68 protein-coding genes and 1 tRNA gene (1 of these 69 running past the window's edge) are annotated in these 86,578 nt (G+C 63.9%); 28 read left to right on the top strand and 41 right to left on the bottom strand.

What is annotated here, in order from left to right; genetic code table 11:
- Positions 1-119: 119 nt before the first annotated feature.
- Positions 120-1,304 carry an MFS transporter gene (locus tag Q4E25_RS04775; protein ID WP_303154625.1) on the top strand — a complete coding sequence of 395 codons (1,185 nt, stop codon included), beginning with the start codon at positions 120-122 and terminating at the stop codon, positions 1,302-1,304.
- A gap of 124 nt (positions 1,305-1,428) precedes the next feature.
- Here Q4E25_RS04775 and Q4E25_RS04770 read toward each other — a convergent pair whose 3' ends face one another.
- On the bottom strand, positions 1,429-2,391 hold the full coding sequence (locus Q4E25_RS04770; protein WP_303154622.1) for a hypothetical protein: 963 nt from the start codon (positions 2,389-2,391) through the stop codon (positions 1,429-1,431).
- 9 nt (positions 2,392-2,400) lie between these two features.
- Entirely contained in the window at positions 2,401-3,330 is a 930-nt protein-coding gene (locus Q4E25_RS04765) for a Ppx/GppA phosphatase family protein (RefSeq protein ID WP_303154619.1), read from the bottom strand.
- Between the two features lie 33 nt (positions 3,331-3,363).
- On the opposite strand from Q4E25_RS04765, the gene Q4E25_RS04760 reads away from it, so the two are divergent.
- Entirely contained in the window at positions 3,364-4,251 is an 888-nt protein-coding gene (locus Q4E25_RS04760) for a hypothetical protein (RefSeq protein WP_303154616.1), read from the top strand.
- A 20-nt stretch (positions 4,252-4,271) separates the two neighbouring features.
- Here the strand turns inward: Q4E25_RS04760 and Q4E25_RS04755 are convergent, their stop codons facing one another.
- The 4 genes from Q4E25_RS04755 to mshA all read right to left on the bottom strand — a co-directional run bounded on the left by Q4E25_RS04755 (position 4,272) and on the right by mshA (position 8,364).
- A complete protein-coding gene (locus tag Q4E25_RS04755; protein ID WP_303154613.1) occupies positions 4,272-4,970 on the bottom strand; it encodes a response regulator transcription factor in 699 nt (232 codons plus the stop codon).
- Complete coding sequence (locus Q4E25_RS04750) at positions 4,967-6,223, bottom strand: cell wall metabolism sensor histidine kinase WalK (protein WP_303154611.1); 1,257 nt, start codon at positions 6,221-6,223, stop codon at positions 4,967-4,969. Before Q4E25_RS04750 ends, Q4E25_RS04755 begins: the two co-directional genes overlap by 4 nt.
- Before the next feature lie 55 nt (positions 6,224-6,278).
- Positions 6,279-7,025 carry a phosphoglyceromutase gene (locus Q4E25_RS04745; protein WP_303154609.1) on the bottom strand — a complete coding sequence of 249 codons (747 nt, stop codon included), beginning with the start codon at positions 7,023-7,025 and terminating at the stop codon, positions 6,279-6,281.
- Positions 7,026-7,098: 73 nt separating this feature from the next.
- Positions 7,099-8,364, bottom strand: coding sequence for a D-inositol-3-phosphate glycosyltransferase (gene mshA, locus Q4E25_RS04740; protein WP_303154607.1), 1,266 nt, complete (start codon positions 8,362-8,364; stop codon positions 7,099-7,101).
- Between the two features lie 36 nt (positions 8,365-8,400).
- Between mshA and Q4E25_RS04735 the strand changes: the two genes are divergently transcribed.
- From Q4E25_RS04735 to Q4E25_RS04725, 3 genes are all read left to right on the top strand, one after another.
- The gene (locus tag Q4E25_RS04735; RefSeq protein ID WP_303154635.1) at positions 8,401-10,146 is read left to right on the top strand and encodes a long-chain-fatty-acid--CoA ligase; all 1,746 of its coding nucleotides are present in this window, start codon (positions 8,401-8,403) and stop codon (positions 10,144-10,146) included.
- Between the two features lie 132 nt (positions 10,147-10,278).
- Entirely contained in the window at positions 10,279-12,018 is a 1,740-nt protein-coding gene (locus Q4E25_RS04730; protein ID WP_303154605.1) for a long-chain-fatty-acid--CoA ligase, read from the top strand.
- Positions 12,019-12,065: 47 nt separating this feature from the next.
- Positions 12,066-12,464 (top strand): hypothetical protein, encoded by a 399-nt coding sequence (locus Q4E25_RS04725; RefSeq protein ID WP_303154602.1) that lies wholly within the window; start codon positions 12,066-12,068, stop codon positions 12,462-12,464.
- A gap of 563 nt (positions 12,465-13,027) precedes the next feature.
- On the opposite strand, the gene Q4E25_RS04720 is transcribed toward Q4E25_RS04725, so the two are convergent.
- Both Q4E25_RS04720 and Q4E25_RS04715 read right to left on the bottom strand, forming a co-directional pair.
- A complete protein-coding gene (locus Q4E25_RS04720) occupies positions 13,028-14,056 on the bottom strand; it encodes a hypothetical protein (protein ID WP_303154599.1) in 1,029 nt (342 codons plus the stop codon).
- A gap of 398 nt (positions 14,057-14,454) precedes the next feature.
- The gene (locus Q4E25_RS04715; RefSeq protein ID WP_303154597.1) at positions 14,455-15,693 is read right to left on the bottom strand and encodes an alpha/beta hydrolase family protein; all 1,239 of its coding nucleotides are present in this window, start codon (positions 15,691-15,693) and stop codon (positions 14,455-14,457) included.
- A gap of 227 nt (positions 15,694-15,920) precedes the next feature.
- Between Q4E25_RS04715 and Q4E25_RS04710 the strand changes: the two genes are divergently transcribed.
- A complete protein-coding gene (locus tag Q4E25_RS04710; RefSeq protein WP_303154594.1) occupies positions 15,921-25,091 on the top strand; it encodes a type I polyketide synthase in 9,171 nt (3,056 codons plus the stop codon).
- Between the two features lie 266 nt (positions 25,092-25,357).
- Here Q4E25_RS04710 and Q4E25_RS04705 read toward each other — a convergent pair whose 3' ends face one another.
- The 4 genes from Q4E25_RS04705 to Q4E25_RS04690 form a co-directional block, all read right to left on the bottom strand.
- Positions 25,358-26,368: an ImmA/IrrE family metallo-endopeptidase gene (locus Q4E25_RS04705; RefSeq protein WP_303154592.1), complete on the bottom strand. Its 1,011-nt coding sequence runs from the start codon at positions 26,366-26,368 to the stop codon at positions 25,358-25,360.
- On the bottom strand, positions 26,368-27,039 hold the full coding sequence (locus Q4E25_RS04700) for a hypothetical protein (protein WP_303154590.1): 672 nt from the start codon (positions 27,037-27,039) through the stop codon (positions 26,368-26,370). The genes Q4E25_RS04705 and Q4E25_RS04700 overlap by 1 nt, the downstream gene beginning before the upstream one ends.
- A gap of 298 nt (positions 27,040-27,337) precedes the next feature.
- The gene (locus Q4E25_RS04695; protein WP_303154587.1) at positions 27,338-28,291 is read right to left on the bottom strand and encodes a BsuBI/PstI family type II restriction endonuclease; all 954 of its coding nucleotides are present in this window, start codon (positions 28,289-28,291) and stop codon (positions 27,338-27,340) included.
- Between the two features lie 9 nt (positions 28,292-28,300).
- Complete coding sequence (locus tag Q4E25_RS04690; RefSeq protein ID WP_303154585.1) at positions 28,301-29,770, bottom strand: Eco57I restriction-modification methylase domain-containing protein; 1,470 nt, start codon at positions 29,768-29,770, stop codon at positions 28,301-28,303.
- A gap of 310 nt (positions 29,771-30,080) precedes the next feature.
- Here Q4E25_RS04690 and Q4E25_RS04685 point away from each other — a divergent pair, with 310 nt between their 5' ends.
- Positions 30,081-30,707 carry a DUF4230 domain-containing protein gene (locus tag Q4E25_RS04685; RefSeq protein WP_303154583.1) on the top strand — a complete coding sequence of 209 codons (627 nt, stop codon included), beginning with the start codon at positions 30,081-30,083 and terminating at the stop codon, positions 30,705-30,707.
- 78 nt (positions 30,708-30,785) lie between these two features.
- On the opposite strand, the gene Q4E25_RS04680 is transcribed toward Q4E25_RS04685, so the two are convergent.
- Entirely contained in the window at positions 30,786-31,373 is a 588-nt protein-coding gene (locus tag Q4E25_RS04680) for a GNAT family N-acetyltransferase (protein ID WP_303154581.1), read from the bottom strand.
- A gap of 246 nt (positions 31,374-31,619) precedes the next feature.
- Between Q4E25_RS04680 and Q4E25_RS04675 the strand changes: the two genes are divergently transcribed.
- Complete coding sequence (locus Q4E25_RS04675; RefSeq protein ID WP_303154580.1) at positions 31,620-32,378, top strand: hypothetical protein; 759 nt, start codon at positions 31,620-31,622, stop codon at positions 32,376-32,378.
- 118 nt (positions 32,379-32,496) lie between these two features.
- Here Q4E25_RS04675 and Q4E25_RS04670 read toward each other — a convergent pair whose 3' ends face one another.
- A complete protein-coding gene (locus Q4E25_RS04670) occupies positions 32,497-33,714 on the bottom strand; it encodes a YihY/virulence factor BrkB family protein (protein ID WP_303154578.1) in 1,218 nt (405 codons plus the stop codon).
- 93 nt (positions 33,715-33,807) lie between these two features.
- Between Q4E25_RS04670 and Q4E25_RS04665 the strand changes: the two genes are divergently transcribed.
- Complete coding sequence (locus Q4E25_RS04665; protein ID WP_303154574.1) at positions 33,808-34,281, top strand: S-ribosylhomocysteine lyase; 474 nt, start codon at positions 33,808-33,810, stop codon at positions 34,279-34,281.
- A gap of 42 nt (positions 34,282-34,323) precedes the next feature.
- Positions 34,324-35,157 carry a hypothetical protein gene (locus Q4E25_RS04660; RefSeq protein ID WP_303154572.1) on the top strand — a complete coding sequence of 278 codons (834 nt, stop codon included), beginning with the start codon at positions 34,324-34,326 and terminating at the stop codon, positions 35,155-35,157.
- A 24-nt stretch (positions 35,158-35,181) separates the two neighbouring features.
- Here Q4E25_RS04660 and Q4E25_RS04655 read toward each other — a convergent pair whose 3' ends face one another.
- Together Q4E25_RS04655 and Q4E25_RS04650 are read right to left on the bottom strand one after the other, a co-directional pair.
- Positions 35,182-36,033 carry an endonuclease domain-containing protein gene (locus tag Q4E25_RS04655; RefSeq protein ID WP_303154569.1) on the bottom strand — a complete coding sequence of 284 codons (852 nt, stop codon included), beginning with the start codon at positions 36,031-36,033 and terminating at the stop codon, positions 35,182-35,184.
- A 298-nt stretch (positions 36,034-36,331) separates the two neighbouring features.
- Positions 36,332-37,462, bottom strand: a complete 1,131-nt coding sequence (locus Q4E25_RS04650; RefSeq protein ID WP_303154632.1) for a UDP-N-acetylmuramate dehydrogenase — start codon at positions 37,460-37,462, stop codon at positions 36,332-36,334.
- A gap of 39 nt (positions 37,463-37,501) precedes the next feature.
- Between Q4E25_RS04650 and Q4E25_RS04645 the strand changes: the two genes are divergently transcribed.
- From Q4E25_RS04645 to Q4E25_RS04635, 3 genes are read left to right on the top strand one after another with little or no spacing between them, the layout of a single operon-like run.
- Positions 37,502-37,993 (top strand): DUF2505 domain-containing protein, encoded by a 492-nt coding sequence (locus tag Q4E25_RS04645; protein WP_303154566.1) that lies wholly within the window; start codon positions 37,502-37,504, stop codon positions 37,991-37,993.
- Between the two features lie 26 nt (positions 37,994-38,019).
- Positions 38,020-38,820, top strand: coding sequence for a class I SAM-dependent methyltransferase (locus Q4E25_RS04640; protein ID WP_303154563.1), 801 nt, complete (start codon positions 38,020-38,022; stop codon positions 38,818-38,820).
- Between the two features lie 10 nt (positions 38,821-38,830).
- The gene (locus Q4E25_RS04635) at positions 38,831-39,607 is read left to right on the top strand and encodes a DUF2993 domain-containing protein (protein WP_303154561.1); all 777 of its coding nucleotides are present in this window, start codon (positions 38,831-38,833) and stop codon (positions 39,605-39,607) included.
- Here Q4E25_RS04635 and Q4E25_RS04630 read toward each other — a convergent pair.
- The 7 genes from Q4E25_RS04630 to Q4E25_RS04600 form a co-directional block, all read right to left on the bottom strand.
- Positions 39,579-40,064, bottom strand: coding sequence for a deoxyribose-phosphate aldolase (locus tag Q4E25_RS04630; RefSeq protein ID WP_303154560.1), 486 nt, complete (start codon positions 40,062-40,064; stop codon positions 39,579-39,581). The two genes, Q4E25_RS04635 and Q4E25_RS04630, sit on opposite strands and share 29 nt — an antisense overlap.
- Positions 40,065-40,076: 12 nt before the next feature.
- Positions 40,077-40,367 carry a DUF2516 family protein gene (locus Q4E25_RS04625; RefSeq protein WP_303154558.1) on the bottom strand — a complete coding sequence of 97 codons (291 nt, stop codon included), beginning with the start codon at positions 40,365-40,367 and terminating at the stop codon, positions 40,077-40,079.
- 8 nt (positions 40,368-40,375) lie between these two features.
- Positions 40,376-40,915 carry a CGLAU_01105 family protein gene (locus Q4E25_RS04620; protein ID WP_303154557.1) on the bottom strand — a complete coding sequence of 180 codons (540 nt, stop codon included), beginning with the start codon at positions 40,913-40,915 and terminating at the stop codon, positions 40,376-40,378.
- 48 nt (positions 40,916-40,963) lie between these two features.
- Positions 40,964-42,283 (bottom strand): DUF445 domain-containing protein, encoded by a 1,320-nt coding sequence (locus Q4E25_RS04615; RefSeq protein WP_303154555.1) that lies wholly within the window; start codon positions 42,281-42,283, stop codon positions 40,964-40,966.
- A 136-nt stretch (positions 42,284-42,419) separates the two neighbouring features.
- Positions 42,420-42,644 (bottom strand): hypothetical protein, encoded by a 225-nt coding sequence (locus Q4E25_RS04610; RefSeq protein WP_303154553.1) that lies wholly within the window; start codon positions 42,642-42,644, stop codon positions 42,420-42,422.
- Between the two features lie 98 nt (positions 42,645-42,742).
- A complete protein-coding gene (locus tag Q4E25_RS04605) occupies positions 42,743-43,342 on the bottom strand; it encodes a hypothetical protein (RefSeq protein WP_303154551.1) in 600 nt (199 codons plus the stop codon).
- A gap of 708 nt (positions 43,343-44,050) precedes the next feature.
- Positions 44,051-44,488, bottom strand: a complete 438-nt coding sequence (locus tag Q4E25_RS04600; RefSeq protein ID WP_303154549.1) for a DoxX family protein — start codon at positions 44,486-44,488, stop codon at positions 44,051-44,053.
- Positions 44,489-44,685: 197 nt separating this feature from the next.
- Between Q4E25_RS04600 and Q4E25_RS04595 the strand changes: the two genes are divergently transcribed.
- Positions 44,686-45,639, top strand: a complete 954-nt coding sequence (locus Q4E25_RS04595) for an NAD(P)-dependent oxidoreductase (protein ID WP_303154547.1) — start codon at positions 44,686-44,688, stop codon at positions 45,637-45,639.
- A 69-nt stretch (positions 45,640-45,708) separates the two neighbouring features.
- Here the strand turns inward: Q4E25_RS04595 and Q4E25_RS04590 are convergent, their stop codons facing one another.
- The 5 genes from Q4E25_RS04590 to Q4E25_RS04570 all read right to left on the bottom strand — a co-directional run bounded on the left by Q4E25_RS04590 (position 45,709) and on the right by Q4E25_RS04570 (position 51,059).
- Positions 45,709-46,947, bottom strand: coding sequence for an MFS transporter (locus Q4E25_RS04590; protein ID WP_303154545.1), 1,239 nt, complete (start codon positions 46,945-46,947; stop codon positions 45,709-45,711).
- A gap of 161 nt (positions 46,948-47,108) precedes the next feature.
- Entirely contained in the window at positions 47,109-47,477 is a 369-nt protein-coding gene (locus Q4E25_RS04585) for a hypothetical protein (protein ID WP_303154542.1), read from the bottom strand.
- A gap of 47 nt (positions 47,478-47,524) precedes the next feature.
- Positions 47,525-48,274, bottom strand: coding sequence for a succinate dehydrogenase/fumarate reductase iron-sulfur subunit (locus Q4E25_RS04580; RefSeq protein ID WP_303154539.1), 750 nt, complete (start codon positions 48,272-48,274; stop codon positions 47,525-47,527).
- Positions 48,274-50,289 carry a fumarate reductase/succinate dehydrogenase flavoprotein subunit gene (locus Q4E25_RS04575; protein WP_303154538.1) on the bottom strand — a complete coding sequence of 672 codons (2,016 nt, stop codon included), beginning with the start codon at positions 50,287-50,289 and terminating at the stop codon, positions 48,274-48,276. Before Q4E25_RS04575 ends, Q4E25_RS04580 begins: the two co-directional genes overlap by 1 nt.
- A gap of 14 nt (positions 50,290-50,303) precedes the next feature.
- Complete coding sequence (locus Q4E25_RS04570; RefSeq protein WP_303154536.1) at positions 50,304-51,059, bottom strand: succinate dehydrogenase cytochrome b subunit; 756 nt, start codon at positions 51,057-51,059, stop codon at positions 50,304-50,306.
- 403 nt (positions 51,060-51,462) lie between these two features.
- On the opposite strand from Q4E25_RS04570, the gene ramB reads away from it, so the two are divergent.
- Positions 51,463-52,869, top strand: coding sequence for an acetate metabolism transcriptional regulator RamB (gene ramB, locus Q4E25_RS04565; protein ID WP_303154533.1), 1,407 nt, complete (start codon positions 51,463-51,465; stop codon positions 52,867-52,869).
- Positions 52,870-53,656: 787 nt separating this feature from the next.
- Here ramB and lpdA read toward each other — a convergent pair.
- Entirely contained in the window at positions 53,657-55,069 is a 1,413-nt protein-coding gene (gene lpdA, locus Q4E25_RS04560) for a dihydrolipoyl dehydrogenase (RefSeq protein WP_303154531.1), read from the bottom strand.
- Between the two features lie 641 nt (positions 55,070-55,710).
- Here lpdA and Q4E25_RS04555 point away from each other — a divergent pair.
- From Q4E25_RS04555 to Q4E25_RS04520, 8 genes are all read left to right on the top strand, one after another.
- Positions 55,711-57,261 carry an alpha/beta hydrolase family protein gene (locus tag Q4E25_RS04555; RefSeq protein WP_303154529.1) on the top strand — a complete coding sequence of 517 codons (1,551 nt, stop codon included), beginning with the start codon at positions 55,711-55,713 and terminating at the stop codon, positions 57,259-57,261.
- 36 nt (positions 57,262-57,297) lie between these two features.
- Positions 57,298-58,377: an alpha/beta hydrolase family protein gene (locus tag Q4E25_RS04550; protein ID WP_303154527.1), complete on the top strand. Its 1,080-nt coding sequence runs from the start codon at positions 57,298-57,300 to the stop codon at positions 58,375-58,377.
- 61 nt (positions 58,378-58,438) lie between these two features.
- Positions 58,439-59,797 carry a M1 family metallopeptidase gene (locus Q4E25_RS04545; RefSeq protein ID WP_303154525.1) on the top strand — a complete coding sequence of 453 codons (1,359 nt, stop codon included), beginning with the start codon at positions 58,439-58,441 and terminating at the stop codon, positions 59,795-59,797.
- Between the two features lie 95 nt (positions 59,798-59,892).
- Positions 59,893-60,888: a dTDP-glucose 4,6-dehydratase gene (gene rfbB, locus Q4E25_RS04540; protein WP_303154630.1), complete on the top strand. Its 996-nt coding sequence runs from the start codon at positions 59,893-59,895 to the stop codon at positions 60,886-60,888.
- A gap of 58 nt (positions 60,889-60,946) precedes the next feature.
- Positions 60,947-62,314, top strand: a complete 1,368-nt coding sequence (locus Q4E25_RS04535; RefSeq protein WP_303154523.1) for a bifunctional dTDP-4-dehydrorhamnose 3,5-epimerase family protein/NAD(P)-dependent oxidoreductase — start codon at positions 60,947-60,949, stop codon at positions 62,312-62,314.
- Positions 62,315-62,454: 140 nt separating this feature from the next.
- Positions 62,455-63,336 carry a glucose-1-phosphate thymidylyltransferase RfbA gene (gene rfbA, locus Q4E25_RS04530; RefSeq protein WP_303154520.1) on the top strand — a complete coding sequence of 294 codons (882 nt, stop codon included), beginning with the start codon at positions 62,455-62,457 and terminating at the stop codon, positions 63,334-63,336.
- A 62-nt stretch (positions 63,337-63,398) separates the two neighbouring features.
- Positions 63,399-64,307, top strand: coding sequence for a thioredoxin domain-containing protein (locus Q4E25_RS04525; protein ID WP_303154518.1), 909 nt, complete (start codon positions 63,399-63,401; stop codon positions 64,305-64,307).
- A gap of 81 nt (positions 64,308-64,388) precedes the next feature.
- Entirely contained in the window at positions 64,389-65,186 is a 798-nt protein-coding gene (locus tag Q4E25_RS04520) for a cytochrome c biogenesis CcdA family protein (RefSeq protein WP_303154516.1), read from the top strand.
- Here the strand turns inward: Q4E25_RS04520 and Q4E25_RS04515 are convergent.
- The 3 genes from Q4E25_RS04515 to Q4E25_RS04505 are packed head-to-tail and all read right to left on the bottom strand — an operon-like array spanning position 65,183 to position 67,821.
- Positions 65,183-65,818 (bottom strand): MBL fold metallo-hydrolase, encoded by a 636-nt coding sequence (locus tag Q4E25_RS04515; RefSeq protein ID WP_303154515.1) that lies wholly within the window; start codon positions 65,816-65,818, stop codon positions 65,183-65,185. The genes Q4E25_RS04520 and Q4E25_RS04515 overlap by 4 nt on opposite strands.
- Positions 65,819-66,955, bottom strand: a complete 1,137-nt coding sequence (locus Q4E25_RS04510; protein WP_303154514.1) for an S-(hydroxymethyl)mycothiol dehydrogenase — start codon at positions 66,953-66,955, stop codon at positions 65,819-65,821.
- A gap of 56 nt (positions 66,956-67,011) precedes the next feature.
- The gene (locus tag Q4E25_RS04505; protein ID WP_303154512.1) at positions 67,012-67,821 is read right to left on the bottom strand and encodes a GDSL-type esterase/lipase family protein; all 810 of its coding nucleotides are present in this window, start codon (positions 67,819-67,821) and stop codon (positions 67,012-67,014) included.
- Between the two features lie 291 nt (positions 67,822-68,112).
- On the opposite strand from Q4E25_RS04505, the gene Q4E25_RS04500 reads away from it, so the two are divergent.
- Positions 68,113-69,780, top strand: coding sequence for an AMP-binding protein (locus tag Q4E25_RS04500; protein WP_303154510.1), 1,668 nt, complete (start codon positions 68,113-68,115; stop codon positions 69,778-69,780).
- Here Q4E25_RS04500 and nagE read toward each other — a convergent pair.
- From nagE to Q4E25_RS04475, 5 genes are all read right to left on the bottom strand, one after another.
- On the bottom strand, positions 69,777-71,951 hold the full coding sequence (gene nagE, locus Q4E25_RS04495) for an N-acetylglucosamine-specific PTS transporter subunit IIBC (RefSeq protein ID WP_303154509.1): 2,175 nt from the start codon (positions 71,949-71,951) through the stop codon (positions 69,777-69,779). The two genes, Q4E25_RS04500 and nagE, sit on opposite strands and share 4 nt — an antisense overlap.
- A 50-nt stretch (positions 71,952-72,001) precedes the next feature.
- Positions 72,002-72,781 (bottom strand): glucosamine-6-phosphate deaminase, encoded by a 780-nt coding sequence (nagB, locus tag Q4E25_RS04490; RefSeq protein ID WP_303154508.1) that lies wholly within the window; start codon positions 72,779-72,781, stop codon positions 72,002-72,004.
- A 46-nt stretch (positions 72,782-72,827) separates the two neighbouring features.
- Positions 72,828-73,979, bottom strand: coding sequence for an N-acetylglucosamine-6-phosphate deacetylase (locus Q4E25_RS04485; RefSeq protein WP_303154505.1), 1,152 nt, complete (start codon positions 73,977-73,979; stop codon positions 72,828-72,830).
- 777 nt (positions 73,980-74,756) lie between these two features.
- A tRNA-Thr gene (locus tag Q4E25_RS04480) sits at positions 74,757-74,829 on the bottom strand.
- 95 nt (positions 74,830-74,924) lie between these two features.
- Complete coding sequence (locus Q4E25_RS04475) at positions 74,925-76,172, bottom strand: DNA polymerase III subunit delta' (protein WP_303154503.1); 1,248 nt, start codon at positions 76,170-76,172, stop codon at positions 74,925-74,927.
- Here Q4E25_RS04475 and Q4E25_RS04470 point away from each other — a divergent pair.
- Both Q4E25_RS04470 and Q4E25_RS04465 read left to right on the top strand, forming a co-directional pair.
- Entirely contained in the window at positions 76,171-77,703 is a 1,533-nt protein-coding gene (locus Q4E25_RS04470) for an adenylate/guanylate cyclase domain-containing protein (protein ID WP_303154501.1), read from the top strand. The genes Q4E25_RS04475 and Q4E25_RS04470 overlap by 2 nt on opposite strands.
- 13 nt (positions 77,704-77,716) lie before the next feature.
- Positions 77,717-78,925 (top strand): DUF418 domain-containing protein, encoded by a 1,209-nt coding sequence (locus tag Q4E25_RS04465; RefSeq protein WP_303154499.1) that lies wholly within the window; start codon positions 77,717-77,719, stop codon positions 78,923-78,925.
- Here Q4E25_RS04465 and Q4E25_RS04460 read toward each other — a convergent pair.
- Together Q4E25_RS04460 and topA are read right to left on the bottom strand one after the other, a co-directional pair.
- Positions 78,912-79,568 (bottom strand): hypothetical protein, encoded by a 657-nt coding sequence (locus Q4E25_RS04460; RefSeq protein ID WP_303154498.1) that lies wholly within the window; start codon positions 79,566-79,568, stop codon positions 78,912-78,914. The genes Q4E25_RS04465 and Q4E25_RS04460 overlap by 14 nt on opposite strands.
- A 46-nt stretch (positions 79,569-79,614) precedes the next feature.
- Positions 79,615-82,623, bottom strand: a complete 3,009-nt coding sequence (topA, locus tag Q4E25_RS04455; RefSeq protein ID WP_303154495.1) for a type I DNA topoisomerase — start codon at positions 82,621-82,623, stop codon at positions 79,615-79,617.
- A gap of 259 nt (positions 82,624-82,882) precedes the next feature.
- Between topA and Q4E25_RS04450 the strand changes: the two genes are divergently transcribed.
- On the top strand, positions 82,883-83,512 hold the full coding sequence (locus Q4E25_RS04450; protein ID WP_303154492.1) for a DedA family protein: 630 nt from the start codon (positions 82,883-82,885) through the stop codon (positions 83,510-83,512).
- Positions 83,513-83,518: 6 nt separating this feature from the next.
- On the opposite strand, the gene Q4E25_RS04445 is transcribed toward Q4E25_RS04450, so the two are convergent.
- Positions 83,519-83,722 carry a cold-shock protein gene (locus Q4E25_RS04445; protein WP_303154489.1) on the bottom strand — a complete coding sequence of 68 codons (204 nt, stop codon included), beginning with the start codon at positions 83,720-83,722 and terminating at the stop codon, positions 83,519-83,521.
- Between the two features lie 251 nt (positions 83,723-83,973).
- Between Q4E25_RS04445 and Q4E25_RS04440 the strand changes: the two genes are divergently transcribed.
- Positions 83,974-86,331: a DEAD/DEAH box helicase gene (locus Q4E25_RS04440; RefSeq protein WP_303154486.1), complete on the top strand. Its 2,358-nt coding sequence runs from the start codon at positions 83,974-83,976 to the stop codon at positions 86,329-86,331.
- Here the strand turns inward: Q4E25_RS04440 and Q4E25_RS04435 are convergent.
- Positions 86,328-86,578, bottom strand: partial view of an Rv3654c family TadE-like protein gene (locus Q4E25_RS04435; RefSeq protein WP_303154484.1) — the 3' portion only. Its footprint extends 94 nt past the window's final position; only the last 251 of its 345 coding nucleotides appear in the window; its start codon lies off the right edge, out of view; the stop codon is at positions 86,328-86,330. The two genes, Q4E25_RS04440 and Q4E25_RS04435, sit on opposite strands and share 4 nt — an antisense overlap.

Here is an 86,578-nt window from a genome sequence, read left to right as displayed (position 1 = left end):
CTTCCCATTTGCGGAATGCATGCCAGCACCCTGAGCATTCCCACATCCCCCCCACAAAGCCGCACATTAAACCGCCAACTTTAAGCAAGCTTAGGGCTTTGCATTTATTCACTCTCACCATGACCTTAAAGACTAAGACCCACCGGATATTAGCCCTTGCACTTCTATTTTTCGCAAGCGTCGTCGATGAACTGATTGCAACTGTCCTCCTTCTTGAAATAGACAATGGACGTGGACTGTGGCCCTCACTTCTTTTCGCTTTCTCCACAGCCGGTGCGCTGCTCGCTAGCCCTTTATCACAACAGGTCCTTATTCAGGGAAAAAATTTAACGCGGATGGCTTCTTCAGTACTTTACGGCGAAGCCGTCGTTGTACTTCTCTGCGTCTACCTCTATAAAAACCGCGCTCCTATCCTCGCGATCTTGTTTGGCGGCGCTCTCGGACTCCTTGGGGCGCTCCTCTGGGTGATTGTTTTACTCATCGTCACTGAGTCTTTTGAAAAGCAACAATTTGATTCAGTAAACAAGTGGATAACAACCATCAGGAATGCAGGATTCGTTGTTGGACCGGCATTGGGAGGCCTGCTATACCCCATCGGTTCTTTATATATCTATCTGGCTAGTGCCGGCTTCTGCTTAGTAAGCGCCTCGTTCGCATTAAGGCAGCTCCCCCCCCCCGTGCTTTGCCCAACAACGGAAGAGAAAGAATCCTCGTCTAAAACCAAAGCAAGCTTTTCAGGTTCAATAGTCGAATTATTGACGCTTCCTAGGTTAGCCGTAAGACTACTGCCGCCTATGGGCGTAGCCTTCTTTGGCTCAGTAGTTAACGTAGGCATTGTCATATATCTGCTCGACGTACAGGGGAGACGAGAGTCAGACTACGGTCTTGTGGGCGCTTCCATCAGTATAGGGCTTGTTCTAGGCCCAGTTCTAATACAAGCAATCGCCAAGCGTAACACGCAAATTGGCATAGGGTTATCCGGCATCATTACTGGGGCAGCGATAGTCTTACTATTCCTACCGTGGAATGTTGTCTTAGCCCTCGTTTCAGGCTTTCTTTTAGGAATTGGAAACGGTGGGCAAAATGTCTCCGTTACGTCACTGCTTATGAAGTCGATCCCGGAAGATCGAAGAGCTAAATTAATCCCCGCATTTGTTTTTTGCATCTATTTCTTTGTCTTTTCGTCTTACATCGCTGGGCTATTCGTCACCCCCTCCAATGTGATCTCATTGATGATGCGCGGTGGTGTCATAACCATTTTGCTGGGAGTTTTTTCAATTACAAGGACCCCGCTCGATTCATAGTTAGATCCCAATCTGAGGGAGAATATCCTCTTTTACAACAAAGACTCGATCGGTGCGGCAGATAACAAAAAGACCCTGGCCAAGAGCCTAAACTCTCACCAGAGCCTTGTAGACGACGCCTGCTTTACATGACGATGAGCAAGGGGCCGAAAGTGAGCACCAGGCCCACGATGGCCCCCAGGAACATGGAGAGTCCGTCGCGGTTGGTGCGCAGTGCGTGGACCAAGCCCACCATGACGCCAGTGACCACGACGCCCAGGATGGCAACGATGAGGCGGTCGAAGCGGTCCCAGAGGATCTCGAAGCCCTTGAACACCACCGCGCCCAGCACAACGCCCACCACGGTCAGGATAAGAACCGAGAAAAGGTTGAGCTTCTCCTCTTCCTCGTCGTCCTCCTCATCGGAGTACTCATCGAGGTCCTTGTCCAGATCCTCGTCACGCACGGGCTCGAGCTCGCCGGTGGTCTCCCGGGAGTCAGCGGTCTCGGCAGTAGCCGGCGTGCGGGCCGCGTCAACGGCAGAGGCCTCAGCCTTGGCGTCCTTCTCTTCCGTTGTGTCCTTGAGCTGCGTTTCAGAGGTGTCCGCAGCCGGAGCAGCGGCCTTCTTTTCGCCGGCCTTGGCCGCGGGCTTGTTCTCAGCCTTGGTCTCAGGCTTGGACCCGGCCTCAGCCTTGACTGGGGTCTTCTCGACGCGCTTGATCACGCGGGTGTCCTCGGTGGAGGGCTGGCGCTTCTGGGCCTCGGCCGGCTTTTCTGCAGGCTTCTCTGCTGCCTTGTCCTGCGCAGACTTCTCGGCCTTCGCGGGCTTTTCGTCCGGCTTCTCAGCTGCCTTCTCGGCGGGCTTGGAGGAGTCCTCGGCCTTCGGGGCCGGGATCACCGGCGCGGTCTCATCCAGCGGCACGCTGGAGTGGCGTGCCTGCGTCGGCGTGGCCTTGACCTTCTGCAGGTTACCCGTCAGCTCAGCGACGGAGATTCCGCCCTCCTCCACACTGCGGCGCCGGCGACGGCGGGAGGTACCCTCGGTGCCTCGTTCCTTAGCGTTACGAGCCAGCAGCTCGGCAACGGTCAATTGCTTCTCGTCAGCCACGTCTACTTCCTATTCCAGTCCCTTATCGGTACGGCGCAGAATCACACCTTCGCGCAGTGCCCACGGGCAGATTTCCAGCTTCTCAATTCCCAGCGCACGCATGCTGGCCTCAGCCACGAGCGCGCCCGCGACGATCTGATGCGACCGGGTAGAACTTACACCCTCCAGGTCCGCCCTGTCCGCCGCAGTCATGCGCGAGATGAAAGAAATCAGCTGGCGCAGGCCCGGTGCGGTCAGGGTGCGCTTGACAAAGGGGCCCGCGGACGAGGGCGCAGCGCCCGTCAGCCGGGCCAGCGTGCGGAAGGTCTTCGAGGTGCCAACCCCCAGGCCGGCCGGGCCCAGCGCGCGCATCTTCTCCCCCACGGGGGCGAGCTCAGCGTCGATATAATCGCGCAGCAGGTTCACCTTGGCCTTCTCCGGCGGATCTGTATCAAACCAGTTGTGGGTCAGGCGGCCCGCGCCCAGATCCAGCGAGAAGGCCAGCTCCGGGTGCTCGTCAGTGCCGGTGGACAGCTCCAGGGAGCCGCCGCCGATGTCGAGGTTGGTGATGCGGCCGGCGGACCAGCCGTACCAGCGGCGGGCAGCCAGGAAGGTCAGGCGGGCTTCCTCCTCGCCGGAGAGGATCTCCAGGCGCACCCCGGTGGCGTCCTCCACTTGGTCGAGGACCTCCGCGGAATTGGTCGCGGAACGCACCGCAGAGGTGGCAAAGGGCATGAGTTCGGCACAACCCAGTTTGGAGGCAAGCTCCTTGGCCTCACCGACCGCAGAGATCAGCTTCTTCAGGCCCTTGTCGTGGATGTTGCCATCCTCATCCAGCTGCTCCACCAGGCGCAGCGGGGTCTTCCAGTCGCTCATCGGGGTAGGCCGACCACCCGTCGTGGCATCGACAGCCACGAGGTGGACGGTATTACTACCGACATCTAATACACCTAATCGCACGCCTCTAGAGTAGTAGGTCTACCGTGGTTAGGTGTGAATCGCCCAAATTCGAACGAGGTTTACCTGGGTTTTCCCGCGACCTCTCCCGCCGCCGCCTCCATCCTCGCCGGCCGTGAAAAGGCCCCTGACTTCCCGCGTGAATGGTTTGAGTTCACGGATCCGGATGATCCCGAGCACGTCTTTTCCGTCGATCTGACCTGGCTGGAATCGCACTACAGCTGCCAGTTTGGTACGCCGGCGTGTCATGGCATCGACAAGCAGCAGCCCGACGTCGGGTGCTGCGTGCACGGCGCCTACATGGCCGATGAGACTGACCGCGAGCAGCTTTACGACGCCGTCACGCGCATGCCCGCGCGCTTCTGGCAGCTGCGCCCGGCGGGGGTAGATGAGTACCTCGCCGCCGAGGATCCCACCGAGCTGGAGCCCTGGCTGGAGTGGGACGAGCTCGACGGCGAGGACGGCGAGCCGGAGCCGGCACTGAAGACGCCGGTTGTTGGCGGCGCGTGCATCTTTGCCAACCGCACCGGCTGGCAAACGGGCCCGGGCTGCGCCATCCACCAGTGGGCCATCGCCGAGGGCGAGGAGCTAACCGTGGTCAAGCCAGAGGTGTGCTGGCAGCTGCCCATTCGCCGCCACGAAGACTATGAGGAGCGCACAGACGGCCAGGAGATCCTGCGCACGGTGATTGGCGAGTACGACCGCCGCGGCTGGGGCAACGGCGGCGAGGACTTTGATTGGTACTGCTCCGCGGACCCGGCCTGCCACACCGCGGAGGAGCCGCTGTGGAAGTCGCAGAAGACGGAGCTCATCGCCCTCATGGGCGAGAAGTGCTACGAGATCCTGGCCCGGCACTGCACCGCGCGTGAACAAGCCGCCGCGGCGGGCGTGGAGCTCACGCGCCACCCGGCGGACAAGAACTAGCGGGAACGAAGACTCGCGGGCTAGAGCTCGAACTTATAGCCCAGGCCGCGCACCGTCACCAGGTGCTGCGGGCGGGAGGGCTCGGCCTCGATCTTGGAGCGCAGGCGCTTGACGTGCACGTCGAGGGTCTTGGTGTCGCCAACATAATCGGCGCCCCAGATGCGGTCAATGAGCTGCCCGCGGGTCAGCACGCGGCCCGCGTTGCGCAGGAGGTACTCCAGCAGATCGAATTCTTTGAGCGGCATGGAGACGGGTTCGCCTTCGACAAGCACGGTGTGGCGCTCGACATCCATGCGCACGCGGCCGCCCTCAAGGATCTGCTCCTCCGGCTCGTCCCCGGCGGAGTCGGCGGCGTTGTCCCCGCCGCGGCGCAGCACCGCGCGAATGCGGGCGATGAGCTCGCGGGAGGAGTAGGGCTTGGTCACGTAGTCGTCGGCACCGAGCTCGAGGCCCACCACTTTGTCAATCTCGGAGTCGCGCGCGGTGACCATGATGACCGGCACGGAGGAGGTGGCGCGCAGCTGCTTGCACACGTCGGTGCCGGACATGCCCGGCAGCATGAGGTCCAGCAGCACGATGTCGATGGAGTTGGCATTGAACTGCTCAAGCGCGCTGGGCCCATCGGGTGCGAGGATGACCTCGAAGCCCTCCTTGCGGAGGAGGAACGCTAGTGGATCGGCAAGCGACTCTTCATCTTCGACGATGAGGATAGTCGTCATTGTGATTTATCCTTTCGACGTGCTGCCACCCGCGCCACGGCACGCGGGAGGCCCTGAGCAGCGGAGCTTAAAGCCCCATCCTTCTTATTATCCTGCGCTTCCAGCGTATCCGCTGGCTTTTCCTCGGCATAAATGGGCAGCTCGATGGTAAACGTCGAGCCGGTGCCGGGCCGCGACCACAGCTTGATGTTGCCGCCGTGGTTGGCCACCACGTGCTTGACGATGGCCAAGCCCAGGCCCGTTCCACCCGTCTGTCGGGAGCGCGCCTTGTCCACGCGGAAGAAGCGCTCGAAGACCCGCTTCTGATCCTCCGGGGCGATGCCGATGCCGCGGTCGGTGACCCGCACGAGCACCACGTTATCCCCCACCACCTTCTGGGTGATGGAGACAGGCATCTCCTCCGGCGAGTAGTGGATGGCGTTGGAGATGAGGTTGGAAATGGCGGTGACCAGCAAGGACCTATCCCCCATCACCTTCACGCCGAGGGGCTGTCCGCAGGTGAGCTGGTTCTGTTGGGCCTCGGCGGCCAGCTGGTTGCGGGCGACGGCCTCGTCAATGATGTCATCGAGCTCCACCGGCTCCATCTCCGGCAGCGCCTCCGCTCCCTGCAGCTTGGACAGGGAGATGAGCTCGTTGACCATTTCCGCCATGCGCAGCGATTCCTTGTGAATCTTGCCGCCGAAGTAGGCCACGTGCTCGGGATCCTCCGGGTCCTGCAGGAGGGCCTCGGCCAGCAGGGCGATGCCCCCGACCGGGGTCTTGAGTTCGTGGGAGACATTAGCCACGAAGTCGCGGCGGGCCGATTCCATGCGCACGGACTCGGACTCGTCGGTGCCGTAGATGATGACGAAGCGATCGTCGTTAAGCGTCAGCGGCTTGACCACCGCGCGCACCTGGGTGACGCGGTTGCCGGTGCGGCGCTTGGGAATGGACAAGTCGAGGGTGCGGTCTTCCTTGTCCTCGAAGACCTCCTCGGCCACGGACCAGATGTCCGGGTTAATGGTGCGATCATGCACCATCGACATCTCGTGGGCCGCGGCGTTGGAAAAGATGACGTCCTTATTGCGCGCGAGCACGGCCACGCCCGCCGGCGAGCCCTGCACCGCCAGGTGGAGGACCTGGTTGACATTGGTGATCTTGTTGGCCTCGGCCGCGCGGGCGCGGCGCTCGATGCGCTCCCGGATACGCGCAATCGCCGGAACGGCGAGCCCGCAGGCCGCCGCTCCGACGAGGAAACCAAAAAGAAAACTCACGTGCTTAGTGTAGGCGCCCCGGAGGGTGCCGCGCTCACTTGGCGCTTAGTTGGACTTACTTGCCGCCCTGAGCAGCAACCGCGGCGGCGCCAGCTGCAGCGGCCTCCGGGTCCAGGTAGGTGCCGCCCGGGTTGACCACGGAGCCGTCCTCGGCGATCTCGTAGACCAGCGGGATGCCTGTGGGGATGTTGAGGCCAGCGATGTCCTCTTCGGAGATGTTGTCCAGGTGCTTGACCAGCGCGCGCAGGGAGTTGCCGTGCGCGGCGACGAGGACGGTCTCACCACGCTTGACGCGCGGCAGGATCTCTTCCTCGAAGTAGGGCACGAAGCGGGCGACGACGTCCTTGAGGCACTCGGTGCGCGGGACGGACTCCAGGTTGGCGTAGCGCGGGTCCTTGGCCTGGGAGTACTCGGAGGAGTCATCGAGCTCCGGCGGCGGGGTGCCGTAGGAGCGGCGCCAGGCCATGAACTGCTCCTCGCCGTACTTGTCCTTGGTCTCCGCCTTGTTCAGGCCCTGTAGTGCGCCGTAGTGGCGCTCGTTGAGGCGCCAATCGCGCACCACCGGGATCCAGTGGCGGTCAGCGGCATCCAGCGCGATGTTGGCGGTGCGGATCGCGCGGCGCAGCAGGGAGGTGTACACGATGTCGGGCAGGATGCCCTTTTCCTTGAGGAGCTCGCCGCCGCGCTTGGCTTCGGCCTCGCCCTGCTCGGTCAGGTTGACGTCCACCCAGCCGGTGAACTGATTGGACTTGTTCCACTCGGACTGTCCGTGACGAAGAAGAATCAGCTTTCCGTTAGTCATGGTCTCAAGCATGCCACGATGTCTGCGGCCCCGCCACGAAAATCCCGCCGGAAACACTCGGCGCGCGGCCGGCCTAGTAGCCCGTCGCCCGGCGCGCGTGGCAGTCCGGGATCTCAATGGTCATGGCCTCAGCGTAGATCTTCTCCAGTTGGGTGGCCGCCGCCGCCCAACTGAACTGTTGGGCGTGCTCGACGGCGGCTTCGCCCATGGCGATGCGCCGGGGGTCGTCGTCAAGCAGCTGTTCGAGGGCATCGGCCCAATCCTCCGGCGAGTGGGAGTGCACGAGCAGGCCGGTCTGGCCGTCCGCCACGGCGATGGGCAGCCCGCCCACCGCGGCGGCCACCACCGGGGTGCCGGAGGCCTGCGCCTCCATGGCCACCAGCCCGAAGGACTCGTTGTAGCTGGGCACCGCCACGATGTCCGCGGCCTGGTAGACGGCAACGAGCTCCTGCGGGGGCCGCGGGCTCAAGAAGCGCACGGTGCGCTCCACGCCGAGCTGGCGGGCCAGGCAGTGGTAGGTATCCGGCGAGGAGTTTGCGCCCGAGGCCCCGCCGCAGATGACCACCCGCACGTTGCGCTCGGGGTCGCGCTTCATGAGCTCGGCGGTGGCGCGGATGAGCACCTCCGGGCCCTTGAACTTTTGCAGGCGGCCCACGAAGGCCACCACCTTGGCGTGCAGCGGGATGCCCAGCTGGCGGCGGGAGCGCTCCGTCATGCGGTCGGTGCCCGGGGTGTAGAGCTCGGTGTCCGCGCCCGGCGAGACCACCACGATGCGCTGCGGGTCGGCGTCGTAATGCTCCACCAGGTCCCGGGTCTCCTGCTCGGTGTTGACCACCAGGATGTCAGCATTATCCACCAGCTGCTGCTCGCAGATGCGGCGCGCCTCCGATTCCTCGGTGTCCTCGATGCTGCGGTGCTTGTTCTTCACCGCGGCCAGGGTGTGCGCGGTGTGCACCAGGGGCGCGTCCCACAGATCCCGCAGCAGCCAGCCCACCTGGCCGGAGAGCCAGTAGTGGGAGTGGATGACGTCGTAGTGCACATTGAAGCAGCGCGAGAAGTTATAGATGCCGCCGGTAAAGGCCACCAGCTGGGTGGGCAGCTCCTCCTTGCTCAGCCCCTCGTAGGGCCCGGCCACGATGTTAATGACGCGCAGGTTCTCCTCCACCTCCACCACTTCGCCCTGGCTGGGGCGGGTGGCGCGGGTGTAGATGTCCACCGCGATGCCTTTTTTAGCCAGCTGGCGCGCCGTGTTGAGGACGTAGACGTTAAGCCCGCCGGCGTCGCCCGAGCCCGGCTGCTCAATAGGCGAGGTGTGCATGGAAATCATCGCGATGCGCATAGTGACTCATTCTAGACCGGGCATGTGCGGTCTATACTGGCCGGTGCTGTAAGTTACGCAACCGAAAGGTCACACATGTCGGCATACGAGTCCAAGGCGTGGCTCCAGTTCTATCCGGAATGGACCCCGCACACCCTGGAGTACGGTGAGACGACGCTCCTGGATATCTACGACAACAACTTGGCGCTGAACCCGGACCGCCCCGCCACCTACTTCTTTGGCCGCACGCAGACCTTTGCGGAACTGGACCGTCAGGTGCGCCGCGCCGCGGCCGGCCTGCGCGCTTTCGGCGTGCGCCCCGGTGACCGCGTGGCCATTGTTGCCCCCAACTGCCCGCAGCACGTCGCGGCCTTCTACGCGGTACTCAAACTGGGGGCCATCGCGGTGCTGCACAACCCGCTCTACACCGCCCACGAGCTGGAGGGGCTCTTCCAGGATCACGGCGCGCGCATCGCCATCTCCTGGGACAAGACGGCCTCCACCCTGGAGAAGCTGCGCGCCACCACCAACCTGGAAACCGTGGTCTCCATCAACATGATTGATGCCATGCCCACCGCCCAGCGCGTGGCCCTGCGCCTGCCCTTCCTCAAGTCCAAGCGCGATCAGCTCTCTGCCCCGGCACCCAACACGGTGCCCTGGGAGACCTTGACCGGCAACGCCATCGGCGGCGACGGCTCCGATATCACCACCCCGGAGGAGATCACCAAGGACTCCATCGCGCTCATCATGTACACCTCGGGCACCACGGGTGCGCCGAAGGGCGCGCAGCTCTCCCACGGCAACCTCTTTGCCAACCTGCTGCAGGGCAAGCACTGGGTGCCGGGCCTGGGGGATAAGCCCGAGCGCATGCTGGCCGCCCTGCCCTTCTTCCATGCCTACGGCCTAACCATGAACGTCACGCTGTCCCAGCTCATCGGCGGCGAGCTGGTGCTGCTGCCCAGCCCGCAGATGCCGCTCATCATGAACCTCATGAAGAAGCACACCCCCACCTGGGTGCCGGGCGTGCCCACCCTCTACGAGCGCATCGTGGCCACCGCGGAGAAGGACAACATCTCCCTCGACGGAGTGCGCGCGGCCTTCTCCGGTGCTTCCACCCTGCCGGTGAGCACCGTGGAGAAGTGGGAGAAGTACACCGGCGGCCTGCTGGTGGAGGGCTACGGCCTGACCGAGTGCTCCCCCATCATCGTGGGCAACCCCATGACCTCGGACCGCCGCCCCGGCTACGTGGGCATCCCCTTCCCGGACACCGAGATCCGCATTGCCAACCCGGATAACCTGGACGAGACCATGCCGGACGGCCAGGAGGGCGAGGTGCTCGCCCGCGGCCCGCAGGTGTTCAAGGGCTACTTCAACAACCCGGAGGCCACCGAGAACGCCTTCCACGACGGCTGGTTCCGCACCGGTGACCTGGGCATCATGGAGGAGGATGGCTTCATCCGCCTGGTCAGCCGCATCAAGGAGATCATCATCACCGGTGGCTTCAACGTCTACCCCGGCGAGGTGGAGGAAGTCCTGCTGGCTCACCCGGACGTGGAGGACGCCGCCGTGGTGGGCCGCCCGCGCTCCGACGGCTCCGAGGACGTCGTGGCCTGCATTGCGCTTGCCGACGGCGCCGCGCTCGACCCCGAGGCCCTCAAGGATTACTGCCGCGAGCGCCTGACCCGCTACAAGGTCCCGCGCACCTTCTACCACTTTGAGACCCTGGCCAAGGATCAGATGGGCAAGATCCGCCGCCGCGAGGTGCAGGAGGATCTGCTCGCTCGCCTCAAGGCTGAGAAGTAACTCCGGCCCTGCCCGCCACGGCGTGGCCGGGCTAGCGGGGAGCCCGGCCGGGACATGGTTATACTGTGCGAAACAAAATTGTTTTGTTTCCTGTAACTGACCCTGTCCCCGTCTCTCCCAAGGAGTGCCACCGTGCCCGAATCCCCCGCCGCCGCTTCTGCCTACCAGTCCAAAGCCTGGCTCAAGCACTACGCGGAATGGACGCCGCACACCCTGGACTACGGCGAGGCCACGCTGCTGGACTTCTACAACGACAACCTCTCCGCCCACGGCGACTGGCCCGCCACCTGGTTCTTCGGCCGCCGCATGAACTACCGGGAGCTGGACGCGATGGTCCGGGCAGCCTCGGCAGGCCTCAAGGCCTTTGGTATCCGCCCCGGTGACCGCGTGGCCATCGCCCTGCCCAACTGCCCCCAGCACGTGGCGGCCTTCTACGCGGTGCTCAAGCTGGGCGCTATCGTGGTGGAGCACAATCCGCTGTATACCGCCGGCGAGCTGGAGCCGATGTTCCAGGATCATCAGGCCCGCGTGGCCATCGTGTGGGACAAGGTCAGCCCCACCTTCGAGTCCTTGCGCTCCACCACCCCGCTGGAGACCATCGTCTCCGTGGACATTACCGAGGCCATGCCGCGGCGCCAGCAAGCGCTGCTGCGCATCCCGCTGCCCTTCATCCGCGACAAGCGCAACCAGCTCACCGGCCCCGCGCCCAATACCGTGGGCTGGAACGTCCTCACCGGCAGCGCCATCGGCGGCACCGGGCGCCAGCTTGGCGACGCCCCCGTCACCCCCTCCGACACCGCCCTCATCCTCTACACCTCCGGCACCACCGGCGCGCCCAAGGGCGCGCAGCTCTCCCACGGCAACATCTGCGCCAACGTCAAGATGGGCGAGGCCTGGGTGCCCGCGCTGGGCCAGAAGCCGGAGCGCATGCTCGCCGCGCTGCCCATGTTCCACACCTACGGCCTCACGCTCATCGCGGCGCTGGGCGTGTACATCGGCGGCGAGCTCATCCTCACCCCGGCGCCGAAGATTCCACTGCTCATGGACATCATGAAGAAGCACCCGCCCACCTGGCTGCCGGGTGTTCCCACGCTCTACACCAAGATCATGGAGGCCGCCCGCGCCAAGGACATCAGCATCGAAGGCGTGGCCAACAGCCTCTCGGGCGCGGCCACCCTGCCCACCGAGACCGTCACCGAGTGGGAGGCGATGACCGGCGGGCTACTGGTGGAGGGCTACGGCCTGACGGAAACCGCCCCGGTGCTGGTGGGCAACCCCATGAACCACAACCGGCGCCCTGGCTACATCGGTATCCCCTTCCCCGACACCGAGATCCGCATTGCCAACCCGGATAACCTTGACGAGACCCAGCCGGATGGCACCCCCGGCGAGCTGCTGGCCCGCGGGCCGCAGGTCTTCCAGGGCTACCTCAACAACCCGGAGGCCACCGCCAAGGCCTTCCACAACGGCTGGTTCCGCACCGGGGACATGGCCGTCATGGAGCCCGATGGCTTTATCAAGATCGTCTCCCGCATCAAGGAAATGGTGATCACCGGCGGCTTCAACGTCTACCCCGCGGAGGTCGAGGAGGTCATCCGCGAGCACCCCGACGTCACCGACGTGGCCATCGTGGGCCGCCCGCGCGCCGATGGCTCCGAGGACGTGGTGGCCTGCGTCATCTTGCACGACGGCGCCGCCCTCGACCCCGAGGGCATGAAGGAGTTCTGCCGCCAGCGGCTGACCCGCTACAAGGTCCCGCGTACCTTCTACCACTTCGAGCACCTGGCCTCCGACCAGCTGGGCAAGGTCCGCCGCCGCGAGGTGCAGGCGGACCTGCTCGCGCTGCTGAAAGAGCGCTCAGCGTCCAGCTAAGCGTTCAGCTAAGCTGCACGAAGACATTCAGCGGATAGGACTGTTTAATGATTGTTGCAGTGGACACTTATTTTGTGGCGAATGAGCCCAGCTTAGAACGGGCTCACAATCGGTATCTCAACAGAGTGTGCAAAGCCGAAAAACACGAGGGCATTAGCATCCTTTTCACATGCGCTGAAGCGTCCGAAATAGACTCTAAGGAAATGCAGGAAGATCTCATCTCTCAATTCAAGATTGAACGACCTCACGAGAACCACAAAGATCTGCGGCTTTTTATCTACACAACAATTGTCCATGCCACCGATAAGGTTCTCACCAGTCACGATGAACCCTTAACATCCTTTTTCCTTTTGGACGAAGAACGCGCACCAGCAGATGCTTTTCCGAGCAGCGTTGGATTCAGAAAACTTGAGCGCTGGACACCGACTCGGAACATCGAAGACTAAGATTTCATGACAGTTTTGTAATTTTAACCCCTGCCCCAGTCCCCCGTTTCCGCCCCAGGGGCAGCGAAACTTCCCCCTCTAAAGCCCCCGCCACCTCCGGGAAAATACCCAGATTTACGCGGACTAACTGCCTTGCAATGCCGCTTATAGTGCCCGAATGGAACGTACCGATTCGCGTCTTTCTTGGCATCGTTGAGGTTCGAAGCATTTCCATAAACGTGGCCAACGATATCCCCACCAAGTCCAATTTTTATCACTTGGCATTGAGCCGTAACTGCAGCTGCCAACGCCGAAGGGGGAACAGGCGTCAGCGCGAAAGAGAACGCACCAGCGATTAATAGAAATCGACTAGCTATTCGCCTCATAAAAACATTCCTCTTCCTAATATCGCCTCACCTTATTATTAACTAGTGAGATCGCAATCACATGACCGGCTGCAGGACTATCCCCCCCTAGGAACACATGTCTCAGTGACAACACTACAGCGTTTTTATCGGCAAGGTCCGCCGCCGCGAGGTGCAGGCGGACCTGCTCGCGCTGCTGAAAGAGCGCTCAGCGTCCCGTTAAGCCGCGACGTCCTGGAAGCTCTCGAACTGGCCTGGGTTAAATTCCTCAAGGAAATCCGTTGCACAGGACCGCAGCGACGGGACGAGCCCCGGCCCCGCCGTCAGGAACTGCTGCATGGTGTGTCCCCATTCGGTGACCATCCTGGCGCTGCAGTGAAGGAAGAGCTCATCATTGTCCACCACCACGCACGTGGTGATAACGTCTTGGCACTCGTTGGTCTGCCTGGACCACTCCAACACCTGTGCAAAGTCACACGTGCAGCGCGCGGCCGGCACAGTCGCAGTGAATAGGATATCCTCCGTCCCGTCATAGGCGGGCTCAATCTCCATGTCGTAGCAGGACCCCTGAAGGGTAATCCTGTCAACGTCCTCCGGCAGGTAGCCATCCGCATAGAAATCCTCCACATCAAGCACGAAGGGCAGGAAAAACTCCACGAAGCGCCCCCAATCAGTCTCCTGGATGTCATAGGTGGCGCTGGTACGCTTCCGCGCCACCGGGCGCACCCCGGTTCCCGTGGGCTGCGCAACGGCGTGCGGGCGGGGTGTGCCATCAAGCTCGGCGTCGAGCCTCTTGAATGCCTCGACCATGCGTTTGGCCTGCGTGGCGATCATGAGATCGAGCTGCGCGTTGGTGGCGCGATCCAGTGGGAAGACAAGCGCGGCGACCTCCACGTGCCAGTGGCGCGCGGATCCCCCACAGGGCACGGCCTTGACGGTGCCGGGAACGAGGCCACGGTTAAGCTCATTAATCTGCAGCTCAATCGGCGGCGCGTCTGGGTTGAACTCTACGTCCTTGTCCCAATAGCCGGTGCTGTGCAGGAAGCCCTGGTGCTCATCCACAGAAAAGCCGATGCGCCCGCCGGGAATGCGCAGCGCCGGTGTGCCGTCTTGTAACTCCTCGTAGTGCAGGCCCACCCGCTTCGCCGCCGCGATGACGCGGCGCTTGCTCAGCCGCGGCGGAGTCTTGATGTCCTTCTGCTTCTTTGTGCGTTGATCCTTTTTGTTTTTGGATACCTTTTTAGACATTGTCCCCCCAAGTAGTGGTCATCTTCGTTGTAGTGATCTCCCGCGTTCCGGATATGCGGTGCCCTTCCCCCGTGATGGGCACTCAGGACGCGGTGATGCTTAGCCTACAAAAAATGTGGGTGCCGCGCAGGCCGCTCTTCCTTCGCAGCGGTGACACTGCCACCTCCCGGTGGGTGCTGCTGTGGCTTCATTGCACACAAGGACCCCGAAACTCGAGTTTTCGGGGGCTTGTTTGGTATTACCCCACACGCTCAGCAGGCGGCGTGCATGCCAAACCGCCCCAATTGGCAAAAGTCTCGGATTTCAGCGCTCGATTGGCGCGACTTTCGCCATTTAGGGCGGTTTGTGCTCAGCTCAATCCGCACGCAGCTCAACCCGCGCAGGGGCCCACCTGAGATTTAGCGGTAGGTGTACTTCCCTTGCGAGACAGAGGCCCACGCCGCAGGCAGCTGGCGCTTGTAGTAGGACCACTCGTGCACGCCGCTGTCGTGGTAATCAAACTCGGCGTTGCCCGCCATGCCGCGGGAGGTCATGGAATCCTCAAGCTCATGGGTGCAGGTATTGGCCAGCTTCTCCAGGGCGATATCCCCCACCAGAGTGGAGACGCCATCCGGGCGGATGGTTTGCAGGTCCTGCTGGCTGGCGTTGCCGTTGCCCACATAGAAGTAGGTGCGCATCGAGGCCAGGCCCGCCGGGTTGGCGGTGATGTCATTGCGCAGGCGCTGCGGGGTGTTGCCCACGCCCCACATTTTCTCCGGCTTGCCGCCCATCGCGCGGGTGGCCAGGTTGAGCAGCTCGCGGCCGGAGGTGCTGGTGGTGGAGTAGCAGGAGGAAATGGAAAAGGCGCCGGTGTAGAGCTGCGGGTGCAGGTTGGCCAGGCGGGCGGCGGCTGCCCCGCCCATGGAGAGCCCGCCGATGTAGCGCTCACCGTTGAAGGCAATGCCGGTGGACTCCGCCTCCAGCACGCCGGGCAGCTCCTGGGTGAGGAAAGTCTCCCACTTTGAGCGGCCGAGGTAGGGGTCGGTCTCATTCCAGTCGGTGTAGTTGGTACCGCCGGCTTCCACGGCCATGACCGCGGTGACGTGCTCGTTGGCCAGGGCGCCTTGGACGTCGCCCTTGCGCAGCCAGCCGGACTGGACGGGGGCGGACACGCCGTCGAGGAGGTAGAGCATAGGCGCGGGCGCGGTGCGGTCCTTGGGGTATTGGATCTGCACCTGCACCTCGCGGCGCATGGCTGGGGAGGCTACCCACAGGCGCTCGACGTCGAAGCGCTCGTCCTTCTCACGGCGCACCAGGTGCGGGGCGTCGAAGTCGCGCTCGCTCGAGGGCGGGTAGGGGGTGGGCTCGCCCCACAGGTTCCACAGCGGCAGCCCGCGCAGCGGGGTGGCCTGCAGCATGCGGTAGAGCTCGGTGAGCTGGCCGGCGGTGGCGGGGTTCTGGGACCACTGCGCGATGACCGGGGAGACGGTGCTGTAGAGGGCTTCGGAGCTGCCGGCCTTGAAGTCGGCCATAGAAGATGCAGCCTGAGCCTCCGGCGCAGCGGCCAGGCTCACGGTGCCAGCGGCGATGGTCAGTGCGGCGCCACAGGAGGCAAGCGCGCGGCGGAAAGAGGCAGGACGAATGGAACGTCGAGGCATGAAGTTCTCCGGGGGTGAGGGCGCTGGCGGGGCACGCAACGCAGACGAAAGAAGCTCATCTTAACCCGCACCACCCCTCCACCAAGAAACGTGAGAAAAACCTCACATTTGGCGCGCGTCGGCGGCCAAAGTACGCGGCAGTAGGCTACGGTGGCGTAATCGCGATTAGTTACTTTGACCTTACTAATCGCCCAGTCAGTCATGCCCCTACCCCGTTGTGAGGAACTATGTCTTTGACCCCGTTGCATTCGCTGCACTCCCCCGCGCTGCTCTTCGCCGGCCAAGGCTGCGCCTGGCAGTCCTGGATTGTCACCGCCGCGAGCACCCCGGCCACCACCGCCTACCTGCGGGAGGTCCTCAGCGAAGCACGCCAGCTCACCGGCCCCGCAGCACGTGTTATCGCCTCGGCCTGCCCCGGCGCGCTGGAGCGCCTCAGCCAGCTCATCACCGCCGGCGAGCAGGGCACCCCCTGGCAGGCCACCGCGCAGGACGCCTCCCCGGCCGTGTCCATCCCCGGCATCGTGCTCAGCCAGGTGGCCGCACTCGCGCAGCTACGCGAGCTCGGCGTAGAGGTCAGCGAGTCCACTGAGACCGCCGGGCACTCCCAGGGCAGCCTGGGCGAGGTGGCCGCGGTCAATCCCGCCGAGGCCCTCGCGCTGGCCACCCTCATGGGCACGGCCGCCTCCTCCACCTACGGCAGCGACACCCGCTCCCACATGCTCTCCGTGCGCGGCCTGGACCAGGAGCTCATCCGCGCCCACCTGCGCGGCAGCACGGTCATCGCCGTGATCAACGGCCGCCGCCACGTAGCACTCTCCGGCACGCCGGAGGATCTGCAGGCCACCCGCGAGGCCCTCGAGGCAACGACCACCGAGTTCAACGCGGCGCTGGAGAAACGCGAGGCCGGCGGCGACCCACTCGAGCCGCGCTTCGATGAGTTGGACGTCGCCCTGCCCTTCCACAACCCACTGCTTATCCCCGCCGCCGAGCGCACGGTGGCGCTGGCCGCGGACTGCGGGCTGGACACCGCCACGGCCTCCGAGCAGTCCCAGGCCATCCTGGTGCACCAGCACAACTGGCCACAGGCGCTGGCACAACTGACTTCCCGCCAGCTCATCGTGCTTGACCGCGCACTGGCCGCCATGACCCGGCGCGTGCTGGAGGGCACCGGCATCACCGTCATCGGTGCCGGCTCCCCGCAGGAGATCGACGCCCTGGCCACCCCCGGTGCCTCCCTGCCCGCCGCGGTGGACTACTCCGAGTTCGCCCCGCGCCTGGTCACCCTGCCGGGCGGGCGCACGGTGACGCAGACCCGCTTCTCCGATTTCACGGGCCTGTCCCCCATCATGCTCGGCGGCATGACTCCCACCTCCGCGGACGGGGAGATCGTGGCCGCGGCCGCCAACGCCGGTCACTGGACGGAGATGGCCGGCGGCGGCATGTACTCCGACGAGGTCTTCCGTTCCCACCTCGCCGTCATGGAGCAGCACCTTCGCCCGGGGCGCACCGCCCAGTTCAACACCATGTTCTTTGACCGCTACCTGTGGAACCTGCAGTTTGGCCAAAGCCGCATCGTGCCCAAGGCCCGCGCGGCCGGGGCCTCCTTCAACGGAGTTTGCATCTCCGCGGGCATCCCGGAGGTGGAGGAGGCCGGCGAGCTCATCGCCCGCCTCAATGCCGAGGGCTTCCCCTACATCTCCTTCAAGCCGGGTACCGCAGCCCAGATCCGCGCGGTGCTCGCCATCGCCGCGGCCTACCCACAGCACCAGATCATCATGCAGGTCGAGGACGGCCACGCCGGCGGCCACCACTCCTGGGTCAACCTCGATGACATGCTGCTGGAGACCTACGCCGAGGTCCGCGCGCACCGCAACGTGGTGCTGGCCGTGGGCGGCGGCATCTACTCCCCCGAACGCGCCGCGGAGTACCTCACGGGCCGCTGGGCGCTGGCCTACGATCTGCCCGCCGCGCCTGTCGACGCCGTCTTCATCGGCACCGTCGCCATGGCCACCAAGGAGGCCAAGGCCACCGACTCGGTCAAGGATCTGCTGGTAAACACCCCGGGCATCGATCCTAAGGTCAACGGCGGCTGGGTGGGCCGCGGCCGCGGAACCCAGGGCGTGGCCTCCTCCCAGTCCCACCTGCTGGCCGATATCCACGATCTAGACAACTCCTTCGCCGCGGCCTCCCGGCTCATCACCTCGCTGCGCATCGAGGACTACGCCGCCCACCGCGCGGAGATCATCGCCGCGCTCAACAAGACCTCCAAGCCCTACTTCGGCGACGTGGAGACCATGACCTACGCGCAGTGGTTGGAGCGCTTCGTGGAACTGGCCCACCCCTTTGTGGATCCCACCTGGGATGACCGCTTCTTCGATCTCCTCCACCGCGTCGAGGCCCGCCTTAATCCGGCCGATCACGGCGAGATCCCCACGCTCTTTGCCAACGTCGAGGAGGTCAGCGACGCCCCACGCGCCGTGGCCACCCTCCTCGAGGCCTACCCCAGCGCCCACGAGGTCACCGTCAGCCCGCGCGACGCCGCCTGGTGGATCTCCCTGCACTACAAGCACGTCAAGCCCATGCCCTGGGTGCCGGCCATCGACGGCGATCTCACAACGTGGTTTGGCAAGGACACCCTGTGGCAGGCCCAGGATCCGCGCTACACCGCCGATCAAGTCCGCATCATCCCCGGCCCGGTGGCCGTGGCCGGCATCACGCGCAAGAACGAGCCGGTGGCGGAGCTGCTCGCCCGCTTCGAGCAGGCCACCACCGACGCCCTACTCAGGGCCGGCGCCGCCGCCGAGGAGGTCTTCTCCCGCCTGCGCTCAGCTCGTAACGCCGCCGAGTTCATCACCTCCTCCCCCACCCTGCTGTGGCACGGCCACCTCATGGCCAACCCGGCCTATGAGATGGACGCCGAGGCCTTCAGCCTGCGCCAGGACGAGGAAGGAGGCTGGGAGATCGTCATCACCGCTGATTCCTACTGGGACGATCTGCCCGCTGAGCAGCGCCCCTTCTACGTCCGCGAGGTCACCGTGCCGGTGGATCTCCCCGCGGACGTGGCCACGGGCGGCTCCCCGGTGGTCTCCGAGGAGCGCCTGCCCCAGGCCGTCTTTAGCCTGCTTGAGGGCCTGGCCGGCGTGGGCTCCACCGCGGAGCAGGGCGATTCCATCACCGAGATGCCCCGCATCGAGCCGGAGACCGTGGGCCTGCCGGAGTCTCCCTTCGGAGTGGCGCACTATTCCTTCCACCTGCCGGCCTCCCTGCTGGCGGCGCACACCGCGGTCACCGGCGCCGCCCTACAGCCAAGCAACCCCGCCAGCCCAAGCAACCCCGCCAGCCCAAGCAACCCAACCCCAGTAGGAACCCCGGACGTGCTCGTCGGCCCCTGCTGGCCGGCCATCTACACCGCGCTGGGCTCCGGCCAGCTCGCCGACGGCTACCCCGTAATCGAGGGCCTGCTCAACGCCGTGCACCTGGACCACGTGGTGGATCTGCGCGTGCCCCTGGAGCAGTTGGCTGATTCCCGCCGCATCGACGTCACCTCGCGCTGTACTTCCATCGAGGAATCCGCCTCCGGGCGCATTGTCACAGTGGAGCTCGAGCTGCGCAACGGCCCCGAGGTCGCCCCCGGCCCGGCCGGCGAGCCCGGCGCGGTGGTGGCCACCCAGGTGCAGCGCTTTGCCATCCGCGGCCGCGCCAGCGGCACCGCCGCCCCGGCTCCCGCACCCGAGTGGGGCGGGGGCAAGTCCGCCGCCAAGGTGGTAGCCACCCCGCGTTCCTTCGTGGACCGCACGCATGTCACCGCCCCGCAAGACATGACGCCCTTCGCGCTGGTCTCCGGCGATTACAATCCCATCCACACCTCCTTCAACGCCGCGCAGCTGGTGGCCCTCGACGCCCCCTTGGTGCACGGCATGTGGCTTTCTGCCACCGCCCAGCACGTCGCCGCCCGCCACGGCCGGGTGGTGGGCTGGACCTACTCCATGTACGGCATGGTGCAGCTGGGAGATGACATCGAGATCACCGTCGAGCGCGTGGGCCGCAAGGGCATCCACGCCGCCCTCGAGGTCACCTGCCGCATCGACGGCACGGTGGTCTCCCGCGCCCAAGCGCTCATGGCCGCCCCACGCACCGCCTACGTCTACCCCGGCCAGGGCATCCAGACCGAGGGCATGGGTGCAGGCGACCGCGCCGCCAGCCCCGCCGCCCGTGAGATCTGGCGCCGCGCTGACCGGCATACCCGCAGCCGCCATGGTTTTTCCATCCAGCGCATCGTGGATGAAAACCCCACGGAGCTCCACGTGCGCGGCACCACCTTCCGGCACCCGCAGGGTGTGCTGCACCTGACCCAGTTCACCCAGGTGGCCCTGGCCGTGGTGGCCTACGCCCAGACCGAGCGCCTACGCGACGCCGACGCCCTAGCCCCCACCTCCTTCTACGCCGGGCACTCCCTGGGTGAGTACACCGCGCTGGCCTCCCTGGCGCACATCTTTGAGCTCGAGGGCGTCATTGACGTGGTCTATTCGCGCGGTTCGGCGATGAGCAGCCTGGTGCCGCGCGATGAGGAGGGCAACTCCAACTACGCCATGGCCGCACTGCGCCCCAACATGGTGGGCCTGGACGGCGAGGAGGTGGATCGCTTCGTGGACTCCCTCGCCGAGGAGACCGGCGAGTTCCTGGAGATTGTCAACTACAACATCCGCGGCCAGCAGTACTCCGTGGCCGGCACCAAAGCGGGTATTCAGGCCCTGGTGGATAAGGTCACTGCCCGCGCCCCGCGCGCCGCGGTGCTAGTGCCCGGCATCGACGTCCCCTTCCACTCCCGCGTGCTGCGCGAGGGCGTGCCGGCCTTCGCCGAGAAGCTCGATGAGCTGCTGCCCGCCGAGCTTCCCCTGGAGAACCTCGTGGGCCGCTACATCCCCAACCTGGTGGCCCGCCCCTTCGAGCTCAGCCAGGACTTTGTGGACGCCGTCGCCCCGCTGGCTCCCTCCGGAAAACTCGAGGGCATCGACGCGGAGTCCATGGACCCGCAGGCGCTGGGCCGCCTGCTGCTCATCGAGTTGCTCTCCTGGCAGTTCGCCTCCCCGGTGCGCTGGATTGAGACCCAGGAGTTCCTCTTTGACAAGGTGGATCAGATCATCGAGGTGGGCCTGGCCTCCTCGCCCACGCTGAGCAACCTGGCGCAGCGCTCCCTGGCGGTGGCCGGGGTCAGCGGCATCGACGTCCTCAACGTCGAGCGCGATCAGGAGCGCGTCATGCTTGCCGACGCCCTCCCCTCCCCCACCGAACCCGAGGGCACCGAACCCGACAACCCCGAAACCAGCACTGTCGAGTCACCCGAGCCTCCCGCCGCGGCAGAAGCAGCGCCGGCACATACAGAGTCCGCACCGGCACAAGCAGCAGGCGCCGCCCCGGAGCTGCCCTTCGGCGCGGCCGAGGCCATTATGGTGCTCTTTGCCTTCCAGAACAAGATCCGCCGCGAGCAGATTGTGGATAGCGATACCGTCGAGGAGCTCACCAACGGTGTCTCCTCCCGCCGCAACCAGCTGCTCATGGACATGTCCTCCGAGATCGACGTGCCCGCCATCGATGGCGCCGCCGACGCCGACGTCTCCTCCCTGCGCGCCACCGTGGCCAGTGCTGCGCCCGGCTACTCCGCCTTTGGCCCGGTGCTGGGTGAGGCCGTCGCCGCGCGCCTGCGCCAGCTCTTCGGCGCTGCTGGCCTCAAGCCCGCCGCGGTGGGCGAGTACGTCACCGGCACCTGGGGCCTGCCGCAGTCCTGGGTGCCCCACGTCGAGGCCGAGATCCTGCTGGGCACCCGCGAGGAGGACTCCGTGCGCGGCGGCTCCTTGAGCACCCTGCCCACCGCGGCCACCACCAAGGCGGCGGCACACGAGCTCATCGACGCCGCCATCGCCAACGTCGCCACCGCCCACGGCGTGAGCGTGTCCAAGGGCTCGGCGGCTTCCGCCGGCGGCGGTGGCGTGGTGGATTCAGCAGCACTGGAGGCCTACGCCGAGAGCGTGACGGGAGAGGCCGGCATCCTGGCCACCCTGGCCCGCCAGACCCTCGCCCAGCTGGGCCTGGATAACGCCCCGGAGAGCGCCGAGGCACCCGATACCAGCGTCATCGACGCCGTCGAGGCGGAGCTGGGCACCGGCTGGGTCAAGGCGGTCACCCCTGCCTTCGACGCCGCCAAGGCCGTGCTTTTCGACGACTCCTGGGCCACCGCCCGCGAGCGCCTCGCCCGAGTGGCCCTGGGAGAAATCCCCGCCGAGGATCCGCTGGCTTCCCCCGAGTCCTTCCGCGGCACCGGCGCCACCGTGGCCGCCCAGGCCCGCTGGTGGGCGCGTGCCGAGAACGCCAACGCCCCGGCGCAGGGCACGGGCACCAGCGCACTCAGCAAGCGCCTGGAGGCCATCGCCCGCGCCGCCGAGCAGCCCACGGCAGACTCCCCTGCCGGGGAGTTCGCCGCGGATGTCGCCCTGGTCACGGGTGCCGCACCCGGCTCCATCGCCGAGGCGCTCGTCGCCCGGCTTCTGGAGGGCGGCGCCACCGTCATCATGACCGCCTCGCGGGTGAGCCAAGCCCGCAAGGAGTTCGCGCGTACGCTCTACGCTCGCCACGGCGCGGCCGGCTCCGCACTGTGGCTGGTGCCCGCCAACCTCTCCAGCTACCGCGATGTTGACGCGCTCATCGAGTGGATCGGCTCCGAGCAGCGCGAATCCGTGGGCAACGAGGTCAAGGTGCTCAAGCCGGCGCTGACCCCGACGCTGGCCTTCCCCTTCGCCGCGCCCGGAGTATCCGGCTCGCTGGCCGATGCCTCCGGGGCCACCGAAACCCAAGCCCGCCTGCTGCTGTGGTCCGTGGAGCGCACCATCGCCGGGCTCTCGGCACTCAGCCAGCGCGAGCCCGACGCCCGCTGCCACGTGGTCCTGCCGGGCTCGCCCAACCGCGGCACCTTCGGCGGCGACGGCGCCTACGGCGAGGTCAAGGCCGCACTGGATGCCATCCTGGCCAAGTGGAAGGTGGAGGCCGGCTGGCCGGAGGGGGTCACCTTGGCCCAGGCCAAGATCGGCTGGGTGGCCGGCACCCACCTCATGGGTGGCAACGACGTTCTCGTGCCCGCCGCACAGGCCGCCGGCGTCCACGTGTGGAGCCCGGAGGAGATCTCCACTGAGCTGCTGGCGCTGAGCACCCCGCAGCAGCGCGCCGCGGCCGCTAAGGCCCCCATCGAGGCCGATCTCACCGGCGGGCTGGAGGGGGTCTCCCTCACCGCGCTGGCTGCCGACGCCACAGACGCGAAGCCCACCAACAGCTCGCCCGCCGGCAGCACCGACAGCACCAGCACCGGCAGCACCGCCCCCGCCACCATCACCGCCCTGCCCAACCAGCACCAACCGGTGCAGCCGCGTCTGGCGGCCCCGGTGGGCCAGGTCTCCACGGACCTGGAGGACATGGTGGTCATCGCTGGCATCGGCGAGGTCTCCTCCTGGGGCTCCGGGCGCACCCGCTTCGAGGCTGAGTACGGCCTGCAGCGCGACGGCAGCGCCGAGCTCACCGCGGCCGGCGTCATCGAGCTGGCGTGGATGACCGGGCTCATAGAGTGGCGCGAGGATCCCCGACCGGCCTGGTATGACACCTCCGGTGCCGAGGATAGCGCCCAAGAGATCGCCGAGGAAGAGATCTACTCCCGCTTCCGCGACGAGGTCGTGGCCCGCTGCGGCATCCGCCAGCTCACGGACAAGTACCACCTGGTCAACCAGGGATCCATCGACCTCACCGCGGTTTTCCTGGACCGGGACGTCACCTTCGCCGTGGACTCTGAGGCCACCGCCCGCGACGTGCTGGAGGCTGACCCCGAGTTCACCTCCATCGCACAGGTCGACGACGAATGGCAGGTCACCCGCCGCCAGGGCGCCACGGTGCACGTGCCGCGCAGGGCCACGCTCACCCGCACGGTGGCCGCGCAGATGCCGGATGACTTCGACGCCTCCCGCTGGGGTATTCCGGAGCACATGCTCGATTCCCTGGACCGCATGGCGGTGTGGGACTTGGTCAGCGCGGTGGATGCTTTTACCCTGGCCGGTTTCAGCCCCGCTGAGCTGCTGCGCAGCATCCACCCCGGCCAGGTGGCCACCACCCAGGGCACGGGCATCGGCGGCATGGAATCCCTGCACAAGGTCTTTGTCACCCGCTTCCTGGGTGAGGAGCGCCCCTCCGACATCCTGCAGGAGGCCCTGCCCAACGTCATCGCCGCACACACCATGCAATCCCTGGTGGGCGGCTATGGCTCGATGATTCACCCCATCGGCGCCTGCGCCACGGCGGCGGTGTCCATTGAGGAGGGCGTGGACAAGATCGCTCTGGGCAAGGCGGACGTGGTGATCGCCGGCGGCATCGACGATGTCCAGGTGGAGTCCCTTACCGGCTTCGGCGACATGAATGCCACCGCGGAGACCAAAGCTATGACCGCCAAGGGCATTGATGAGCGCTTCATCGCCCGCGCCAATGATCGCCGCCGCGGCGGCTTCCTGGAGGGCGAAGGCGGCGGCACCGCGGTGCTGGTCCGCGGCTCTCTCGCCGCTGAGCTGGGCCTTCCGGTTCTCGCGGTGGTCGCGCACGCGGCCTCCTACGGCGACGGCGCCCACACCTCCATCCCGGCCCCCGGCTTGGGTGCGCTGGGGGCTGGCCGCGGCCGGGAGAACTCCCGCCTGGCTTGCTCCCTGCGCGGTTTGGGTCTGAGCCCCAACGATGTCTCAGTGCTGTCCAAGCATGACACTTCCACCAACGCCAACGATCCCAACGAGTCTGAGCTGCATTCCCTGCTGTGGCCCGCCATCGGCCGCGATGCGGATCAGCCGCTCTTTGTGATTTCGCAAAAGTCGCTGACCGGCCACTCCAAGGCGGGTGCCGCGCTCTTCCAGACGGGCGGGCTTATCGATGTCTTCCGCACCGGCCGCATTCCCGCCAACGTCTCCCTCGACTGCGTGGATCCGCTCATCGCGGACAAGGCAAAGAATCTGGTGTGGCTGCGCTCCCCGCTGGATCTGGGCTCCCGCCAGCCGGTGAAGGCCGCCGCGCTGACCTCGCTGGGCTTCGGGCATGTTGGCGCGCTCATCGTCTACGCCCACCCCGGGGTCTTTGAGGAGGCCATCCGCCAGCAGCGCGGCGATAAGGCTGCAACGCACTGGCGCCAGCGCGCCGAGCAGCGCTTGGCCGCCGGCCGCGCCCGCTTCGAGGCTGGCATGCTGGGCCGCGCCCCGCTCTTCGAGGTCATCGAGGGCCGCCGCCTGCCCACCCACAGCGCAGAAGCCGCCAAGGCCGCCGAGATTGCCATGCTTCTCGACGCCGACGCGCGCCTCGGGGAGGATGGCATCTTCCCGGTGGTCTAGGCTCTAGCTCCGGCCGCGTGGAAACACACGTAGAAATGAAAGAACGGTGGGCAATAAGTACTGATGAGGTACTTCTTGATCCACCGTCTGCGTGCAGGTTACGTCTGTACGCAGTTTATCCTGCCACTTCTTACATGAACCGCATGCGAGCTGGGGAGCGGGGCAGCACACAAACTCTTGGCCAGAGTCAAGTACACAGAGTCGGACTATTAAGTAATTGGGTCATTACTAGGGTTCTTTGCTCGATCGGCTTTTGCAAAGCACAATTAGCGTCGTTTGGGCGTGAAAATCGACACTACATTGCGTGACTCAAGTTCTTCGACGATTCGCGGAAAGAGGATTTCTCTCTCCATTTGAACAACTACGGGCTCCTCTTTCCGCCAACCACGACTCGAAATTTGGATCATCAGGCTCTTGTGTCTTTCTTGAGAGATCAATGAAAGGTCACGTGCACGCCTTACAATTGCTTGTATCGAAACGCCAGTCTTGGACTTGATCTTTGCAAACTGCGCCAAGGTGGTCGTTTCGGTGATTGAATCCGCGATTAGTTCCTGCGGCAGTAAGAAAGCACCTGCGAATTTGTGAGCTTCTGATTCTCGGACTGATTCTGTATTAGGCCGACGCAGAGCATGGAGAACAAGGTGCCCAAGCTCATGGGCAAGGGTGAAGCGGTGCCTGTCTCCAGACCGAGAAGGCGCGTATGCAGTTACCCGGATCCGGGGGTTCGGCTGCGGCGAAGAAACTCCCTCAAATTCATCGAGCGATAGCCCCTCAATTTTCAGGGGAGCCACAACTATCCCAGCACTCTCCATTGCCCTTGTTACATTTCCGACAGGCCCACCCCCGAGTCTAAGAGTGCTGCGAATACTGTCGGCAATTTTTGAAATCACCTCTAAAGAAAGCTCATCTTCCGACTCTGGACGCTCTATCGCAATGCCTGCCTGGGGAATTTGAAGTTGGGTTTGCTGGATCATTTCTTCTAGTTCAGCAAAGTGGGCACTAATCCTGTCTTGTAGTTTCGCAGGCATTTTCGTCCGGCGAAAATTTAAGGATGCCCGCCCATACATGTGGGCGGGGCGGCTGAAGTATTCTGCCGGCAATTCGAATTTCCGTGTAGCTTTTGCAAGAACTTGTACTGGAATCGGCTCTATACCTTGCTCCATCCGCGAAACATGGTATTGCGAAGAACCAATTACTTCAGCAAATTCAACTTGGGTAAGCCCCTCTCGTAGGCGTAACTGCTTGAGACGTCCTGGTCCATACTCGGGGGTGCCCATTACGATGTCCTATCTTTCTCTGCATCTTCATCTACAATGAACTGGAGGTCATTTTCGGTCGGGATAAACGCCTCGAGCTGTCCAAGCGATTGTCCGGCGACGCCAGAAGTCTTGAAACCATATTTAAAGCGCGCAGTAGCGACTGAATCTCCTTGAGCAGAGAAATACATCTTTAAATCCCATCGGACTTCATAGCCTACTTCACTATCGGTCGGCACCTGTTTCCAAGACCACGTGACTACCGCAAACTTGCTTGGAGATTTTGCGAACATGGAAATGATGTCGGAGTCTTCAAAGAGCGCAAACTGGGACGGTTCTTTGTCTAGTGCGCGCGCCGCTGGGCGTGGCTGGCTCAAGCTCTTGTCAAACGTCTTGTCAGAGCGAAGCACAATAGATACCCCAGGCGCCTTCAGCTTGATCGAAAGGCTTAAGGAAGAACGGGCTTCTTCGCAATCAACGATGGCTGGGCCGATCTGAACGTTGTCGTTTTCAAGGAAACAATCTTTCATTACTGTCGTACAGACCATTCCACTTCGATTTTCGCGGCCTTTACTCGGGAAAGCAGTAGCGGGAGAATTGTAGCGGTCCCAGCCGTTTTGAAGCCATTCGATCAGAGGAGGTACGAGATTCCGGAATAGTTGCTCGTCTGCGCTTTGGGAAATGTTTAACATGCCCCAATATTATAGCTCCCCAGGCTGGAAGGCAATAACATTGGGCTGAAATTAACACAGCAAGGCCGGAGACCTAAGCAGACGATGGCGGTGGGGTACTCCGATTCCTTACAAATCCCCCTCCCGTGGTCTTTCGAACTTCACTGCGCTCACCGAGTCGGGCCACGCAACCGGAACCATTCTGTTAACTCAACCTCAGTGAGACCTACTCATCGACAAGATTCTGACTGGGACCCCCTCCACAGAGCTTAGACCGACAAGGTTATGACTAAAATTTCATAAGCATAGCATTCAATTACTAACGGCCAGGAGCTTCATACGGCCCCAAGAACCGCGACCCATTCAAGTGCATCATATGGGTTGGTTCATCTGCTACCCACACTTCCGTTTCCCATGCCAAGTCCGCAATAAACTTACGCAGGGTTTTCTTGTCAGGAAAACAGCTTACGAGCACGAGTCCCGCAGATGAAGAACCGAAAAGATCGTGCAGCTCAAGGTAGCGCGAGTGGTCTACAGGGCCGTGGGTGCTTGCTGCTTCCATGAGAAATAGCCAGTTGCGCTTCTCATCAAAGACAATCAGATCGGGCATCTTGCCGTGCCTATCCAGAACTACCCCAAGCTGAGCTAGGGTTTCCGTGTCGTAGACGACATACTTGTCTCCAGCATCGCCAACATAAAGAATCTTTCCACCATCAATAAATTGCGGACAGAACTTCTCTATCATGTCCGCAATCAACGTGTTTTGACCTCCCGCCTGCAGCTTGATCTCCATGCCTGAAGGAAATACAACGTCAAAGGAACCGAGTTCTCGGGCTGCACTGTAGAGCTCTACTTGAGTTTGAGAGTTTTTCTTGTATGTGGCAACTGCTAAACCCCACTCAGCTGTTCCAAAAGTGTGGATTACCTCGAGCGCCGACTCGGAAATTTTGTAACAATTCTTCGAACTATTTGGTGGCCGCTTGGGATCATCGTCATTGTGAAGCGTGAAGCCTACTTCAGTGAATTGTTTGAGGACTTGTCTACGAATGGTCTCTCGGGTGTTTTCAGCTACCTGAAACTCAAGGTGCTCGCGGATCCAATCCATAATGGCACGAACACCCATCCGCGCATTGGTTGCTTTATCCCAAGTGGAGTCAGTGTCCAACGTAAGTCCACAGAGGGACAGTAAGGTGCGCTGGCTCATGATGTTGGTTTGCTTGGAAGTAAAACCAAAGGCTTCGAGGATTTGCTGAGCTTCTTCAAAAGTTGCCATGGTTAAAATCTAGTCGCCGAACACTTCGCAGACGGCCAAATCAGGCGCCAACCCTGTCTGCGCGAGTTCTACAAGCTGCGAGACGCTCGGGTAAGGCAAAAGCTTTAGATCGCCTGCGTTGACTTGCGTATGCCCTGAAAACACGCGGAAGAAGTTATCTACCCGGCTCGAGTTCAACCACAGCTCAAGTCCTTTCGCCAGATCAGGTTCAAGACCTTGCCCGCCGACATGGAAGAAATTCGTCTTATTATCGAACGCTGCGAACTCATCGCTGGAATAGACAGTGGCGGTGATACGACGCTTTTCTTCTTTAGCAGAAAAACGTTTGATCAGAACGTAACTTCCTGGAGGAACGAGCATCTTGTCAGATTCTTTCTCGGCCGTAACGTACCACTGCGGCTTCTTCAGTCCATCTCGGGGGTGGGTGACCGAGGCGGTTGTGAAGTTAGCCGGGTAAATCATAGGAACTGTTGAATCAGTTCGCTCGTTCACGAGCTTGTCGCGGGAACGGAAGTCGACCACGCGACCCGTGGACACAGTAAACGGCAACCTTTTTAGTTCGTAATCAGCATTCAGGTTCATCCAAGCAACAGCGTCGGCGTCTTTGTCAGTAGCAGGAACAAAGAGAACACCAGAGACGAGAATGCTTGACCAAGGCACGGTACGCGAGGCAATGTCATGCGCCTGAGAGCGAGAAACAGAAATAGTTACCTCGTCTGGGAAGGTGTCACACTTATCGGTACGGGTGATGATAGTTTCCTGTAACACGTTGGTATCTGCAAAAACCTCGCGGCGAGAGTCGAATGTATGAATGGCAGTGACACACCCGTCGTCGAACAAGAACTCACGGAACTTCGAAAAATAAGAGCCGTTGTACCAACTACGTGGGGTGATGGAAACCATGGCTCCACCGTCTTTGAGAAGAGTATGAGCCACAGCCATAAAACCTGCATACAAGTTCGGGGCGTGAATTCCTTCAGCTTTGAGCTGCAATGATTCGGCAGACTTAGCCGCAAGTTTAGCGTACGGCGGATTTTGAATACAGAAATCAAACGGATCTATAGATTCTCCACTATCAGCAAGCAAATTCAATTGGCTAGTTCCAAAGTCAAAGAAGCTAACGTTAAAAAGTTGGTAGGTCACCTGCGGGTAGGTGGCGGCAATGTCTTCGAGCGTCGCCGTTAGTTGTGGAAGCACTGCCACGTCCTTTTCGACCGCGACAACTTCAATACGCGCCCAGGGGGCTGTTTCAGCAATTTTCGACACGGCAGCTGCAGTGAGAATTCCTGAACCTGCGCCTGGGTCGAGAAGTCGAACTGTGTCAGAGCTAATTTTCTCGGTGACAAGCATGTCTGCCATCAGAGTTGCTACTTCAATAGGGGTGAAAAATTGCTCAGCCTCGTCGAGTTTGTCGCGCCCAATCGAGTCAAGCGCTTCGACGCGTCGTTGTTCGGACCGTGCCAATAGTTCTTCCGACAAGAAAGCCCCTTGAGATAGTACGTCACTGTAATCGGAAAACAAGTGTAGACGGAAGGACAGACGCTGAGAGCCTCGGTGCTCTTCCAACCAAGTACGATTCAATTGCCGCTGCATCTAATTGACAAACCCAATATCAAATCCACGATTTGATCCGCAAGAGGTGTGAACGAAGCACGAATATCGAAGAGCATTGTGACTCCTGCTATGATTTCTCCGGTTTGTTCAAAAGCAAACACATCGGGGACGAACACCGCAACTGAGTGCACCGGCATCGTCCCGCAACCAGGGAAACTTCATAGATAGGAAAGCCATGTTAGTTGGCCGTCTCCGCCGCATGCTCAATGCAGCGCTCGCACTGATCATCGTCCTCCTGCTCGTCTTTGGCGGCCTCTACTTTGGAGGCTACATCGGCAAGAAACAGCCGCCGATCGATTCCACCACCATCGCGGATTCCTTCGAGGACATGGCGGAACTGACCACCCAGAAGTACGCCTTCACCGACGTGGGCGAGCGCACCGATGAGGGCCGCAAGCTATTCGGATGGCACGTTCCGCTGTCCGGGAAGAACTTCCTCATTACGTTCTCCGGCACGGTGACCGCAGGCATCAGTGATCTCTCCGACGTCAAGGTGGACATCGACGACGCGAAACAAGAGGTCAGCGTCAAGCTGCCCGAGCCTCAGGTGCTCGACGCGCACATCGATCCTTCCTCCGTCGTTGTCTATGACCAGTCCTTCAACCCGTTCAACCCCAACTCCGTAGAGGACGTGACGTCCTTCTTGGCGGAAAAGACCAAGCACAACCGACAGTCTGCCATCGACAAGGGCCTTCTCGATCGCGCAAAGGAGCAGGCCTCCACGCTTGCTACGACGCACGTGGAAGCCGTGCTGCTCAACACGGACAAGAAGGACTACGCCATCAAGGTCAGCTTCAAATAGAGCCCATTAGCCCGCGTGGAGCAGGTGTATCTTAGGCAGCCTTAGGCAGCTGCACCTGGGGCAGCTGCGCTGCGAGACCTAGGACGGCTCGACTGGGTGCGCGATGACCTCATACTCGCGTTCCTTGAAGGTGAAGCTGCCCACCGAACGCCAGCCGGTCTTGCGGTGGGCCGCCATGGAGGCCTCGTTAGAGTGCTCCACAAAACCCACGGCCCAGAGGTACTTTCCGCTCTGCGCAGTCGCCCGGATGGACTCATCCTTCAACGTGCGCAGAATGCCACGGCCGCGGTAGTTCTCATCCACCACGCCGGGGCCGTAGAGGTAGAAATCCTCCAGGCCTGCCTCGCGGGCGGCAGCCACGGCCAGCGCCGGCGGGCCCTTTGGGAAGGTATCGGGCTCCGCGCTGAGGATGACGCCCACGCCGGTGTCACCAACAAGTGCCACGACGGATGCCGGGCCATCGACGCGCTGCTTGATCATCTCTGTATCAAGGTTGCCCTGCACAAAGCCGCTGCGCCGGCGCTGCTCCTCGGTGAGGTTATCGCGGGCATTGGACTGGAAGAGGGCCTGGACCCAAGGAGCGTCGTCAAGCACAAGGCGGCGCAACTCAAGGGGGCCGTCGGGATTCGTGTTTGGTTCGCTGGAGTCATCGTTGGGTGTACTCACGTGTGTATCGTTTCCTTCGCTCCGAAAAATGAAAAGGCCCCAGTCATTTGTGCATTGTTCTTTACGAAGCAAGAGGCCTGACCAGGGTTCGATCACGTTTCACTGTATGCCAAGGCCTACGTCGCGTCCACACCATGTGCAGAAGGTTTGCCTGAACTGGCTCAAGTACAGAAATGGCCAGGTTCGTCGTCGTAGAGTTGTACAGCAACGCAAGAAGAATATGGGAGCACAAAGGCAGGGCGATCTATGGCGATTTGGACCGTGTCCTGGGAAATCTACGAGGAACTTCGCACGTTGGACATCAGTGATCCATCGATCCCCGATCCCACCATTGCGAGCCGAAAGTTTCGCTTAGGACAGGCAACATCCTGGGCGCGTTGGGGAAGATCACAACAGGATCGCACCCAGATCACCGCGCGTAACGAAGCCGAGTTTCACGCGCTTGCGCCACTAACAACGTCAGTTGTCTTGCTTGGTGTGAACTGGGGCGCGACGCTACCGGACGAGGAAGTTCAAGACTGGCACAATTTTCATACCGCTGGTCATGCCGGTGATGCGCGGCTGTCAAAATCGATTCCGCCAGCTCTTGATGCACTTCCTCATGACTCTGGGCAGTCTGCTCCTGCGCCCTACATGACGGATGTGTTCAAACTCGTGCCTACTCGGAACGGTGTCGAGCTCCAACGACAGATCGCGGCTGACGCAGGCGTACATGACCACGTTGCGCGGTGCGCCGAGCTTTTACGAAGGGAGCTCGCTATTTGTACCCGCGGCAACGGAGGCGTCCCGCCTCTTCTTGTGGCTCTTGGAGGCCATGCCTACGAGTGGCTCACGGGTAAAAAGCGCACCAGCGGCCCCATCGCTGACGTGGTTGCGAGCGTGTTCGGTGGCGATACACCACGCATCGCGAAAATCAACCATGCATCAGCAAGTAGACCCGATGCTGAGCGGACAGCACAACTAATCACGGCTCTCCACGAACACCGCCAGTACTTAGGTAACTAGGTCTCCTACGAACATCACCACTTCAGCTCTTCGTGGATCAAAAAATGCTTCACAGACACTTTTTGATCCACGCTCAGCTCGTCCTGTGGCACGAAAAGTACTTTTAGGGCTGTTTGGCTTAGGATTCTTCGGCGTCGGTGGGTTCGGGGTGGGTGTTGGATGGAGGGTCGTCGTCAAGCTCGGCGTCAGCGTTGGTGGAGTCGGTGTCGGTGGACTCAGTATCGGGGTCGGTGGAGTCGGTGGTCTCCGTGCCCTTGCGCAGGGCCCGGGACTTCTCCTCCAGCTCCTGCTGGGCGCGCACCTGCGCCTCGGCGGCGGACTCGGAGCGCGGCGGGGCCTGGATGTAGCGCTCGGAACGCAGGCCCACCTGCAGCTCCTTGGCGCGCAGGACCTCGGCATCGAGCTTGATGCCCACGATGAGGGCGGAGTTCATGATCCACACCGCGATGAACATGGCCATCACCGTGGACAGCGCACCGTAGGCGCTGGCGGCGGCGTACACGCGCAGGAAGACGCTGAAGAGCAGCCACACCACGGCGATGGCAATGAGCGCGGTGATGGAGCCCAGCGTGGCCCAGCGGAAGCGGCGCGGGCGCACGTTCGGGGTGAAGTGGAAGAGGAGGGCAATGAGGGTAATGGCCAAGATGACCGTTACCGGGAAGCGGATCCAATTCCACACCGGCAGGAAGATCTGCAGCATGAAGTCCACGAAGCCTTGCAGCTGAAGCGGGCGGGCGACGGGTTTGAGGATGCCGGTGATGATGGTATCGCGAAGAATGTTGGCAAAAATGAGGCAGACCGCGCCGATGACCAAGACGATGGTGAGCACCCACATGATCGCCCACGTGCGGATGAGCCCGCGGCCCTCAGTGCGGCCATAGACCATGTTGGCCGTACGCGAGAACGCCCGCACATAGGCGGAGGCGGAAAACAGTGAGACCAGCACCGAAATGATCAGCGCCCACGTGCCCTCCGCAGTGGAGCCGATGATGGTCTCCACCAGGGACATCGCTTGCTCCTGCATGCGGGCGGGCACAAACTCGGTGACCACCTCCGAGACCAGCTCGTGCACCTCATCCTGCCGGGTGGCAAAGATGAGCGTGGCGATGGAATAGGCAGCCAGCACGGCCGGGGCGAAGGCCATGAGGGTGAAGTAGGTCATCGTCGCCGCGCGGTCCAGGAAGCTCTCATGCCAAAAATCAGTCCACGTGCGGCGAAGCACTAGGCCCCAAGAGGCCTTGCTCAGGCGGTTGCTGCGTTCAAGCGGGTTACGGCCATTATCGTCGATGCGCACAATCTTTGTGCTGTGGGCAGGGACGATGGTCTTCTCACTCATACTTTTCAGTCTAAATTAAGGCGTGGGTGATGGCCGGGAGGGTGGCTGCATGAATAACTGCGTGGTGGGGCCAGGGCACGTAGCCTGGGTGGCATGACTGAGAAATCTGCCAGTGCGAAATCCAACGTTGAATCCTTCGAACTCGACCACCGCAAGGTCAAGGCCCCCTACGTGCGCGTGGCGGGCCGCACCGACCTGGGCGGCGGCGTGGAAATCATCAAGTATGACCTGCGCTTCTGCCAGCCCAACAAGGAGCACTTGGAGATGCCCACGGTGCACTCCATCGAGCACATGATGGCCAACTTCATGCGCGAGTACACCGACAAGCTCATCGGCTTTGCACCCATGGGCTGCCAGACCGGCTTCTACGCCATCACCAACAACATGGAGCAGGACGAGCTGCTCTACGCCCTGGAAAAAGCCCTCAACGATATCCTCAACGCCACCGAGGTTCCGGCCGCCAACGAGCGCCAGTGCGGGTGGGGCGCTAGCCACTCCCTGGAGGGGGCGCAAGCTGCCGCGCGCGAGTACCTCGCTCACAAGGACGAGTGGCTCGACGTGCTCTAATCTGGGAGCAGTTCTCTCCCCTCTTCCCTAAGGAGCACTCACGTGACCGCTCCCCCGCCCCCTACTCAGAATCTGGGCCCCGACAATGCGGGTCCGCAGAATTCGGGCCCCCAGAATTCGGGCTCCGAGCCGCAGCCCAAGAAGCAAAATGTCTTGGGCCTCGTGGCGTTCATTGTGCTGATGATTGCCATGGGGGCCGCAGTAATCGGCATCAATGCTCAGGCCACCATCTTGCTCTTCATCGTGGCCCGCGTCATCGCGGTGGCGGGAATAGTGACAAAGAACAGCTCCCGCACCCTGCCGGTCACTGTGTTGATCATCGCGGTGATGTACCCGCTGGCCATGCTGTGGTCCGCCGTGTGGAACTTGGAGTTCGTCTCCACGGACAAGTCCTACGAGGACTACCCGCGGCCGACCCCGCAGAGCGAAATCCCCGAAGCGGAGAAAGCACCGCTGCACATCGGTGAGGCTTTTTCCACCGAGGACTGGTCCTACACCATCAACAGCGTGGACTTTGACCCCACCGAGGAAATCCTGGCCGCAGACCCCTCCAACACCCCGCCGGAGGAAGGTTGGAAGTACATCATGGTCAATATCACCGTTAAGCAGGCCTTGGATTCCCACGACTTTTCCTCCGCGCCCGGCTCCATTACCTACATCGAGCCAGACGGGGTGGTGATCAACCCCAACAGCCCGCCGCAGAAGCTTCCCAACGCCTTCGACGGAGCACCATATTTTGAGCCCGGGGAGAGCAGGACAGGAAATATCTTGTTTATGGTCAGCGCCGACGACCCCGCGCAGGGGCAGCTGGCGGTGGTGGCGGAGCGATTCGGCGCGCGCAGGCTCATTAATCTCAGCGAAGAAACGTTGATCTAGGTCTGTTGTTCTAGGTCAGTTCAGCTAAGACCAGGGGTCAAATCCTGGGTCCTGGGGCCCGCGATTGTTCCACAAGTGATGCCAGTCCCACGGCGGGGAGGGGTAGCCGCCTGAGCCGCGGGCGACGGCAATCACTTGTGCCACGACTCGGTCAAGGTAGTGCTCAATCGTGACGGCGGTGAAGTGAAGGGGGCGCCAGTGGCGCTGGACGGCGTCGTTAAGCTTGTGGCGATCCTTCTCAAAGTTCCGGCGGTTTTCGCCGTTGTGGTAGGCGTAACCATCGATTTCGATGGCCACCTGGTGCTCCGGAAGGACCACGTCCCAGCGATATGGGCCAATTTTGTAATTATTGCGCACGTCAAAGTGCTCCTGCAGAGCTCGGCTGAGAGCGCGCTCCCACAGGCTATCCGCCCCAATAATGGCACTATCCAACACTCGGCGGGTATGCGCAGACAACCGCGGAACATACATTTTCCACATGGCGAGCTGACGTGCGCCGTCGTTGCCCGTGAGGAATTTTTCCAAGAATTCAACGGCGTGCGCTTCTTCCATCCGCTCCAGCGCTTGTAACGGATTGCACAAGTTCATGCCATCCCACTGGAACACCCCTTTCGGCTTCGCGCGGCGAGTGTGAAAGTAAGGGTTGTGTTCTACCCCATTGGCGCGCATGAATTGGAGTGGGAAACTCAGGCCTTTACCTAGGTGGTATTGGGTGACTGTATAGCCGTCGAGTGCGCCGTCAGGCCAACGTTGGCCTAGGGCAACGGCAAGTTCTTCCGGCGTGGGTTGCGTGTCCACGTAGAAGCCATGGCAAATTTTGATGGCCTTGCCGGCAGCAACAAGTCTTCCTGGATTCTTGTCTTTGATGATCTCCACGGCTGCAGCCCCCCGATCTGAGTGCTGTGTGGTTGTGATGTGTGGGCGTGGCCTAAACGTAAAACGTGGCAGCGTTGCGCGCAATCGGAGCACTTCTTGATGACGCAACCGAGCGCTGTGGCGTCATACCAAACAAGCCCCCGAAAACCCGGCTTTCGAAGGCCTTGTGTGCAATGGGCCCACACGAGGCGGGGGTGGCGGCCGAGCGCGGGTGGGCAGCACCCGAGCGCGGGCTGGGAGCGCGGGTGGGCTGCACCCGAGCGCGGGGCGGGCAGGGCCAAGAGCGGGCGTGCGCCGGTTAAATCTCCACGCCCAGCCAAATGGGCTCCGGCACCAGCGTGACACCAAAGGCCTCCTGCACCCCGGCGCGGATCTCGCGGGCAAGGGCCACGATGTCATCGGCAGTGGCCTCGCCGCGGTTGGTCAGGGCCAGGGTGTGCTTGGTGGACAGCGTGGCGCGGGCACCGGACTCGGCGCCCGGGTAGCCCTTGACAAAGCCGGCGCGCTCAATGAGCCAGGCCGCGGAGAGTTTCTCCTGGGGGTGGGAATTCGGGCTTGAGGTATTGGAACTTGGGCTGCCCGGCCGCGGAGGCACGGGGTGACGGGGCATGGAATCGGCATCGGCGTCGCCACGGTAGGTGCGGACGGAGGATTGGATGGCGTCGGCAAGCGAGGCGTCCACGATGGGATTGGTAAAGAAGGAGCCGGCGGACCAGGTGTCATGATCGGAGGGGTCGAGCACCATGCCCTTGGAGCGGCGCAGGGCCAGGACCTTATCGCGCACCGCGGCCACGGGCAGGCGCTCACCGGGGTTCCGGGTGAGCTGGCCAAAGCGCAGGGGCTTCGAAAGCCCGTCGGTGCTCAGCTGCAGCTCGATGGCCAGTACCACGCCGCGGCCGGTGAACTTGAGGTTGGAGTAGCGGTAGGAAAGCTCCAACTCGGAGGCCGGAACCCAGGAGGCCTGCCGGGTGGACTTCTCGTAGAGGTAGACCCGCGTGAGCACGTCGGAGGTCTCCGCACCGTAGGCGCCGACGTTTTGGACGGGTACCGCGCCGGCGTCGCCGGGGATGCCGGAGAGGCACTCGATGCCGCCCAGGCCACACTGCACGGAGAGATCCACTACGTCGTCCCAGGTGGCGCCGGCCTCCGCGCGCAGCACGCCGCTGGCCACGGAGACGTCGATGTCCTCGAAGTCCAGGCGCACCACCACGACGTCGAGTTCGCCCTCAGCCACCACGAGGTTGGAGCCGCCGCCGAGCACCAGGTAGTCGGTGCCAGCCTCATCCAGGGCGCGCAGGGCGGCCACGGCGGACTCGGTGCTCGCGCAGTGCACCGTGGCGCGCGGGGTGCCGCCGATGCGCAGGGTGGTCATGTCGGCGAAGGAGGTCTGCGTGTCCACGGTCACGCCCTCGATTGCGGAAAGCGTCATAAATTCATCAAGCACGCCTACCAAGGTAGTCTGTTAGGCATGTCAACCCGTAGTGAAAACACCGTAACCATTAACCAGCCCATCGAGAAGGTGCACAAAGCCCTAAGCACCCAGGGCTACTGGGAGCTCATCGCCGCGAAGCTCTCCCCGGAACCGGGCTCCGTCCACGAGTTCACCGGCTCCACCGCCGTCCTCTTCGAGGTGCTGCCCACCTCCCTGCTGCCGGAGGCCGTGCGCGCCATGGTGTCCCAGGATCTCAAGGAGAAGCGCACCGTGACCATCGGTGAGCTGGCAGAGGGCTCCTTCACCAACTCCGTTGTTGCTGACGTCAAGGGCACCCCGGTGGACTTCACCGGCGAGGTCACCTACGTGGGCGAGGGCGAGAGCACCAAGGTCACCTACGTCACCGACGTCTCCGTCAAGATCCCGATGATGGGCGCTGCCATCGAGCCGAAGGTGGCCGAGGCCCTCGATGAGCTCTACACCAACGAGGCCAAGCTCACCGAAGAGTGGATCTCTGAGAACCTCTAAACCCCTGTTGTCCCTGTCCCTATCTCATGGCCGACCACGCTCATAACCTGCGGGCTCACGCGAGCGCTGGTCGGCCTTTTGGCGTCATCACCCGGGGAACCACCAACCAAAACCGGCTGCGTCGCTGCGACCGCTGGGTGGCCTCCCACCCGGAGATCACCTCGCTTCTGCGCAGCACGGCCAGCCCGCTGGCGCTCGACGTAGGCTACGGGGCCTCGCACACCACCACCGTGGAGTGGGCGCGCTGGCTGCGCGGGGTCAACCCGCACACCCGGGTCACCGGCTTGGAGATCAACCCCGAGCGCGTGCTGCCGCCGCGCGACGGCGTCACCTTCGAGCTCGGCGGCTTCGAACTGGCCGGCTACCGCCCGCAGCTGGTGCGGGCATTCAACGTGCTGCGCCAGTACGACGTAGACCAGGTGGCCGAGGCCTGGGAGGCCGTGACCTCCCGGCTGGCCCCCGGCGGCTTCTTCATCGAGGGCACGTGCGACGAGCTGGGCCGCCGCAGCGCCTGGGTGCTCCTCGATTCCTCCGGGCCGCGCACCCTCACCCTGGCCTGGGATCCCTTCGATGTGGAGCGCCCGAGTGACCTCGCCGAGCGCCTGCCCAAGGTGCTCATCCACCGCAACGTGCCCGGCGAGCCCATCCACGAGCTGCTGCGCGCGGCTGACGACGCCTGGGATCGCGCCGCCGGCTGGGCCCCTTACGGCCCGCGGGTGCGCTGGCGCAAGGCCCGGGAAGCACTCCCCCAGGCTCACCCGGTGCGCCGCCGATTAAGCGATAACACGCTCACGGTTGAGTGGAAGCTGCTGGGCCATCCTCTATAGGCTGGTGCGCATGGCTTCCCAGAAAACCGCCGCGAAGACGGCATGGAAAATTTTCGTCGGCGTGCTTGTCGCGCTGCTGTTGCTCATCCTGCTGGCCGAGTTTGGTCTGCGCTGGTTCATGGGCCAGCAGATGAAAGACCAGTTCGCCCAAGCCGCCAAGGAGGAGGGCATCGAGGTCACCGAGGATCCCAGCGTAAGCTTCGGCGCTACCCCCTTGATCTTTGGCATGCTGGGAGGCTCCATCCCGTACATGGAGATGCACTCCCCGTCCACGCTGCAGATCAACGGCACCGAGATCAAGGGCCAGCCGGCCTCTGATGTGACCATGGAGGACGTCTCCCTCTCCCAGGACAACCCCACCGCCGGCTCTATGGAGGCCACCACCACGGTGCCGGATGACTTCCTGCTGGCCACCTTCCAGCGCGGTATCGCGGAGAAGTCCGGCAACCAGGCCATCGGGGACTTGGTGGTCACGGCGATTACCGCCAACGATGAAGCGGACACCCTCGACGTCGAATTCGCCGGCGGCCTGGCCACACTCTCACTCAAGCCGGCGGTCAACGAGGGCCAGCTGCGCATCAACGCGCAGAGCGCCTCCCTCCTGGGCTTCGACCTACCGGAGCAAGTCACCGCCACGATTAGCGACGCCCTCGAATCCGGCATGTCCGATCAGCTCCTCGGCCAGGGCATGAAGGTAGAAAACGTGGACGTGCGCGCCGGCGAGCTGGCCATGACGATCAGCGCCGAGAACCTGCCGCTTAATCAGATGAGTGCCCTCGGACAATAGGAAGATGCGCACTAGGTAGACGGACAACGGGCAGGCTGCTGCCCAGGGCGCCCTCAGCGCCCTGGGCGTCCTGCGTCCCGGCCGGTGCGACGATGACGTCGTAGCCGGCCTTTTCCGCTACCTGGGCCTGCTGCGGCTGGGCGGTGATGAGCCCCAGGCGCACCGGCGGCGGGCAGGCCTCCCGGATGGTGATGAGCTCGGAGAGGAGCGAGGTAGCGCTGTCCAGCAGGGCGTCCACCGCCACCCACACCTCCGCCGCGCCGGACTGCACGGCCAGGCGCGCCTCGGAGGCCTTGATGAGGCTGTGGTGGCGGCCGGTGGGATAGCCGGCCACGGAGATGATGCGCTCCGCGCCTGCAGCCGCCGCCGCAGTGACATGGTGCGGGGAGACCACCACGGTGGCACCTGGGCAGCGCTCGCGCACCTGCTGCGCGGAAGCGTCGAGCAAGAATTCCATGAGTAGCGTGCCTTAGTAGCTGTAGTCACCCCGAATAATGGAGCGCAGCTGGGGGCGCACGTCGAACCAGTAGATGCCGGTGATCACCGCACCCACCCAGGAGAGGATGGGGACGGGGATGTTCATCACCAACGCGGAGCCCGCCAGAAGCCCCACCCACACCCACTTGGCCTGGCGGTCCCCGGCGCGGAAGGCGTCCTCGCGCGTGGTGGCCGCGAGGATGGCGCCGATCACCGCGAAGATGGAGACGGCCATCATCGTCCAGTGCGGGATGTGGGAAAGTACGTACAGAAACTGCTGCATGTCGGGTGCTAGTTGTCCTTATCTGCGCTCTCGTGCTGTGCGCCCTCTGCCTGAGCGCTTCCTGCCTGAGTGTCTGCTGCCTGCGTGTCTTCGGAGACTACTTCGCCGTCGATGATGGGGGCCTCCTCAGCCTTGGGCTGGTAGGGGTTCGGCGCCTGCGGAGTCTGCGCGGCAGTGGTGCCCTGCGGGGACTCGGCGCCTTCCTTGCGCTGGTTGGCGCGCTCCTTGGCGGAGTTCACGGCCTCCTGCATGCCCTCACGGGACTCGGCCACGGCGGAGTTGAAGTCCGCGCGTGCCTTGTCAAAGGCCTCGGACTTGCGGGTGCCCTCGGCGGCGGCGCTCACGGAGTCACCGAGGTTCTTCGCGGTGGCGGAGATGCGGTCCAGGAGGGACTCCTCCTTCTCGGCGCCGCCGTTGTTGCGCACGATGCGGTCTGCCTGCGCGCTCTGCGCCTGGTTCTGGCGCTCTTCCTTAAAGCGGTCACCAAAGTCCTTGGCCACATCCAGGGCGGAGGCACCGGCGTTCTTGATGGAATCGAATACGGACATGCTCGTCACTCCTTAGCAAAGCGCCTGCGCGCTTGTGTGTGGGGATTGTTAAAGGCCAAAAAGCAGATGGTTCACAGTGTAGATAACCAATCCGGCCAGCGCACCCACCACAGTGCCGTTGAGGCGAATGAACTGCAGGTCCTTGCCCACCATGAGCTCGATTTCTTGGGAGGCCTGCTTGGCGTCCCAGTTCTTGATGGTCTCCGGAATGATGGCGATGATCTCCGGGGCGAACTTCTCCACCGCGTAGCGCGCAGCCTTGTCCACGAACTCGTTGGCCTGGGCCAGGAACTCCTCGTCCTCCAGCAGGCGGTGGGCCAGCTCCTCCACCTTGCCGGCGATCTTCATCCGCAGGAAGGACTCCGGATCCTCCAGCTGATCGATGAGCGTGGTGGACACCGTGCGCCACATGGCTGCCGGCGCCTGCTGCGCTTGATCAGATCCGAGCATCTCCTGCTTGATGCCCTCGACGCGCGCCCGCATGTCCGGGTCCCACTGCAGGTCCGCGGCCAGCTTGGCCAGGTTGCGGCGGATGGCCAGGCGGGCCTCGTGGTTGCCGTTGGCGCGTACCTCGTCGGCGAAGGCCACCAGCTCGCGGTAGACCTTCTCCCCCACCAGTTCGCGGGCAAATCGCGGCGCCCAGCCGGGCATGCGCTCGTCGATGGTGGTGACCACGGCCTCTTCCATCGTGAGGATCTTGCCGTGCGCCCAGTTGATGAGGTCATCCTCCAGCGGGCGGGCTTTGCCGTCGTTGATGTAGCCCTCCAGCAGCCGGCCCAGCGGCGGGCCCCATTCCGGCTCCGCCAGACGGTCCACCACCTGGGTCTTGATGAAGTTTTCCGCCTCCTGCGGGTCGAGGTCACGCACCACGCTGGCGGCGCGCACGCCGATCCACTCGCTGACCTCCGCGGCCCGGCCGGGCTCCACCCCCTGCTTGGCCAGCCACAGCGGCAGCTCCGCGTCCCGGATCTTCGCGCTGAGCGCGTCCGGGGTGAGGAAGTTCTTTTCCACGAAGTCACTTAGGGTATCGCCCACCCGGTCCTTGTTGTTGGGGATGAGCGCGGTATGCGGAATGGGGATGCCCATGGGGTGGCGGAAGAGCGCGGTCACGGCGAACCAGTCCGCCAGGCCACCCACCATTCCTGCCTCGGCTGCGGCGCGCACGTAGCCCACCCACACCGGGGCCCCGCTTGGCGATGCCTGCCACCACGAGCACCCCAGAAAGATCACCGCCGCACCGATGAGGAAGGACAAGGCGATACCCTTCCAGCGGCGCAGCGTGGCGCGGCGCTCTTCGTCATTACCGGCCGTGGGGAATGCGGCCAACGAGGAGCTGTGCTCTGCGGGCGCGTCCGCGCGGTGCGTCATGGGGTTCTCCTTGAAGTGTTGCAACCAGAAGTGATGCGAAAGCCTTACTCTGCAACGCTAGAGCATGGGCGATCATTTCTGGCAATAGGCATTGCATACCCATTGAAACAGAACCCCAGTTTTGGCCTCGTACGAGCTACTTCCCCTTATTGCGCACGCTGAGGAATACTAGCCATACCACACCGATTACGAGCACCGCGGTGCTCAGCCCTACACCTACCGACGCATAGGTTTCCTTGACGTTCTCCCAGTAAGCACCGCTCTTAAACAGTGGCGCTACGATGACGCAGTAGGCTGCTATGCCCAATAAAACCGAAACGACACTTCGAATAACAGACTTCGGATCATTAAACTTGCTCATCTGATCTATCCTTTTCTTCTCTCAGGTGAATCCACCTTCTGGCTCGAGTCATATGGGAAATCGGCCATGACTTGTGAAAGCTCTTCCCTAAGGCAGCTCTAGCAAGCGTGCCCATCAATATCCATCGCGTCTTCAGCACCTGCTGCTCCTAGACCACATGCAAAGCCACCAGGGACCGAGACAACCCCCAACGCTCCACAAGCAAGTCCTGCTGCCACGCGCCAAGTCCACTTTGCAGTAGTGCCCTGCCAGCAGCCGTAGGGAACAAATACATCGTCTTTAAACGTAGTCAAGAGGTTGCCATCTTCATATGCGAACTGCCCTTGCACCTCAGAGCCCCCGACATTCATTACTGGGGCAACAAACTCGCCCAGCACGCTGCCATCTGCTTGCCGCACAGTGGCTACCTGGGCGTCGTCGGAGATCTCCACTGTGTCTCCCTTGGCCAGCTCCAACTTATTCGCTAGCGTATTGTCCCCTCCTTCGCCATTGTCTTTCGTGACAATTTTTCGGACGATACCGTCAGCACCTACAGCCAAAACCTTTTCCTTTGAGAAACGATTCCCGCCCGCGATGTCAGTAGTTGCCGAATCTACGCTCCCTGCACCATGCTCTGATGCAGCTGCAACAGGCGCGAACAGACCTGACAACGCCATCACTACAGCTGCCGTGCCTGCACTCACACGTCCGATCTTCATTTCTCCCCTTAGCAATCAACATTTCTCGGGGTTCTTTTTATCCCCGACAAACCCCAGGGTATTTAAAAAGCGCTCTACCCCCCCTTTTATAACGAAATACCCTTTCGTACACACCCTAACTGGGGCTTTTTATTATTTAATGCAGCCGCCGTAAGCAGAAAAATCCGTGAGAACTAAAAACTAAGCAGCAGGTAACGAGTACAAATTCACGTCGCACCGCGATTCACTCCCGCAGCTTAGGCTAATTTTAACCTGCTTACGGCCTTATCTTTTTTGGGCGCCCTTTCGGCGCCGCCAGTCCCAGCTCTTTACGGATCTGTCTGATCCGCACCTGCGAAAGGCCGCATTCAGCCGCCAACGCCCTCGTAGAAGGGTCGGGCACCCCCCTTGCTCTGGCATCGAGGATAAGCATTTGCACAAAAGCCTTTACCAAGGACGCATCGCGTGCTCTGGCCCGATTTGCGGCGGCTAACTTCTTACGCTGCGCTTTTGCATACTCCCCTTGGGGATCATCTCGCCATCGCCGTGAGGCTTCTTGCCCGCCTTTGCGCCCTGCAATCGCCTTCCGACTCCCGGCCCCTTCCGTAGGGGTCTCTCGATGCCTGTCCATACCCGGTAGCTTAGCCCCGCTTAGTCAGCACAATCACATAGAAGGGAGGGCAGAGCAACAGCCCTACCCTCCTTGTCTCATACCCGGAGTCACTCTCTTTAGCGCTTGTTATCGCGAGTGGCCATGTAAAGCAGGCCACCGATGACCGCAGCGTTCTTCACAAACTGCAGCTTCTGATCGTTCTTCTCCTGCTCATCGTCCTTGTCCCAGAAGTTGTGGCCCACGAGGGTGGTCGGAACCAGGGAGCCCACCAGGCCAGCGGCGCTGAGCTTGGGGAAGATGCCCAGGGCCAGCGTGGTGCCCAGACCCATCTGGGCGTAGGCGTTGAGCTTGACCAGGCTCTCACCGGCAACGGGAAGGGAGCCAAGGCCGGCCTTCTTGGCGGCGGCCTCCGTCATGCCGCCCAGGCCCTCCGCGTAGCCCAGTGCGTTCTTGGCACCAACGATGAACAGCGGCAGGATAGCGGCACGGCCAGCCAGGGAGCCGACCTTGGACAGAGTGGACTGCTCGGGCTTCTTCTTGAAAATGGACAGCATGTGAATTCCTCCTATTTTGGTGATATGTCAACCACTCTAGTGGCTGGCACTTCCACCGGCAAGGATATGCGCACGCGCAGCATCGCGCGCGCCAAGCAAAATCCCCTGCTAGCTTGAGAAGTAGCTTCAGCTTTACGCTGCATTGTTCATACAATATCGTTCAAACAATGCTCCCTCGACAGGACGGAGTCCCCACCATGAAGGTTCTCATCACTGGCGCGGCCGGATTCATCGGCGCCGCCGTGGCCCAAGAACTCAGCTCCCGCGGCCACGAGGTGGTGGGCCTTGGCCGCCACGCCCACGAAGAGCAGAACATCTTTGCCGCCGACGTAAGCAAGCCCGGCGCCGGCGCGGAGCACTTCCAGGACGTCGACGCCGTGGTGCACACCGCCGCGATGGTCTCCTACGCCATGTCCCACGAGGAGGCCTTCCGGGTCAACGTCCAGGGCACCAAGAGCATTCTCGATACCGCCCGGGCCGCAGGCGTCAAGCGCTTTGTTCATATCTCCTCCGTGGTGGTCTACCCCGATGTACCCGAGCAGCTCGATGAGGACTCCCCCATCCGCACCAACGGCGTGGCCTACATGGACACCAAGGTGCTCTCAGAGATTCCCGTCTACCACGCCATGATCAAGGGTGACATCGAGGGAGTCATCATCCGCCCCGGTGATGTCTACGGCCCGCGCTCGCGGCCCTGGACCCAGCTGCCCTACGAGGCCATGAAGAAGAAGATGTTTGCTCTGCCCATGTGGGGCAAGGGGCACTTCACACCCATCTTCATCGATGATCTCGCCCGCGGCATCGCCTCCGCCGTGGAGACGCCTGCGGCCGCCGGTGAGATCTTCAATCTCACGGACGGCACCGTGGTGACCTGCAAGGAGTTCTTCCGCACGCTGGCCACGTACACCAAGACCGGCTCCTTCCCCGTACTACCCAGCGCCGCGGCCATTGGTGCATCGGGGATCATCTCCGCTGTCTCCTCGCTCCGCGGCGAAAGCACCGAGACCAACCCCAACACCATGCACTACCTCATGCGGCGCACCGGCGGCTACAGCATTGCCAAGGCCCGCAGAATTCTAGGATTCGAGCCGCGTGTGTGCCTGAACGAGGGCCAGCGCCGCGCCGCCGAGTGGTGCCTCCAGCAGGATTAACTGGGGCGCCGCCTGCAACGTGGGGAGCGGCGCTGCTGGGGGCGTCGCCAAGCGCGGCGCCCCCTGGGCTTAGGCCGAGACGTCCTTGAGGTTACGGGAGGCCATAACGCCCGCCAGCCCGGAGAAGGCCAGGAATATCAGCGCCCAGGCCGGGCCCAGCATGGCCAGGCCACCGGAGATCGCACCCACCCCCAGCAGGATGAAGCCCATGAGCGTGTTGGCCGCGCCAACGTAGCGGGTGCGATCATCGCCCTCCGCCATGTCCACGATGTAGGTCTTGCGGCCCACGCGCACCGCGGTGTGGGTGAGGTTAACCAGGAGGAAGCCCACCGGGAAGACCCAGGCGTTGACCTCCTCCGGCAGCCACGCAGCGCAGGCCACCAACACGAAGAGCAGAATGGAACCCACCAGCGCGCCGTAGCTCATGACGTTCTTGGAGGAGACATCGGACCACATACCGCTGATGCGCCCGCCAATGAGCGCCGAGAGGCCCGAGGCCACCACGAAGGCGGCCAGCCCGCCCAGGTCAGAACCGTTGCCCTGGCCCAGCACCACGATGAAGGACGTGGATAGCGCGGTGACCAGCAGCAGGCCGCGGGCGATGACGAAGGCGCGGAAGTCGGCGTTGCCGGTAAACAGGCGCCAGGCATCGGCCATGCCGGCGTTCTTGTTGCTCTCGCTCTGCTCGGCATCCTCCACGGGCTCCTCGATGCGCCAGAAGATCGCCGAGGCCACCACCCAAGACAACGCCGCGGCGGCGATCAACGCCACGATGACAAGGAGATCGATATCGCCGGTGAGGAACCACAGCCCCACACCCACCAGCAGCGCCGCCGCGCCGCCCAGCTCCGTGGCGCGCCCGGTGATCTGCCCGCGCGACCCCTTAGAGATGGTGCGGCCCTGCACATCCTTGGAGGCAATCGAGCACAACGCGCGGCACAGTGCCAGCACGGCCAGCAGCACGAGGATCGCCACGGCCAGGGGCGTACCCTCCAGCAGCAGGGCAGCCACGGCCATGAGGGCGGCGGCCATGGCCTGGCCAATGCCGCCCATGACCCAGATCCCCTTGCGCTGCGCCCGCGAGGTCACCCACGGGGTGAGCGAGGCCTGCGGGAGCATCGAGCCGGACTCACGGATCGGCACGAGCAAACCGATGAAGAAGGCCGGCGCGCCGGCGGATTGCAGCAGCCAGGGCAGGACGGTCTTTGCCGCCACGATCTGGTCACCGATGCTTTGCAGGCCTTGGGCCCACACGAAGCGGCGGGCGTTGCGCTTTTCCTGCGCGGTAGAAGTAATTGGGGAAGTCATAGAGATCATCCTCACTCACGGGTTTTGGGGAGTACGCGGGGCTTAGGTATGGCGTGCCTGAGTAGAAAAAGCAGCAACCCCCGCCACCCGGCGAAGCGGGGTGCGGGGGTTGGCGCTATCACAGAAACTTAGCGCGCTAGCTCATGGCTGCAGGAGCCGAGCTAGTTGACGCGGCCGGTCTCCTTGCGGTACTGGCGGTAGTAACGGCGGCCGTAGCGGATGCCAAAGACACCGGCCACGAGGATGACGGCTAGGAAGATGATGCCCCAGACCAGGGAGGTCTTGTAGTCAGCACCAGCGGTGCCGTCCGGCCAGAGGTAGGTGCTCCAGCCCCAGATGATCATGCCAGCTGCCGGCAGCAGGGAGAGGATGAGACCCATGCCAACCCACGTGGAGGTGCGCAGCAAAGAGGAGTGCGGCGCGGCGTAGGAGACGGGCTCGTAGCCCTCGATGTAAGAGTCCTGGATCTTTCCGGAGAACTCCGGGTACGTCTCACTTGCGTGATCAGCAACTGCGTGGTTATCGCTCATGGCGGAAGCTTTCTCTCGTTTCTGTTATTCCTGTGAATGACTATAGCCTAGTCGTCCTTGCCGCGGAAAGCGGCCCGTGCACGTTCGCGGGTGACAGCAGACACAGCGGTCAGCGGCACGCCAGCCGGGCAGACATCGGCGCACTCACCGTAGAGGGTGCAGTGGCCAAAGTTCTGCTCGAGGTCGTCGACCATGTTGCGGGCACGGCGGCCACGCTCTTCCTTGCCCAGCGGCATGAGGGAGAGGTGAACCAGCTTGGCGCCGGTGAACAGGTGGGCCGCACCGTTCGGGCAGGCAGCCACGCAGGCACCACAGCCGATGCAGGCTGCGTGGTCCAGCGCGAACTCGGAGGTCTCGTGGTTGACGTGCAAGGTATCAGCATCCGGAGCGGTGCCGGCATCCATGGAGACGTAACCGCCCTGCTCCATGACGTGGTCCAGCTTGGAGCGGTCCACGATCATGTCCTTGATGACCGGGTAGGCGGCGGAGCGGAAGGGCTCCAGCTTGATGGTGTCGCCGTCCTTGAACTGGAACAGGCGCTGCTGGCAGGCCGGGGTGTTCTGCCCTGGGCCGTGCGGGCGGCCGTTGACCAGGAGGCCACAGGTACCACAGATGCCCTCGCGGCAGTCGGAGGCGAAAGCGAAGGGCTCAGCGCCGGCCTCGATGAGGCCGTCGTTGACGTGGTCCAGCAGCTCGAGGATGGACATCTGCTCGGCGGCGTCGTTAACCTGGACGGTCTCGAACTTGCCTTCTTGCGTCGGTCCGGCTTGACGCCAGATCTCAAGTGTCAGTTTCATTACTTGTAGTTCCTTGTCATCAGCGGGATCGAATCAAAGTACAGCGGCTCAGCGTGGCGGATGAACTCGTTCTTGCCAGCGCCCGGCTCCCAAGCGGAAACGAAGCACCAGTTTTCGTCGTCGCGCTCTGCCTCGCCGTCCTCGGAGAGGTGATCGTCACGGAAGTGAGCGCCACAGGACTCGTCGCGGTCCAGAGCGTCCACGCACATGAGCTCGCCGAGGTCGAGGTAGTCGGCCACGCGCAGGCCGTACTCCAGCACCTGGTTCATATCGTTGGCGTCGCCAGTGATGCGGACGTTGGCCCAGAACTCCTCACGCAGGGCGCGGACCTTCTCGATGGCCACCTTGAGATCCTTGACGTTACGGGACACGCCGCAACCCCAGTACAGGATCTCACCGAGCTGGCGGTGGTAGTAGGCCGGACCGTGCGGGTCCTCGCCGCGGACGTTCATGAGGCGGTCGATGCGCGACTGAGCGCGGTCAACAGCCTTCTGAGCCTCAGCGGAATCCTCAGCCAGCTTGTCCTCACCGAGGTGGTGAGCCAGGTAGTTCGGGATGGTGAACGGCAGGGTGAACCAGCCGTCGACAGATGCGGAGAGCAGCGAGTTAGCACCCAGGCGGTTGGCGCCATGGTAGGTCCAAGAGCACTCACCGGCGGCGAAGAGGCCGTCGATGGAGGTCATCTCATTGAAGTCGGTCCACAGGCCACCCATGGTGAAGTGGCAGGTCGGAGCAATACGCATCGGAGTCTCGTAGGCGGACTCGCCGATGGCCTCTTCGTACATCTCGATGAGGTTGGAGTAGCGCTCGCGGATCTTGTCCTTGCCCAGACGCTCGATGGCATCGCGGAAGTCCAGGTACACGGAGTTGTGCAGCGGGCCAACGCCCAGCCCCTTGTTGATCTGCTGGGAGATGGCACGGGAAGCGACGTCACGCGGGACCAGGTTGCCGAAGGCCGGGTAGCGACGCTCCAGGAAGTAGTCGCGCTCCTCTTCCGGAATGTCGTTGGGGTTGCGGTCGTCGCCCTCCTTGATGGGGGACCAGATGCGGCCGTCGTTACGCAGCGACTCGGACATGAGGATGGTCTTGGACTGCCACTCGGAGTTGACCGGCAGGCCCGTCGGGTGGAACTGGATGAATGCCGGGGAGGCCAGGTATGCGCCGTTCTCGTAAGCGCGCATCATGGCGCCAGCGTTGGAGTTCTTTGCCAGGGTGGACATGTGGAAGACGTTGCCGTAACCGCCGGTACCGAGGATGACCGCGTGGCCGGTGAAGGCCTTGAGCTCGCCGGTGATGAGGTTACGGGTCACGATGCCAGCCGCACGCTTGGTGCCCTTGTCATCGTAGGTAATGATGTCCTGCATGTCGTGGTGCGCGAAGAGCTCCACGTTGCCCAGGCCAATCTGGCGGTAGAGCGCCGAGGTGGTGGACAGCTGCAGCTGCTGGCCCGTTTGGCCGCGGGTGTAGTAGGTGCGGGAGACCTGCACGCCGCCGAAGGAACGGGTGGCCAGGGTGCCGCCGTACTCGCGGGCGAAGGGAGCGCCGATGGCGTTCATGTGGTCAATAACGCGCACGGACTCGTAGGCCAGGCGCCAGCAGTCGGACTCGCGGCAGCGGTAGTCGCCGCCCTTGACGGTGTCCTTGGTGTGGCGGTAGGCGGAGTCGTTGTCCACCTTCTTGTGGCGAGAAGAGTTCACACCACCCTGCGCAGCAATGGAGTGGGCGCGGCGCGGGGAGTCGTGGTAGGTGAAGACCTTTACCTTGTAGCCCAGCTCACCGAGGGCGGCGGCGGCCGAACCTGCGGCCAGGCCGGTGCCGACGACGATGATCTCGAACTTGCGGCGGTTAAGCGGGGAGACGAGCTCCATGTGGTCCTTCTGGTAGTCCCACATTTCCTTCATCGGCACGCCGTGCGGCTCGTTGGACTCGAGGATGCGACCAGGGGTCACGCCCTCGACGATGGACTGCGGGTGCGAGAAGTTCGGGTGCTCGCGCTTGAGTTCAGTGTTAGTCATGGGTCAAAACTCCTTTAGCTGACCAAGCCCAGGGCGATGGACAACGGCATAACGATGTTGGCCAGGCACACGACGGCCGGGATGATGTAGGCCAGGACGACGAAGGTCTGACGCCACTTGGCACCGGTGATGCCCAGATCAGACGCAGCGAGCTTGATGCCGTGGGTCAGGTGCAGGAAGAGGCAGCACATAGCCAGGACATAGAAGATGGTGACCGGCCAGCGGGAGAAGGTAGCAATCATGTTGGCCTTCACCGCACCGTGGACGAAGGACTCCGGAGCAATCGGAGCGACACCAGCGGTCAGGTCCAGGATGTGGAAGATGATGAAGAGCAGCAGGATGGCGCCGGTGGCCAGCATGGTCTTAGCGGCGAAGGCATCCATGCCGCCCATCAGGTTGGTGCGCTTGAACTTGCCGCGGGAAGCCTTGGAGCGGGCGGTCAGCGCGAAGGCACCGTAGATGTGGGCGATAACGCAGGCCAGCAGGACAATGCGGATGATCCACAGTAGGTGGCCGTGCGGGATCAGCGGGTCGCCGAGGTCGCGGAGGTACGCGCCGTATACGTCGAGCGCCTCCTGGCCGTTGTGAGCCGGCAGGTACAGCTTCAGGTTGCCGGCCATGTGGCCAACAACGAAGAGAGCGAAGAACAGGCCGGTTACTGCCATCGTCAGTTTCAAAGCCCAGGACGGAATTCCCGGCTTAGGACGAATTGTTTCATTAGTAATGCGGCCGTGAGCGATTGCCTCACGGTCAGGATTTCTTACAGACATGACACCTCCATAGTCGCTCTTACCTTACGCAGGCTTTCCCGCTGGCCACCACTCAATTTTGGGCGATTTCCAGGCGCTTCCTCTTCATCGCCCTGCCCGTAGAAATTTGCTGAGGCTAGGATCGCCTTAGAATCACTCCCGCGAAACGCCCGTCACCTTGATCGCTAACCTTTACGCAATATGGACATTGCGTATTTCCGCAGGCGATTATGATGTTCATCACAGGAGATCTCACGAGTGACTATCCCACCCCTTTAGCCGTCAAACTTTCGTTTAGCCACCCCCGTCACACCCGTCACGCAAGCGAACTCAGCCACGACGTTTTGCAGGGACGTTACAAAGCTTCGCAGAATGCTTGCAAAAATCCTGTTACAGCCGCCGCCCGGCAGGTAACGTGGCCCACATGAGTAAGACGTACGTGGGTTCGCGCCTGCGCCAACTGCGCCGCGAACGCGACTTGAGCCAAGCGTCTCTGGCCGCCACGCTGGGACTTTCCGCAAGCTATGTCAACCAGATTGAGCACGATGTCCGCCCGCTCACCGTTCCCGTGCTGCTGCGCATTACAGAGGTCTTTGGCGTCGATGCCACCTTCTTCTCCCGTGACGATGACTCCCGCCTCCTCGCCGAGATCCAAGACGTCATCCAGGACAAGGAGCTCTGCCCCTCCCCCGTCGAGCTGCAAGAGCTCTCCGAGCTGGTGTACAACCACCCCACCGTGGCGCGCACCCTGGTAGACATCCACCGCCGCTACCGCAACGTGCGCGACAAGCTCTCCCTGGCCACCGATAACCGCCGAACCGACGGCGCCCAGGCGCTGTCCATGCCGCACGACGAGGTGCGCGATTTCTTCTACGCTCGCCAGAACTACCTCAACGACCTCGACCTTCACGCCGAGAGGCTCGCCGGCGAGCTGGACGTCTCTTCCTTCCGCATCCGGGAGACCGAGCGGGCCCTTACCGAGCGCCTAGCTCACCGCCACAACGTCACCGTCACCACCACCTCGCAGATGGACGGCACCCTGCACCGCTTCGACGCCGCGACCGGCACCCTGCACCTGGCCAGCCGGCTGGGCGTGGGCCAGCGCGCCTTCCGCATGGCCGCCGAGCTCAGCTTCCTGGAGGCCAGCGAGCCCATCAACGAGCTCGTCGCCGAGGAACCCTTCACCTCCGAGGCCTCGCGCAACCTGGCCCGGCGCGGCATCGCCAGCTACTACGCAGCGGCCACGCTCATGCCCTACACCATGATGCACGCTGAGGCCGAGAAATCCGGCTACGACGTGGAATACCTCTGCCAGGTCTTCGGCGTGGGCTATGAGACGGTTGCCTCGCGCTTGTCGACGTTGCAGCGCCCCAACAAGCGCGGCATCCCCTTCACCTTTGTGCGTGTGGACCGCGCCGGCAACATGTCCAAGCGCCAGTCAGCCACCGGCGTGCACTTTTCCAATTCCGGCGGCACCTGCCCGCTGTGGAACGTCTATGAGACCTTCTCCCGACCCGGCGTGATCTGCCGCCAGCTCGCGCAGATGCCCGACGGGCGCAACTACCTGTGGATTTCACGCGCCGTGCAGCACCATCAGGGCCGCTACAACGACACCAACAAGCTCTTCGCCATCGGCCTGGGCTGCGAGGCCCGCCACGCGGACCGCACCGTCTACGCCGAAGGCCTGGACTTGGGCGACATGTCCGCGGCCACGCCCATCGGCGCCGGCTGCCGCACCTGCCCACGCACCAACTGCGCGCAGCGCGCCTTCCCCGCCATCAACGAGACGCTGACTATCGACGCCCACCGCTCCGCCGTGGCCCCCTACTAACCCTCCGGCACTGCACGTTCCCAGCAGACGCACCTCGCTGACAAGCCCCAACAAGTCCCAGCACACCAGACTGTGTATGCTCGAGCCCGAGTACGCTCTAGGAGCAACAAACCCAGGGGGGGGATTTATGGGAGCGAGTATGCCTGCGTGGGCTGCAATTGTCTTGGCACTCTCTGTCGCTATTGTCACGCAGGCAGGTACCTACTTTCTACAACGCAAACAACAATCACATGACCGCGAGCGCAGCCGAAGCGAGGAATGGCATCGCAACCTAAGGTGGGCCGTAGATTTAGTCGCCCAAGGCAAGGTGAGTCTTGGGGTTCAAGCGCTTGACGCACTAGATGATGCAACACACCTCGTCTACGAAGACCAGCGACTAATCGATGCCATCCTCTCAAGCATCATTAATTCCTCACCCAACGAGGTCGAAGACAAATAGCGGGGACAAGACTACACTGTTCAGGACAATCAAAGTGGAGGTGGAAGTAAATGAGTGCACGGCAATCCACGCCCAAATACTCCCGGGGTCAGGTAGAGGCTGCCAAGCTTCTCGTGAAACGCGAACGGGAAGGAAAGGCCACTGTGCGGATCACGGAGCGGGTTCGCCAGATGGCTAATTCAGACAGACCAAGCAAGATTTCATCGTAGTACGAGCCCGAGTGTGATCCCGTTCCCTGACTTGTGGTGTTCATAGCCAGGGTTCGTAACCAAGGAGGGGCGCCCACCATTGCGGTGGGCGCCCCTCCTTTTGTGAAGAGAGCCAGGCTCTCGTGTCTTTGTCTTCCTCTTAGAGGTTGATCATGTGGCCACCGATGCCCTCGGCGGCTTCCTTCATGGCCTCGGAGAGGGTCGGGTGGGTGTGGACGTTGCGGCCGATTTCCTCAGCGGTGAGATCGAAGCGCTGCGCCAGGGTCAGCTCCGGCAGCAGCTCGGAGACATTGGAGCCCACCATGTGGCCGCCCAGCAGCTCACCGAACTCGCCGTCAGCAACCAGCTTGACAAAGCCGGCGGTCTCGTTGAGGCCCGCTGCCTTACCGTTAGCGGAGAACGGGAAGGAGGCCACCTTGATCTCGCGGTCCGGGAACTTCTCGCGTGCCTGCTCCTCGGTGTAACCAAAGGAGGCAACCTGCGGGTTGCAGAAGGTAGCGCGCGGCATGTTCATGTAGTCACCCAGCAGCTGGGTCTCAGCGCCGGCGATGACCTCTGCGGCAACAACGCCCTGGGCCTCAGCCACGTGAGCCAGCTGCAGCTTGGCGGTGACGTCGCCGATGGCGTAGATGCCCTCGACGTTGGTGCGCATGTAGTCATCAATAGCGATGGCGCCGCGCTCGGTGAGCTCCACGCCGGTGTTCTCCAGGCCGTAGCCCTCGGTGCGCGGTGCGAAACCGATGGCCACCAGGCAGCGGTCGACGGTGAGGGTGTCGGTCTTGGAACCGTCCTTGGACTCGACCTCGACGGTGACGTCGGAGCCGTTGTCGGTCACAGAGGTGGTCTTGTAGCCGGTGAGCAGCTTGACGCCGAGCTTCTTGTACTGCTTGGCAATCTCCTTGGAGACGTCCTTGTCCTCGTTGGGCAGGACGCGGTCAGCGAACTCCACGATGGTCACGTCCACGCCGTAGTTGGCCAGGACGTAGGCGAACTCCATGCCGATGGCGCCGGCGCCAACGATGACGATGGACTCTGGGGCTTCGTCGTTGAGGATCTGCTCCTCGAAGGAGACCACGTTCTTGCTCAGCTCAACGCCCGGCAGGGAGCGCACCACGGAGCCGGTAGCGATAATGCAGTTGTCAAAGGTGACGGTCTTGCCAGCATCATCACCCTCGGTGATCTCGATGGTCTTGGCATCCTTGAAGGAGCCCAGGCCGTTGATCTCCGTGATCTTGTTCTTCTTCATGAGGTAGTGCACGCCCTTGACGATGCCCTCAGAAACCTTGCGGGAGCGCTTGTGCGCAGCGCCGAAGTCGAAGGAGACATCGCCGGAGATACCAAAGGCCTTAGCCTCGTGGTTGAAGGTGTGAGCCACCTCAGCGTTCTTCAGCAGCGCCTTGGAGGGGATGCAGCCCACGTTGAGGCACACGCCACCCCAGTACTGCTTCTCAATTACAGCAACCTTCTTGCCCAGCTGGGCCGCACGGATAGCGGACACGTAGCCGCCGGGGCCCGCGCCGAGTACTACTACGTCAAAATGTTCATTAGTCACGGTGACAAGGATACGTAACTTCGTGATTCCTGTCTTACTCCCCCCGCAGATAGGGCGGAGCCCTCAGGGCGGCCACGCCCCAGCCGCGCACCACTGGGCGGATTTGGCCCGGAAAAACGAAAATTCCCTCGCCGCCACGGGCGAGGGTGCTCGGGTCTAGGCCCCGCAGGGGCCAGAGAGAAATAGGCTTAGAACAGCCCCATGTTCAGAGCAGCCACGGAGGACATAGAGGAACCGGCGTGGATCCACTCGCCGAGGACCTGGTTGATGGAGACCAAAATGGTGTCGAAAGCGTTCATAGTGCTTCTCTTTCTTTTTAGGGGTGTTACTTCTCGCCGGTATGCACAAGTACTAACGGGAAACTGTGAGAAGGCGTTACTCGTTCCCACGCTTCCGGCGGAAAAATTATGACATAAAAACCACTGTCGCAACAACAGCAACTTTGATTTACTTGTAGCATTGGTTCCCGTCCATAGCTTTACCCAGAGCTGTGCGCGATTGCGCGGACGCTGACCGTTGCCCCACCTTCAGGGCGCTACCCCTACCCGCGGGGACGTGCTAACGGGGGTGGGATAGGCAACGATAGTCTGCGCAAGGCCTAAGCATTCACATTCTGCCCATTTCACAGAAAGCGAAACTTCATGAAGACTGCGCGCTCTCTCGCTACTCTCGCAGCAGCAACCGCCATCGCACTCGGTTCCGTGGTTGCCCCCGCCGCATCGGCGTCCCCGGTCACCCCGGATCAGATTGCCGGTGACGCCACCCCGTCCCAGATCACCGAGATGGATATCTACGATGTCCTGGAGCAGTACCTCGTCGCGGACAAGAACGGCGTGCAGCCACCGAGCAAGGCAGAGTACGAGGACTCCATCGGCAAAAACGTGACCTATGACGGCAAGGACGGCCGCTACCTGCTCACCGTGAAGGGGCTGCCCGAAAAGTACAAGTGGCTGTTCTTCGTTTTCAAGTACCCCGATTACCGCCAGAACATCAAGGGCCTGTGGGCCTCCTCCCCGGCCATGGAAGGCCGCAAGATTCCGCTGGCCTACGTCCCGGCCAAGGAGCCCAACAGCCCCACCTACTACCTGCTCAACGGCGCAGGCGGCGCGGACCAGGGCATGGACTGGATCGTCTCCACCAGCGGTAAGGACGTCGATCCCTCCACGGAGGGAATCCAGGAGCTCGACGAGTTCTACCGTGACCGCAACGTCAACCTCATCATCCCGCAGGAGGGTGCCTTCACCTACTACACCGACTGGGTAGAGTCCCCGGACTCCGGCTACCTCAAGGGCCCGCAGAAGTGGGAGACCTTCCTCACCAAGGAGCTGCCGGGACCGCTGGAGGAGCACATCGGTGCCAACGGAAAGCGCGCCATCGGCGGCATGTCCATGGCCGCAACCTCCGCCTTGGTGTTGGCCCAGCACAATCCGAACTTCTACGACGCCATTGCGTCCTACGCCGGTTGCGCCGCGACCTCCTATCCCTTCCCCAACTTCTTTGCAGAGCAGACCGTCTCCCGCGGCGGCGGCACCACCGAGCAGATGTGGGGACCAAAGGGCGGCGAGTACAACCGCTACAATGACGGCCTCATCAACGCCACCAAGAACAACATGGGCAACTCTGAGGTCTACGTCTCCGCAGGCTCCGGCCTGGCTGGCATGACGGACACCTTCTCCTACCGCCTGCGGCAGGGAGTCAGCCCGCAGGCCGCCTTCCAGGGCTCCTCCACCACCGTCGTCGAGGGCGGCGTCATCGAGGCCGCCGTGAGCTCCTGCACCCACGACCTCAAGGCCAAGATGGACCACGAGGGCGTGAAGGCAGACTGGAACTTCCGCGCCACCGGCACCCACTCCTGGCCGGGCTGGATCGAGGACATTTCCAAGTCCTGGCCCACCCTGGAGCGCGCCTTTGCCAAGGCCGAGGCCGCACCGGAAGAGGCCGCTGAATTCGAGGCCGGCACCCCGGGCAGCGAGGTCATTGAGCCGGAAGCTCCCGAGAGCGAGAACACGGACAAGACCGCTGACGCTGATCTGATCACCGCGGACAAGGCCACGCCGGAGGGCCTGCACCCGGCGGATTCCGTTGACCCTAGCACCGTCAACCCGCCGGCAGAGCCCATCAAGCCGGCCACCCCGGATCAGCCTGAGGGCAACGTCACCAGGGATGAGGACACTGCCGCAGCAGCGCAGTAAGATAATCCAGTCCACGCATTTCGTAGAAAGAAGTCAATGAAGCGTTTCAGCTCTGTGCTCGCCGCAGGTGTCATCGCAGCCTCCGCGCTGTTGGCACCCGCAGCCAGCGCCGCACCAGTCACCCCGCAGCAGGTCGCAGGCAACACCCCACTGTCTGAGATTTCCGATCTGCAGCCCACCGAGGAGGTCGCCGCCCAGAAGTGGTACACCACCTACAAGGATGACCCGCGCGTGCTCAAGCTGCAGGCCACCTCCCCCGCCATGGATGGACGCGTTGTTCCCCTGGCCGTCATCCCGGCCAAGGACCCCAACCGCCCCACCATCTACCTGCTCAATGGCGCGGGTTCCGCGGAGCAGAACTCTGACTGGGTGGCCCTGTCCAACGTTGTTGACTTCTATTCCGAGAAGAACGTCAACGTGGTGATCCCACAGTCCGGCGCTTTCTCCTACTTCACCGACTGGGAACAGGCCCCCAACGGCACCTACCTCAAGGGCCCGCAGAAGTGGGAGACCTTCCTCACCAAGGAGCTGCCGGGGCCGCTGGAGCAGCGCCTGCAGGCCAGCGATAAGCGCGCCGTGGCCGGCATGTCCATGTCCGCCACCTCCTCGCTGCTTTTTGCCCAGCACCACCAGGGCTTTTATGACGCCGTCGGTTCCTACGCCGGCTGCGCCGCCACCTCCTCCCCGCTGGAGTACCAGTTCATGCGCCTGACCGTGAACCGCGGCGGCGCCCAGCCGGAACAGATGTGGGGCCCGCAGGGCTCGAAGAATAACTACTACAACGACGCCCTGCTCAACTCCGAGAAGCTGCGCGGCACCGCGCTGTACATCTCGTCTGCCTCCGGCCTAGCCGGCGAGCAGGACACCCCCTCCTACTACATCAACAAGGGTATGAACCCGGCCGCGGCCTACATCGGTTCCGCCCAGCTGCAGGTCGAGGGCGGCATCATCGAGGCAGCGGTGAATAACTGCACTCACCACCTCAAGGCCAAGCTGGATAAGCAAGGCATCCCGGCCACCTACAACTTCCGCAACGTCGGCACCCACTCCTGGCCGGGCTGGCGCGAGGATCTGGAGAAGTCCTGGCCGGTATTCCAGAAGGCACTGGGTATCTAAGAGTCACGGCCTGAGGGTCAACTCCACCCCCTCAACCACGGGCGGTAGGATCGCAGCCATTATGAAGCTGCTTTCCACCGCCCTTTCTCATGTCGCCTCCCTGGCAGGAAAACCTGCCCAGACCCGCGATGCGTACACCGGAGTTGAGTTCAACCTGGGATTCGAGGTCAGCCACTACGAGCTCGACCTCACCTACCGCGTTGAGCCCAACCTCCTGCAGGGCGAGGCAGTCCTTCACCTCACCGCCCTGGAGGATCTGGACAGGCTCACGCTGGATCTCGGCGGGGCGATGGTCCCGCGCCGCATCACGGCCAAGCATGCCCCGCGTGTGGCCAAGTTCCGCCAGTCGGGCGGCAAGCTGCGGCTGAGCTTTGCGGAGACCGTCGAGGAGGGCACGGAGTTCACCCTGCACATCCGCTACGGCGGCACCCCGCGCCCGCTGCGCACCGTCTGGGGCGAGATCGGCTGGGAGGAAACGGAGTCCGGCGCGCTGGTGGCCAGCCAGCCCAACGGCGCGCCCAGCTGGTTCCCCTGCGATGACACCCCGGGCGAAAAGGCCACCTACGATATCCGCATCACCGCCGATGATCCCTTTACGGTGATCTCCAACGGCACCCTGGTGTCCAAGAAGAAGGCCAGCGGCTCAACCACCCGCTGGCACTACCGCACCCAGCACCCCATGGCCACCTACCTGGCCACGGTCCAGGTGGGCGAGTTCACCACGATGCCGCTCGGGCGCAACACCACCGCGTGGGCGCCGGCGGATCTCCAGTACAACGTGCTGGAAGAGTTCGCCCGCCAGCAGGAGATGCTCGATTTCCTCTCCTCCCTCTTTGGCCCCTACCCCTTCCCGGATTACCAGGTGGTCATCACCGAGGACGAGCTGGAAATCCCTCTGGAGGCGCAGGGCCTGTCCATCTTCGGCTCCAACCACGTCCAGGGTGATCACCGCTTCGAGCGCCTCATCGCCCACGAACTCTCCCACCAGTGGTTTGGCAACTCCGTGGGGCTTAAGGAGTGGAAGGACATTTGGCTCAATGAGGGCTTTGCCTGCTACAGCGAGTGGCTGTGGCACGAGCACGCCCACGGGGTTCCGGCGCACAATTCCGCGCACGCCCACTACCAGGTGCTGGCCCGCAAGAAGCAGGACATCATCATCGGCGATCCGGGCGCGCGCGATATGTTCGATGACCGCGTCTATAAGCGCGGGGCGCTCACGGTGCACGCCCTGCGCCGCCTGCTTGGCGACGCCCCCTTCTTCCACGCCGTCCGCGGCTACCTCGCCGCCGCCCAGCACTCCGTGGTCACCCCGGAGTCACTCATCAGCCGCATGCGGGAGGCAGCTACCAACCCGCAGGACGTCGATGAGCTGCTCACGCAGTGGCTGGAACAGCCGGAGCTGCCGCGCTTTCCCGCGTAGCCTGGCCATACGCTTCCACGCGCCATCGTCGCCCTGCTGATCGTCGCTCAGCCGACCTGAGAGCGCATGCTCTACACTGGAACACCATGCGCAGAATGCTTGTTACCGGCGGCGCCGGATTCATTGGAGCAAACTTCGTCAGGCTCGTGGCCCAGCAGCGGCCCGAGGTAGAGATCACCGTGCTGGACAAGCTCACCTACGCGGGCAATCGCGCCAATCTCGACGGCGTCGATGCGCGCCTGGTGGTAGGAGACATTGCTGATGAGGGGGTCGTCGACAAGCTCGTGGCCGAGTCCGACACCGTGGTGCACTTCGCCGCGGAATCGCACAACGACAATTCGCTGCGCGATCCTTCGCCCTTCATCCACACCAACCTGGTGGGCACCTTTAGGCTGCTCGAGGCCGCGCGCCGCCACGACGTGCGCTTCCACCACGTTTCCACCGATGAGGTCTTCGGGGACCTGGAGATCGGCGCCGATACCTACTTCACCGAGTCCACGCCCTATAACCCCTCCTCGCCCTACTCGGCCACCAAGGCCGGCTCCGATCACCTGGTGCGCGCTTGGGTGCGCAGCTTTGGGCTGCGGGCAACGATCTCGAATTGTTCCAACAACTACGGGCCCTACCAGCACATCGAGAAGTTCATCCCGCGCCAGATCACCAATCTGCTCGACGGCCAACCGGCCAAGCTCTACGGCACCGGCGAGCAGGTGCGCGACTGGATTCACGTCGATGATCACAACGAGGCAGTCCTGGCCATCCTGGACCGCGGGCGGCTGGGCGAGACCTACAACATCGGCGCGGATCAGGAGGACACCAATAACCGCCAGGTCATCGAGATCCTCTGCGAACTCATGGGCGCGACCCGTGACGGCCAGCCCCTCTACGAGCACGTGGCTGACCGCCCCGGGCACGATCAGCGCTACGCCATGGACGCCAGCAAGCTGCGCCGCGAGCTGGGCTGGGCCCCGCGCTACACGGATCTGCGCGAGGGGCTGGCCGCCACCATCGAGTGGTACCGCACGCATGAACAGTGGTGGCGCCCGTTTAAGAAGGACGTCGAGGAAGGCTACGCCAAGCAGGGGCAATAGCACCAGGCTGCAAAAGACCAGTCAGAATAGGACCAAGCAGAGGTAGAAAGAAGACTCCATGAAGGTCACCCCCACCCCCATCGAGGGCCTACTCATCGTTGAGCTGGACGTGCACGGCGATAACCGCGGCTGGTTCAAGGAGAACTGGCAGCGCGAGAAGATGGTGGCCGCTGGGCTGCCGGACTTCCAGCCGGTACAAAACAACGTCTCCCACAACGCCGCTGGTGTGACCCGCGGGCTACACGCCGAGCCCTGGGACAAGCTGGTCAGCGTGGCTAGCGGCCGGGCCTTCGGCGCGTGGTGCGATCTGCGCGAGGGATCTGAGACCTACGGTCAACTGGTCACCCACGAGCTGCGCCCCGACGTGGCGGTCTTCGTGCCCCGCGGCGTGGCCAACGGCTTCCAGGCCCTCGAGGAGTGCGCCTACTCCTACCTGGTCAACGATCATTGGTCGCCGGAGGCCACCTACACCTGCGTGAACCTCGGCATGGTGGACTGGCCGCTGGAGCCCACCGAGATCTCCGAGAAGGACAAGGCGCACCCGCAGCTTGCTGCGGTTTCTCCCATGCCCGCCCGCCGCATCCTGGTCACCGGGGCCAACGGGCAGCTGGGCCGGGCGCTGAAGAAGCTCCTGCCCGCAGCCGGCCTGGGACCGGTGGAGTTCTGCACGCGCGCAGACTTTGACGTGACCTCGCCTGCCCCGCGCCCGTGGAAGCAGTACTCCGCCATCATTAATTGCGCGGCCTACAACGACGTCAATAGTGCCGAGACGGATCGCGCCGGTGCCTGGGCCGTCAACGCCGAGGCCCCCGCCCAGCTGGCGCGCATCGCCGCGGCGAACAGCCTCACCCTGGTGCACGTCTCCTCCGATTACATCTTTGATGGCAGCCAGGAGGTCCACACTGAGGAGGAGCTGCCCTCCCCGTTGTCTGCCTACGGCGCCTCCAAGGCCGCCGGCGAGACCGCCGCGCGCACAGCCCCGCGCCACTTTGTCATCCGCACCTCGTGGGTCTTTGGTGACGGCCCCAACTTCATGGGCACCATGCGCGCGCTGGCTGCGAAGAATGTGCAGCCGAAGGTGATTCATGATCAGCGCGGGCGCCCCACCTTTGCGGAGGACCTAGCCAAGGGCATCATTCACCTGCTGCGCACCGAGGGCGAGTCCGAGTACGGCGTCTACAACATCTCCAACTCCGGGGACGTGGTGGGCCGCGACGAGATTGCCATGGCCGTGTTCACCGGGGTGGGCCACGATCCTTCCGAGGTCACGCCCGTCAGCACCGAGCAATACCGCGAGATCGCCGGGCCGGAGGCACCCCGCCCCAAGGAATCCACACTCAGCCTGGACAAGATTCAGGCCACCGGCTTCACACCCATGAACTGGCGGGCCGCCCTGGCGCTCTACCTGGGCCTTTACCCGGCTTAACACCCAGTTTTCGCCGAACATAACACCTAGCTTCACACTTAGCATCACACAGTGTGAAGCTGGGTGTGAAGTTGGATGGGAAGCTCGGGGCAGGCTCAGCGTGACGCTGGCTGCAGAGCCTAATGTTAGGCTTGACCTCCATGAAGGGCATCATCCTCGCAGGCGGCTCCGGCACTCGCCTCTACCCCATCACCAAGGGCATCTCGAAGCAGCTCATGCCCATCTATGACAAGCCCATGGTCTACTACCCGCTGAGCACCCTCATCCAGGCGGGTATCCGGGAGATCCTCATCATCACCACCCCGGAGGATTCCGCGGCTTTCCAGCGCCTGCTGGGCGATGGCTCCCAGCTCGGCCTCCAACTCCACTACGCCGTCCAACCCAAGCCGGAGGGCCTGGCCCAGGCCTTCCTCATCGGCGAGTACTTCATCGGCGAGGATGACGTCGCCCTCGTGCTGGGAGATAACATCTTTGATGGCCACGGTTTCTCCACCGCGCTGGCCGAGTGCCGCAGCCCGCAGGGAGGCATCATCTTTGCCTACGAGGTCTCCGATCCGCAGCGCTACGGCGTGGTAGAGTTCGATGCCCACGGCCAAGCGCTGTCCATCGAGGAAAAGCCCACCCACCCCAAGTCCAGCCACGCGGTGGTGGGCCTGTACTTCTACGACAACTCCGTGGTGGAGATTGCCAAGTCCATCACCCCCTCCGCGCGCGGGGAGCTGGAAATCACCGCCGTCAACGAGGAGTACCTGCGCCGCGGGCAGCTGGGCGTTAAGCGCATGCAGCGCGGCGATGTCTGGCTGGACACCGGCACCGTGGACTCCATGAGTGAGGCCTCCGCTTACGTGGAGGTCATGCAAAAGCGCACCGGCACGGTCATCGGCTCCCCGGAGGTCGCGGCCTTCCGCGAGGGATTCATCGACGCTGCCGAGTTGAACGATCTGGCCCAGCCGCTGCTCAAATCCGGCTACGGCGACTACCTGCTCGCCGCCGCGCGGGAGGACGCCCAGCCCGCCAACTAAGGGCCCAACTAAAGGTACTGCGCGAAGTAGGCTGCCGGAGGCAAAGACGTTAGAGTAGTCGCATGCCAATCTCATACGACGAGCCCATTAGCAGCGACTCCAAAAAGTCAGCCTTGTCCACCATCAACCCGCTGGTCTGGGCGCTGCTCGCGATCATCGTCGTGCTCGCGCTCGTCGTCGGCCTCCTGCTCGGCGAGCGCAACTCCGGCGAGGATAGCGCGGCGCAGGGCGAGGCGGCTTCGACAAGCGCGCCCGCGCAGGACGCAGCGCACGGCGCCGGCCAGGACTCTGGGCAGGACTCCAAGCAGAACTCAGCGGCTCAGGCCACCCCGGGCACCAAGTTCGCCGACGGCTCCGGCGACCCCATGATCTTCGGCCCGGGCAAGGACGTGCGCTCCACCACCGACGTCACCGCCGTGCACCGCCGCAAGGACAACGACCCCTTCGCCATCGGCGCGGTGGATGCCCCCGTGGTCATTTCTGAGTTCTCCGACTTCGAGTGCCCCTTCTGCTCCCGCCACACCAACGCCACCGAGCCCACGTTGCTCAAGGAGTACGTGGACAAGGGCCTGGTGCGCATCGAGTGGAATGACTTCCCCGTCAACGGCCCGGCGGCCGTGGAGGCGGCCAAGGCCGGGCGCGCCGCGGCGGCACAGGGCAAGTTCATCGAGTTCAAGCACGAGCTCTACACCGCCAGCAAGGACATCAAGGGCCACCCCGAGTTCGATATCGAAGACTTCGTCGGCTTCGCCGAAAAGGCCGGGGTAAAGGATGTGGATACCTTCCGTGCGCAGGCCACCGACGGCACCTATGAGGACGTGGTCAAAAAGGCCACCGCCTACGCCGCGCAGATCGGCATCACGGGCACCCCGGCCTTTGTGGTGGGGGATCAGTTCATCTCCGGGGCGCAGCCGCTGGAGGTCTTTGAGCAGGTCATCGACGAGCAGCTGAAGAAGGCGGCCAATGCCTAAGCCGCCGCTCATCGTCTGGATCTTCGTGGGCCTCGTCATCCTCACCGCGCTACTCGGCGGGTACGCACTGGGGGTGAGCCTGTGAGTATCGGTATCGTCGGTGCGTTCTTCGCGGGCGTGCTCACCCTCATCAGCCCGTGCTCGGCGCTGTTGGTGCCCGCGTTTTTTGCCTACGCCTTTACCTCCACCCGGCAGCTGGTGGGCAAGACGCTGCTCTTCTTCCTGGGGCTGTGCGTGACCCTGGTGCCCATCGGCACCGGCCTGGCGGCGTTCTTTGCGCAGTACCGGGACCAGGTCATCCACGTGGCCGGCTGGATCATCATCGCCCTGGGCGTGTATACCGCGCTCGGCGGCGGCTTCCGCATCCCTGGCATGGCCGCCGCGAGCGGCAAGGCCCGCGGGCGCGTATTCCTGCTGGGAGCGGTGTATGGCTTCGCCGGATTCTGTGCCGGCCCGCTTTTGGGTGCGGTGCTGACGACGGCCGCCGCCTCCGGCTCAGCGGGCTACGGCGCGCTCATCATGGTGGTCTACGCGCTGGGCATGGCCGCGCCGCTCTTCGTGCTGGCGCTGGTGTGGGACCGCTTCGACGTCGGCTCTTGGCGCTGGTTGCGCGGGCGCGAGCTCAGCCTCGGGCCGCTGCGCACCAACTCCATCTCGGTGCTCTCGGGGCTGCTCTTCGTGGTGATCGGCGTGCTGTTCATCCTGAGTAACGGCACCGCCGCCCTGCCCACGGCCCTGGACACCGATGCCCAGTTTGCCCTGCAGGATCAGGTGCGCCGCTTCAGCGAGGGCATCCACGACGCCTGGGTGTGGTTTGCGCTCTCGCTGGCGGCGACCGTCGGCGTGGGTATCAAGGCTGCGCGCACCGAGGCGCGTTAGTAGCCACGCGCGACGTACTCGTCGATGCGCGCCGCCTCCGCCTCGATGGTGGTGGCGTCCCCGTGACCGGGCAGCACGCGGGTCTCCGGCGGCAGGTTGAGCACGCGGTTGCGCAGGGACTCGATGATGACGTCGAAGTCCGAGTACTTGCGCCCCGTCGCACCCGGCCCGCCGTTGAAGAGGGTATCGCCCGAGAGCAGCGTGGACTCGCCGGCGAGGTAGAGCACCACGCAGCCCGGCGAGTGGCCCGGGGTGTGGAAGACCACGAGGTCGCCGTCGCCCACGGTGAAGCGCTGGTTATCCTCCAGCGGGACGAACTCCGCCTCGGCGTGGGTCTCCTCCCACAGCGGACGATCATCCGGGTGAAGGTAGACGGACACACCGTAGTGCTCGGCCACCTGCGGGGCCAGCTCGCAGTGATCGTTGTGCGCGTGGGTGAGGATCACGCCCTTGACGGTACGCTTGCCCACCTCCTCGTAGACGCGCTCGGCGTCGTGGGAGGGGTCGATGATGTAGCACTCGGCGTCACTTTCCGCGCTGCCGGCCGCCACGATGTAGACATTGTTGTCCACATCCCACTCCCCGCCATCAAGGCGGAACTTTCCTGAGGTCACAAAGGTATCGATGATCATTTAGAGCTCCACTACGGATCGGAGAACCTTGCCGGCCTTCATGGTAGCGAAGGCCTCTTCGACGTCGCCGAGGCCGATGCGCTCGGTGACGAAGTCCTGCAGCGGGAAGCGCCCCTGCAGGGAGAGGTCGACGTACATGGGGAAATCGCGCTCCGGCAGGCAGTCGCCGTACCAGGAGGACTTGAGCGAGCCGCCGCGGCTGAAGAAGTCGATGGCCGGGATGTCGAAGCGGTCCGTGAGGTTGGGCACGCCCACCATGACCATGCGGCCGGCCAGGTCGCGGGAGTAGAAGGCCTGGCGGGTGGTGGCGGGAATGCCCACGGCGTCGATGGTGACGTCGGTGCCAAAGCCCTCGGTGAGCTCGCGGACGGCCTCGATGACCTCCTCCTCAGACTTGCCGGCGCCCTCGATGATGTGTGTGGCGCTGAACTTCTTGGCCAACTCCAGCTTCTCCGGGTCAAGGTCCACGGCGATGACCTTGGAAGCCCCGGCCAGCACGGCACCGGCCACCGCGGCCATGCCCACGCCGCCGCAGCCAAAGACGGCCACGGACTCGCCGCGCTTGATGTCGGCGGTGTTGACGGCCGCGCCCAGGCCGGCCATGATGCCGCAGCCCAGCAGACCGGCGGCGGCCGGGTCAGCCTCGGCGTTGACCTTGGTGCACTGGCCCTCGTGGACGAGGGTCTTCTCCGCGAAGGAGCCGATGCCCAGCGCCGGGGTGAGCTCGGCACCAGCGTCTGAGTCACCCTCGGCCAGCGTCATCTTTTGGGAGGCGTTGTGGGTGTTGAAGCAGTACTTGGGCTCGCCGCGCTTGCAGGCGCGGCACTCGCCGCACACGGCGCGCCAGTTGAGCACCACGAAGTCACCGGGCTGCACGTGGGTGACGGCCGAGCCCACGGACTCCACCACACCAGCGGACTCGTGGCCGAGCAGGAAGGGGAAGGCGTCCTCGATATCACCATCGCGGTAGGCCAGGTCCGTGTGGCACACACCGCAGGCCTGGATCTTGACGACGACGTCGTGCTCACCCGGGGCGGGCACCACAATGTTGACAGTCTCCACGGGAGCGCCCTTCGCGCGGGCGATGACCCCCTGAACTACCTGAGATTTATTTTCATTAACGTTTTCATTAGCCATAGGCCCGAGGGTACACAGTTCCCCCGGCAGGTTCCCCCGGGTGCCTCGCCGCGGACTTAGGAGCCGGCCAGAACGTTGGCCACGTGCTCCTGGCCGCGGGCGTTGAGGTGCAGCGGCAGGTTGCCCGGGCCAGCGGTGAAGTCCACCAGGCCCGCCCACATGCGCTTATCCGCGTTGGCGCACATGCCGTTGTAGGTGGTCGCCGGCTTCATGTCCACAAACTCCACGCCGGTGGCGTTGGCCAGATCCACCTGCATCCACTGGGCAACGTTCTCGTAGCGCTGCACCTGCGGCAGGTAGGTGGCATCCGCCGGGGACTGGCCAAAGTGCAGCAGGCAGTAGCGGTCACCGCTGCCGATGGTGGGGTAGCCGACGATCTGGATGCGGGCGTTCGGCGCGGCCTGGCGAATCTTGTGGATGATCGGCGCGGTGGCGCCCACCCAGCGGGCGCGCAGGTCGGCGTCAGAAAGCTTGCCGTTGTTATAGGTGTCATTGAAACCCGCCGCGAAGATGACGCGCTGGGTATCCGGGGTGAGCTTGCCGCGGTTGATGGCATCTTCCACCTGCACCTGGATCTTCGGGCCCACGGACATGGTCACCGCGCCGGAACAGGAGAAATCATCCACCGGCATGCCCAGCTTGGCGCCGAGGCGCTTGGCGTAGTTGAAGCCGGACGGGCAGTTGAGGCCCGGGGCCTTGTTCTCAGAACTCATGCGGGCCACCAGGTACTGATCCAACTGCGGGTCTGCCAGGACGGAATCACCGAAAGCCACCACGTTGCGCTCCGCAGCCGCGGCGTGCGGCGCGATACCGGCACCGAGTGCCAGGGCCATACACACGGCGGCGACTCGACGTACAAGCTTCATTATTGACTTCCTCTCTATGCCACACCGCACGGACGGGTCAACGGGACGTCTCATAGGGTTGAGGCCAACTTTCAAGAATAGGGTGTTTAGGGGTTAGGGGTAGAATCCTCTAGAATCTTAAAGCTTCTTCATGCTCAGGGCGCGCCAAATGCGTTCCCTGCCAAAAATATACTACAGTAGAGGCCCGTCACAACCGCAACACCAGCAACATGCCGTGTTAGTTCTGCGCTCCTGACCCTGCCACCCCGGCCCTGCCGCCCTGTCCCTGCCACCGATGCCTGAGGAATACCCGTGCACCTTTCTGACTTAAGCTTCCACGCCGGCGCGCTCGCGCGCTTCGTGCCCTGCCTCTTCCGCTCCGGCATCATCAGCACCGAGGGAGGCCCCCGCGCCCTGGCACAGACCTTGCCGGTGCTGGCCCGCTACCGCTTCACCACCGCCCGCGAGATTGAGCAGGGCTACCTCACCCGCCCGGAACGCCTGGCGCTTATCGACGACGACGGCGCCCTCACCTACCGCCAACTGCGCAACCAAGCGCGGGCCTTCGCGCAGTACCTACGCGGGCTCGACCTGCCGGAGATCCGCCTGGGTGTCATGGCCCGCAACGGCCGCGGAATCATCCTGCCGCTGGGCGCGAAGGGCTACGCCGGCGCGCACATCTTCCTGCTCAACGTGGGCTCCTCCCCGGAGCAGCTGGCCGGCTGCATCAAGGAAAATGACATCAACGTGCTTGTCATCGACGACGAGTTCATCGACCGCGTGGACCCCGCCGACCTCGACGCCATCACCGTCATCCTCGGCCACGTCCGCGAGGACGCCCCCGGCACCCAAGGCGAATACGCCCGCCAGGTCACCGGCCGCGAGCTAGCCACCCTGGCGCAGATCATCATGGACACCCACGGCACGGACAAGCTGCCGCACGCCCCCAAGCACGGCAACATCGTGCTCATGTCCTCCGGCACCACGGGGATTCCCAAGGGCATCATGCGGCCTGAACCCACCTTCCCGGTGGTGCTCGCCTCCATCGTGGGCACTATCCCCTGGCGCGCCAACCAGCGCGTGCAGCTCACCGCGTCCATCTTCCACACCTGGGGCTGGGCCTGCGTCAACATCGCGTTGGCGCTACGCAACACCATTGTCACCCGGCGCGACTTTGACCCCGAGCTCGCCCTCGACGATATCCAGCGCTACCGTCTCGACGGCTTGCTTTCCTCCCCCGTCTTCTTCCGCCAGATGGTCGAGGCCGATCCTCACGGGCGCTTCGACACCTCCTCACTCACCTTCATCGCCTCCGCGGGCCACGCGCTGACCCCGCAGATCGTCGAGGAGACCAACGGACGCTTCGGCCCCATCCTGTGCAATGTCTACGGCTCCACGGAGCTCGCGCTGGCCTCGACGGCCACCATGCAAGAGGTGGCCAAGGACCCCACCATCGGCGGCAAGATCGCCTCGGGCACCAAGCTGCGCATCCTGGACAAGGAGGGCCACGAGGTCCCGCGCGGGCAGGTGGGCGAAATCTACCTCACCAACTCCACCGCGCTCATCGGCTACACCAACCCGAACATCCCCCTCAACAAGGTCGATGGCCTCATCTCCATCGGAGACCTGGGCTACATCGACGGCGAGGATTACCTGCACGTGGTGGGGCGCGCCGACGACATGATTATCGTGGGCGGGGAGAACGTGCACCCACAGTCGGTCACGGAGGTCCTCGAGGCCATGCCCGGCATCGCCGAGGTGCACGCCGGCGGCGTGGAGGACGCCGATACATTTCAGCGCATCGCGGTGTGGGCTGTTACCACCCGCGATGCGCTGGGTAAGGCCGTCACGGCCGAGTCCATCCGCGACTGGGTCCGCGATAACCTCGCGGACCACTCCGTGCCGCGCGACGTGCACTTTCTAGAGAGCTTGCCGCGCAACGCCACCGGCAAGGTGGTGCCGCGTCTGCTCAAGCACTAGGCGCGGTGGAAGCGCGCGGCGACGCTGCCAAGCGCAGCGCTGCCCTGTTGGACAAGCTCCACCGAGTCCACCTGCTGCGGCGTGGGGCACACCACCGGGGTGATGAGGTTGATGCCCTTGGCCCGCAGATCCGCGGCGTCCACCGCGATGATCGGGGTACCGGCGCTGACCCTATCCCCCTTGGTGGCCAAGGCGGTGAAGCCCTCGCCCTTCAGGTTCACGGTGTCCAGGCCGATGTGCACGAGCAGGTCAACGCCCTCATCGGTCTTCATGCCGAAGGCGTGGCGGGTCTTGAACACCATGGTGATGGTGCCGTTGGCCGGCGCGCAGACATCGAAGACATCCGTCGCCGGCGGCTCGACGGCAAAGCCGTCACCCACCATGCGCTCGGCAAAGGTCGGGTCAGGCACCTGGGAAAGGTCCACGACGGTACCCTCGAAAGGCGCGCGCACCTCGAGCACACCTGGCGCCTCGCTTGCTGACGCCCCTCTTGCCGCCGGCGCCGCCGCAGCTGCGCCCGCGGCCGCACCACTGGTCGCCGCACCGGCGGTGTCCGCGCCACTGGCCTTCGCGCCGCTGAGCACCGGGGAACCGTGGCGCAGCTGGTGGCTGACTTCGTCGTACATGAACTGCACGGCCGGGCCCACGATGACCTGAACGCTCTTGCTATCCGGGTGGATGACCCCGGCGATGCCGGCGCGCTTGATGGTGGCGTCGTTGACCACCGCGCGGTCCTTCACGCCCACGCGCAAGCGGGTGGTGCAGTAATCCAGAGAATCGATGTTCTCCTTACCGCCCAGGCCCTCAATAATGCGGGCGGCTTGGGCCGCGGTCTTGCTGTCCCCGCTGAGCTCGTCGGCGTCGTCAACTTCGGCGCCAGCGTCAGCGTCATCGAGATCGTCCTCGCGGCCCGGGGTCTTCAGGTTCAGCCAGCCGATGAGGAAGTAGAAGATGACAAAGTAGAGCACGAAGAAGACCACGCCCATGACCAGCAGCATGTACCACTTGTTGGCCAAGGGGTTGCCGGAGGAGAGCACCATGTCCACAAAGCCGGCGGAGAAGCCGAAGCCCGCGGTCCACTCCATCGCGGAGGCGATAAACACCGACAGGCCCATGAGCAGCGCGTGCACCACGTAGAGCAGCGGGGCGACGAACATGAAGGAGAACTCCAGCGGCTCGGTCACGCCAGTGAAGAAGGAGGCCAGGGCGCCAGCAGCCATGAGGGAGCCGACGACCTTGCGGCGCTTCTTATCCGCGCGCAGGTACATGGCCAGCGCGGCGCCGGGCAGGCCGAACATCATGACCGGGAAGAAGCCGGCCTGGTACTGGCCCACCACGCCCTTGACGGAGCACTGGCCGTCGGCCCACACGCCGGGGCAGTCCGCGGCCGAGGTGGCCGCCGCGGCGGCGTCGATAGTGGCCTGCCCGGACTGGAAGTTGCCGATGTCATTAATGCCAATCACATCGAACCAGAAGATGGAGTTCAGGGCGTGGTGCAGGCCGGTCGGGATGAGCAGGCGGTTGAACACGCCGTAGATGCCGGCGCCGAGAGCACCCAGGCCCTGGATGGAGTCACCGAAGTTAAACAGGACGTTGTAGATGAACGGCCACAGGAAGTACATCACGCCGGAGACAGCGATGGCCACAAAAGCGGTGATGATCGGCACCGCGCGGCGGCCGGAGAAGAAGGCCAGGAAGTCCGGCAGCTTAGTGGTGTGGAAGCGGTTATACGCCCACGCCGCGAGCACGCCGGCCAGGATGCCAAAAAGCACGTTGCCGCCGCCCACGGCGTTCCAGCCCTGGGAGGCCCACTCGAGGGCGGCGTCGCCAGTCAGCGCCGTGGGGTCCTCAATGCCCTTGTACACCGCGACGGCGTCGGGGCCCAGGAGCTTGACAAAGGTGGCAAAGGCCAAGAAACCAGAGAGAGCGGCCGCGCCGTTGGAGTCCTTGGCCAGGCCAAAGGCGATGGCGATGGCGAAGATCCAGCCCAGGTTATCCAGAACGGCGCCACCTGAGCTGATGAGGATTTGCGCGATGAAGTTATCGTCGCCGGCAGTGCGGGCAATCCAGTAACCCACGCCGCTGAGAATGGCGGCAACGGGCAGGACTGCGACGGCGCCCATGAGCGCCTTTCCCAGCCGCTGCAGCGGGCCCATGACGTTCATTTTCATGGTGGAGTCCTTTCGGAGAAGAGAACGGGTTCGATAGGGAAACAGGGGTATTAGCCAAAGAGCTGCCACTCGGGGCGGTGCTGCTCAGCAAAGAGGTAGTACTCGCGATCCTCCAGGCGGGAGGCGGCGGCCTCGTCGACGATGACCGTGGCCCGCGGGTGCAGCTGCAGGATGGACGCCGGGCAGTGCGCCGAGAGCGGGCCCTCCGCCATGGCGGCAACGGCCTGCGCCTTGTTGGTGCCGGTTGCCAGCATGAGCAGGTGGCGGGCCTCGCTGATGGTGCCCAGGCCCTGGGTCAGCACGTGGCGCGGCACCTCGTCCATGCTCTCGAAGAAGCGGGCGTTATCGCGCAGGGTCTGCGGGTGCAGGGTCTTGATGCGGGTGCGCGAGCGCAGGGAGCTGGAGGGCTCGTTGAAGCCCACGTGGCCGTTGGCGCCGATGCCGAGCAGCTGAATGTCCACGCCGCCGGCATCGCGAATGGACTTGTCGTAGGCCGCGGCCGCCTCGCCGGCGTGCTCCGCGGTGCCGTCCGGGCTCTTGACCAGGGAATCGTCGAAGTCGACGTGGCTGGTGAATTCGCGGCGGATGGTGGCGTAGTAGGACTGCTCGTTCTCCCGTGCCAGGCCGACGTACTCGTCGAGCAGGAACGCGCGGCTGCGGGCGAAGCTGACCTCCCCGCGCTCGTGGCGGGCAATGAGCTCCTGGTACATGGCCACCGGGGTGGATCCCGTGGCCAGGCCGAGGGTCGCCCCGGCGTTGGCGTAGTGGGCGAAGATGCCCGCGGCCTCCTTGGCCACGTCACTCGGGGTCTTGCGGATGAGGATTTCCATGATGTGTGTCCTTCCTTGCCTGCTTAAGGCTTGCTTGAGGCTTGCTTTAGTTGCTGGTGAATTCGCGGCCGGCCACCACGACGCGCACCGGCTCGCCCTGGGCGTTGAGCCCCACGAGATTTGCGTGCTTGCCAGCGCCAATCCGGCCCAGGCCCTCCTCCCCCATGACGTCCGCCGCCGTGGTGGAGGTGAACGCCACCGCGCGCCCCACGCCGTGGCGGGCGGCGAAGCGGGTGAACTGCTGGGCCAGCGTGGAGGTGCCGCCGGCGATGGCGCCGGTGCCCACGCGGGCCACCCCGCCGCTGACGGTCACGGCCAGCGGGCCGAGCTCGTAGGCGCCGTCGGCCATGCCGGCGGCGGCCATGGCGTCGGTGACCGCGAACGCGTGGGGGCTGTAGGCGAGGTCCACGGTGGCGTCGTCAAGATGCACCCCGTCGGCGATGAGCTCCACGGCCACCTGCCCGCGCTCGGCCGCGTTGAGCAGCGCCGCCACCGGCCCGGGGGCGCGATGGTGAAGAGAAGGCATGGCGTTGAACAGGTGCGTGCCGGTCACAGTCACGCCCAGCTCACGCGCCTTGGCAATGACGTCCATGGTGGTCTGGTAATCCGCCACCGTGTGGCCCAGGCTGGCGATGATGCCGTGCTCAGCACACACGCCCAACAGCTCGTCCGCACCCTCCGTCTCCGGGGCGAAGGTGATAGAGCGCAGGTAACCCTGGGCGGCGTTGATGACCGCGCGGAAGAAGTCAGGATCCCCCGGCACGATGCGGCTGGGGTCCTGCGCACCACACTTGTCGGCGGCGATGAAGGGGCCCTCCATATGAATGCCAGCGATCTCACCCTCGGCGGCCAGCCGCGCCAGCAGCTCCGCGCGGAAGCACAGCTCATCGCGGGTATCGGAGACCATACTGGCTAGCAGCGTGGTGGTTCCCTGGCTGCGGTGGAAGCGCGCGGCGGCGAGGCAGTGCTCATAGTCCGCGTTGGGGAATCCGCCGCCATTGCCGCCGTGGTTGTGGAGGTCTACGAAGCCGGGGACCCACAACAGCTCGTCCGGGCGCTGTGGCCGCGATTCCTCGCTCCCCTCGACGCGCTCAATGCGCTCGCTGAACTCCAGGGTCCCGCGGCGCACGGTGAAGTTCTCATCTACAAAGAGGCCTTCGACGCGCCCCGGGCGTGTGCTCTTCGTCGGTGTTGTCATGACGAGTTCTTTTCTATGTTCATGAGCAGTTATCCAACCGCTCGCACTCCGCCTATCAGGGCTTTTAGGGTTTCCCTGCGCGCTTGTTGGGGCACGCAGCCCGATTCACGGCTGGCCAACGGTCAATTCCCAAGTTTAGCGAAACGTTTGCATAGAACGGAAGACTTTGGCGCGGAAAAATATTCAACGCCACAGTGCTCACCTCAATGCGGCGCCTCCCGTTCGGCCGCGACCCCGCCACTCCGCCGCCTCGGCCCACGCAGCCTTCACGGCCGTCCCGCCGCTGCCTCGGCCCGACCGCGGTACGTTTTTGCAAATATAGACCTGCGCAAACGTTCCCAAATTCCCCTTCCCCGTCAAAACGTACCGCGCGCTGCCGGCCAGCACGCCGCCTCCTCCTTGGAGGTCTCCCCACTGCACAATCACGGATCAAACCCCGCGGATCGGAGGCGGATTTTGCAATGGAGAGTCGAGCACTCCACTTTGCCCAACCTTTGGCCGCCCCTTCCCTTTTCTCGCTCCTCCGCCAAAGCACCCGTCGCCTTCGAGTGGGGTCCCGAGCACCAGGAAAGCGCGAGGCAGCGAGGAGAGAAAGGAAGGGCAGTAAGAGAAAAGACCGAAGGTGCGCTAATTGAACACGCATTGAAAACGGGAAAGCTCGATTTAAGCCGAAAAAGCATATATGCCTCCGGCTGACGTGCCTTCTGGATTCCAGCTGCCTGCCGCAACGGCAAGGCCCCGGCCAACCACAAAGAAGGGTAAGCCGGGGCTTCACGGAGCCGCCTGCGAGAATCGAACTCGCGACCTTTTCATTACGAGTGAAACGCTCTACCGACTGAGCTAAGGCGGCGCGCTGCGCACACTAGTGAGCGCAACAGTAGGCAAGTCTAGCGCAGGGCGACGGCGCGAAAGAAATCGGCGCTGATTCCTCCGAAAATTCGCCTCTTAGCGCACCCCACAGGCCTGACGCAGCCTGCCGATCATGCCATCAAAAGCCACCTGGGGAGTCACATTCTGCGGCAGCTGCTCGCGGCAGGTGCGGATGGCCTGCTGCGCTACCAGCAGGCCGTCCTCGCTGACCTTCTGCGCCAACTCACTGGCTAGACCCGCAAAGTCCGGGTGGGTCATCTCCACGTCCGCGCCCACCTTGACCATGAGCGCGTCGCGGTAGATGCCGGCAAGATCAAGTAGGGCGAGATCGAGGCCGTCGGCAATGCGGCGCTTGGCGCGCTTCTTATGCAGATCCTCCAACTCCTTGAGCGCACTGCGCGCATCCCGCTGCGCCTTGGCCGCACCCTTGCCCTTCGCGCCCACGCCAAAGGAACGCTCCAGATCAGCCAGCTCCTTGGCATTCGACTCGTCGTGCGAGGAGTTCTCCTCCTTCTCAATGAACTTGAGCAAAGCCGTCACCGCCTGAAAGGCCTGGGAACCGTGAAAAATGTCCTCCGCCAGGTTGATGGCCATCGCCCGGCGCTTTTGCGCCCCAGCCTCATTGACCAAGTGGCGCGCCCTGCCCACGTGGCGCAGCGTACTCACCGCGGCCAGACGGGCGTCGTGCTCATTCGCGCCTTCCGCCACGAGCAGCTTGACCACGCCCTCCACACTCGGCGCCGGAATGTAGAGGTGGCGGCACCGCGAGCGCAGCGTCTGCGAGAAGTCCTGCGGGTCCTCCGAAGGCGCCACCATGACAATCACCGTGCGCTCCGGCGGCTCCTCCACCGTCTTGAGCAGCGCGTTCGCCGCCTCATTGCGCAGGCGATCCGCCTTGTTAAAAATCACCACCCGCCACGGAGCCACACTGGGCATGCTGGCCGCACGGCCGATGATTTCTCGCACCTCACCCACGGTGATGAACTGTTCCTTGGGATCCACGTACACCAAATCCGTGTGCTTCTGATTTTCTAGAATGCTCCTGCACGATTCACAGCGCCCGCAGCCCGGATCCCCGTTGTCATCCGCCGAGGTACACATCAGCGCCGCCGCAAAACACTGCGCCGTCAGCGAACGCCCCGCACCGGGCGGGCCAGTAAAGAGCCACGAGTGGCTCATCGCACGCGGATCCCCCTGCCCACGAGCGGCGCGGGCAGCGCCGAGCACCACCTCAGCCACACCCGGGGTGTCTGCCAATCGTTGCGCAACGCTTCCTGTATTCACTCGCCCTAGCCTACTGGGATAACTAGAGTATTTAGGCATGAACAAACTTGTGCGTGGCATCCGCTGGCTCTGGGGCACCCAATGGCCTGTCTACGCTGCGCTCGTTTTGGGCTCCAACATCGTCGGCGCCATCGCGATCATGACCTTCGTGGTCTTCTTCCTGCCCATGCCGGAGATCGATTCCTTCATCGACAACGCGCAGAACCTCACGCTCATCGGCACCTGCTTTGTAATCTTCGCCATCCTCATCGGCGTGGCGGTGACCTTGCTGCTTTTTCGGCCCGTCCTGGACTGGCAGCGCAGCCCCGATGACCATGATCCCAACATGGTGCGCAACCTCGTTTTGCGCATCCCGGTGTATCAGGCCGGGGTCGCCGCCGCGGTGTGGGCTTTGGGCATTGTGTTGGCGGTCGTCGTCTGTGCGCAGGAGTCCGGCCGGCTCGCCGTGGTCGTGGGTGTGTCCACCACGCTGGCCGGCGCACTCGTTGTCCTCTTGACCTACCTGCAGGCAGAACGCCTCGTGCGCCCTGTCGCCGCCGAGGCCGTGGCCCGCCGCTTTGAGGATTCCACCCTGGAGCCGCCCATCAAGTACCGCCTGCTGTCTACCTGGATGATGACCTCGGGCATCCCGCTGCTGGGCATCGTGCTGGTCATCATGGGCCAGCGCCAGGGCATGTTCACAGCTAACGACGCCGACATCATGCCCGCCGTCATCGCCCTGGCCCTCACCGCCGGCGGCACCGGCCTCATGGGAACCTACTTCGCCATGATGAGCGTGGTGGATCCCATCCTCGAGCTGCAGGACGCCATCAACCGGGTGCGCCGCGGCGATAGGAACGTCGAGGTAGACATCTACGACGGCTCCGAGCTCGGCGTGCTGCAGGCTGGCTTCAACGAGATGATGCGCGGGCTGCGCGAGCGCCAACGCGTGCGCGATATCTTCGGCCGCTACGTCGGCGCGGAGGTGGCCCAGCGCGCGCTGGAGGAAAGGCCGGAGCTCGGCGGTGAGGACCGCAAGGTCGCCGTGCTCTTCATCGACGTCATCGGCTCCACCACCTTCGCGGTCAATCACACCCCGGAGGAGGTCGTGGAGGAGCTCAACAAGTTCTTCGAGCACGTCGTCGAGGTGGTCCACCGCAACAAGGGCATCATCAACAAGTTCCAGGGCGACGCCGCCCTCGCCGTCTTCGGTGCCCCGCTCAACGTCTACGACGCTACCTCCCTCGCCCTCCAGGCCGCCCGCGAGCTGCGCCAGGAGATCCGCGGTCTCGAGCTGCAGGCGGGCATCGGCGTGGCCGCCGGGCACGTGGTGGCCGGCCACATCGGCGGCGCGGATCGCTTCGAGTACACCGTCATCGGCGACGCCGTCAACGAGGCCGCCCGCCTCACCGAGCTGGCCAAGGACACCCCCGGGCAGGTGCTCACCAACGCCGCCACTCTGCGCGGGGCCAACGAGGCCGAGCAGGCCCGCTGGACGCTGATGAAATCCATCGAGCTACGCGGCCGCCACCGCATGTCGCAACTCGCGCGGCCGATACGTTCGACACTCGCCGAGCGCGCCGAGCTGTAGTTAAACTGCGGGCATGCATCACGACCGCCTTCTTTTTCCTGACGTAGCCCGCGGCCTCGCGTTGCTAGGAATCGCCCTGGCCAACGTATGCACGGCGTGGATTGCCACCGAGCACTTCGGCGGGGTGGACACCACCGCCGATAAAACCTACGCCGTCTTTTCCGCCATGTTTGTTCATGTGCGGGGACTGCCCATGTTCTCCACTCTCCTGGGCTTCGGCGTGGGCCTCATCACGATGAGCCTGTGGCGGAAAGGGTTCCCGCTGCGTCGGGCACGGGTGGTCATCGCCAAGCGCTACGGCTATCTGGCGCTCTTCGGCGCACTGCACCTCATCTTCCTGTTCTACGGCGACATCATGATGTTCTACGGCTTGGGCGGCATTGTCATCGCCCTGTGCCTCTCGCTCACGGACAAGGTGCTGCTGCGCGCGTCCTACGTGCTGTTGGGGTTACAGGCTCTGCTCGGCATTGCGCTGGCCGTCCTCTTTGGCATTCTCGGCGGCGCCGAACCCTCGATCGCCGCCGAATTCTCCACCGCCGAACTCGACATGGACGCGGAATCCTACCCCATGCTCCTGCTGTACAACCTCGGCATGTTTTTCGCGCAGCTTCTTTCCTCGCCGGTGTACCTGCTGCAGCTGCTGCCGGTGATGTTCATCGGCTTCGTGTGGGCGCGGCGCGGCACCCTGGCCAGGGCCGAAACTCGCGAGCTCATGCCGTGGATACTCATCCTAGTGGCCGTCATCTTCCTGGTGGGGCTGCCCTGGGGTCTGGCCGCCATTGGCGTGCTGCCCACCGCGCTGGAGCTTCCCCTGGAGATGGTCAACAGCACTCTCGGTATCCTCACCGGCCCTGGCATCGTGGCGCTCACGGCCCTAGCGCTGCGCTCGGTGCGCGGCCTGCCGTGGTGGCTGTGGCCGTTGGCGGCTCTGGGCAAGCGCTCCATGACCGGCTACCTGCTGCAATCCGTGTTTTTCTTCGCGCTGGTGCACCCGTTTACGCTCAACATCGGCCATGACTTCGGAGCCTTGGGCCTGGGGCTACTCGCCGCTGGTGTGTGGCTGGGCACGCTGGTGATTGCCTGCATTCTGGAGGCCACTGGCAAGCCGGGGCCCTTCGAGTGGGTGCACCGCCGCTTGTCCTATGGCCCCACGATGCAACCACAGATGGTGCCTGCCCAGCAGGCACTGCCGGCGAGTTTGCCGGGGGCTAGCGGCGCGTAAGGGCGTCGACAAGCAGCACAGTGCCCGCCGTGTGCGTGAGGGATTCCAGGATCCCTCCGCGGGCAACCACCGTCAGTGCCTCCGAGAAGAGCAGCAGGTTCGCGCCGTGGCTGGCGCCCATGGTCTCCTCCGCGCGCAGCTGCGGATCCCCGGCCAGGGCGGAGGTCGCCGCCACCGCGGCACCCGCCACCGCCGCCGCCCCGCGCTCAGCTGGCGTGCGTGCCGCGATGATTCCCGCCGCCCAGGCCGCAGCCCGCAGACCCCAACCGAGGGCGTCGTTGCACGCGTGACGCAGCTCCCAGGCAAACGCGGCATGCTGGGCACCCACGCACGCCACGCCCAGCGGGGTGGGCCCGCCGAGGACCTTGGCCACCTGCCCCGCAGCGCCGGCCAGCACGCCCGCGCGCAGCACGGGTGAGGCCTTAGCCGGCCACAGCGGCACGGCGGTGGCGGCGATGTTGATGCGCTTCCAGCCAAAGAGCCGTGCCCACGCGGCGGTCTCCCCCGCGGCCAGGAAGGCCAGGGTGGGAAGATCGCGCCCGGACAGCGCGGGGGCCACCGCGCGGATTCCGGCGCGCGCTCCCTCGACAGTGCGCTCGGCAAAGTCGCTGGCGGCAGTGATGACGGTGGCGCGCAGATTCATGCGGGGCTCCTCGTTCTTCTTCGTGCCGTGCTAGCTCTGTGCTGTGCTAGCTCTTGCGGCTGCCGGCCTTGACCACGTTCTTGGTCAGGGTCGGCGCCTTCTTGGCGGTCGACTTCTTAGTGGCCTTGGCGCCGCTCTTCTTGGTGGTCTTCTTCGTGCTCTTCTTTGCGGTCTTCTTGGTCGACTTCTTCGCCGACTTCTTCGCAGCCTTCTTGGTGCTCTTCTTAGCCCCGCCCTCGGCGGCCTCCTTGGCGCGGCGCTCGGAGAGCAGCTCGTTGGCGCGGGCGTCGGTCAGCGTGGCGGGATCATCGCCGCGGCGTAGCGAGGCGTTCGTGGTGCCATCGGTGACATACGGGCCAAAACGGCCGTCCTTGACGGTCATCGGCTTGCCGGAGACGTCGTTATCGCCCAGCTGCTTCAGCGGCGGCTGCGCGGCGGCGCGGCCACGGCGCTTCGGCTCCGCGTAGATACGGCGGGCCTCATCCAGGGTGATGCTGAAGATCTGCTCTTCGTTGGCCAGCGAACGCGAGTCGCTGCCCTTCTTCAGGTAGGGGCCGTAGCGGCCGTTCTGCGCGGTGATGACCTCGCCCTCGTCCACACCCACCTCGCGCGGGAGGCTGAGCAGCTTCAGTGCTTCCTCCAGAGTGACGGTGGCGGGCTCCATGGACTTAAACAGCGAGGCCGTCTTGGGCTTGAGCTTCTCCTCAACGTATTCGTTGATGCGCTTTTCCTTCTGCTTCGCGGCAGTCTTGGTCTCCCAATTCTTGGCGCGCTTGCCCTCGGCCTTGCGCTCGGCGTCCTCGGCCTCACGCTCGCGCTTGACCACCTCCTCGGCTTCGGCCTCGGCGATCGAGCGTTCGTCCTCACGCACCAGCTCGGTGACGTAGGGGCCAAAGCGGCCCTCCTTGGCCACGATCATGCGGCCGTTATCCGGGTTGGTGCCCAGCTCGCGCCCGCCCTGCGGGGTGGCAAAGAGCTTCTCTGCCAGCTCCTCGTTGAGCTCATCCGGGGTGGTGGTCTCCGAGAGGTTGGCTCGCTGGTATTCGATGCTGCCGTCCGGGTTGGTGCCCACGGCGCGCTCGATGTAGGGCCCGTAACGGCCTACGCGCACGAAGACGTCGCGGCCCTCGCTGTCGGTGTAGAGCTTGAGCGAGTTGACCTGGCGGGCGTCGATGGCCTCCAGGTTGATATCGATGAGGGACTTCAAACCGCCGTGGCGGGCAATAGAGGCCGCCTTCTGATCGGAGGCTTGTTCGTTGCCAAAGTAGAAGCTGGTGATCCAGTCCGTGCCGTTTTCCGTACCGGCGGCGATGGCATCGAGCTCATCCTCCATGGAGGAGGTGAAGTCATAGTCCACCAGCTCCGCAAAGTTGTTCTCCAGCAGGCCAACCACCGCGAAGGCCACCCACGAAGGCACCAGCGCGTTGCCACGGGAGAGCACGTAGCCGCGGTCCTGGATGGTCTTGATGATGGACGCGTAGGTAGACGGGCGCCCGATGCCCAGGTCTTCCATCTTCTTCACCAGGCTGGCCTCGGTGTAGCGGGCCGGCGGGTTGGTGCGGTGACCGTCGGCGCTGATCGCGGTGGTGGTCAGCGTGTCGCCCTCCTCGAGGTGCGGCAGGCGGGATTCGCCCTCGCCGCCCTTCGAGTCCTTGCCAGACTTGCCGTTCTTGCCGGCCTTGGGCTCGATATCCTCGTAGGCCTTAAGGAAGCCCGGGAAGGTAATCGTGCGGCCGGTGGCGGAGAAGTCCGCGTTCTCCACGCCGGCTGCCCCCACCGGGGTGCTCACGGTGACCTTCATCGAGGTGCCCTTGGCGTCCGCCATCTGGCAGGCCACGGTGCGCTTCCAGATGAGCTCGTAGAGTTTGAACTCTTCGGCATCGAGCAGCCCGGAAAGCTCGCCCGGGGTGGCAAAACGCTCACCGGCCGGGCGGATGGCCTCGTGGGCCTCCTGGGAGTTTTTCACCTTGCGGTCGTAGATGCGCGGGGAGTCGGAGACGTACTCGGCGCCGAAGATGGAACGCGCAGCCTCGCGGGCGGCGTCCAAGCCCTGCTTGGACAGCGAGGTGGAGTCCGTACGCATGTAGGTGATGTGGCCGTTTTCATAGAGGCGCTGCGCAATGCGCATGGTGCGCTCCGAGGTGTAGTGCAGGCGGCGTCCGGCCTCTTGCTGCAGCGTGGAGGTCATAAACGGCGCGTAGGGGCGGCGCGTGTAGGGCTTGTGCTCCACGCTGGCCACCGTCATGGTGGATCCCTCCAGGGCGCTGGCCAGCTGCGTGGCCTGCTCCTGCTTGACGACGACCACCCCATCACCCTTGAGTTGGCCACGGTCATCGAAGTCACGGCCCACCGCCACGCGCTTGCCGTCGAGGGCGGCCAGGCGCACGTCGAAGTCCGGGGTGGACTGCAAGGTAGCGGTGAGGTCCCAGTACTCGGCCGGGATGAAGGCCATGCGCTCGCGCTCGCGCTCAACGATGACGCGGGTGGCCACCGACTGCACACGGCCGGCGGACAGGCGCGGCATGACCTTCTTCCACAGCACCGGGGAGACCTCGTAGCCGTAGAGGCGGTCGAGGATGCGGCGGGTCTCTTGGGCGTCGATAAGATTCTCATCCAGCTCGCGGGTGTTTTCCGCGGCCTCGAGGATGGCGGACTTGGTGATCTCGTTGAAGACCATGCGGCGCACCGGCACCTTGGGCTTGAGCACCTCAAGCAGGTGCCAGGCGATGGCCTCGCCCTCGCGGTCGGGGTCTGTGGCCAGGTAGAGCTGATCGCACTGCTTCAGCTTGGCTTTGAGGTCAGCGACCTTCTTCTTCTTGTCCGGGCTGATGACATAGAGCGGGGTGAAGTTATCCTCCGGGTTCACGCCGAGGCGCGCCCAGGGCTCCTTCTTGTACTTGGCAGGAACGTCGGCCGCGCCGCGCGGAAGATCGCGAATGTGGCCCACGGAGGCTTCCACGATGTAGCCGTCCCCCAGGTACGGCTGGATTTTCTTCGCCTTGGTCGCCGACTCGACGATGACCAGAGTCTTTCCCTGGCCGGTAGCTTCTGCCACTTCGACTTCATCCCTTTCGATGGCTGGCCCTAACATGCGAGCAATGTGCCCTTAGAGTACACAGTTAACAGGACACTGTACTTATTAAGGGAAGTACACGTCTATTACTTTGCCTGTGCACTTTCTGTCAGACACACAGTGTTATACACGCTGCGTTGTATAGTGGTCGAGTCGAGTGCACCCCACGTATACCGCGCCGTGCCCAGCGCTCCTACCGCGCGGCACACGGGCCGGCAATCAGGATTAAAGGAAGACGCCGTTGGTCGAAGCAGTCACCGCCTGGATTGAAGCGGTCATGGTCACGCAGTGGATCTATCCGCTGGTGGGCAGCCTGATCTTCCTCGACTGTTTCTTTCCCGTCCTGCCCTCGGAGGTCCCCCTCAACATGGTGGGCGCGTGGTCGGGTTCGCAGGGCTATCCCCACATGCCGACGATGTTTTTCGTGGCCATCTGCGCCGCCGTGCTGGGCGATAACCTGTGCTTCCTCCTGGGCACGCGGCTGATCTCCCTGGTCAACCGCGTGCAGAAGGGCTCACGGGCTTATCCAGCCCTCGCCTGGGTCAAGCGCAACATGCGCAGGGGCGCGGGCGCGGCCATTGTCATCGCCCGCTTCATCCCCTCCGCGCGCCTGTTTATGACCATTCTCTTGGGCTCAATGCGCTACCCGTGGCCGCTGTTTTTCTTCTTCGACACCATCGGGGTGACCATCTGGGCGGCTCAGGCGCTGGCCATTGGTTACCTCGGCGGCATGGCCTTCCACGGCAACCCGGCCATCGCGGTGATTGTCTCCATCATCGCGGCAGTAATCATCGGCTTCGGGCTGCAAAAGGCCCAAAACGCCGTGATTGAGTGGTGGGATACTCGGCGCGGGTACGCCGAGACCCCCTAGGTGCGCTTAGAGCGCCTCGACTCCCTGAGCCTGCAGGCCCTTGGGCCCCTCGGCGATCTCAAAGCTCACCTTCTGGTTTTCCTCCAGGGTGCGGAAACCGGTTCCGTTGATTTCGGTGTAGTGGACAAAGATATCGCCGGAGCCGTCCTCCATCTCGATGAATCCGTAGCCCTTTTCAGCGTTGAAGAACTTCACAGTTCCTTGTGCCATGAGTATGCACCCTTCTTGTTGTGTGCGCGGCCTCGTGTGGTGGCGCGGGGCGCGCGGAAATATATGGACACGAGCTCCCAGTGCGGTGGGCACCCGCCGGCACACGGGCCTTCGCCAGCACCCTAAAATACTTGTGCTTAAAGCACTGACTTAAAACACTGCGCTAAGACTTTTCGGCCTGCCCACCAGTGTGACACGTTTCCACCGTGGGCGATAGTCTAGACACCTAGGAACTGGAGAAAGGGGGTAGCGTGACCAACCCCTTGGGCGAGGAGCTACTCGGGCTGCTGCAGCGCCGCTACGAGGAATCCACGTGCACGTATTCCACGACCCTGCCGCCCAGGCCCGCGCGCTACGCCGAGTGGCCCGTCTGGGTCCTGCCGCAGCTGCGCAGCGCGCTCAGTGACACCGGCATCACCCAGCTCTACTCCCACCAGGCGCAGGTCGCTGAGGCCGCCTGGCAGGGCCACGACGTCGTGGTGGCCACGGGGACATCCTCAGGAAAATCCCTGGGCTACCTGCTGCCCATCCTCACCCGCCTGTGCGAGGATCCCACAGCCTGCGCGCTCTACCTCACACCCACCAAGGCCCTGGGTTCGGATCAGCTGCACGCGGTGATGCGCCTGTGCCGCGCACTGGATGCGCTGGGCAGCATCGCGCCGGCCGGCTACGACGGCGATACCCCCACCGAGGCGCGCGCCGGCATCCGGGAGGATTCCCGTTTCCTCTTCTCCAACCCGGACATGGTGCACATGTCCCTGCTGGCCGCGCACCAACGCTGGGCCCGCGTGCTGCGCCACCTGCGCTTCATCGTCATCGATGAGTGCCACTCCTACCGCGGGGTCTTCGGCGCCAACGTGGCCTTGGTGATTCGCCGCCTCCTGCGGCTGTGCGAGCACTACGGCTCCCACCCCGTCATCATTTCCGCCTCCGCCACCATGAAGGACCCGGCCCTCCACGCCTACCGGCTCACCGGCCGCCGCACCGAGGAGGTCACCGAGGATGGTGCCCCCACCGGCGCGCGCACGGTGGCGCTGTGGGAGCCGGGCTTCATCCCTGGTGCTGAGGGCGAGCACGGCGCTCCGGTGCGCCGCGCTGCCACCACGGAGGCGGCAGGACTGATGGCCACCCTCATTGCGGAGGGCGCGCGCACTCTGACATTCGTGCGTTCCCGGCGCGCCGCCGAGGTAGTGGCCCTGCGCACCGCGGAGGAACTCTCCGGCGTGCTGGGCCGCCCTGACTTTGCCCGGCGCGTAGCGGCCTACCGGGCGGGCTACCTGGCCGAGGATCGGCGCCGCCTGGAGCAGGCGCTTGACGATGGCTCCCTGCTCGGCGTCGCCACCACCTCCGCCCTGGAGCTCGGCATCGACGTGGGCGGACTCGACGCGGTGGTCACCGCTGGTTTCCCCGGCACGGTGGCTAGCTTCTGGCAGCAGGCGGGCCGCGCCGGACGCCGCGGGCAGGGCTCCATCGTCATGCTCGTGGCACGCGATGAGCCGATGGACACCTACCTCGTTCACCACCCCGAGGCGCTGCTGGGCAAGCCCGTTGAGGCCAGCGTGTTTAATCCCTCCAATCCCTATACTTTGGTCAGTCATGTGTATTGCGCGGCCGTCGAGAAGCCGCTGAGTGAGAGTGACGTGGCCGATTTCGGCGCGGCCCAGGTGGTGGAGCACCTCGCGCAGCAGGGCGTGCTGCGCCGCCGCCCGTCCGGCTGGTTCGCCGTGCCCCAGCCGCCGGAGGCCGCGCTGTCCCCGGAGAGCGCCCACAGCGCGGTGTCGCTGCGTGGTGGCTCCGGGGAGATGGTGATGATTGTGGACAGCTCCGACGGCCGCGTGCTGGGCACCATCGACGCCGCCCGGGCCGCCGGGCAGGTGCACCCCGGCGCGGTCTACCTGCACCAGGGCGAAAGCTACGTCATTGAGGAGCTGCACCTGGCGGACTACGTGGCGCTGGCTCGGCCGGACTCCCCGGAGTACACCACCCAGCCCAGCTCGGTGACCGATATCCGCATCGTGCGCGAGGCCGACGAGCTGGTCAACTACGCCCCGGGCCTGTGGGTGGCCAGCGTCGAGGTGGAAGTGATCAACCAGGTAACCGGCTACCAGGTGCGGCTTGCCGATGGCACCGTGGGCGAGACCGTACCCCTAGACATGCCGGAGCAGCGCTTGCTCACCCGGGCGGTGGCCTACACCATCGATCCGCTGGCACTTGCAGCGATGGGTGTCAGCGCCGCGGATGCGCCGGGCACGCTGCACGCCGCCGAGCATGCAGCCATTGGGCTCCTGCCGCTGATTGCGACGTGCGACCGCTGGGACATCGGCGGTGTGTCCACCACGGAGCACGCCGATACCGGGCTGCCCACGGTGTTTGTCTACGATGGCCACCCCGGTGGCGCCGGCTTTGCCGAGGAGGGCTTCCGGCGCTTCCCGGAGTGGATCGAAGCCACATTTGAGGCGGTGCGCTCCTGCCCGTGCGAATCCGGCTGCCCCTCGTGCGTGCAGTCCCCGAAATGCGGCAACGGGAACCAGCCACTGGACAAGGCCGGCGCCATCAAGCTGCTGGGCGCGCTGGTGACGATGACCGCCGGCGGCCCGCCCTCCACCTAGACCGGCCCTGCCCGGGCAATGGCCTCGCGCCCGCGCACCGTGGCGGTAGCGATGACGTCCTGGTCACTGACCTGGCAGCCCACCAGCTCCGCCCCGTTGAGGCCCGCGGTGTGCTCGGCGGCCGCGCAGGCATCGTTGCCGCGGGTGATGCTCCACGCGCCGGCTACCGCGGAGAGGTCCGCGGCCACTTGCGCCTCGTGGCGGGCAACCACACGCGCGCCCACCGCCGCCACAGCAATGAGCAAGC

This window comes from Corynebacterium sp. (assembly GCF_030532325.1).
GTDB lineage: Bacteria > Actinomycetota > Actinomycetes > Mycobacteriales > Mycobacteriaceae > Corynebacterium.
The sequence above is the reverse complement of the archived record's forward strand: the minus strand, read 5'-3'. Positions and strand labels throughout refer to the sequence as shown.

Bases quoted from the DNA above. Each gene is read 5' to 3' on its own strand.
- Q4E25_RS04775 (WP_303154625.1), top strand. From the start codon at position 120: ATGACCTTAAAGACTAAGACCCACCGGATATTAGCCCTTGCACTTCTA.
- Q4E25_RS04755 (WP_303154613.1), bottom strand. From the start codon at position 4,970: ATGACGACTATCCTCATCGTCGAAGATGAAGAGTCGCTTGCCGATCCA.
- Q4E25_RS04745 (WP_303154609.1), bottom strand. From the start codon at position 7,025: ATGACTAACGGAAAGCTGATTCTTCTTCGTCACGGACAGTCCGAGTGG.
- mshA (WP_303154607.1), bottom strand. From the start codon at position 8,364: ATGCGCATCGCGATGATTTCCATGCACACCTCGCCTATTGAGCAGCCG.
- Q4E25_RS04725 (WP_303154602.1), top strand. From the start codon at position 12,066: ATGATTGTTGCAGTGGACACTTATTTTGTGGCGAATGAGCCCAGCTTA.
- Q4E25_RS04720 (WP_303154599.1), bottom strand. From the start codon at position 14,056: ATGTCTAAAAAGGTATCCAAAAACAAAAAGGATCAACGCACAAAGAAG.
- Q4E25_RS04715 (WP_303154597.1), bottom strand. From the start codon at position 15,693: ATGCCTCGACGTTCCATTCGTCCTGCCTCTTTCCGCCGCGCGCTTGCC.
- Q4E25_RS04710 (WP_303154594.1), top strand. From the start codon at position 15,921: ATGTCTTTGACCCCGTTGCATTCGCTGCACTCCCCCGCGCTGCTCTTC.
- Q4E25_RS04705 (WP_303154592.1), bottom strand. From the start codon at position 26,368: ATGGGCACCCCCGAGTATGGACCAGGACGTCTCAAGCAGTTACGCCTA.
- Q4E25_RS04700 (WP_303154590.1), bottom strand. From the start codon at position 27,039: ATGTTAAACATTTCCCAAAGCGCAGACGAGCAACTATTCCGGAATCTC.
- Q4E25_RS04695 (WP_303154587.1), bottom strand. From the start codon at position 28,291: ATGGCAACTTTTGAAGAAGCTCAGCAAATCCTCGAAGCCTTTGGTTTT.
- Q4E25_RS04685 (WP_303154583.1), top strand. From the start codon at position 30,081: ATGTTAGTTGGCCGTCTCCGCCGCATGCTCAATGCAGCGCTCGCACTG.
- Q4E25_RS04675 (WP_303154580.1), top strand. From the start codon at position 31,620: ATGGCGATTTGGACCGTGTCCTGGGAAATCTACGAGGAACTTCGCACG.
- Q4E25_RS04670 (WP_303154578.1), bottom strand. From the start codon at position 33,714: ATGAGTGAGAAGACCATCGTCCCTGCCCACAGCACAAAGATTGTGCGC.
- Q4E25_RS04665 (WP_303154574.1), top strand. From the start codon at position 33,808: ATGACTGAGAAATCTGCCAGTGCGAAATCCAACGTTGAATCCTTCGAA.
- Q4E25_RS04650 (WP_303154632.1), bottom strand. From the start codon at position 37,462: ATGACGCTTTCCGCAATCGAGGGCGTGACCGTGGACACGCAGACCTCC.
- Q4E25_RS04645 (WP_303154566.1), top strand. From the start codon at position 37,502: ATGTCAACCCGTAGTGAAAACACCGTAACCATTAACCAGCCCATCGAG.
- Q4E25_RS04640 (WP_303154563.1), top strand. From the start codon at position 38,020: ATGGCCGACCACGCTCATAACCTGCGGGCTCACGCGAGCGCTGGTCGG.
- Q4E25_RS04635 (WP_303154561.1), top strand. From the start codon at position 38,831: ATGGCTTCCCAGAAAACCGCCGCGAAGACGGCATGGAAAATTTTCGTC.
- Q4E25_RS04630 (WP_303154560.1), bottom strand. From the start codon at position 40,064: ATGGAATTCTTGCTCGACGCTTCCGCGCAGCAGGTGCGCGAGCGCTGC.
- Q4E25_RS04625 (WP_303154558.1), bottom strand. From the start codon at position 40,367: ATGCAGCAGTTTCTGTACGTACTTTCCCACATCCCGCACTGGACGATG.
- Q4E25_RS04620 (WP_303154557.1), bottom strand. From the start codon at position 40,915: ATGTCCGTATTCGATTCCATCAAGAACGCCGGTGCCTCCGCCCTGGAT.
- Q4E25_RS04615 (WP_303154555.1), bottom strand. From the start codon at position 42,283: ATGACGCACCGCGCGGACGCGCCCGCAGAGCACAGCTCCTCGTTGGCC.
- Q4E25_RS04610 (WP_303154553.1), bottom strand. From the start codon at position 42,644: ATGAGCAAGTTTAATGATCCGAAGTCTGTTATTCGAAGTGTCGTTTCG.
- Q4E25_RS04605 (WP_303154551.1), bottom strand. From the start codon at position 43,342: ATGAAGATCGGACGTGTGAGTGCAGGCACGGCAGCTGTAGTGATGGCG.
- Q4E25_RS04600 (WP_303154549.1), bottom strand. From the start codon at position 44,488: ATGCTGTCCATTTTCAAGAAGAAGCCCGAGCAGTCCACTCTGTCCAAG.
- Q4E25_RS04595 (WP_303154547.1), top strand. From the start codon at position 44,686: ATGAAGGTTCTCATCACTGGCGCGGCCGGATTCATCGGCGCCGCCGTG.
- Q4E25_RS04590 (WP_303154545.1), bottom strand. From the start codon at position 46,947: ATGACTTCCCCAATTACTTCTACCGCGCAGGAAAAGCGCAACGCCCGC.
- Q4E25_RS04585 (WP_303154542.1), bottom strand. From the start codon at position 47,477: ATGAGCGATAACCACGCAGTTGCTGATCACGCAAGTGAGACGTACCCG.
- Q4E25_RS04580 (WP_303154539.1), bottom strand. From the start codon at position 48,274: ATGAAACTGACACTTGAGATCTGGCGTCAAGCCGGACCGACGCAAGAA.
- Q4E25_RS04575 (WP_303154538.1), bottom strand. From the start codon at position 50,289: ATGACTAACACTGAACTCAAGCGCGAGCACCCGAACTTCTCGCACCCG.
- Q4E25_RS04570 (WP_303154536.1), bottom strand. From the start codon at position 51,059: ATGTCTGTAAGAAATCCTGACCGTGAGGCAATCGCTCACGGCCGCATT.
- ramB (WP_303154533.1), top strand. From the start codon at position 51,463: ATGAGTAAGACGTACGTGGGTTCGCGCCTGCGCCAACTGCGCCGCGAA.
- Q4E25_RS04555 (WP_303154529.1), top strand. From the start codon at position 55,711: ATGAAGACTGCGCGCTCTCTCGCTACTCTCGCAGCAGCAACCGCCATC.
- Q4E25_RS04550 (WP_303154527.1), top strand. From the start codon at position 57,298: ATGAAGCGTTTCAGCTCTGTGCTCGCCGCAGGTGTCATCGCAGCCTCC.
- Q4E25_RS04545 (WP_303154525.1), top strand. From the start codon at position 58,439: ATGAAGCTGCTTTCCACCGCCCTTTCTCATGTCGCCTCCCTGGCAGGA.
- rfbB (WP_303154630.1), top strand. From the start codon at position 59,893: ATGCTTGTTACCGGCGGCGCCGGATTCATTGGAGCAAACTTCGTCAGG.
- Q4E25_RS04535 (WP_303154523.1), top strand. From the start codon at position 60,947: ATGAAGGTCACCCCCACCCCCATCGAGGGCCTACTCATCGTTGAGCTG.
- rfbA (WP_303154520.1), top strand. From the start codon at position 62,455: ATGAAGGGCATCATCCTCGCAGGCGGCTCCGGCACTCGCCTCTACCCC.
- Q4E25_RS04525 (WP_303154518.1), top strand. From the start codon at position 63,399: ATGCCAATCTCATACGACGAGCCCATTAGCAGCGACTCCAAAAAGTCA.
- Q4E25_RS04515 (WP_303154515.1), bottom strand. From the start codon at position 65,818: ATGATCATCGATACCTTTGTGACCTCAGGAAAGTTCCGCCTTGATGGC.
- Q4E25_RS04510 (WP_303154514.1), bottom strand. From the start codon at position 66,955: ATGGCTAATGAAAACGTTAATGAAAATAAATCTCAGGTAGTTCAGGGG.
- Q4E25_RS04505 (WP_303154512.1), bottom strand. From the start codon at position 67,821: ATGAAGCTTGTACGTCGAGTCGCCGCCGTGTGTATGGCCCTGGCACTC.
- nagE (WP_303154509.1), bottom strand. From the start codon at position 71,951: ATGAAAATGAACGTCATGGGCCCGCTGCAGCGGCTGGGAAAGGCGCTC.
- nagB (WP_303154508.1), bottom strand. From the start codon at position 72,781: ATGGAAATCCTCATCCGCAAGACCCCGAGTGACGTGGCCAAGGAGGCC.
- Q4E25_RS04485 (WP_303154505.1), bottom strand. From the start codon at position 73,979: ATGACAACACCGACGAAGAGCACACGCCCGGGGCGCGTCGAAGGCCTC.
- Q4E25_RS04470 (WP_303154501.1), top strand. From the start codon at position 76,171: ATGAACAAACTTGTGCGTGGCATCCGCTGGCTCTGGGGCACCCAATGG.
- Q4E25_RS04475 (WP_303154503.1), bottom strand. From the start codon at position 76,172: ATGCCTAAATACTCTAGTTATCCCAGTAGGCTAGGGCGAGTGAATACA.
- Q4E25_RS04465 (WP_303154499.1), top strand. From the start codon at position 77,717: ATGCATCACGACCGCCTTCTTTTTCCTGACGTAGCCCGCGGCCTCGCG.
- Q4E25_RS04460 (WP_303154498.1), bottom strand. From the start codon at position 79,568: ATGAATCTGCGCGCCACCGTCATCACTGCCGCCAGCGACTTTGCCGAG.
- Q4E25_RS04445 (WP_303154489.1), bottom strand. From the start codon at position 83,722: ATGGCACAAGGAACTGTGAAGTTCTTCAACGCTGAAAAGGGCTACGGA.